Source organism: Xenorhabdus sp. KK7.4 (assembly GCF_963876465.1).
GTDB lineage: Bacteria > Pseudomonadota > Gammaproteobacteria > Enterobacterales > Enterobacteriaceae > Xenorhabdus > Xenorhabdus stockiae.
The window spans coordinates 57,672-150,011 of sequence record NZ_CAWNQF010000111.1; the positions used below are offsets into that span (position 1 = coordinate 57,672).

Annotated in this window: 55 protein-coding genes (1 of these 55 cut by a window edge); 42 read left to right on the top strand and 13 right to left on the bottom strand. The window is 46.1% G+C overall.

Annotation, left to right across the window (positions count from 1 at the left end):
• The 12 genes from AACS90_RS18935 to AACS90_RS18990 form a co-directional block, all read left to right on the top strand.
• Positions 1-991, top strand: the 3' portion of a protein-coding gene (locus AACS90_RS18935) for a PfaD family polyunsaturated fatty acid/polyketide biosynthesis protein (protein WP_099121125.1). The gene continues 2,102 nt to the left of window position 1, outside the view; 991 of the gene's 3,093 nt are visible here — the last part of the coding sequence; the start codon falls outside the window, past its left edge; it ends in the stop codon at positions 989-991.
• Entirely contained in the window at positions 988-1,755 is a 768-nt protein-coding gene (locus AACS90_RS18940; RefSeq protein ID WP_099108418.1) for an SDR family NAD(P)-dependent oxidoreductase, read from the top strand. Before AACS90_RS18935 ends, AACS90_RS18940 begins: the two co-directional genes overlap by 4 nt.
• Positions 1,756-1,797: 42 nt before the next feature.
• Positions 1,798-3,030 carry an SDR family oxidoreductase gene (locus AACS90_RS18945; RefSeq protein ID WP_099121126.1) on the top strand — a complete coding sequence of 411 codons (1,233 nt, stop codon included), beginning with the start codon at positions 1,798-1,800 and terminating at the stop codon, positions 3,028-3,030.
• Positions 3,031-3,059: 29 nt separating this feature from the next.
• On the top strand, positions 3,060-3,848 hold the full coding sequence (locus tag AACS90_RS18950; RefSeq protein WP_099121127.1) for an amidohydrolase: 789 nt from the start codon (positions 3,060-3,062) through the stop codon (positions 3,846-3,848).
• Positions 3,849-3,980: 132 nt separating this feature from the next.
• On the top strand, positions 3,981-16,991 hold the full coding sequence (locus AACS90_RS18955) for a non-ribosomal peptide synthetase (RefSeq protein WP_099121128.1): 13,011 nt from the start codon (positions 3,981-3,983) through the stop codon (positions 16,989-16,991).
• Between the two features lie 65 nt (positions 16,992-17,056).
• Positions 17,057-23,791: a non-ribosomal peptide synthetase gene (locus AACS90_RS18960; protein WP_099121129.1), complete on the top strand. Its 6,735-nt coding sequence runs from the start codon at positions 17,057-17,059 to the stop codon at positions 23,789-23,791.
• 37 nt (positions 23,792-23,828) lie between these two features.
• Positions 23,829-28,634 carry a type I polyketide synthase gene (locus AACS90_RS18965; RefSeq protein WP_241538192.1) on the top strand — a complete coding sequence of 1,602 codons (4,806 nt, stop codon included), beginning with the start codon at positions 23,829-23,831 and terminating at the stop codon, positions 28,632-28,634.
• On the top strand, positions 28,631-30,202 hold the full coding sequence (locus AACS90_RS18970; protein WP_099121130.1) for a condensation domain-containing protein: 1,572 nt from the start codon (positions 28,631-28,633) through the stop codon (positions 30,200-30,202). Before AACS90_RS18965 ends, AACS90_RS18970 begins: the two co-directional genes overlap by 4 nt.
• 10 nt (positions 30,203-30,212) lie before the next feature.
• Positions 30,213-31,160, top strand: coding sequence for an ABC transporter ATP-binding protein (locus AACS90_RS18975; protein WP_099121131.1), 948 nt, complete (start codon positions 30,213-30,215; stop codon positions 31,158-31,160).
• Complete coding sequence (locus AACS90_RS18980) at positions 31,153-32,250, top strand: ABC transporter permease (protein WP_099121132.1); 1,098 nt, start codon at positions 31,153-31,155, stop codon at positions 32,248-32,250. Before AACS90_RS18975 ends, AACS90_RS18980 begins: the two co-directional genes overlap by 8 nt.
• 147 nt (positions 32,251-32,397) lie before the next feature.
• Positions 32,398-33,588 carry a hypothetical protein gene (locus AACS90_RS18985; RefSeq protein ID WP_099121133.1) on the top strand — a complete coding sequence of 397 codons (1,191 nt, stop codon included), beginning with the start codon at positions 32,398-32,400 and terminating at the stop codon, positions 33,586-33,588.
• An 82-nt stretch (positions 33,589-33,670) separates the two neighbouring features.
• Positions 33,671-34,525, top strand: a complete 855-nt coding sequence (locus AACS90_RS18990) for a DMT family transporter (RefSeq protein WP_099121134.1) — start codon at positions 33,671-33,673, stop codon at positions 34,523-34,525.
• A gap of 11 nt (positions 34,526-34,536) precedes the next feature.
• On the opposite strand, the gene AACS90_RS18995 is transcribed toward AACS90_RS18990, so the two are convergent.
• A complete protein-coding gene (locus AACS90_RS18995; RefSeq protein WP_099121135.1) occupies positions 34,537-35,172 on the bottom strand; it encodes a hypothetical protein in 636 nt (211 codons plus the stop codon).
• Between the two features lie 594 nt (positions 35,173-35,766).
• Here AACS90_RS18995 and AACS90_RS19000 point away from each other — a divergent pair.
• Both AACS90_RS19000 and AACS90_RS19005 read left to right on the top strand, forming a co-directional pair.
• Positions 35,767-35,955, top strand: coding sequence for a hypothetical protein (locus AACS90_RS19000; protein ID WP_241538193.1), 189 nt, complete (start codon positions 35,767-35,769; stop codon positions 35,953-35,955).
• Positions 35,956-35,976: 21 nt separating this feature from the next.
• On the top strand, positions 35,977-36,354 hold the full coding sequence (locus AACS90_RS19005) for a GNAT family N-acetyltransferase (protein ID WP_241538194.1): 378 nt from the start codon (positions 35,977-35,979) through the stop codon (positions 36,352-36,354).
• On the opposite strand, the gene AACS90_RS19010 is transcribed toward AACS90_RS19005, so the two are convergent.
• Entirely contained in the window at positions 36,344-36,511 is a 168-nt protein-coding gene (locus AACS90_RS19010) for a hypothetical protein (protein WP_193757148.1), read from the bottom strand. The genes AACS90_RS19005 and AACS90_RS19010 overlap by 11 nt on opposite strands.
• Before the next feature lie 521 nt (positions 36,512-37,032).
• Between AACS90_RS19010 and AACS90_RS19015 the strand changes: the two genes are divergently transcribed.
• The 6 genes from AACS90_RS19015 to AACS90_RS19040 all read left to right on the top strand — a co-directional run bounded on the left by AACS90_RS19015 (position 37,033) and on the right by AACS90_RS19040 (position 44,673).
• Positions 37,033-38,244: an aspartate aminotransferase family protein gene (locus AACS90_RS19015; protein ID WP_099121136.1), complete on the top strand. Its 1,212-nt coding sequence runs from the start codon at positions 37,033-37,035 to the stop codon at positions 38,242-38,244.
• A 22-nt stretch (positions 38,245-38,266) separates the two neighbouring features.
• A complete protein-coding gene (gene astA, locus AACS90_RS19020; protein WP_099121137.1) occupies positions 38,267-39,313 on the top strand; it encodes an arginine N-succinyltransferase in 1,047 nt (348 codons plus the stop codon).
• The gene (gene astD, locus AACS90_RS19025) at positions 39,310-40,788 is read left to right on the top strand and encodes a succinylglutamate-semialdehyde dehydrogenase (protein ID WP_099121138.1); all 1,479 of its coding nucleotides are present in this window, start codon (positions 39,310-39,312) and stop codon (positions 40,786-40,788) included. The genes astA and astD overlap by 4 nt, the downstream gene beginning before the upstream one ends.
• Positions 40,789-40,871: 83 nt before the next feature.
• Positions 40,872-42,215, top strand: coding sequence for an N-succinylarginine dihydrolase (gene astB / locus AACS90_RS19030; protein ID WP_099121139.1), 1,344 nt, complete (start codon positions 40,872-40,874; stop codon positions 42,213-42,215).
• A 12-nt stretch (positions 42,216-42,227) separates the two neighbouring features.
• The gene (gene astE / locus AACS90_RS19035) at positions 42,228-43,202 is read left to right on the top strand and encodes a succinylglutamate desuccinylase (protein ID WP_099121140.1); all 975 of its coding nucleotides are present in this window, start codon (positions 42,228-42,230) and stop codon (positions 43,200-43,202) included.
• Between the two features lie 46 nt (positions 43,203-43,248).
• Positions 43,249-44,673 carry an amino acid permease gene (locus AACS90_RS19040; RefSeq protein WP_099121141.1) on the top strand — a complete coding sequence of 475 codons (1,425 nt, stop codon included), beginning with the start codon at positions 43,249-43,251 and terminating at the stop codon, positions 44,671-44,673.
• Positions 44,674-44,807: 134 nt separating this feature from the next.
• Here AACS90_RS19040 and AACS90_RS19045 read toward each other — a convergent pair whose 3' ends face one another.
• Complete coding sequence (locus AACS90_RS19045; RefSeq protein WP_099121142.1) at positions 44,808-45,473, bottom strand: ArsR/SmtB family transcription factor; 666 nt, start codon at positions 45,471-45,473, stop codon at positions 44,808-44,810.
• A gap of 163 nt (positions 45,474-45,636) precedes the next feature.
• Here AACS90_RS19045 and AACS90_RS19050 point away from each other — a divergent pair, with 163 nt between their 5' ends.
• Entirely contained in the window at positions 45,637-47,040 is a 1,404-nt protein-coding gene (locus tag AACS90_RS19050) for an MFS transporter (protein ID WP_099121143.1), read from the top strand.
• A gap of 218 nt (positions 47,041-47,258) precedes the next feature.
• Here AACS90_RS19050 and AACS90_RS19055 read toward each other — a convergent pair whose 3' ends face one another.
• A complete protein-coding gene (locus tag AACS90_RS19055; protein ID WP_099121144.1) occupies positions 47,259-47,786 on the bottom strand; it encodes a hypothetical protein in 528 nt (175 codons plus the stop codon).
• 289 nt (positions 47,787-48,075) lie between these two features.
• Positions 48,076-55,497 (bottom strand): amino acid adenylation domain-containing protein, encoded by a 7,422-nt coding sequence (locus AACS90_RS19060; RefSeq protein WP_099121145.1) that lies wholly within the window; start codon positions 55,495-55,497, stop codon positions 48,076-48,078.
• A gap of 221 nt (positions 55,498-55,718) precedes the next feature.
• Between AACS90_RS19060 and AACS90_RS19065 the strand changes: the two genes are divergently transcribed.
• Positions 55,719-55,853 carry a hypothetical protein gene (locus tag AACS90_RS19065; protein ID WP_255712258.1) on the top strand — a complete coding sequence of 45 codons (135 nt, stop codon included), beginning with the start codon at positions 55,719-55,721 and terminating at the stop codon, positions 55,851-55,853.
• 53 nt (positions 55,854-55,906) lie between these two features.
• Here the strand turns inward: AACS90_RS19065 and pta are convergent, their stop codons facing one another.
• Positions 55,907-58,051, bottom strand: coding sequence for a phosphate acetyltransferase (gene pta / locus AACS90_RS19070; protein ID WP_099121146.1), 2,145 nt, complete (start codon positions 58,049-58,051; stop codon positions 55,907-55,909).
• Between the two features lie 76 nt (positions 58,052-58,127).
• Positions 58,128-59,330 (bottom strand): acetate kinase, encoded by a 1,203-nt coding sequence (ackA, locus tag AACS90_RS19075; RefSeq protein WP_086956170.1) that lies wholly within the window; start codon positions 59,328-59,330, stop codon positions 58,128-58,130.
• A 264-nt stretch (positions 59,331-59,594) separates the two neighbouring features.
• Here ackA and yfbV point away from each other — a divergent pair, with 264 nt between their 5' ends.
• From yfbV to AACS90_RS19095, 4 genes are all read left to right on the top strand, one after another.
• Positions 59,595-60,050, top strand: coding sequence for a terminus macrodomain insulation protein YfbV (gene yfbV / locus AACS90_RS19080; RefSeq protein WP_099121147.1), 456 nt, complete (start codon positions 59,595-59,597; stop codon positions 60,048-60,050).
• 636 nt (positions 60,051-60,686) lie between these two features.
• A complete protein-coding gene (locus AACS90_RS19085) occupies positions 60,687-61,298 on the top strand; it encodes a hypothetical protein (protein WP_099121148.1) in 612 nt (203 codons plus the stop codon).
• Between the two features lie 306 nt (positions 61,299-61,604).
• The gene (locus tag AACS90_RS19090; protein WP_304957219.1) at positions 61,605-62,279 is read left to right on the top strand and encodes a sugar phosphatase; all 675 of its coding nucleotides are present in this window, start codon (positions 61,605-61,607) and stop codon (positions 62,277-62,279) included.
• A 123-nt stretch (positions 62,280-62,402) separates the two neighbouring features.
• On the top strand, positions 62,403-64,232 hold the full coding sequence (locus tag AACS90_RS19095; protein ID WP_099121193.1) for an SLC13 family permease: 1,830 nt from the start codon (positions 62,403-62,405) through the stop codon (positions 64,230-64,232).
• 133 nt (positions 64,233-64,365) lie between these two features.
• Here the strand turns inward: AACS90_RS19095 and yfbR are convergent, their stop codons facing one another.
• The gene (gene yfbR / locus AACS90_RS19100; protein ID WP_099121150.1) at positions 64,366-64,947 is read right to left on the bottom strand and encodes a 5'-deoxynucleotidase; all 582 of its coding nucleotides are present in this window, start codon (positions 64,945-64,947) and stop codon (positions 64,366-64,368) included.
• Between the two features lie 138 nt (positions 64,948-65,085).
• Positions 65,086-66,303 (bottom strand): pyridoxal phosphate-dependent aminotransferase, encoded by a 1,218-nt coding sequence (locus AACS90_RS19105; protein ID WP_099108391.1) that lies wholly within the window; start codon positions 66,301-66,303, stop codon positions 65,086-65,088.
• 801 nt (positions 66,304-67,104) lie between these two features.
• Here AACS90_RS19105 and hexA point away from each other — a divergent pair.
• The 14 genes from hexA (at position 67,105) to nuoN (ending at position 83,778) form a co-directional block, all read left to right on the top strand.
• A complete protein-coding gene (hexA, locus tag AACS90_RS19110; protein WP_099108390.1) occupies positions 67,105-68,079 on the top strand; it encodes a transcriptional regulator HexA in 975 nt (324 codons plus the stop codon).
• A gap of 709 nt (positions 68,080-68,788) precedes the next feature.
• Positions 68,789-69,262 (top strand): NADH-quinone oxidoreductase subunit A, encoded by a 474-nt coding sequence (locus tag AACS90_RS19115; RefSeq protein WP_099121151.1) that lies wholly within the window; start codon positions 68,789-68,791, stop codon positions 69,260-69,262.
• Positions 69,263-69,277: 15 nt separating this feature from the next.
• The gene (locus tag AACS90_RS19120) at positions 69,278-69,952 is read left to right on the top strand and encodes a NuoB/complex I 20 kDa subunit family protein (protein ID WP_099108389.1); all 675 of its coding nucleotides are present in this window, start codon (positions 69,278-69,280) and stop codon (positions 69,950-69,952) included.
• Between the two features lie 113 nt (positions 69,953-70,065).
• Positions 70,066-71,865 carry an NADH-quinone oxidoreductase subunit C/D gene (gene nuoC, locus AACS90_RS19125; protein WP_193757149.1) on the top strand — a complete coding sequence of 600 codons (1,800 nt, stop codon included), beginning with the start codon at positions 70,066-70,068 and terminating at the stop codon, positions 71,863-71,865.
• Positions 71,866-71,867: 2 nt separating this feature from the next.
• The gene (gene nuoE / locus AACS90_RS19130) at positions 71,868-72,413 is read left to right on the top strand and encodes an NADH-quinone oxidoreductase subunit NuoE (RefSeq protein ID WP_193757150.1); all 546 of its coding nucleotides are present in this window, start codon (positions 71,868-71,870) and stop codon (positions 72,411-72,413) included.
• Complete coding sequence (gene nuoF / locus AACS90_RS19135) at positions 72,410-73,774, top strand: NADH-quinone oxidoreductase subunit NuoF (RefSeq protein ID WP_099121153.1); 1,365 nt, start codon at positions 72,410-72,412, stop codon at positions 73,772-73,774. The genes nuoE and nuoF overlap by 4 nt, the downstream gene beginning before the upstream one ends.
• Before the next feature lie 55 nt (positions 73,775-73,829).
• The gene (gene nuoG, locus AACS90_RS19140) at positions 73,830-76,553 is read left to right on the top strand and encodes an NADH-quinone oxidoreductase subunit NuoG (RefSeq protein WP_099121195.1); all 2,724 of its coding nucleotides are present in this window, start codon (positions 73,830-73,832) and stop codon (positions 76,551-76,553) included.
• A complete protein-coding gene (nuoH, locus tag AACS90_RS19145; RefSeq protein WP_099121154.1) occupies positions 76,553-77,530 on the top strand; it encodes an NADH-quinone oxidoreductase subunit NuoH in 978 nt (325 codons plus the stop codon). Before nuoG ends, nuoH begins: the two co-directional genes overlap by 1 nt.
• 15 nt (positions 77,531-77,545) lie before the next feature.
• Positions 77,546-78,088, top strand: coding sequence for an NADH-quinone oxidoreductase subunit NuoI (gene nuoI, locus AACS90_RS19150; protein WP_099108384.1), 543 nt, complete (start codon positions 77,546-77,548; stop codon positions 78,086-78,088).
• Between the two features lie 12 nt (positions 78,089-78,100).
• Positions 78,101-78,628, top strand: a complete 528-nt coding sequence (nuoJ, locus tag AACS90_RS19155; RefSeq protein WP_099121155.1) for an NADH-quinone oxidoreductase subunit J — start codon at positions 78,101-78,103, stop codon at positions 78,626-78,628.
• Positions 78,628-78,930, top strand: a complete 303-nt coding sequence (gene nuoK / locus AACS90_RS19160) for an NADH-quinone oxidoreductase subunit NuoK (RefSeq protein WP_086956183.1) — start codon at positions 78,628-78,630, stop codon at positions 78,928-78,930. The genes nuoJ and nuoK overlap by 1 nt, the downstream gene beginning before the upstream one ends.
• Entirely contained in the window at positions 78,927-80,774 is a 1,848-nt protein-coding gene (gene nuoL / locus AACS90_RS19165; protein ID WP_099121156.1) for an NADH-quinone oxidoreductase subunit L, read from the top strand. Before nuoK ends, nuoL begins: the two co-directional genes overlap by 4 nt.
• Before the next feature lie 19 nt (positions 80,775-80,793).
• Positions 80,794-82,314 carry an NADH-quinone oxidoreductase subunit M gene (gene nuoM / locus AACS90_RS19170; RefSeq protein ID WP_099121157.1) on the top strand — a complete coding sequence of 507 codons (1,521 nt, stop codon included), beginning with the start codon at positions 80,794-80,796 and terminating at the stop codon, positions 82,312-82,314.
• A 6-nt stretch (positions 82,315-82,320) separates the two neighbouring features.
• Entirely contained in the window at positions 82,321-83,778 is a 1,458-nt protein-coding gene (nuoN, locus tag AACS90_RS19175; protein WP_099121158.1) for an NADH-quinone oxidoreductase subunit NuoN, read from the top strand.
• A 58-nt stretch (positions 83,779-83,836) separates the two neighbouring features.
• Here the strand turns inward: nuoN and AACS90_RS19180 are convergent, their stop codons facing one another.
• The 3 genes from AACS90_RS19180 to AACS90_RS19190 all read right to left on the bottom strand — a co-directional run bounded on the left by AACS90_RS19180 (position 83,837) and on the right by AACS90_RS19190 (position 87,317).
• A complete protein-coding gene (locus AACS90_RS19180; protein WP_099121159.1) occupies positions 83,837-84,196 on the bottom strand; it encodes a hypothetical protein in 360 nt (119 codons plus the stop codon).
• Positions 84,197-84,305: 109 nt separating this feature from the next.
• The gene (locus AACS90_RS19185) at positions 84,306-85,685 is read right to left on the bottom strand and encodes an MFS transporter (RefSeq protein WP_099121160.1); all 1,380 of its coding nucleotides are present in this window, start codon (positions 85,683-85,685) and stop codon (positions 84,306-84,308) included.
• 129 nt (positions 85,686-85,814) lie between these two features.
• Entirely contained in the window at positions 85,815-87,317 is a 1,503-nt protein-coding gene (locus AACS90_RS19190; protein WP_099121161.1) for an 8-oxoguanine deaminase, read from the bottom strand.
• Between the two features lie 527 nt (positions 87,318-87,844).
• On the opposite strand from AACS90_RS19190, the gene AACS90_RS19195 reads away from it, so the two are divergent.
• The gene (locus tag AACS90_RS19195; RefSeq protein WP_193757151.1) at positions 87,845-89,008 is read left to right on the top strand and encodes a PrpF domain-containing protein; all 1,164 of its coding nucleotides are present in this window, start codon (positions 87,845-87,847) and stop codon (positions 89,006-89,008) included.
• A 51-nt stretch (positions 89,009-89,059) separates the two neighbouring features.
• Here AACS90_RS19195 and AACS90_RS19200 read toward each other — a convergent pair whose 3' ends face one another.
• Positions 89,060-89,830 (bottom strand): SDR family oxidoreductase, encoded by a 771-nt coding sequence (locus AACS90_RS19200; RefSeq protein ID WP_099121163.1) that lies wholly within the window; start codon positions 89,828-89,830, stop codon positions 89,060-89,062.
• 355 nt (positions 89,831-90,185) lie between these two features.
• On the opposite strand from AACS90_RS19200, the gene AACS90_RS19205 reads away from it, so the two are divergent.
• Positions 90,186-92,180: a BCCT family transporter gene (locus tag AACS90_RS19205; RefSeq protein WP_099121164.1), complete on the top strand. Its 1,995-nt coding sequence runs from the start codon at positions 90,186-90,188 to the stop codon at positions 92,178-92,180.
• The last annotated feature ends 160 nt before the right edge of the window (positions 92,181-92,340 follow it).

Here is a 92,340-nt window from a genome sequence, read left to right on the forward strand (position 1 = left end):
TGTACAAAATGCGCTGCGTCTCGCCCGTGCTTTTAGTGGTAAAAACCGCTTTATCCGCTTCCACGGTCACTATCACGGTAATGCAGACAATATCATGGGCTGGCGTAAGAAACAGGATCTGACGTATCCGGTGCCGGAGCAGTTCAAGGGTGATCTGCTGGATACATTGGGACGTGATCCTAACGTGATGACGGATCAGTCTTTTATGTTGCCGTGGAATGATATTGATATTCTGACGGCGACGATAGAGCGCTACCACGATGAAATTGGTGCCGTTCTGATGGAACCGATCTGCATTAATGGCGGGGGTATTTTCCCGGTCGAAGGCTATCTGGAGAAAACCAAAGCACTGTGTGAAAAATACAATATCGTGCTTATTTTCGACGAAATCATTACCGGCGTTCGTATCGGGCTGGGTGGAGCACAGAAAATACTGGGTGTGACACCTCATCTGGCGACGTTTGGTAAAGCGCTGGGAGGCGGAGCCATGCCAATCTCGGCCATTGCCGGACGTCGGGATATCATGAATCTCTATACCCGCGGCAAAGTTATTCACGCCGGGACTTTCAACGGTTATCCACTCGGACTAGCTGCCATTAAAACCACTTTCAGCCTGATTGAACAGGATCCCGGTTGTTATGACCGGATGGGCGATATCATGCGCCAGATTTCGAATACCTTTGTGAAAGCCGCAGAAGCGGTCGATTTACCACTGGTAGTGCAGGGTATGCCGACGGCGCTGGTGTATCACTCTCAGAATACACCGGTTATGTCTACTGAAGGTTACAGCGATAAAGTCAAATTCTGCGACATCATCATCCGTGAAATTTCCAAACGCTATGGCATTCAGTTCTCTCCATTATCCCGCATGTACCCCAATCTGCTGATGTCACAGGATGACGTGCGTTTCTTCGAAGAGCGGATTTTCGATGCCATGGAAAATGCCCGTAAAGTGATTGATATCGCTTTTAAAGAAGGGATCACCGGATGAGTCGGCAGATTGCTGTTGTCACCGGGGCTGGTGGAGGATTCGGCACCGCGATTGCCAGAACTTTGCTGGATATCGGTTATCAGGTGGCTGCAACAGATATCAGCATCCAAAAACTGACGCTCCTTAAGGAGCGTCTCGGGCAGCCGGAATCTCTGGCGATATTTGAAATGGATGTCACTGATCCCGCCTCTGTTGAGCAGGCCGCACAACAGATCACTGAAACATGGGGTAAAACGATCACGGTACTGGTGAATAATGCCGGCATTATTCACCGGACTTTCTGCCTGTCAGGTCAGGGATTACCGGAAGTCGCCAAAATGATAGATGTCAACCTGACCGGTGCCTTTAACTGCACATCGATTTTTGTCCGTTACATGGCAGCGCAGAAATACGGACGCATTATTAACATTGCCTCGATTGCCGGTATTTGGGGCGCGGCGGGTGGTGCGGCCTATGGCGCATCAAAAGCGGGGCTGATTTCTGCTACTGAATCCTGGGGGCGCGAACTGGGGCCTCTTAATATCAGCGTGACCGCGATTGCTCCGGGGGTCTGCAAAACTGACATGCTGGAACAGTTTGTCAATTCAAGCCCAATGGAATCAGCAGCGGAAGATAAGATCGTACGTTCCATTGTGCCTGTCGGACGTTGGGGAACATCAGATGATGTGGCGGAAGTTGTCGGGTTTCTGGCGAGTTGTAAAACCAATTATCTCAATACTGCGGTGATCCCGCTGGATGGCGGAATGCGCGTCGGCACCATATGAAACCTGTTTAACCCATTAACGTAGATAACGTAGAGGATGAACATGCTCAACAATACTCAAAAGGATATCAAAAACATTCTGGTGACTGGTGCAACGGGTGTTATGGGAGGAAGAGTTTTACTTGAAATTCTGATGACAACTGATGCGAATGTGTATTGCCTGACAAGAGCTGAAAATAATCAGCAGGCACTGATGCGTCTGGAAGATTTTTTATTTACCTACGATCCGGAAAAACGGAGCCGCGACAGTTTACATCGCATTATTCCTGTATTGGGTGATATTACAGAAAACAATCTTGGGCTGACAGAACCCTTTTACTCTGAATTGGCTGGTAAAATTGACAGGGTGATCCATTGTGCTGCCTGGACAAATCTGGTGGCATCTTATAGCCGCCTTGCTGCTGTCAACGTGACGGGAACAGGTCATGTCATTGAATTTTGTCTGCGGGGTGATATCCCCATGCTCTATACCTCTAGTTTCAGTATCGTGGGGGAAAACCTGTACCGTGATGGCTTTGTCATGCATGAAACGGATCTGGATGTGGGGCAGAGATTCGATGACATGGATTATGAGCGCACGAAATTTGAAGCAGAACAGGCTGTGCACCGTGCGGGGGAAAAAGGACTCAGGTGGGTTATTGTGCGTCCGGGTAACATCTGGGGCGATAGTGCCAATGGCAATTACCCACTGAGAAATACCAGAGTCAAAGGTCTTTATTATGAAATGGTCAGGGCGCTGGTCGAAACCGGGCTGACTTTTAGTGCAACGGACGATTTCGATATTACACCTGTTGACTACATCGCGCAGGCATCATTGTATGCCATTTTGAATATCGGTAAATTTAACGGCAAAACCCTTCATCTGACGACGCCCAATCCAATCAAATACAACGATATTGTCGCTTTCCTGCGGGAATTCGGTTACCGCATTGAAACCATCAAAAATGAAGTTTACATGGAAGCATTGGCACAAAGCTGCCTGTATCTCAATGGGCAACCTTATCGTTCGGTTTTTACTGATTTGCTGGCGCTGGTTCATGGTGGTGGAGAAATGAATGAAACGGCCAAATATGCCACCGAAATAACGACAGATTTACTTAGTGGCAGCGGTATCCAGTGCCCGCCATCAGATAAAAAATTGCTTTCCTGTTATGTGAACTACCTGATTGAAAATAACTTTATTCCATCACCTCAACAGCAGGGTGAACAGGCCGAAATCCGCTCATTGTCAGCGGGCAGCGGTTATATGGAAAATTTGTTTGATGCGGATTTGTAATAAAAATACGAACTAAAACGGAGTTTACAATGATTGAACAAGATCTCTGTGTGACATTAATTCAAACCGATTTGTTTTGGGAAGATGCAGCAAAAAACCGGGAACACATAGAAGGCTACATTACGCAACTGGTTGAGAGCGACCTTATCGTTTTGCCGGAGATGTTCACGACCGGATTCAGTATGAAACCGCAGGCTATCGCAGAAACGATGGATGGCCCCAGTGTTTTGTGGATGAAAAAACTGGCTGCTGAGAAAAACTGTGCAATTGTCGGCAGTATGATCATCACGGAAAACCAGCAATTTTATAACCGTCTGTTATGGGTCAATGCAGATGGCTCCATTGCCTATTATGACAAAAAACATCTCTTCACTTTTGCACACGAAGATCACGAATATACCGCGGGCAATACCCCACTGATCGTAGAGTACCGAGGGTGGAAAATCGCCACGTTTATCTGTTATGACCTGCGCTTCCCGGTATGGTCACGCAATACTAACGGACAATATGATGCCGCACTCTATATCGCCAGCTGGCCAGCCAGACGCTCTCTGCACTGGCGTACCCTGTTACAGGCACGGGCAATTGAAAACCAGAGCTATGTCATCGGCGTTAACCGTGTAGGGCAGGACGGAAACCAGCTCGACTATACGGGGGATTCCATGCTGGTTGATCCGTTAGGTGAAATCCTGCTGCACGAAAAAGAAACCGAGGCAGTAAAAACCATGACCATCTCTCTTGCCCATGTTCGGGAGACCAGAGAACGCTTTCCTTTCCTGAAAGATGCTGATCCTTTTGTTTTTCCACCGTCGTTTTAATAGAAGCGCTTTAAAAGAAGCGTCTTAAAAAGATCATGTGAAAAGGATCGTTGTAAGGCACGTTTCAGGGCTGTCTGGTTACACAACTGTTTTAATTCAAAGCAAAAGTTTTTAATTGAAGGAAGATGGCTAATGGTGATTTCAACCGAGTTTGAGCAAATTGCTGCACGTTTCCCGGAAAATATCGCGGTGACACAGGGAAATGAAAGTCTGACCTATCGTATGCTGTCAGAGCACGTGACTAGACTCAGCCAGCCGTTGCATGATCAGGCTGGCAGTCAGTTCGTCATGACATTGATGGAAGAGAGTATTTCTCTGATAACCGCAGCATTAGCCATTATGAAAGCAGGCAAAGTGTTTGTGCCATTATCGCCAAAACTGCCGGAACAACGTCTTGCCACATTGCTGGCTCAATTTCGTGGTGCAACGATTGTGACTTGTCGTCAGTGGTTGCCACTGCTGGAACATTTATCCGAAGGTTATTCTCTGGTGTTGGCAGATGAAGTGCTGGCAGATGACATTCAGGAACAACATTCAATCATTCCGCCTGTCAGAGTAGCTGAAAACGCATTGCCTACCCGGATTCATAACAGTGACACTCAGCATCACAGACTGGCGTATGTCTATTTTACCTCTGGCTCGACCGGGCAGCCCAAAGCCATCTTAGGGCGTGAAGACAGCCTGCTGCATTTTATTCATTGGGAAAGCCGTGAGCTGGGCGTAACGCCTGCTGATAAAGTCAGTCAATTGATCAATCAGATGTTCGATCCTTTCCTGCGGGACATGCTGCTGCCATTGTTGAACGGTGCAACCCTGTGTATTCCTACTGTTCATGATATCCGTTATTCACCGCAGGAATTGCTTGGTTGGATGCGTGAACAGCAAATCAGCATTACACATCTCATTCCTTCCCTGTTTCAGGTTTTACTGGAATGCCCGCAATCTTCTCATGACCTCCGGTCTCTACGCTATGCGGTGTTGTCAGGAGAAATGTTGAAAGGTTCGCTGGTGGATCTGTTTTATCAGCGCCGGTTACCGCAGGCTCAATTAATCAATCTGTATGGAACAACGGAAACCACACTGGCACGAGTCTGTTATCGGGTTACAGAGAAAGACAGACAGCGGTCACTGATCCCTGCCGGTAAGCCCATCGATGATACTGTTATCGCCGTGGTAAATGAGAGGGGAGAAAATGTTCCGGCAGGTATGGAAGGGGAGATCTGGATCAGTACGCCCTATATGAGTGCCGGTTATTTGTCATCGGGAGCTGAAAATAATGCACGTTTTATCACACCGGAACAGGGAGAACTGACGGGCCAGCCGGTTTACCGAACCGGTGATCTGGGGCGCATTGATGAACAGGGGAATTTACTCCTGCTTGGGCGAAATGATTTTCAGATTAAAATCAACGGGCAGCGCCTTGAAACAGCAGAAATTGAGAGCCTGCTTGAACAGCATCCTGCGATACAACAGGCCATTGTGCAGGCATTTGAGCAACCGCAGGGCATCAGGCTAGTGGCCTTTGTCCGTCCGGTTCCTGAGACAACTGTGACAGAGACGGCATTAGAGACTTATCTGTCACCCCATCTGGCAGCGGCCATGCGCCCCGCTGATTATCAGTTTCTGTCACAATTCCCGTTGTTATCCAATGGAAAAATTGATCGTAAGGCATTACAGGCACCGATTATTCGCCAAAGCGCCACTCACCGGCAGAATCCGGTTCCTCCACTAGGCGAACAGGAAATAAAACTGGCGGCTATTTGGCAGTCACTACTGCATGTTGATCCGATTGGACGTGACGATAATTTCTTTGCTCTGGGAGGTAATTCTCTACAGGCAATTCGCATGATTGCTCAGGTACAGGAACAAACGGGGCTGAAGCTGCATTTCAGTGATCTGTTCCGGCAGCCGACACTGGCCCAATGTGCGGCCATGCTGCATGCCAGCGAACAGCCAGAAGAGATAACGGCAGATTTACATACTGCCAGTTATGAGCAGCAGGGCATTTATCTGATTCAACAAGCGGTTTCTGACGTCCCGATTTTCAATATGGCCTATGTTACCGAATGGCAGGGGGCGCTGGATCAGCATCGTTTACAACAAGCCTTTGATGCTTTGTTTGCCCGTTATGATGTGCTGAGAACTGGTTTTGTCATGCAGGAGGGCGAGATTTCCGCCCGGATAGCTGCGACGGTTTCTGCTGATATTCTCTGGCAGGATCTGACCCGATACGGAGCGCAGGCTCCATTGCAGGCAGAAAATATTATCAGTCAGTTTGCTTCCGCCCCCTTTGAATTAGCTCAGTCACCATTATTACGTTTGGCAGGGCTGACACTGAGACCGCACAATCATCTGATTGTACTGGTTTTTCATCATTTGATTGTAGATGAAGAATCAGTCAGACAGCTGTGGGATGAATTACTGGAAAACTACACGCAATTGCAGGCAAGAAAAGAGCTTACTATCCGGTCGTCTCATTATGGTCAGCGGGAACATGTACGTATCCAGCACCAGTGGGTGAACGGAAAAACCGGAATGGCGGCCCGTGAATACTGGCAACAACAACTGGCAGGAACACTGCCGTTACTCCAGCTGCCTTATGATTTTCCCACACCCGCCGCCCGCAGTTATCGGGGACGACGTATACCTTTCAGTCTGCCTTCAGCAGCCCATAAACAGATTGAGACTCTGGCCTATCAGTATGGCGTCACGCCTTATCTGATTTTACAGGCGGGATTTATTGCATTTCTGGCCCGCTATTCACGTCAGAGCGATATTCTGTTGGGAACACCGGTCTCCAATCGTCATTATAGTGAAGAGCAGCAGCCGGTTGGCCTGTTACTCAGCTTATTGGTGATACGTAATCAGGTTGATCTCAGCCAGTCATTCGAACACTTGCTGGAGCAGGTTAAATCGACCTTCATTGATGCGATCGCACATCAGGATCTGCCCCTCAGCCAGTTGTTACTTTTGCTCAAAGAGGATTCAGGACAAAACAGTTCAGGAAAAAACGGAGGTGAAGATAATCATCATCCGGGGGTTTCGCCACTGTTTCAGACTCTGTTTACCTACCAAAACACACCCGTTACCCACAAACGTCTGGGGGCAGCACAGCTTTCTCCGCTACGCCACTGGGATGTGCAAATCGCCAAATATGAGCTGGTACTGGAAATGTGGTGTGAAGACGGAGAATTACAAGGCGTATTTCAATATGCCAGTGACCGTTTCCTGCCGGAAACCATCTCCCGCATGGCGGAAAACTTCTGTTATTTTCTGCCGCAGTTAATGAACCAGCCACAACAGGCTGTAGGGCGTGTAGCCCTGCTCAGCCCCGGCCAGCAACAGCAGCTGACTGAGTGGAACCGGACTGAACGCCCCTTCAGCGATAACATTGCGCTGCATCAGCTTATTGAACGTCAGGTACAACGAGTGCCTGATGCCATTGCCGTTGAATTCGGCCAGCAATTTCTGACTTATGCTGAATTGGATCAGTGTGCAAATCAATTGGCCCGTTTTTTGATTCAGCAAGGTGTCGGGCCTGAAATTTGTGTCGGATTGAGTGTTGAGCGTTCACTGGAACTGGTGATCTGTTTTCTGGCGATCCTGAAAGCGGGTGGGGTATATGTGCCGATTGATCCTGACTACCCGCTGGATCGCAGCCTTCATGTGATTAAAGATGCGGGCCTGCGCTTGTTGATAACACAGGAGCAGTTTGTGTCACGTTATCAGGACGGCAATGTTCCTCTGTTTTGTCTTGAAACGCTGATGCCTCAGTTGTCTGCATTCAGTACTGACAATCCACAGACAGATGTCCGGGCTGAAAATACCGCCTATATCATCTATACCTCCGGCTCGACCGGCAAGCCGAAAGGCGTTCCTGTCCGCCACCGCGGAGTCTGTAATCTGGCAGAAACGGAAGTGGAATTTTTAGCTATACCACCGGATAGCCGGATACTTCAGTTCGCTTCTTTTAGCTTCGACACTTCCGTCTGGGAAATCCTGATGGCGTTCTGTAGCGGCAGCACATTATTAATGGCTTCCCGCCTTGCTATCATGCCCGGCCCTGATCTGCTGGAGCAGCTTATTACGCGGCGAGTGACTCATGTCACTTTACCTGCATCGGCACTGGCTGCACTGCCTGTGGCTGATTTACCGGATTTGCAGGTGCTGATCGTTGCCGGAGAAGCCTGCGGGCTGGATTTGCTGCATAATTGGGGGAAAAACCGGCGTTTTATTAACTCCTATGGCCCGACGGAAGCCACCGTGGGGACGACGAATGCTGAGTTAACGACAGATGATAACCAGATTCATATCGGCCGCCCAATCGCCAACTCACAGGTCTGGATTTTAGACGAATATCAGGCACCATTGCCGATTGGGGTCGCGGGCGAACTCTACATCGGCGGGGTGGGTGTGACGGCAGGTTATCTGAATCGGCCTGACCTGACTGCATCCCATTTTATCCCCGATCCGTTCAGCTCCCGGCCGGATGCCCGCCTTTATCGCACCGGCGATCTGGCCCGTTACAGAGCTGACGGCAATATTGATTATTTGGGGCGTATTGATCAGCAAATAAAAATTCGTGGCTATCGCGTAGAACTTGGCGAAATTGAAAGTGCTCTGCGCCAGTATTCTGCTATTTCTGATGCAGTGGCAATGGTACGGGAAGATTACCTGAATGCCAGTGCAATCGTCGCCTATATACTTCCCAAAGCTGGAACTGAACTTGATCAGGCGCAGATTGAATCGCATCTGAACGGCTTATTGCCGGAATTTATGTGTCCTTCCTGCTATGTGTTTTTGCACGAATTTCCTCGCCTGCCGAATAATAAAGTAGATAGAAAGCGCTTTCCCAAACCCGTCAGGCAGGAAAACGAAATCGTTGCAGAACCTGCCCAGAACGACACAGAACAGGCCATTATGCAGGTCTGGCAGGATTTGCTGGGGCATCAGGCGATTGGACGTAATACCTCATTTTTTGCCGCAGGCGGGCACTCACTGCTGGCCGCTAAAATGGTCGCTATGCTGGCTGATCAGTTCCGGCTGTATTTCAGAGTCAGTGATGTGTTTATCTGCCGTACTCCGATGCGACTGGCAGAAAAAGCCGATTTAACAGCCCGTGTGAATCCTCTGCATCCGGAAACCGTTCATGAAGCTCCGCTGAGTTTCGCCCAGCAACGGATGTGGTTCCTTGATCAGCTATATCCTGATAGTTGCCGTTATCACATTACCAGTATCAAAACGTTTACCCGTGCTGATTCTCTGACTAACACAACCGGAAACCGCGGGGATGCTGAACGGATACAAAACAGCATCATGTCGCTGTTCCGTCGCAATCCATTGCTCAATCTGCGTTTACGGATGGAAGGAACCACGCCACAGCAATACTACAGTGAGCAGTTACCTGATTGCCCGCACGAAATTATCGAAGTACAGAATGAGCAGGAATGGCAGCAGCAGTTACAACTGCGGGCTATGCATATGGCGGAAACGCCCTTTCAGCTGATCGGACAACCGTTGTATCGGCTATTGCTGGTCACGGATGCAAGACAAGGCAGCGCACTGATTGTCTGTTTGCATCATATTCTGGTGGATGAGCAATCACTGGCGCTGCTGGATAATGAGTTACTGTCATTGTATTTGACAGAAGAGTATCTGGCAGAAGAAAAGGCCATTCAACCAGCAACCCCCGATTATATGCAGTTTGCCGCATGGGAACACAGTACAGAAGCCCAGCAAATCTGGCATAGCCAGTTAGATTACTGGCGTCAGGTCTATCATCACCTGCCCCCGGTAGCGACATTCCCTCAACAGCATTCTGAACGGACTGACGATGTAAAAGCGGCTTATCACCGTCTGTCGCTCTCCTGTGAACAAACCGCCAGCCTGCGCAGGCTGGCACAACAGCAGGATACAACACTGTTTACCCTGATGATGGCGGCGTTCCAGATTTTATTACAGCGCTACTGCGGGGAAGGTGACGCAACGGGGGATATTGTCGTTGGGATACCTGTAACGCTGCGTGACAAACCCGAACTGCAATCTGTTATTGGATTATTGCTCAACACGCTGGCTGTACGTCAGAACGTGGATATCAGACTGTCATTTACTGAGTTCCTGCGTAGCAGTGTGCAGACACTGAATCAGGCAATGGCGAACAAAGATGTGCCGTTTGAGCAGGTTGTGGATGCGGTATTACCCGCAGAAAAACGCTCTCTTTCTCCGCTGTTCAGAATCATGTTTGTATTCAATGCACAGCAGCATCATCAGCAATACCGGACTGGCACAATAAACAGTCAGTCGATAAATAACCCGGAAGCTAAATTCGATTTAACGTTGTTTGTTCAGGAGATGTTTGTTCAGGAACTGTCTCAGCCGGAAATGACAGATAGCCTGTTATTAACCGTGGAATATCGTCAGGCGTGCTTTGCACCGGAAATGGTGGCGCAACTGGTGACGCATTATGTCCGTCTGCTGAACAGCCTATGTGATACACCAGAGCAGCCAATTTATCAGTTGCCTATGTTGTCACCACAAGAATATCAGCAGCAGGCGAACGAACTTAATTGCACGGCTCATCCGCTGTTATATCAGATGGTACACCAGCAATTTGAACAACAGGTGAATCTAACACCACAGGCGATTGCCCTGCGGGAACAAGACGAAACCGAATTTGCGTTGAGTTATGAACAGCTCAACCAACATGCTAATCGGCTGGCGAATGATTTACTGAAACAGGGTATTGGTCAGGGATCGCAGGTGGGGATCTTTCTGCCGCGCTCCGCCATGCTGGTTGTGGCGATCCTTGCCGTTCTGAAAACAGGGGCAGCATATGTGCCCGTTGATTGTACTTATCCGGCAGATCGTGCCCGGTTTATGCTGGAAGATGCACAGGTCGCACGGGTGATCACCAACCATGAGCTGGCTGCCAGATTAGCTCTGCCAGCGCAGCAACGCATTTTGTTGAATCCGGAACAGTTTATTTCAGAAGCCGTTACCGATTATCAGGGGAATATTGCTAATCCGGATATTGCGATTTCACCGGAGCAGCCCGCCTATATTCTCTATACATCCGGCTCGACCGGCAGGCCAAAAGGCACGATCATTCCGCATCGTGGGCTGAAAAACTATCTCCAGCATGCCTGCGAATATTATGGAGACAGGAGCAGACAGGGAAATACTCTCCATGCCTCCATCTCCTTTGATGCCACTATTACCAGTCTGTTCCTGCCGTTATTACAGGGGCAAACCCTGTTTATTCTGCCGGAAGGCGATGATATCCCGGCATTAATTCAGGCGTGGCAACAGTTGCCGGATTTAACAATGGCGAAAATCACTCCGGCCCATCTGGAACTGCTGAGCCAGCAGTTATCACCGGAACAGGCAGGGCGAATACCTTTGCTGGTCATTGGCGGAGAAAGTTTGTCAGCCAGTTCCCTGCGCTTCTGGCGACAACATGCACCACAAGTCAGAATTATCAATGAATATGGCCCGACGGAAGCCACAGTGGGCTGTTGTATCTACGACACACTGGCCGGAGATATAAAAGGTGATGGCGCATTGCCGATCGGCCGCCCGATAGCTAATACACAGCTTTACCTGCTGGATGAATGCCAGCAGCTGGTGCCGTTTGGCTCCGTGGGGGAACTGTATATTGGCGGAGAGGGTGTAGGGCTGGGATATTTTAACCGCCCGGATCTGACTGAAAGCCGATTTATCACCTCTCCTTTCTCTTCATCATCACAGAAAAAACTCTATCGGACAGGCGATCTGGCCCGTTATCTGCCGGACGGCAATTTGTTATTTTTGGGCCGCAAAGATCAGCAAATCAAACTGCACGGTTACCGAATTGAACTGGAAGAGATAGAGGCTCAACTTTCAGCCTGTCAGGGTGTGGTTCAGGCAGCAGCAGGGATGAGAGACGTTCACGGTCGTCAGCATCTGGTTGCTTATCTGGTCATGAGCAAACGGGTGGCAGGCCAGACTGTAACAGAGATAGAAAATGTACGGCAAGAACTGAGCCAGCGCTTGCCAGTATATATGTGCCCGACTCAATGGGTCATACAGGAAGTACTGCCACTGACGGCTAATGGCAAAATTGACCGCAGAAGTCTGGCACAGATTGCGTTACCTGAACAACCTGATTGCCCGCATCGTCGGATGCCGGAAACAGCACTGGAAAAACAGCTGACAGAAATCTGGCAACAAGTGTTGGATCAGCAAAACTTGGGCATTGATGATGATTTCTTTGTGCTGGGCGGAGATTCTATTCTTAGCCTGCAAATTGTGTTCAGAGGGCGGGAAATTGGCCTGCGGATCACACCGAAAATGCTGTTTGATTATCCGACTATTGCAGGATTAGCCGCTGTCGTGACACAAGAAGCTACGCAGACAAATAATGCTGATGATAAAGCCGGAAACAATGCTCAGCCCGTACAGGGAGAGTATGCCCTGCTGCCAATTCAGCGCTGGTTCTTTGCCCATCACCATGCTAATCCGCACCATTATAATCAGTCCTATCTGTATGCTCTGGAGCCGGAAACAGATATTTCGCGGCTGGAGCAGGCATTGGCACTGGTGGTTAATCAGCATGATGGACTGCGTTCACGTTTCCCGCTGACAGGCGAGCGGAGTTATGGGCGAATAGCTGAAGCAATCACAATATTGCCGATAGAGCGGTGCCGGATCACCGCAATTCCGGCGAGAAAAGCGCTGTTGAAAGCCGCGGCTGAACGGCAGGCCCAACTGAATATTGAACATGGCCCGCTGCTGACTGCGACTCATTTCATGACCACTGAAGGGGACTATTTGTTGCTGACCGTTCACCATCTGGTCATAGATGGGGTTTCATGGCGTATTCTGACCGAAGATTTAAGCCACTATTACCGGGCACTGCTGGCAGGGGAAAAACCGACCCTGATGACAAAAACGGCCTCTTTGATTAATTGGTCATCCCATCTTATCGATTACGCCCAGTCTGAGCAGGCTCAGGAAGAGTATCGTTTCTGGCAACAAAAACTGAATCAGGCCGTGCCTTCACTGCCCTGCGATCAGGGAGAAAAACCGTTCTCCGGCTTAGTCAGGGAATCAGCTAAATACCGGCTGGCATTAGCGCCTTCTGTTACTACGGATCTGGTTCAGCATACCGGATATGCCTACCGCACCCATGTGGGAGATTTGTTACTGGCAGCACTGGCGGCAACACTACAACAATGGAGTGGTTCCGGATTACTGCATGTGGATATAGAAGGACACGGACGGGAAAGTCTGCATGAAAATGTGGACGTCAGCCGTACCGTTGGCTGGTTTACCGCCATTTATCCTCTGCTACTGGAATTGCCAGCGTTCTGTTCACCGGATCAATTAATTCAACGGGTGAAAGAAGCCGTGCGTCAGGTTCCTTATAGCGGCACCGGATATGGTGCATTACGCTATTCCCAGCCAAATGCCAATCATCAACTGCCTGCAATTCCGAAGGCTGATATCTGCTTCAATTATCTGGGCCAATTTACCCGTACCTTCCATCAGACACCATTACAGGGTGTTGCAGATATGGGGCTGGATGATCGTTATGCTGCGGATAATACCGCTTCATATGCGCTGGCAGTAGATTGCTACATTGATGAGGGGCAATTACAGATAGAGTGGACGTATAACCGTCAGTGTTATCGGGATGAAACTATCAATCAACTGGCGATGGTGATGAAAGAGCAGCTTCTCCTGCTGACAGATCACTGCGTGGCTCAGACCCGGACAACATACACGCCATCTGATTTCCCGCTTGCCAGCCTGAATGCGGAAACCCTGCGCCAGTTGCAGCAACGATATGGCGTAATAGACGATATCTACCCGCTGACTTACACGCAGGAAGGGATGTTATTCCATTCAATGGCAGAGCAGGGCCGCGGTCTGTATCACGAACAACTCTGCTTTACGCTCAGTCAGCATGAAATAGATATTTCCCGCTTAAAGAGAGCATGGCAGCAGGTAACTGATCACTATCCTGTCCTGCGCAGCCGTTTTGAAATGAGACTTGCCAGTCAGCCGTTGCAGATTGTCACGCCCAATCAGGAAGTGGACTGGCGTCAGCATGATTTAAGCTCTTATAGCAGACCGGAAGCTGAGCAACATTATCAGAACCTGTTGGCAGCGGATCTGGCAGAAGAATTTACACCGGAGCAGGGAACGCTGTTCCGCATCACCGTGCTGCAATTGCCGGATGAGGCGATACGCCTTCTGTTCAGCCATCATCATGCCATTCTTGATGGCTGGTCAGTCAGGCTGTTACTGACAGCCGTTGAGTCTATTTACCAGCATACTTCTCGTTACCAGCAGGTTTCCCAGCCTCTGAATAATATCCTGCCACCCGCGCCGGCATTCCGATCATTTATTCGCTGGCAACAAAATAACCGCAGAGCGTGTCAGGAATACTGGCAGGTGCAATTAGCTGATGTTGGCGCAGCCACACCCTTGCCCGCTGCTCATCCGCTCAGGGCAGCCAGCCAGTTGAAACAACGTCATACCTTCCGGTTGTCTGCCGTACTTTCGGAGCGGCTGGCTGAAACAGGCCGTCGTTACCGCTTAACCATCAATACGCTGGTACAGGGGGCATGGGCTTTATTGTTACAGCGTTACAGCCAGCAGGATGAATGTCTGTTCGGTATGACGGTATCCGGCCGACAGGCAGAATTAGCGGGCATTGATAAAATGGTCGGGCTGTTAATCAGCACTCTGCCAGTCCATATTGTTACTCCCCATTATCAGACGACAACAGACTGGCTGAATGCTATTCAACAGCAGCAGCGGGAACATGAAAGATTCAGTGATATCTCGCTGGCTGATCTGAAATCAGCCTGTGAACTGCCGGAGTTTGAGACGTTGCTGGTGTTTGAAAACTACCCGCAACCCAAACAGGCCGATGCCCGGAAAAATCTGTTCCAATTTACTCAGGCGACGGAAAGCACGAATTATCCACTGGTGCTGGTGGCATCATTTTCTGACGGCCTGCATGGTACGCTGGTGTACGACACGGGTTTGTATGATGCCGCTACCGTGGCCCGCCTGACAGGGCATTTTATCCGTCTGTTGGAGCAGTTAATCAATAATATGACGGGAAGGCCGGGCGATATTGCCCTGCTGGACGAACGGGAAAAACGGCAGCTACTGACACAATGGCAGGGGGAAGCATTGCCTGTTTTTGCAGGGAATGTGTATAGCCTGTTTGCCCGTCAGGTTCAGACTTCTCCCCGCCAGACTGCTGTGATTGATGGGCATCAGCAGGTCAGTTATGCCGAATTAGCGCAGAAGGCTGAACAGATCAGCCTGCGTTTGCACCACAACCGTGTTACAGCGGGAGACAGAGTTGCACTTTATTTACCCCGCAGTCTGGATTATATCGCTGCGATGCTGGCTGTCAGCAGGATCGGCGCCTGTTATGTGCCGATTGATACTTCTTATCCCACCGAGCGGGTCACTTATTTATTGTCTGACAGCCAAAGCTGTCTGGTACTGACTTATCAGGCTCTGGCTGCCAGTCTTACACATGATATCGCTGCTCTGGCTCTGGATCAGAAGACAGAGCCGTTACCACCGAGCGCTTTACCTCCGGTCATTGATGACGCCAGTGCACTGGCCTATCTGATTTATACCTCCGGCTCCACAGGCGCACCGAAAGGCGTCATGATTGAACATCACAGCCTGATTAACTATCTGACAGATGCCGCTTTGCGTTATCAGGTGACGGACGGAACTCAGAGCCTGTTCCATTCTTCCGTCAGCTTTGATGCCACCCTGACCAGTCTTTACCTGCCGTTATTACATGGCGGCACCATTACCGTGATTAAGGATGATGCGGATATTGCTGCAATAGCAACGGTATTACAGCAACCGTCATCCAAAGATCGCCATTTATTGAAAATCACGCCGGCTCACCTGGGCGTGCTGTCGGAATATCTGAATGTTACTGCGAGATCTCATGTGCATTCATTGGTGATCGGAGGCGATGCGCTCAATTGTGAAACGGTACAGGCATGGTTGTCGGACGCAGGAGATATTGGCGTATTCAATGAATACGGCCCGACTGAGACTGTCGTCGGCTGCTGTGTCCATCGTGCGGACAAACAGCAGGATTTACAGGGCATGATGCCGATTGGTTTACCTATCGCCAACACTCGTCTGTTTGTCCTGAGTGATGATTTGTCACCTACTCCCTTTGGCATGGCCGGTGAGTTGTATATCGGTGGGTTGGGAGTGGCGCGGGGTTACTGGGCTCGCCCTGAATTAACGGCAGAAAAATTCATCACATTGTCTGTTCCGCTGGAAGATGGAACACAGGAAAGCATACGGGTTTATCGCACGGGAGATCGGGTTTGCGCCTTACCGGACGGAAAACTGCTCTATCTTGGTCGCCGTGATCGGCAAATCAAGCTCCGGGGTTACCGGATAGAACCGGGAGAGATTGAAGCACAACTGATGCAGCACCCATATGTACAGCAAAGTGCATTGCTTACCTATTTCGATAAAGGACGTTCTGGCACAGCATATTCCGGTAAACAGGAAGACATGCAGCTGGTGGCTTGTGTGTCTCTGAAACCTGACTTCCTGAAACCAACAGCAAAAGCCGGTATCTCTTCCGATTTCTTATCAGAAATATCAGGGCAAATACTCGATTTTCTCAGCCGGTATCTGCCAACGCATATGTTGCCACATGTCATTGTACCGATGGATGAAATGCCGCAGACCATCAATGGCAAGATTGATTATCGGGCTTTGCTGGAGCGTTTGCCGGAACATCTGTCCGGATTGCAAAATTCCTCCCATCAGCCACAAGAAGAAAACGCATCGTATTCTCCGCAAACGGCACTGGAAAGCCATCTGCGGGATATCTGGTGTGAAGTGCTACGACAACAACAAATTGGATGTGATCAGAGTTTCTTTGCTCTGGGAGGGCATTCATTACATGCCTTACGTATTGCAGCCCGTATTGAACAGCAACTGGCAGTCAGGCTCTCTCTGGCTGAACTTTTGCAACACCAGACAATTAAGCAACTCGCTCATTTTCTGGATTCTCGTATGACCGGAAAGGTGATCGAAAAGAATACACAGTACAACACGATAAAACGTGTCGTACGCGGACGGAAATAAAAAACACAATAACAATGGAATATACCCGAAACCAGCAAAGTCACGGGTATTTAGCCGGAGGTTTTATGCAGGAAAATACATTTCAGTTTAAAGCATCCCTTGCGCAAAAACGTTTATGGTTGCATGAACAACTCGAACAAAAATCCGCCATTTATCACATCACAACTGCGCTGGTGCTTGAGGGACATTTGGATATACCGGCACTCACACAGGCTATCAGCGATATGGTGGAAAGACACGAGTCTTTTCGCACAGGTTTTGTGTATCAGAATGGCGCACTTTATCAGTGCTGCCATGAATCCGTGTCTTTACCGCTGGTCACGGTTGATTTGTCTATGCTGAGTGAAGAAGAGCAAAAGCAGCGTTTGCAGCGCGACAGTCAGCAACCGTTTGATTTACAGCAGGCTCCGTTATTGCGTTTTACCCTGTATCAGTGTGGAACCGAACACGGGGAAGAGCGTCATTATCTGGTGATGGTGCTGCACCACATTATTTCAGATGGCTGGTCTGCCGGTATTATAAGCCGTGAACTGACAACATGTTATAACGCACGGCGACAGGGCAAATTCCCCGAATTGCCGGAGTTACCCATACAGTACATTGATTATTCAGAATGGCAGCACGATCAGCATGAAAATGCTGAATCAGCTGAATCGATGGTATGGTGGAAAGAAAAACTGTCCGGCATTGAGCCTATCGCGCTGCCTTTTGATTACCCACGCCCCAGCCGCCTGAGCCTGCGCGGAAAAACGCACTGTTTCGCATTATCGCCTGAACTGACACAGGCACTGGATCAACAGGCTCGTCAGCAAAATAAGACCCTGTTCTCCACGCTCTTGAGTGCATTTTACCTGCTGCTTTATCGCTACAGCGGTCAGACTGATTTGGTTGTTGGTTCGCCGGTCTCTGGGCGTGGGCAGCTGGAGCTGGAAGGCATTGTCGGGTTTTTTGTCAATACACTGGTTTACCGGATTGAGCTGGACCCTCATGCTAATTTCACTCAATTACAGACACAGGTTTTTAATACTGTACTTGATGGCTTGTCCCACCAGCAGGTGAGTTTTGAACAACTGGTGGAGGCCATCAATCCCAGACGGGATCTGAGCTATGCCCCGTTGTTTCAGGTCATGTTTGCCTTTGATAGCTCAGACTCTGCCGGATGGCAGTTAGACGGAATAAAAACCACGCCCTTCACGGTTGCAGGGGATTACGCCAAATTCGATCTGACGCTCTCGATGGAAAAAACCTTACAGGCAGACGGCAGAGAACAATTGCAGGGCACATTTGAATACAGCACCGACCTGTTTGATGAAGCAACGATTAAACAGATTGAGGCTAATTTCTGTTTTCTGTTGCAGGAAATAGCCCGGAACGCCCATGCTGCACTGACTGAGTATCAATGTATCAATGAAGCGGAAAAGCAGTGGCTACTGCAAGAATGGCCGCGCAGTCTGAACGCTCATCCGGTGACACAAACGTTACATCAGGCATTTGAGCAACAGGTAATGCGTCGTCCGCAGGCCATTGCACTGAGTACTGACAATGGCAAGACGCTCACTTATGAACAGCTTAATCAGCGGGCCAATCAGCTGGCACACTATATTTTGAAAATCAGGCAGCAAACGGAGAGAACGGCAGAATTGACGCCATTGATCGGCCTTTGTCTGGAACGTGATGAGGAGATGCTGGTTGCTATTCTGGCAGTATTAAAAGCAGGGCTGGCTTATGTACCCATTGATGGCAGTCATGCACCGGAACGGGTTCGTTTCTATGTTGAAGATGCGGGTATTCAGCTGATTATCGGCACTCCCGTATACCGCACTCTGTTTGATCACGAAAAAGTGGATTATCTCTGCATTGATAGCGAAAAAAACTTTATTCAGACTATGCCGCTGGATAACCCTGATATGGACTGTCAGCCTGATGCACTGGCTTATGTAATTTATACCTCCGGTTCTACCGGTATACCGAAAGGCGTGGAAATACCGCACGCCAATGTCATGCGGTTATTCAGTGCCAGTCAACGTCATTTTACCTTTAGCGAAAATGATGTCTGGACACTCTTTCACTCCTGCGCGTTTGATTTCTCGGTATGGGAAATATGGGGGGCATTACTGCACGGCGGACGTCTGAGCATTGTGCCTTATTGGACCAGCCGGACACCGGGCCATTTTTATCAGTGGGTACAACAGGAAAAAGTGACCGTGCTGAACCAGACGCCTTCTGCTTTCCAGCTATTTATGGCGGCTGATGAACAATTGAATAAAGAGCATAAAAGCGGCATCAATTCAGCCCTGTCATTGCGTTATGTGATTCTGGGAGGAGAAGCGCTGGAGCCGGCTAATTTGTTGGGCTGGTTTAAAAAGCATGGCGATGAGCAGCCTGAAATCATCAATATGTATGGCATCACTGAAACGACAGTGCATGTGACCTATCGCAGGATCAGGCAGGCAGATGCCTTGCAGGGGGGAAAAAGCCCGATTGGTGAAGCGCTGGACGATCTGGAGATTTTTTTACTGGATGGACAGGGCAGGTTGTCACCGCTGGGGGCCGTAGGGGAGATTTACGTTGGTGGTGCCGGTGTGGCTCGGGGCTATTTGAATCGACCTGAACTGACGGCCCAGCGTTTTGTCGATAAACGGCAGCTTTTCCCGCAGGCAGAAGCAGGACAGCGGTTATACCGGAGCGGGGATTTGGCACGTTTGCGGCGGGATGGGGCACTGGAATATCTCGGACGTGCTGACCATCAGGTGAAAATCCGGGGCTTTCGCATTGAACTGGGCGAGATTGAAACAGCCCTGAAACGTATTGATGAAATAGAACAGGTGGTCGTGATGGCTTACCAGAACGAAGGTGAGCATACTTCGCATCTGGTGGCGTATATTGTGCCGGCGGGAACACACTCGGCTGAAGCATTGTCTGTCGATATGCTCAGGGCTGAGCTGAAACGTACTCTGCCGGACTACATGCTGCCATCTGCCTTTATTTTCCTTGATGCCCTGCCACTAACCAGTAACGGAAAAATTGATCGCAAAGCCCTGCCCGCACCACAACAGGTACGCCCGCAACTCGCCAGTGAATATCGGGAAGCGCGCAATGAAACCGAACGTGAATTACTGAAGTTATGGCGGGAAACATTGCCGGTATCGCGAATTGGTATCCATGATAATTTCTTTGCGCTGGGAGGCGATTCCCTGCGTGGTGTCCAGCTGACAGGTAAAGCACAGGAGCAAGGTTGGCTGCTGACGCTGGCGGATCTGTTCCAGCACCAGACAGTAGCAGAACTGGCAACCCTGATTGATGAACGTCGCAAAGAGCATCAATTGTCAGCGCAGAGTATTGCACCATTCAGCCTGATATCAGAGAAAGATCGCTTGCATTTACAGGCGCAGGCACAGGAAAGATCGCAAAAAATCGTTGATGCTTACCCGCTCAGCCGGATGCAGGCGGGTATGTTCTACCATATGAATATGTCGCCGGATGCTAACGTATATCATTGTACCGGAACGTCTCATCTGCGTATTAACGGGGCGTTTAATGAGCAGGCATTCAGGGAAGCAACCGCTCAGACCGTGGCAGCCCATGATGTACTACGCACGGCGTTCGATATGGAAAATTACAGTGAGCCTTTGCAACTGGTCTATGACTTTGCTGAATTACCGATTGTTGTAGAAGACTTGCGTCATTTGTCGGAGCAAGAGCAGGATGTGCGGGCAAAAGCATTACTGGAAGCAGAACGGGTGAATCCGTTTGATCTGCTGAATCCGACCCTGCTACGTTTCTTCATTCAGCTGCGTACTGATAACTCCTTCCAGTTTACGATGACCGAATGTCACCCGGTCTTTGATGGCTGGAGTTATAACACCATGATCGTGGAAGTCTTCAACCGTTATGCCACGCTGACAGGGCAGACAAACTGGCAGGCACCGGATAAAAAATCGCTGGAATATCGTGATTTTATTGCGCTGGAGCGGGCTGCCATTGCCGATGAACAACAAAAAAATTACTGGGCACAGAAACTGGATGATTGCACCATCCTTGAATTGCCACGTAAACAGCATACGGAGGGTATTCAGAGTGCTCATCCCCCCGCAACCAGCCCGAAACTGAAATCTGTTTCCCTGACGCTGGATAGTACTGTTTATCAGGGATTACGTCATTTGATGCTGCAACTTGGCGTCCCGCTGAAAAGCGTCCTGCTGGCAGGGCACGTCAAGGTCATCAGTATTTTCAGCGGAGAGAATGACATTCTTACCGGGATCAGCGCGAACGGACGCCCTGAAGCGCAGGGAGGAGAGCATCTGTATGGCCTGTTCCTGAATATTCTCCCATTCCGTCAAATCCTGACCTCCGTTTCCTGGAACGAGTTAATCCGGCAGGTTTTTGCTAACGAAATTGAAGCAATTCCGCACCGTCGTTATCCATTGGCAGAAATTCAGCGCCAGTTCGGTCAGCAGCCATTACTGGATGAGGTGCTGTTTAACTATATTGATTTCCATGTTTACGGCCAGATGGCAGCGGAAGTGGGGCTGGAAGTGGTGGACAGGCTGCATACGCAGGACGTTTACGAAGGCACCCATTTTACACTGGATGTCCATTTTCAGCATCTTACGCTCTCTTCGGCGCTGGCCAGTGATCAAATTTCTATCCAGCTTGATTACGACGAAAATAAAATCAGCCGTGGATTGGTATCAACGATGGCGGAATGCTATATCGCGGTATTTACGGCGATGGTGACAGATCCGCAGGCATTGCATTGTGCCGATCATTTCCTGCCAATGGTACAGCAACAGAAACTGGAAAATTTCAGTCAGGGAGATGCAGGCTATCAGGGGCCAGAAACACTGGCTGGATTATTTGCTGAACAGGTAGCCCAAACACCGTCTGTGCTCGCGGTTGAATTCGGTGAGCGGCGGCTGAGTTACTTGGAGTTACACCAACAGTCCAACCAGTTAGCACATCTGCTGGCAGAAAAAGGGGTGAAACAAGGACAGTATGTGGCGCTATTGCTGGGGCGCAGTGTTGAATTAATCGTTTCGATGCTGGCACTGGTAAAACTCGGCGCGGTTTATCTGCCGCTCAATACCGACGACCCTGATATCCGGCTTATCGAACAGATAGAAGATGCTCAGTGTGATTTGTTAATCATAGATAGGCGAGTGACAGACCGGTGGCTGCCTGACACTATGCCAGATCTTCCGCCGGTTTTATGGCTGGATGAAGAACAGCCGGCTCTGGCACAAATGCCGGTGACCGATCTGCCGGATTACCTGAATTCTCACGCAGAACATCAGGGTGGTCTGCCAGCTTATATCATGTACACCTCTGGCTCTACCGGTAAACCGAAAGGGGTATTGATCGGGCAAAAAGGCATTATTCGTCTGGTTAAAAATGTCAGCTATGTTGATTTCCGCACCTTCAAGCGTTATCTGCAACTGGCTTCCGTCAGTTTTGATGCTTCAACATGGGAAATCTGGGGGCCGTTACTGAATGGCGGCTCAATCGTGATCTTCCCGCAAGGTGTTGTGTCTGTTCTTCTGCTGGAAAAAATCATTAAGGAATCGCAGATAGAAAGCCTGTTCCTGACGGCATCCTTGCTTAACCTGATTGTTGATGAGCGTCCGCAGATATTGCAACCGGTAAAACAATTGGTTTCCGGTGGTGAGGCGATGTCATCATGGCACGCAGCCCGCATTAAGGCGCGTTATCCTGAGCTGCTCTTGATCAACGGTTATGGCCCAACGGAAAATACCACGTTTACCACCAGCTATCGTTACCGGGGAACCGAAGGCCATAGTGTGCCAATCGGCAGACCGAATGAGGGCAATCAGGTTTATATCCTTGATAGCTTCCTCCATCCTGTTCCTGTTGGTACAGCGGGTGAGCTGTACGTTGGCGGTGAGGGTCTGGCGATGGCTTACCTTAATCAGGAAAGCATCTACCAAACCCTGTTTATTGAAAATCCATTTGATAAATCCCTCTCAGCCCGGCTGTATAAAACCGGTGATCGCGGGCGTTTTCTGCCTGACGGTAACATTGAATACCTTGGGCGTATTGATGACCAAAACAAGATCAGAGGCTATCGGGTGGAAACCGGGGAAATTGAAGCCGTCCTGTGTAAACACCTGGATGTGGAACGTGCAGCGGTTCGGGTGATTGAGGAAAACCGGGGTAAACGGATCGCGGCTTATATCGTTCTGCATGTCGGGCAGGCTCTGAATACGATGGAGCTGCGTAATTATCTGGCGGAAAGGCTGCCACGTTACATGATACCGGCCTATTTTCAGGCTCTCTCTTCTCTGCCACTGAATGCAAACGGCAAACTTGATATTGCCCGATTGCCACAGGATATCCCACAACAGGCTGCTTATCATGAACTGAGTAACGTTTCCCCATTAGCGCAGACGCTTCCCGCTGTCGCTGAGGAAAAAAACAATGTACTGACCGATCCTGTCGTGCTTGCCATTCAGCAGGTCTGGGCCGAAGTACTGGATATGGAATCTCCCGGTTGTAATCAAAACTTCTTCGATCTGGGGGGAGATTCCCTGTTGCTGGCCCGTGTTCATCTGAAACTGCATGCGCTGGGTCATACCAGACTCTCCATTATTGATTTGCTGAATTATTCCACAATTCACCAGCTTGCCCGCTTTATCAACGGAGGGCATGAACAGAGTGAAAACGCAGGAACATCAGCGGTCATGAAGAGGATGCAGGGTGCTAAAGAAACCAGTCTGAACAACATTACTGATGGCCGCCAGCGTCTGGCAGAAATGCAGAAAAAAATGCAGCAGAAAAGGTAGCCGGAAGATGAATAGCGGGAATGAGGAATAACGGATCATGAATAACACCGATGGTAATAACGTTCAGAGGGAACAGGCAGTGGAATCAGTGTCTGATTTGGAAATGCACGGTTTTGAAATCGCCATTATCGGTATGGCGGGACAATTTTCCGGCGCAAGTGATGTTGAACAATTCTGGCAAAATATCGCAGCGGGCGTTGAGTCTGTCAGGCCATTGACTGATGCCGAACTGGATGCAGAAGGAATATCAATAGAGGCCCGTTCGCGGGCTGATTTTATCCGCAATGTTTCCGTACTGGAACATCCTGAAGACTTTGATGCTGAGTTTTTTGGTTACTCTCCGCGGGAAGCTCAGGCAATAGATCCACAGCAGCGCTTGTTTCTGGAAACGTCATGGCTGGCATTGGAAAATGCCGGTTATGCAGCGGAAAAGTTTCAGGGACCAATCGGCGTGTATGCCAGCAGCTCCAGCAGCAGCTATTTTATGAATTATCTATTGAATCATCACACTGCCGAAGGGCCGTATTTATCGGACATGCTGCTATTTGGCAATAATAACGATCTGCTTTCGACACGGGTATCCTACAAGCTCAATCTGCGGGGGCCGAGTTTCACTATCGGGTCGGCCTGCTCCAGTTCAATGGTGGCGCTACACTACGCTTGTCAGTCTTTATTAGCCGGAGAATGTGACATCGCAATGGGCGGAGGTGTTCACGTTGGTTTTCCCTCCCACAGTGGTTATCACTTCGAGGGCAGCGGTATTCTTTCCCATGACGGTCATTGTCGTACTTTCGATGCTGAGGCATCCGGTACTCTGAGCGGTGATGGCGTTGGTGTTGTGGTGCTGAAACGGTTACAGGATGCACTGGACAGTGGCGACCATATTTATGCGATTATTAAAGGTTCTGCGGTAAATAACGACGGCGCAGAGAAAATCGGTTTCACTGCGCCATCGGTAGCCGGTCAGGCCGCGGTTCTGCAGCGCGCATTGCTGGTGGCAGATGTGACACCAGAAAGTATCAGTTATATCGAGGCTCATGGCACAGCAACTCACCTTGGCGACCCGATGGAAATGAAAGCCCTGCTCAGTGCTTATGAGCAACCGGAAACAGAGCTGCCGCGCTGTGCGGTGGCTTCTGTCAAAGCGAATCTGGGACACGTAGACTCGGCGGCCGGTGTAACGGGAGTCATGAAAGTTGCACAGATGATGATGCACCGTTATCTGCCACCGGCGGTCAACTTTACCCGCCTCAATCCTGAAATTAATCTGACCGGTTCAAGGTTCTATATACCGACAAAAGGTGAAGCGTGGCAGTGTCAGGGCGTACGCCGGGCGGGTGTCAGCTCCTTTGGTATTGGGGGAACCAATGCTCATATGATTTTGCAGGAAACCCCCTATACTTCCCCGTCAGGCCCGGCTCACCCGCAACAATTGCTCTCTTTTTCAGCCAAATCACCGCAAGCATTGCAGGCAAAGTTGCTGAATTTCCGTGATTGGCTGGAAAAATCTCCCCGACAGCCATTAGCTGATATCGCTTATACCCTGCATGTTGGTCGTCATGAAATGGATTACCGGCACAGTCTGGTATGCCATGATCACATCAGCGCAATTGCAGCGCTGGATAATTATTTATCCCGGATAATACAGGAAAATACGTTACGTACAGTTTCCTCGTCTGTCATTTTTATGTTCAGCGGGCAGGGAGCACAATACCCCGGCATGATGAAGGGGTACTACGATCAGGAGCCAACATTCAGGGCCGAAGTGGATAGATGTGCGGAGATTATGCTGCCTTTGCTGGGGCGTGATATCCGTTCATTAATCTTCAACACACCTGAAACGGATAAAAATTCGGCGTTGTATCAGACACGTTATACCCAGCCAGCTCTGTTTGTTGTCGAATATGCGTTGAGCCAGTTGTTGATGGCATGGGGGATACGTCCTACGGCTTGCATTGGTCACAGCATCGGAGAGTATGTTGCCGCCTGTATTGCGGGGGTATTTACTCTGGAAGATGCAGTGAAGATTGTGATCAGGCGGGCTAACTTAATGAATCAGATGCCTGCCGGAAAAATGCTGGCGGTAGAACTTAATGAAAGAACATTACAGGGCTATCTCACGGAGGGCGTTACACTGGCTGCTTATAATGCGCCTGAGCTTTGTGTGGTATCCGGCGAAACAGAAGCCATATTGATGCTTGAAGCGCGTCTGGCGGAGGATAATATTGAATCCGGCACGCTGCATACTTCCCACGCTTTTCACAGTGCGATGATGGATGGATGTCTGGAACCGTTCAGACAGGCATTTGATGGCATAACACTCTCAGCGCCAGAATTGCCATTTATTTCCTGTGTAACGGGAACATGGATCACCGCGGAACAGGCTATGTCGCCGGATTACTGGGTACGCCAATTGCGTGAACCGGTTGCGTTCAGTCAGGGAGTGGCATGTTTATTGTCTCAACAGGAAGGCACTTCAGCTTCTCATATACAGCAATCTCACTCACAAAAAACCTCACCTTCAAAAGCGCCTGTTTTACTGGAAATCGGGCCGGGCAGTGCTCTGACCGGACTGGCAAAAATACAGTTTACAGGTTCAGCGGCACATCAGCGGGTGTTCAACAGTACCCGAAGTATCAAACAAACTATCCCGGACAGGCAGCATTTGCTGAATCTATTGGGGCAGCTATGGCAACAGGGGGTATCTGTCGACTGGTCTGCATTTTATCAGCCACAGAAACGCCACCGCCTTCCTCTGCCCGGATATACATTCCAGCGCCAGCGTTACAGTCTGGACTCATGGACTAGTGATACTTCACATAACATGTCTGCTCATACCAGACAGGCTGCATCGGATAGAGGGCGGTTGCCACTGGAGCAGTGGAGTCACCAGATCCGCTGGAAACAAATGACCATACCGGTGGCAGATTATGCCCGGTTAAATGGGCAGGTTTTCCTGATTTTTATGGACTGTTCAGGAGTAGGAAAACAGCTGGCGGCTGAACTGACACAACTGGGCGGTGAAGTCTGGCAGGTAATACAGGGCGGACGTTTTAAAGCAGATACAAACACACGTCAGGTAATCATCAATCCGCAGAACAGCGAAGACTATCAGGCATTGGTGGATTTATTTAACAGCCGGAAAGTGAAGGTCACTAACATCATTCATGCATGGTCAATATCGCGTTCAGCTTCCATTGCACTGAACACTGCCTTTACCAATTATGAATCTCTGTTGCATATCGCCCGTCAATTTGCGGTAGACCGTTTAGCAACAGATGGAATGGGATCAGCAAATCAACTGAAAACGGCTGCACTAAAAATAGACATCCTCTCCAACCGACTGCATTCGATTACAGAACAGGACAGAAATGATCCGGCCAAAGCCCTGCTACTTGGCCCATGTCGTGTCATTCCAAAAGAGTTTGAACAGGTGCAGTGCAGGAGTATTGATGTTGCCCTGCCTGCTCGCTGGTCACTGCCTTTGCTTAATCCTAAGCCGTCTGATGCCGTAATATCAGCATTACTGACAGAGATCCTCAGACAGCCGGAAGAACAGGAGGATCAGGATAATATTGTCGCGCTTCGCGGAAGGCATCGTTATGTACCGTTGACTGAAACCGCAGTTTTACCCGCGACGGCGTCCCCGCTATTAAGACATGGGGGAAACTACCTGATTACGGGCGGATTTGGCGGTATTGGAGCCACAATAGCACTCTATCTGGCGAAGCATTATCAATCCCATTTGATTTTCATCAGCCGCAGTGAATTACCGCCCAGTAATGAATGGTCAGACTGGCTGGAAACTCATGATGCAGACAATAAGCGCTCACGCCATATCCGTTTGTTACAACAGTTAAAGCAGATGGGCGCTTCTGTTTCAGTCATTTCTGCCGATCTGGCGGATGCTTCAAGAGTCAACAAAGCTCTGACCGATGTTGTTCTCCAGTATGGGCAGATCCACGGGGTTTTTCATTGTGCAGGTATTGCCGATGGTGGGCTGATCCAGAATCGCAGATTCGAAGACTCACTTCAGGTATTCCAGTCAAAAGTACTGGGAACACAGGTTCTGGATAACTGGTTTAAACGCCGTCCACTGGATTTTTTCGTTTTAAGTTCATCACTGGCATCCCACATAGGCACAATCGGACAGGTCGCTTATTGTGCAGCTAATGCTTTTGAAGATGCTTACGCTTTATCACGTCATCAACATGTTTTAGATGAGAAAAATTTCAGTAAGTCACATTCAGGCACGAAAAAATCTACCCGCTATCTTGCGATTGGCTGGGATGCATGGCGTGAGGTAGGAATGGCAGTGGATAGCCTGCGTCAGTGGTATCAGGATAATGAAGAACAAGAAAGTATCAGGCACGGTATTCTGCCGGAAGAGGGTTGCCGGTTACTGGAACTATTACTGTCACATGGGGACAGTGTTTATGCTGTTTCTACCCGTGGCTTACCGTTACCGGATACCGACCACGCCTCAGAAAATAATTCCCCAGCAGAACCAGACCGAAATACGGTAAACACGGGCGAGCAGAACCTGTATCCCCGCCCGGTATTAAGTGTCGCTTATCAGGCTCCCCGCAATCAGACGGAAGAAATTATTGCTGATATCTGGCAGGAAAAAATGGGTATAGGCCCATTAGGGGTGTTTGATGATTTCTTCGAACTGAATGGTCACTCGCTGATGGCAGTGCAGATCATCGCAAAAATTAAACAGCGGCTACAGGTGGTATTTCCTGTCGGGTTTATTTACGAACACTCCACGATTGAACTATTGGCTGAGCAGGTCAATCTGCGTAACAAAGTGCAGCCGGACAACCCGGAGGAAAGGCGATGATAGCCAAAATGCAAAGAGGCAAGGCAGCCGAGAATTTGCACCACACCGGGAATAACAAGCAGGGAAACTGGTTCCCGTTGGGATATGCCCAGCACTGCTTCTGGTTTGTATCTACTGCACTGGGGGATACAGCTAACAATCAGGTTGGTATTCTGATTGAAGGAGAACTGCGGATAGCAGTGCTGGAACAGGCTATCAATACGCTAATCCAGTCGCATACTTCCCTGCGCACGGAAATACTGGATTACGCACCAATGCAGCGGCTTTGTCAGATGCGGGAGTTTGATCTGCCCCTGCTGGATTTGTCAGCTTATGATGCCGATAAGCAGGAACAACGGGTGCTTGAAAATAGCCAGAAATTCCTGCATACGCCATTTAATCTCAAATCGCCCCCCCATCTGCGGGCACAGATTTTCCGATTGGCAGAATCAAAACATTTATTGTTTTTATGTTTTCCTCACATTGTGGCGGATGGCGGGGCCATACACTTGTTTGAGCAACAGCTCTGGCGGCTTTATCAACAGGGATGCCACGGAAAAAAACACCAGTTAAGTTTATCGGATCAAATGCAAATTGATGAATGGGTCTGTTATGAACGGGAAACCCATCATCAACATGGTCAGCAAGATTTAGCTTTCTGGCGGCAGCATCTGAAGGGATATCCTTATGCGCGTTTTCCTGCTCGCTATCTCAACCAGAATACGCTGACCGATCATGAGTTTTACCTGCCATTTCCAGAAAATAGCTATGATTTGCTGGATACGCTGGCTAAACAGCAAAAAGCAACATTGCAGATGGTTTTTCTGACACTGGTTGCCGAGGTGATTTACACCATGACCGGGCAGTCCCGTTTTTCGCTGAATTCAGTGCTGGAAGGCAGGGAGCAGCCCGGAAGTGAAACATTGATGGCGCCCATGCTGCGTGTTATGCCGGTGCCTGTCAATCTGGACAGCCTAAAGGATAGAGAAGGAAAAAATGAGGCGACGACAATTGCTTTGCTGGAACAGGTCAGGGAAAAGATTTTATCGGCTTATGACCACATGGAATGCCCGTGGAGTTTGCCGGTTGGTGTGCTGGCTGAACAGCGCTGGCATAGCAGCCCCGGTATTTATTCTCTGGCAATCCGTGCAGGTAGCTGGCTTTACAGCAAGGTATTCCGGCGTGCCCGGCTCTACCCGCATTTTCTGGCTGACTTTTTGTTTATGGAGCCAAGACCACCGCAATCCATCATTCGCCGAGCCAGACGCAGCGTAGAAATTTCACAACCAACGATTAACATTAATATATTACAGGATGTATTCAAATCTGAGACGTCGGGTAGCAGGCTGGATGGGTTACGCCTGAGCAGCTACTGGAAAAGTGAACATCGGGAACATCAGGCGCTGCCCGGTCAGGCTATTTCCACCCAATGGGAAAATGACTCTATCAATATCTACGTCACACTTTCTGAAGATAGCAAACCAATCATGCAAATTAACTGTTGCTGTTTTAATCAGGCAGGGATGGCCTGTTTTACCGGATTGCTGAAGGAAAAACTATCTTCTCTCTCCCAACTTATCACTGAATGAGATACAGAGAATGGCTATTCAGAAACAAGAAGAGAAAGTGATTGAGTTTAAGCAGGTCAGGAAACATTACAAAGATTATCAGGCGCTGAAAGGCATTTCTCTGGATGTTTATCGTGGTGAGTTCATTGGTCTGCTCGGCCCGAATGGTGCGGGAAAAACGACACTGGTTGAAATACTGGAAGGGCTAAAAAAAGCCGATTCAGGCTCTGTCAGGGTATTGGGAAAAACATGGCAGCATGATGCACCTTATCTGCGCCGGCGTCTCAGCGGAGTCTTACAGGAAACGTTATTTATCAACAAACTCAGAGTAAAAGAAGTGCTTACTCTGTTCGGCAGTTTCTATGGCTGTTCACGTCATCGGGTGCAGGAAGTGATGGAACTGGTTGAATTAAGTGAAAAACACCGGACTTATGTGGAAGGGTTATCAGGAGGCCAGCGCCAGCGGCTGGCTCTGGGTGTTGCCATTATGAATGAGCCGGAAATTCTGATACTGGATGAGCCGACAACAGGGCTTGATCCGCGTTTCCGGCATGATACATGGGACATTCTGCGCAAACTCAACCGGGAAAAAAAATCCACTATGCTGCTGACAACGCATTATATGGAAGAAGCTGAATATTTATGTGATCGGATTTGTATCATGAATAAAGGGGAAATTATTGCACAGGGTGGCATGGATGAATTACTGAAAAAATACTGTAACGGCGATCTGATTGAGCTGACGACCCGGTTCCCTGAACGTCTGCAAGAACTGAGCCGGCATAATCGGGTATCAAGTTATGAATACGATGAATCAAAAAACAGGATCCGTATGATAATTGACGATTCAGCCAGCTTTGTGACTGAGCTTTTTGAATGTGCCAAAAAAGCCGGTACCGATATCAATGAACTGGTGATCAGAAAGAAAACGCTGGATGATTTGTTCATGACACTGGCAGGGAGACGCTTCCATGAATAGTGCGTTGATCAACCTGATGAAAACACAATTCAGGCAATATATCCGTGAGCCGGAAATTCTGTTCTGGTCATTTGGTTTTCCGCTTTTGCTGGTCTGGCTATTAGGACTTTCGTTCTCATCACAGGATATTCCCGAAAGGTATATCGGCATTGTTCTGCCAGCAGAAGTCGCGGAACAACAGAAGATCAAACAATGGGGAGAGCAGTTTACAGCGCATGAACACACGATCTCCGGTATTATCAATCAGGATGAAATCAGACGGAATAATCTGGTAAAGGTCAAATATCATATTAAATATTATCCTGACCGTGAGGCGGTGATCCTCGGATTGAAACGGGGTGATATTCAGATGGTTATTGAACAGAATGCGCAGGGAAAACAGATTCACTACCTTGACCCGCAGGATGGTGATGCCCTGCTGACTTACTATCTGCTCAATCAGCAAGAGGGAAAGCAAACAGATAAAAATCTTTTCATTCTGGAAACACCGGGGCTGCGTTATCTGGATTTTCTGATACCGGGGTTACTGGCGATGGCAATAATGGAAACCTGTTTAATTGCTGTCGGCTGGGCACTGGCAGAAAAACGCCTCGCGCGGGTCACCCGCCAGATGTGCATCACGCCAATGCGTAAGACCACCTTTCTGATGGCGCATATTCTGGCCTGTCTTATCATCAACTTCGTTGAAATACTGATTATTTATCAGTTTGCTAAGATCTATTTTGATATAGAAATACAGGGTTCGTTTTACGCCTTTCTGCTTTTACTCTTTGCCGGGAATATCTGTTTTTCTGGTGTGGCAGTGCTGGTGGCATCCCGGGCACGCAAGGCTCAGACTGCGAACGGATTACTGGAAGTTTCGATTCTGATACAGGTTTTGTTATCGGGGATCTTTTTCAGCTACAAACACTTTCCACAGTGGATGGTCAATATCGTTGAATATCTGCCGTTAACCATTCTGGCTGATAATATGCGTAAAGTATTTATTGAAGGCGGGGAACTATTACAGGTTGTACCTGCATCTATTGCACTGGTTGTCATTGGTGTCATGACTTTTATATTAGGAATGCGAATTTTCCGCTGGTATTAATTTGTCAGTGGCTGCTTTGGCAGCCACTTGAAAAATAGATAATGGAAATATTCTACTCTGGCTGGGTTTTTGTTTTTTTATATGAAAAGTTATATGGAAAGCTATTTGATATAGGAAATATAAATATTATCTTGTGAGATATATAATATGTTAAAAAATATTCCGTATATTATTTTTGACGCAGAACCATTCTGTTTTGGTCCGATATCGACAACATTAAATGTTGTGGAACAGTTAAAGCATCGAAATAAATTGATAGCGGATGCTAAGTTAATTTTATTAGGTACACTCACCTCTTCTCAATTAGGCGAAAAATCGAATTTATTTGATATTATTTATGAGTGTGATACGACTTCTGTTACCGAGCTTTCACGTTATTCGGAGCTGATTTCAGGAGCCAGTCTTTACATTAACAATACCAATCCCGGCTCGATCAATTTTGTTTCGCAACTGGGTACACCCATTGTCTATATCGATACCCTATTCTGGATGTGGAGTAATCTCCACGCTGATCTGCGCCAAACTGAAAAAACGTTCATTCAGGACTTTCATGGAATAGAACGAAATATTGCCAAATTCAGTGATAAACTTGGTGATTATCAAGTTATACCTCCCATTCTTTCTGATTCTTTGCAACAGTGTTTAATGGATGATCATCCATTAGATGGTGTATTAATTACCCTTGGTGGTATTGACACGGTTTACAGCGAGACAACTGATTTTTACTACCATTTTCTTCAGGAATTGCTCTCTATTCCCAATCTGAAAAATGAAAAAAATATTACGATTGCAGGTGGAGGAAGAACAATCGGAAATCTGAAAAATATACTCGCTGAAACACATCCTCATATCCATGTTGATTGTTTTTCAAGACAGGATTTTCTGAAAAAATTACGGCGGGCCCGTAAGGTATTATCGAATGCAGGGCTTACCACATTTTATGAATGTGTTACGCTTAATAAAGATGTTTTTTTCTTGCCTCCACAAAATTATAGCCAGCAATTACAGTTAGAAATATATCTTCAACATTATTATCCCCCTGAGTATGGTTTTCTGTGGCAGCCGGAATATGGATACCCTGAGCTCCCCGCTTACTTATCAGAGAGAGAGGGGCTAGCGTTAACTGATAAATGCATCGATTTATTTATTAATCGTCCTATAGAAAGAAAGCGCGCTCTGGAGATGATTGACCAGTTTCTCTCGAAAGAGAAAATTAACGCTCATTTTTCCCGGGATATCTTTGAACATAATGCGAGTGATATTATTGTCGATTACATTGAAAAAATGTTTTTAGCCAAAAGGTTACAGAGTGAGAAAAATATGAATTTACGCAACTGAATGAATATCTGAAGATTGATGACAAATGCTTAATTAAATGCTACTTATTAGTCCTTTAGACAGGATAATAGGTGTATTTGATATGAACTCCAAAAATATTTGGAGAACCTACGGTTCAACTTCTCTTTTTGTCTTATTGTGGAGCAGTGGCGCTATCTTTTCTCGCTGGGGGTTGGATTATAGTTCTTCCTTTGCCATTTTGACGGTACGTTTTGCCATCGCTTTTCTATGCCTTTTGTTACTCTGTGTGTTCAGAAAACATTACTTACCGGCGTCAGGAAGTATCGGAAAAGTTGCGGGTACTGGCTTATTAATGATTGCCGGATATGCTATTTTTTATTTTCTTGCATTAGAGCATGGCATTACCCCCGGAATTCTAGCAACAGTCATGGGGATTCAGCCTATTATTACTCTGTTGGTGATAGAAAAACATTTTTCCGTTCGCCGTTTACTGGGTCTGTTCTTATCTTTAATGGGATTGATATTAGTTGTTTTCCAGGGGCTGGTAATGACTAATTTTTCTTTTCTAGGTACGTTTTTTGCTTTGTCAGCATTAGGTTGTATGAGTTTAGGCGCTATTTTTCAGAAGCAAATTCAGCAGTCGCCTTCAGAAGTTCTGCCTTTGCAATATGGTGTAAGTTTAATCGCATGCTTATTGTTTGTTCCTTTTAAACCTTTTCATATTGAATTCACCACTGGTTTTATTGTCTCTGTTTTATGGCTTGGGTTAGTTATTTCTGTAGCAGCACAGTTATTACTTTATCGGCTTATTAATGCAGGCAATTTAGTTAACGTCACTAGCCTGTTTTATCTTGTGCCGTGTGTTACCGCATTAATGGATTATTTGTTTTTAGGTAATGCACTCTCTACGTTAAGTATGATTGGAATGGTAGCGATAATCACAGGGCTAGCTTTTGTTTTCCGCGAAAAAAAGTAACAGGAATATCGCTATTCTGATTTATTGCGTTCCTGTTTCTTACGATACGAGCGCCAGCGGTATCGGGGCCAATAGAAACTAAATAGGATCATCAGTATGGTCAGTGGTGTTCCGCAAAAAGTAATTACGGTATCAATGGGAAACCCGGCTCGATTTGCAAGAATATAAAGCCCGACTGCTTTTGACAGGTAGACCAAAATCCAGGCGATAGAAACTTCGTGCCATACTCTGTCATAGATGGGCTTGCCATAAACTGAGATAGTTTTTAATCCCGGCATGGCTTGCTCCGCCATTGTTTTTGCAGCCGGTTTTCCTATTAGTGAATAAAAACAGAAGACTGCAACCAGTGATGCAGCACTGCTAATTGAACCAAAAACTTCCTCAAGTTTTTTATCAAACAGGGTATATCCGTGTATATAAAGATAATGACTTAGTCCTGATACTAACAACAGAGCGATTACTACCCAAATACTTTGTGTTTTACTGATAATCCTGAGAATAACTGAATATATTGTTGTCAGCAGCAAGGCAGTACCAACACCGCCTACAGAGAAAGCAACATGATACAGAATAATCGGTATAATCATGTTGAGCATCACATCCCGTGATATTAAATAACGCCAGATAGATAAGTTTGTTTGCTGCATTTTTTTACCTGATATTTAAGGGTGTTTGGGTTACATACAAAAGGAAAACCAAAAGAAGGTAAATAAATATGCTGAATATTAATATATAGTCGGAAAAGTTTATCCCGCAAGAAATAAACAGAGTTATATATTTTACCTGGGATGTCTAAACTATTGTTAAACTGACCTGTTTTTTGTTTATGTATATTCTTAATATTATTTCCAATAAATTATGCTTGATGATATTTAAAACCAGTAATATGGTATATGATGATTTCCTTTTCTATCTCTTCAATTGTTAAGAATATTCTGAATGCAATGTGATTTTTTTCGTGTAATTAACATCATTATCAGATAAAAAAACTTCACTGTTGCTGCTTGTTATTTTCATTTTGTATTTTTATAAGTGAATTGTTTTGTTTTTGGATTTTTATCCTGATTGAGAGATGCTTTCAATTCACTTGAATTATTATTGCGTTAATTGGATAAATATATCTAATTGATGCATGATGGTTTGTTGAGTAATTTTATCGCTGTTAAAAGATGTATTTTGCCATTCTGAACTGAATATATCCGAGAATTAATTGGGTATTAATAAGATAAAGGAGCGAAAACATGAGCGTCTGTGAGTCTAAAGAAATATCAGAAATACAACTAACGCGTTGCATACAAACATTGACACGTGCTTTTGATGGATATTCTTTGATGCGGCATTTTCTGGCTGAGGACAGTCACCAGCAGAGAGTACAGCGTTATCTGGAGACCTTTCTTCGAAAAGTCGGTATGGCAGTAGGGCATGTGTAGGCTACTGATGATGGAACGGCTGTGTCTATTTGGACGGCTCCCGGTATTGAAGATGCAGCGTCTGTTTTTGTTCCGCTGTCCGTTGAATTTGAAAAGATCGCAGGAGAAAGAGCGAACATAATGCAGGCATCTGAAGCAATTATGGCGAAAGAACGCCCTGATTTTCCGTGCTGGTTTTTGGGGGTAGTCGCCGTAGATCCTGACTTTCAGGGAAAGGGACTGAGTCGTGCGGTTATTGATCCCGGACTCGAGAGAGCTGAACGTGAAGGTTTTCCGGTGTTTCTTGAAACCTCGGATGAAAAAAACGTCAGAATTTATGAGCGGCTGGGGTTTGAAGTCACAGCTGAATATCCGCTTCCTTTCAATGGTCCCATGATGTACGCAATGCTCAGGCAATGACTCGACTCAGTGCAGAAGTACCAATATTCTTCTGCACTTTTTCTGTTTCAGTTCTCTGAGAAAGTACATTTCCTTTATTTAGTTGATTAACCAGAAGATCATTCATGTAACCGGAAGTTGTTGAACTATCATCAGGCCAGTTTATCTGAATAGTCATGATAATACCTGAGATTTAATCAATTCAAGTGATTGATTTTAAATTATTATATTTATTTTTTTGTAAAAATTCGTATTTGCAAATATTTTTTAATATACCTGATTGTAAAATGTACCTTCAATAAATGAATAATTACCGAGCAAAACACGGATGTTTTTCGCTCTGCCTAATTATATACCTCCTTTTATTTATTTTTTATGCAATGTTTATGCATAAACTGAATAAAAAATCATTTTTATAAATTGTGAAAAACATCAAAAAAGTAAATTCATTGTGATTACGTTGTGTTGACTTTGTTAAAAATCAAAGAGATGATGCGATTAATTGTTAATCAGGTCTGGCAATGAAAGGTGTTGAAAGATTAATTTTAAGTTTCAGAAAAGCATTGATTCAATGAATGAATAAAACTAAAAATTAATAGAAATAATTAATGGAAAATATGAGCATATCCATTAATTTAAAAGACTCTTTAAATACACGCCTATTACCACCTTTCTTGTTAATTATTCGAGGTAAAACAAATGACGAAAGAAATTCAGAGAAGTTGGTTTGAACAGTATATGGTTCCTTGTTTCGCACCAGCTCCGTTTATTCCTGTCAGAGCTAAAGGCTCCAGAGTATGGGATCAGGATGAAAAAGAATACGTTGATTTTGCTGGAGGTATTGCTGTTAACGCATTAGGACATGCTAATAATGAATTAAAAGAAACATTAAACAATCAAATGGAAAACCTCTGGCATATTGGTAATGGTTACACTAATGAACCGGTCTTAAAGCTGGCAAAAGATTTAGTCGAGAATACCTTTTCCGATAAGGTTTTTTTCTGTAACTCTGGTGCTGAAGCAAATGAAGCTGCGCTGAAAATTGCCAGAAAATATGCTTTAGATAAACATGGCAGCCATAAAAGCGAAATTATCTCATTTGAAAACTCTTTTCACGGAAGAACATTATTTACAGTGACAGTAGGTGGACAACCTAAATATTCACAAGATTTTGCTCCTCTTCCACAACAAATCACTCATCTCCCTTATAACGATATTGAAGCCATTAAAGCACATATTTCTGATAAAACCTGTGCCGTCATTGTTGAACCCATTATCGGCGAAGGTGGTGTTATCCCGGCAACGCCAGATTTTCTGAAGGCGTTAAGAGAGCTGTGTGATCAATATCAGGCATTGCTGATTTATGACGAAATACAGACCGGAATTGGCCGCACGGGGTATCTGTATGCCTATGAAGAAACGGGAATTGAGCCGGATATACTGACCAGTGCAAAAGGATTGGGCGGTGGGTTCCCAATCGGAGCGATGCTGGTTAAACAGCATGTTGCAGAAGTATTCCAGCCGGGTTCACATGGCACGACATTCGGTGGTAACCCACTGGCAAGTGCAGTTGCTCATAAAGTGCTGAACATAGTGAACCAGAAGGCGTTTTTGGCAGGTGTACAGGAGCGCCATCAGGAATTCATCCGGCATATGACTGATTTGAACCAGCGTTACCACGTGTTTAGTGAAATACGTGGTAAAGGATTATTGCTGGGCGCAGAACTGGCGGACAAATATCAGGGTAAAGCGAAAACATTAACCAATTTTGCTGCGGAAGAAGGGTTAATCGCGCTGATTGCAGGGCCGAATGTACTGCGTTTTGCTCCGGCATTAAATATTGAACAACAGGATATCAACGACGGTTTTGCCCGGCTTGAAAATGCCCTCAAGCGATTTGTTCAGGAATAAACGCAGTTTTTGAGGTGATATCATGATGCTATTTAGATCCGTTCAACATAAAGATTTGGGGGATATCCTCGATCTCTCGTCTCGCGCTGGAGTGGGTTTGACGTCGTTGCCAAATAATCAGGAATATCTGGCAGCCCGGATTTCACGCAGCATTGATTCATTCCACGATGGGCGCGAGCGTTCACAACAGGGATTCTTGTTTACTCTGGAAGACACGGAAAAGCATCGTGTTGTTGGGGTGAGTGCGCTGGAGGTTGCGGTTGGGCTGGAGGAGCCTTTCTACAATTACCGTGTTCATAAATCGGTGCGCTCATCCCGTGAATTGGGAATTTATAATTCGTTTGAGACTTTGATTGTAGGGCAGGATCACACCGGATACAGTGAGTTGTGCACCCTGTTCCTTGACCCGGCTTATCATGGGGGGCGCAATGGTATTTTTCTTTCCAGAAGCCGCTTTTTATTTATTTCAGCGTTTCGCCATCTTTTTCCGAAAACTATTTTTGCGGAAATGCGCGGAGTAGTTAATGAACAGGGCGAATCACCATTCTGGAATGCACTTGGGCAGCACTTTTTCAACGTCCCGTTTGCGCAGGCTGATTATCTGACAGGCATTGGCACCAAAACATTTATTGCTGAACTCATGCCGTTCCATCCGATTTATGTTCCTTTGTTGCCGGAAGAGGCACAGCGGGCTATCGGGCAGGTACATGAGAATACAGTGCCGGCCCGCGCGATTCTGGAAAAAGAAGGTTTTTCCTACCACGGTATGGTCGATATTTTTGATGCTGGCGCTATTTTGCAGGCTGAGATCGATGATGTGCGAACCGTAAAAGCCAGCCGGCTAGTGTCTGTTAAAAGAAAAGAGAATGCCTCCAGACAAAGTGATGGCAGGCTATGCATTGTTTCTAACCTACATTTTCAGGATTTTAAAGCGTTGCTGCTGAATATCTCTGACGCTATTGATAGTGATGAACTGCACCTGACTGGCGCAGAAATGGAAGCACTTCAGGTAGAGGAAGTGGATTTAGTTCGCTGTGCTGCTCTTTTTTCCGAGGAAACTTCACAATGAGTGATCAGGCAAATTACATTGATGGTAAGTGGGTAACCGGGCAGGGTGTACAGGTAGTTAAACATTCGCCTATTGATCAGCAAATTCTGTGGCAGGCCCGCAGTGCTTCTGTTAAGCAAGTGGAAGAGGCTGGTCTGGCTGCACGCAGGGCATTTTCAGACTGGGCAAAGCTGGCAGTTGAAAAACGTATTGCCATTGTTCAGGCATTCGCTGATTTACTGGCACAGGAAAAAGAAACAATTGCCCGTGTGATAAGTGAAGAAACCAGCAAACCATTGTGGGAAACCCGGACAGAAGTTCAGTCTATGATTGGTAAAGTTGCTATTTCTATTGAGGCATGGCAGCAACGGACAGGTTATTCAGAAACCGCCATGCCGGATGGAAAGGCAATATTACAGCATCGTCCTCATGGCGTGATGGCTATTTTTGGGCCTTATAATTTCCCCGGTCATTTACCTAACGGCCATATTGTTCCCGCTTTGATTGCTGGTAACACATTAATCTTTAAGCCAAGTGAATTAACGCCGATCACAGCAGAAAAAACCGTGGAGTTATGGATCAAAGCCGGATTACCTGCGGGAGTTTTGAACCTCGTTCAGGGGGGCAGGGAAACCGGTGGTGCGTTACTGGATTGCCGGGAAATCGACGGAGTTCTGTTTACGGGTAGTGCAACAACCGGTTTTCACTTCCACCGTCTGTTGGCTGGTCAGCCGGAAAAAATGCTGGCACTGGAGCTGGGGGGGAATAATGCCCTGATTGTTGATGATTATGATGATCTTGATGCGGCAGTTTATACCATTATCCAGTCTGCTTTTATTTCCGCGGGTCAGCGCTGTACTTGTGCCCGCCGGTTGTTGGTAAAACAGGGTGAGAAGGGCGATGCCCTGATTCAACGGCTGACTGAAGCGGCTCGTCAGATAGTTCCGTCCCGCTGGGATGCTGAACCTCAGCCTTTTATGGGCGGTGTTATCTCTTTGGCAGCAGCAGAAAGTCTGCTGAATGCTCAATCAGGGTTGCTGGCACTGGGCGGCAAGGCCCTGCTGACACTCACACAACCGGATCCGCATTCAACCTTTATGACTCCCGGCATTATTGAACTGACAGGCGTTAGTCAGGTTCCTGATGAAGAGTATTTCGGCCCTCTGCTGACCTTGCAGCGTTATGACACCTTTGAGGAAGCGATTTCCATCGCCAATGATACCCGTTTCGGTCTGGCGACAGGGTTGATTTCACCTGATGAAAGCCTTTTCCTTCGATTACAGGAAGAAGCAAGAGCCGGGATTGTGAACTGGAATAAACCACTGACCGGCGCTTCCAGTAAAGCACCTTTTGGTGGGGTTGGAGCATCAGGCAATCATCGCCCCAGTGCTTACTATGCTGCTGATTATTGTGCATGGCCAATGGCATCTTTGGTGACGGACAAACTGTCTCTGCCAGATACATTCGTCCCCGGGCTTGATTTTTTCCGCTCTTAATTTTTTCAGTTAGCTTTTTTCTGACCAGCCGGTTTCCAAAACCAGCTGGTTTTCTAAGGACAGCAGGGAGAACAGAGGTCACTATGTCGGGAATTGAAGCAAATTTTGATGGTTTAGTGGGTATGACCCACCATTATGCCGGGTTATCAATGGGCAATGAGGCCTCGATAAATCATCGCGGGCAGCAATCCAATCCTCGTAAGGCGGCCTTACAAGGGTTAACAAAGATGAAAGCACTGTCAGATATGGGATTAGTGCAGGGGGTTTTACCTCCACAACAGCGGCCTGATTTATCTGCTTTACGGCAGCTAGGGTTTACGGGAAATGATGCACAGGTGCTGAATAAAGCAGCAAAATACTCCCCATTGCTGTTATCCAATCTCAGTTCAGCTTCTTCCATGTGGACAGCTAATGCAGCCACGGTATCCCCTTCTGCTGACAGTGCTGACCAACGTGTACACTTCACGGTGGCAAACTTAAATAACAAACTGCATCGTTCACTGGAAAGTGTGACGACATCCCGGGTGTTAAAAGCTGTTTTTTCAGATCCGAATTACTTTGTTCACCATGCCCCATTACCTCAACATGCTGACTGGGGAGATGAAGGCGCGGCAAACCATAACCGTTTTTGTGGTGAATATGGTGAAGCAGGTGTGCAGCTATTTGTATATGGCCGCAGTGCTTTCCGGGCCGGGCCGGTACCAGAGCGTTATCCCGCCCGTCAGACACTGGAAGCGAGTGAAGCAATTGCACGCTTACATCAACTAGATGAAAGGAAAACTGTTTTTGCTCAACAGAACCCTATCGCCATTGATAGCGGCGTTTTCCATAACGATGTCATTGCGGTCAGCAACAGGAATGTATTCTTTTATCATGAGCAAGCATTTTTAAATCAGCAGTCAGTCTTGAATGAAATTGAGGAAAAGCTGGCGCACCTCGGGCAAAACCTGATCCCTGTTGAAGTGCCTGCATCAAAGGTATCCATGCAGGATGCAGTCAGTTCTTATCTTTTCAACAGCCAGTTATTAAGCTTGCCTGAGGGTGGGATGGCGCTGATTTTACCAGAAGAGTGCCGACAGAACCCTAATGTATCATCCTATCTACAGTCTCTGGTTGCGACGGGTGAAAGCCCTATCAGTCAACTCCATTTCTTTGATTTGCGCGAAAGTATGCGTAATGGCGGTGGGCCAGCCTGCCTGCGTCTTCGGGTGGCGATGCAAGAAAAAGAACTGACAGCGGTTAATCCGGCAGTGATTATGACACCGGATCTGTATCTGAGCTTAACTGACTGGGTTGAACGTCATTATCGAGATTCTTTATATACCGCTGATCTGGCTGATCCACAGTTGCTGACAGAAGTCTGCTCCGCTCTGGATGAATTAACCCAGATCCTCAGACTCGGTTCAATCTATGAATTTCAGCGCTAATCAGGAGGATTGATGGATTTACTTTCCCCATTACTTGAAAATAAGCTTGAAAGTACACTGAGTTTCCCGTCTACATTAACCGCTAAATGGCTGGCAGATGGTGTATTACAGCTGATCCCACAAGAGAGTAAAAGCGATACGCTGATTATTTCCGCAGGAATTCATGGTAATGAAACGGCCCCGATTGAAATATTGCTCCAGCTATTAACACAACTGGTGCAGGGGAGTCTGTCGTTGCAGCATAACCTGCTGCTCATTTTCGGCAATTTGCCTGCCATGCGTGAAAGTAAGCGCTATATCCATAACGATCTCAATCGCATGTTTGGTGGCAGGTATCAGAATTTTCCTTCCGGAAATGAGACACAGCGGGCAGTTGAGCTGGAATCTGTGATACAGCAGTTTTTTCAGGAGCCTGCGGTTATGGCATCAACACGCCGCTGGCATCTTGACCTGCATACAGCAATTCGTGGTTCCTGCCATGAACAATTTGCCTTACTGCCTTTCCAGCAGCGTGAATATGCGCCTGACCTTCTACAATGGCTGGAAGGCAGTGATATTGATGCGATGGTTTTTCATAAAAGTGAAGGCGGAACATTCAGCCAATTTACCAGCCAGTATTTCAATGTAGACAGTTGCACGATGGAAGTTGGCAAAGTCTATTCTTTCGGGCAGAACGATCTGGCTAAATTCAGCAATATTACAGCAGCATTACAGAAGCTGATTGCTGGCGTATTTTCTGTGAAACGGCAAAAACCGGAAATAAAACGTTACCGGGCAGTTGATTCAATAATCAAACAGGACAGCAGTTTCCAGCTTCATATTCCGCAAGATACAAAAAACTTTACAGCCCTGCCGGACGGTTTTGAAATTGCCAGTCAGGAAAATCAATCCTGGAAAATTACTTCTCCGGCAAACTTTATTTTATTTCCTAATGCTAACGTTGCCATTGGTCTGAGGGCAGGCCTGTTATTGGAGCAATTAACCTGATCAATCCATATCTATTCATATAAAAAGAAAAACCTGGAGGTTAATGATGACGAATACGGTAAAAACACCTGCGGAGCAATCCGCAGGTGCGCAGAAACTTCACCGTGGATTAGGAAAACGTCATGTCCAGTTGATTGCCATTGGCGGCGCTATCGGGACTGGTCTATTCATGGGAACAGGAAAAACCATTGCTGTATCAGGTACCTCTATCATTCTGACTTACCTGCTGATTGGCTTTTTTGCCTTTATGGTGATGCGGGCGATGGGAGAGTTGTTACTCTCCAACTTGGATTACCGTACCTTTGCTGATTTTGTTGCTGATTACCTTGGGGAAAAAGCCAGTTATTTTCTCGGCTGGACATATTGGATGAGCTGGGTAGTGAGCTGTATTGCGGATGTCGTGGTCTGTGGTGGCTATATTCAGTATTGGTTTCCTGATATTTCCCTCTGGTTTACCGCGTTGTTCATTCTTGGATTAATGTGTTTATGTAACTTTTTTTCAGTCCGATTGTTCGGTGAGACGGAATTCTGGTTTGCCATGATTAAGGTTGTGGCGATAGTTGCATTGATTATTGTTGGCGTGGGTATGGTTGCTATTGGCTGGACATCACCCAATGGGGTCACGGCTTCTGTTCGCCATCTGACTAACCCGGAAGTCTTCCTGCCCAATGGCGTATTTGGTTTTCTGGCCGGTTTTCAGATTGCGATTTTCTCTTTTACTGGTATTGAACTAGTCGGCACTGTTACCGCTGAGACGAAAGAACCGGAGAAGATTTTACCGAAATCCATCAACAGTATTCCCATTCGCGTTATTATCTTTTATGTGTTTTCCATGATGTGCATTATTGCTGTAACTTCATGGCCTCACATCTCTCCGGAAGTCAGCCCGTTCGTTACGCTATTTGCACTGGCAGGATTACCGGCTGCCGCCGCAGTGATTAATTTTGTGGCACTGACATCGGCGATGTCTTCAGCAAACAGCGGATTATATGCCTGTACCCGTATGTTATATGGCCTGTCTACTGAAAAATTGGCTCATAGTTGGTTCGGGCGACTTTCAGTAAATAGTGCAATTCCTGTTTTCAGCCTGATATTTTCTGTTGTCTGCATGGCAAGTGGTGTACTTCTCTTGTTTATCGTTCCCGATGTAATGAAGCTATTTACCATTGTTTCCACTGTAGCCGCCATCATGGTTGTTTATAGCTGGTGTATGATATTGCTTGCTTATCTGGCTTACCGTAAAAAACGCCCTGATTTACATGAGAAGTCCATCTATAAAATGCCGATGGGCATTCCGATGACATGGTGCACTCTGATATTTTTCGCTTTTACCGTGGTTATCATGATTTTTGATTACGATACGCGTATTGCCTTATATGGCACACCAATCTGGTTTGTTATCCTCGAGGTTTTATGGCGTATGCGGAAAAAACGGCAGCAGCAAAGAAGGGTTATAGATGCAGTTGATTGATTGATAATGTTGAGGATTTATTGAGCCAAAAGATCTGTTTAAATGCTATTTATAGCGCTCGGCATTATCTTATGTTTAATAGCCAGCCAGATGGCTTTTTCCACCGAATCATCTGGCCGGAATATAAGGTAAAGTCAGCGTTCTAAAGCCTCTACGCGCAAACCTGCTGCCCGCCATCCCGGAAAACCTTCTCCGACTCGCAGCGCTTTAAATCCTTCCGACCGCAGTAATGAAACAGCCTGAACAGAGAGTACACAGTATCGTCCGCCACAGTAAGCGAGAATATCCTGATTACGTGGTAACTCCTCAAGGTGGTGTTCAAGGGTTTCTGTCGGTATGTTAATGGCTCCCGGAATATGCCCTGCGGCGTAATCTTCTTCTGAGCGGACATCCAGCAATAGTACACCTTCTTCTTGCCTGCTGAGCAATTCTTCAATAGAAATACCTTCGAAGTGCTCCGGATAACGAATGCTGTCAGAAACGACACGCTGGATCTCAGTTTGCTGATAGGCGAGATAGTCCCGTAAAGCAACAAGTATGTTTGCTACCGGTCCATCGCCAATTCTGTACAGAACATGCTTGCCTTCACGACGGGTCTGGACGAATCCGGCACGCCGCAATTGCTGTAAATGTTGTGAAGTATTGGTAATGGATAGCCCGGATATTTCTGCTAAATATTCCACTGAACTTTCACGCCTAAATACGGCTTCAAGCAGGGTTAGTCGATGTGAGTGCCCGAGCGTTTTAGCAAAATCAGCCATTTCATTAATAGCATGAGCAGTAGGATCAACTGTTTTCATAAGCAACCGTTTCAGATAACAAAAAGTTCGAGTATCGAGATGTGCAATATAAATAGCATAATTAATTCATCTTCACCATTGATCCATTAATTGTTGGAATGATAGATTAATGTCTTTGATCGCAAAACGAGCAATTTCATGTATAAAACTGATGAGGTAATTTATGAGTTCTAATATTGCCCCTTCTTGGGGGGAACTACTTTCCGGCCGCAACGGCCTGATCTCAATTGCACTCGCAGGCGGTGTCGCATTACATGCAATCAATATCTATATTGCTACAACAATCCTGCCATCGGTTGTTCGGGATATTGGCGGGCTTGAGTATTATGCATGGAATACAACTTTATTCATGGTCGCATCAATTATTGGTGCGCCATTGTCTAAAAATGTGCTGAGTCGTTTCGGGCCTCGCGCTGCTTATCTTGTGGCTCTTGTCGTTTTCTGTGTAGGAACGCTGATATGCGCAGCAGCAACAGATATGCAGTGGATGCTTGTTGGGCGTTTTATACAGGGTTTTGGTGGCGGGATTTTGTTTGCTCTCAGTTACGCACTTATTCGTATCGTATTTGATGAGCGATTATGGCCCCGAGCGATGGCGATGGTGTCTGGTATGTGGGGCATTGCAACACTTTGTGGTCCGGCCATCGGTGGGATTTTTGCGAACGGGGATACATGGCGTCTCGCATTTATTGCTCTTTTGCCGGTTGCTGCTGTACTTGCTGTGATTGTGCTTGTTCAGTTGGCGATTTATCAAAAATCTGCGGTGCAGACAGAGCGGGCTGCAATTGGCAAGATCCTGCTACTTGGGGTCTCAGTGCTTATTATTTCGGTGGCAAGTCTGTCGAAGTTGGTTTTTATCAATATGGCTGGTGTCGTTATTGGTCTTGCGATTGTGGTATTGATTGCCCGCTTTGATCGTAAATCGAAAATTAAACTGTTGCCGACAGGTGCTTATGATATTCGTGCTCCTCTTGGCGCCATTTATGCCTGTATGAGCCTGCTTGTTATCGGTATGACAACTGAGATATTTGTACCTTATTTTTTGCAGGTCATTCATGGTTATCGCCCATTAATAGCGGGTTATGCGACTGCATTGATGGCGGCAGGCTGGACGCTTGGTTCGTTGTTCAGTTCCGGGCGTAGCACACAGATTGCACAGATGTTGGTTCGGCATGGCCCCATTCTGGTTGTAATTGCGCTTATCATGCTGGCAATCATCATGCCATCGCAATATCTGTTCAGCCCGGCTTTCGGCATTATATTGATGTGTATTGCACTTGCTGCGGTTGGTATTGGCATTGGCGCTGCCTGGCCGCATATGCTCACACAGGTATTTACGAGTGCGCCTGTCGGTCAGGAAGATCTGGCATCGACCTCGATCACAACCGTGCAATTGTACGCGACAGCAATCGGCTCCGCGCTTGCTGGTATTGTGGCAAACATTGCCGGATTCTCTGAACCGGGTGGTTTAGCCGGCGCTCAAAGTGCCGCAGTGTGGCTGTTTGCGGTCTTTGCGATAGCTCCGATACTGGCTGCATTTGTTGTGCGTCGTGTACGTATTACATGATTTTAATTTGATTTATAGGCTATTTTACTAATTCACAAATGAATCAAAGTAAAAAGCATCCACAGGGGCAATTAGCCCCTTATTATTATTTTGGTTTTTTAAATTAGTTAATATCAAGGATGGCCGAGTAATTTACCCGATTGAGAAATACCTGCCGTTTTCACTATTCGATGAAATAGTCTCGTAAACTCTCGATGGAATAATGAGTGAAAAAATACTTAAATTTCATCATATAGCCAGAGTTCCATCATTTGATGGTTTTGTATGTGCTTAATATATTCAGCCTTGCTCCAATACGGGAATTGTTCGTAATGTTCAATAATATCCACTATATCCTGGTTTTTCCCGGTAAAATAGGCCTTTGTTTTGTCTTTGTCTTCACCAAAGATCGGCTCAATATCCATTGAACATCTGGCGTCAAAATTGGTACCAAATTTAGTTCGGTAGAATAACAGAGTATCTTCTATATCTGCCATAGTTAGGAGCATATATGATAATGCTCTCATAAGGTAAGGACTACCTTCATAGAGGCGACAACACTCGATTTCCTGTGTCAATAAAAAACGAATAAGTGGTTTATGCTGGGCGCTAAAAACAGGATAGAGCTCTTGAGTAATACGTCTACGATTATGCCAATTAGCATCAAAATTTACACCATAACCTTCTTTACTATTATCGAGTACGGTCAGTGGTGAGAGTATTTCTTTAGGGAGATGGTGAAAATTCTGGATTATATACTCATACATATCTGTTCCTTTTTGTGTTTCTTACATTCATATAATATGATTTTTGTGCATAAATTCCGTGTTCAAAAAATGAAAATGGCGTTTTTAATTTTTAAAAGCATTAGCTACCTTAACACAGGGAAATATGCTGTCATATTTATATCAGTATATATTCTCTCTTTAATAAAACCTGAAATAGAGAATATGAGGCAACCTGTAAGATGAAATGTATACATCCCTGATAATAAATAAGTCGATTTCCAAGTCACATAACTGCATCGTTAGTTATGTGACTTGAGTACTTTTATTGCTATTGCGGTTTCCGAGGCACCAGAATTCTATTGACAGAGTCGGCTAGTTGGTTAATCAGGGGTTGTCGCATAATCGAATAGTGTGTGCCACCGATAGGATGGAGTGTGGAAGAGTTTGCCACAACGCCCTGCCAGCCGTGCCATTCATCTCCATCAATAATAAAGTTTTCCGCTTTATAAAGATGGATCGGTAACTCTGACGCCTGTGGAATATAATCTGTGCTCAGCTGATCCAGAAACTCAATCGTACCAATATGCAGGAAGAGATTTTCACGTGTGTAATAGGTAGGTAACCATTGGCAGTCTATACAATGATTAACGATCTGTTCAACATCATTAAACTGATAAAGCACTTCCAGCGTATGATCATTAATCTCCGGTATGGATATTTGCAGATATTTGATAATCCTGTTGATACGTTGTTGTGTCGTATTCATTAATTTATCAGGCAGGGTGGAATATCGACTGATGTTTCCCGAATCAATCATGCCCAAAAATGTGACTTCCTCACCATCATGCATTAATTGCATGGCTATTTCATAGGCGATTACGCCTCCCAGAGACCATCCGGCAAGACGATAAGGGCCGTGAGTCTGTACGTGCCGAATAGCCTGTATATGACAGGCCGCCAGAGCGTTAATAGATATTGGTGGTTCGGCGAGTGTATGAATACCAAGCGCCTGTAGCGCATAAATGGGTAATTCAGGAGGAAGCAGGGCAGCCAGAGATGAATAAACCAGCGGGTTGCCAGTAAGTTCGTGTACAAAAAACAGTGGTGGCAAACTTCCCTCAGGGCTTAGCGGGACTGGATTGATATTGCGGGAGAACGCAGGGGTAATCGTCTGTTTACGCACGGCGATTGCCAGTTCACACAATGTCGGGCAAGTAAACAATGTGGTCAGAGGAATTTCCATGCCTTGTTGATGCATACGTGCTAGTAGCTGTGTTGCATTGAGTGAGTGACCACCCAGTTCGAAAAAATTGTCATAGCGACCAACACGATCTAAACCCAGTAATGTCTGCCAGATTTCAGCCAGTGTAGTTTCCAGAGCATCCATAGGTGCTTCGTAATTGTGGGTTATAAAGGCTGTCTGATCCGGTGTGGGTAATGCCTGAAGATTTAGTTTGCCGTTGACGGTTAGCGGAAAGGCATCAAGGATAACAAACGCACTGGGGAGCATATAATCGGCAAGCTCTTGGGAGAGTTGCTGGCGGAGATCAGCTGGTATCAGTTTTGCCGCCGGTTCAGCTATCCCCTGTTCGGGAATCAAATAAGCTACAAGGCGTTTATCGCCGTGCTGGTCTTCACGGGCGACCACAACTGCCTCGCGTACTCCGGGATAGCGAGTCAGTTTAGCCTCAATTTCCCCCGGTTCGATGCGAAAACCACGTAGTTTAATCTGAAAATCATTGCGTCCCAGATATTCAATGTTGCCATCGGGTAACCAGCGCCCTAAATCGCCGGTTTTATACAGTCGGGCTTTGGTTTCTGTTGAAAACGGATCAGGCAAAAAACGCTCTGCGGTCAGTTCAGGGCGATTCAGGTAACCACGGGCAACGCCGCTTCCACCGATATAGAGTTCTCCCATAACACCCATTGGGACGGGTTTACCATGATTATCCAGAATATAAATTTGCGTATTGGCAATGGGATAACCAATCGGCAGGGTTTCTCCGGTATAAGCAGAATGACGATCAACTTTCAATACGGTGGCAATAACAGTCGTTTCCGTCGGGCCGTAAGAGTTAATCCAGTGGCATGACTGGGTTTCCGGCAATGTCTGCCAGATCATCAGGTGGCGTAGTTCAGCTTTTTCACCACCCACAATCACCAGCCGCAGAGACGGGCTGAAGCCACAACGTCCGGCGACCATTTCCTGTACCCACATATGCCAGAATGCCGTTGGTAAATCAGCGACTGTGATTTGCTGCTGTTGCAGGAATCGGGCAAAAGTATTATCCGGAACACGCAGTTCTGACGGGCACATCACTAAGGTTGCACCGGTGGCGAGTGTGGCGAAGATATCTGATACGCTGGTGTCGAATGCAACGGAGGTAAACTGGAGTACGCGGTCAGCTGGTGTTAGTTCATTGATCTGGCGTTGAACGTGTATGAAGTTAACCACATTGTGATGTTCAATCATCACGCCTTTTGGCTGACCAGTGGAGCCGGAAGTATAGATAATATAAGCCAGATGGTGTGGTGCCAGCCCCAGTTGCTGCGAATCCGGATTATATGTCGGTTGTTGCGCCATACATTCGGTATGACTGTTATCATCCAGCACCCATATCGGCATATCGGCAGATAAACGGGTTTTTAGGTGTTGTTGGGTCAGTAATAACGTCGGTGTACAGTCTGACAGAATATAGTTCAGAAGCTCGGTCGGGTAATTCGTATCCAGCGGTACATAACCCGCGCCGGCTTTCAAAATACCGAGCAAGCCAATCACCATATCGACACCACGTTCGACACAAATCACGACACGATCATCCGGTCGTACACCGGCATCAATCAGGGCATGAGCCAGCTGGTTGGCTTTTTGGTTCAGTTCGCGGTAGGTGAGCTGAACTTCTCGATTCATTGGCTCTGCGTGAATCAGTGCGATGACATCCGGTGTGAGGGTCGCCTGCTGTTCAAACAACTGTTGGAGTAACATATCCTGTGGGCAGTCAATTCTGGCACTGTTAAATTCTTCCAATAACTGACTGCGTTCTGCCGGTGGCAGAATACTGAGGGATTGAATATTCTGTTGCGGCATATTTTGCAATGTTGTCACCAGTGTTTTCAACGCAGTATTCATATAAGCGTTAATGCGTGCCGGATTAATCTGGTGATTGCATTGTGCGGTTAACGCAAAACCATCTTCGAAATCGTCCACATCCAATGACAGCGGGTAATTACTACGTTCTTCACTGTTGAATATCTGAATACCTTCCCATACCGGCGACTCGGCTAGTTGATTGCTACGTGGGCTATGACGGAAGTTAAGCAGACTGTTGAAAAGGGGTTGGGGTGCCTGAATACCACTGCAATACTGAGCAATCGTCAGCGGAGTCTGTTCATGTTCCAGCAATTTGCTGAGTTGCAGATGAGTCTCCTGTACCACTTTTTGTACAGTGCGTTCCTGCAACATAATGCGCACTGGCAGCGTGTTAATAAACATACCAAGAACCTGAGAAGCCCCTGCACCTTGTAATGAACGCCCTAATAAAACGGTACCGAAAATAACATCTTCCCGTCCGCTGCATTGCGCAAGAACCTGTGCCCATGCGATATGGAACAGAACGGCAGTACTGACACCCTGTTGACGGGTGCAGTCACGTAGCTGATGCGTTAATTGATCATCCAGTGTTAGTCTGGCTTTCTCTATCTTATTGAGTCCTTCATGATTTCCCCGCACATTGCATAAGTTAAAGGGCAGAGTTGGTTCGTCCACATCTCCCAGCAGTTGGTGGAAATAGTCCCGATGTTTTTCAATCGGCACAGTGCGGATCTGAGCGATAAAATTACGGTAAGGCAGGGCGGGAGGTAATGTTAGAGGATGGTGCTCTTTACCACGAACGGACAGTAATTCCCTGATTTCCGCAATAATCAATCCTAGCGTAGTATGATCGCTGACCAGATGGTGGAAGCACAGGGACAGCAGCCACTCGTTCTTATGGGGATTATAAGCAATATCGGCAGAGAAAAGCGGTGCCTGATTCAGATTGAGGCGCCGCTGGTGTGGATCGGTATATGCCAGTAACTGAGATGAAACATCCTGTTCGTCATCCGGAGCAATAAAAGTATTTATTTTCAGGGTGGCCTGTCGCCAGACCACCTGAACGGGTTGGGTCAATTTCTGCCAGCAGAAAGCAGTCCGCAGGATATCATGGCGGTCTATCACTTGTTGCAGGGCCTGAAGGAAAGCCTCCCGCCGTTCACCGGAATCAAAGGCCAGCAAGCAGCTTAACAAATACGCATCGCCGTTTTCCTGCATCTGGTGATGGAACAGGATACCGGCCTGTAATGGGGAAAGCGGGTAAATATCCTGCACATTAGCCGCACCGCCGGTGACAGTGGCAACAATGGTATCAATTTCGTTTTGTGATAGCGTCACCAGTGGCAACATATCGGGTGTTATTGCTGTGCAACCGTCAGGAATGCCATTGGGGGGAATAAGATTGTCCGACGCTCCTCGTCGCACCTGTATTGCCTGCGCCATATCCATAAGTAATGGTGCAGTAAAGATACTGAGTACGTCCAATGCATACCCTTGGCTGCGCAGTTGTTCAATCAGGCTGACGGCAATCAGCGAATGGCCGCCCAGTCTAAAGAAATGATCGTGACGACCGACCCGTTCCAGCCCCAATAAATCCTGCCAGATGTCCGCCAGTGTAGTTTCTACCTCACCCACCGGCGCAACATAATCACGTGTGATTATCGCGGCGGGGTCAGGGCCGGGAAGCGCCCGACGGTCAAGTTTGCCGTTAGGGGTCAGCGGGAAAGACTGTAAGATAATAAACGCACCGGGCAGCATATAATCGGCAAGGCGCTGGGATAGTTGCGCATACAGTTCCGCCGGAATGAGCTCAGCGCCGTCCTGCGCCAGCAGGTAAGCTACCAGTTGTTTCTGGGAGCTTTCATTATTGTCACTGGCATTGTCACGAAGCATAACAACAGCCTCACGTACTCCCTCGCATCGCATCAAGCTGGCTTCGATTTCTCCCGGTTCAATGCGGAAACCCCGCAGTTTCACCTGAAAATCATTGCGGCCAAGGTAGTCAATATTGCCATCCGGCAGCCAGCGCCCGAGGTCGCCGGTTTTGTACAGTCGGTCATTCGGTTCAGTGGAGAACGGGTCGGGCAGGAAATTCTCGGCGGTCAGATCAGGGCGGTTAAGATAACCCCGTGCCACTCCGGCACCGCCAATATAAATTTCACCGGTTACCCCCAGCGGCACCAGTCGCCTATGTGAATCAAGAATATAGATCTGAGTGTTGGCGATGGGGCAACCAATCGGAATGGGACATACAACATCAACAGGCGATGTTATCGCATAGGTGGTTGCAAAAGTGGTGGTTTCTGTCGGGCCGTAGCCGTTAATCAGATGAGCAGGCCGGTACTCAGCCAATTGCACCCGCTGTATTTTGCCCGGATCGAGGACATCCCCGCCGACCAGCAGATAGCGTAGTTGCCCGAACAGCGGCATCAGCGTTTCCCGATAAGCATTGAACAAGCCGGTCGTTAACCACAGGGCCGTGACTTTCCCGCAGATCAAGGTGTCACGGAAATGCTCGGGGTTGAGCAGCACGGATTGGGCAATCACATACAGACGCCCGCCATTGAGCAGAGGCGTCCAGATTTCCCACGTTGAGGCATCAAACGCAATATTAGCGCAATGTGCCACGCAGTCATCCGCTCCGATATCAGCATAACTACTGTTGATCACCAAATGATTCACATTGCGGTGTTCAACCATAACGCCTTTGGGTTGCCCCGTTGAACCGGACGTGTAAATCACGTAAGCCAGATGGCGTGAGGTCAGCCCCCATGCCTGAGCATTCGGGTTATGGGTTGGCAGTTCCGGGGCCGCCTCTAAAGTTCCGGAAGCGTCCAGTGTGTATACAGGCACGGTATCAGGCAGTTTGTCGCGCTGCGCGGCCTGAGTCAGTAACACGACCGGAACGGCATCGTCCAGTATATCCGCCAACCGTTCGGTCGGATAAGCCGGATCAAGGGGCACATAAGCCCCCCCAGCTTTCAGGATACCCAACAGGCAGACGATGAAGGCCGGACTGCGCTCGATACACACGGCGACCCGATCATCAGGTTGAACCCCCAAGGCAATCAGAGCATGTGCCAGTTGATTGGCGCGTTGATTCAGTTCGTTATAGCTGAACGTCTGTGTTTCGCCGATGACAGCAATCGCCTCCGGTGCCAGTATGACCTGTTGTTCAAAGAGCGTTTGGATAAGAGCGGATTGCGGGAAATCGGCCTGTGTGGCATTGAAGTCCACCAACACCTTTTGTCGCTCTTCTTCGGGCAAAATAGGCAAATTGATTATCGGCGTATCCGGTGAAGTCAGGGCTGCATCAAGCAGGACAGCAAGACGAGAGCGGAGAGCCGTCACTTCCGTGGCAGTCAGATATTCACCAGAGTATTTGAACTCAATGGTGGCAGACTGAAAAGTATCTTCGGGAGCCGCAGTATCTATAAATTGCTTGATTCTGACGGAAAGGGGGTAAGGATTTCTATTTTGTGTATTAACACAGGTAACGCGGATGTCCTCTCCTTCCAGATGTAGATTGGCTTCAAACGGTTCGAGTGACAGGGTGATATCGAATAATTGAGTTATTTCTGTTTTCTGCTGAATATGAATGTGCCGGTTAAGATCTGCAATCGGGAAACGGTGATGTTTATAGCAACTTTTCACCTCCGCGGCTGTTTTGTTCATAATGTCACGGAACGTATCTTCCGGAGAAATGGTCACTTTTATCGGGAGCACGGATGCAAAAAGCCCGATGGTGTGTTTTTGTCGGGTATTTTTGCGGTTGTGTATAGGCATCCCGATGACGATTTCATTCACATCCGTTGTCCGGGCAAAATAGCACACCAGAGCGGAATGTATAATGTACAAGAAGGACGATTTCTGTTCGGTGGCAATGTTTTTGATACGGTTAAAAAGTGTCTGGTCAATTGACCAGAAAATAGGTTCAGTTTGACTGTGCTGCATTCCATACTGCATCGTGCGATTGGATTTCATCGGGGGGAGCAAAGGAGATGGCGGATTTTCATAGCGTTCCAGCCAGAATTGCAGGTCATCCGCGTAGTTTGGTGAGGCCAGATAAGCCAGATCATCTGTAATAAAATCAAGGTAAGAAGGGGCAACTTTGTTCAGAGGTTCTCCCTTCATTAGCCTGTTATAACGATCAATAACCTCATCAAGTAGTATGAATGCTCCAATCCCATCAATGATTATGTGGTGACAGCAAAACTGCCAGTATCGACGTGTATGACTCACTTTGAATAATTCGGAATGCCAGAGCGTTTCATTTAAATGAAACGGTTGCATAAATCGGGTATCGAGATATTGCCTTGCTTTGGTTTCTGCATCTGAATGCGATGAAAAATCATAGATGGGGACGGATACAGTGCAATGATCAGCCACTGTCTGAACCGGAAGAGTATGGGTATTAGTGAGCTGTAAACGTAGGGCATCATGCTGCTCAACAACCGTTTCAAAGGCGTGAATAAACTGGGTCTCGTCCAGAACGCCTTCAATACAGATAAAAATACCAACATTGTAGTTGGATTGATCTGGTTGGCTGACTTGATCGAACCAGATAGCCTGCTGTGGTGAGCTGAGAGGATAGGAAATCAGATCGGAACTTGTAATGGCTAAGGAACTTTCAGAGGTACGGTTGTGATTGTATGGCATACCTATTTCTCCTAATAGCAATTCAAAATAGTTTTCGAAACTAAAATTTTCACTTTATTTTTATATGGTTAGCGTTATTTCCTTTTGCCTTTACAGACAAATCAAAGATGTCAGAAAAATCTGAACCCTGATGAGATGATTTGTGCTCAAAAGCGTTGTGGCTGGCAGAAATAATAAATCAGCAAAACTATATCTATGCAAATTTTTTTTATGGTGATTAAGTGAGCGCCAGAACGTATGTGATCAGGGTTTGTGGGTATGAAATGTGCGTTGTGAAATGGCTAATCGACAATGATCACTATCTGAAACAGGATAATGGCGAACTGGAAGGGGGATGTGTAGCTGTGGTTTTATAAACAATCCCGGCAAATTGCCGGGATTGTTCAGATAAGAATAACGCGGCAGGAAATTACGCGTTTTCTTGCTGAGTTGCCTGAATAGCAGTCAGAGCAACGGTATAAACGATGTCATCAACCAGTGCGCCACGGGACAGGTCGTTAACTGGTTTACGCATACCTTGCAGCATTGGTCCGATAGAAACCAGATCCGCAGAGCGCTGTACCGCTTTATAAGTGGTGTTACCGGTGTTCAGATCCGGGAAGATGAACACGGTAGCCTGACCAGCAACTGGTGAGTTTGGTGCTTTGGATTTTGCTACGTCTGCCATGATTGCCGCATCGTACTGCAATGGACCATCGATGATCAGATCAGGGCGTTTTTCCTGCGCCAGACGGGTTGCTTCGCGAACTTTCTCAACATCACTGCCCGCACCAGAGTTACCGGTGGAGTAGGAGATCATGGCAACGCGAGGATCGATACCAAATGCTTTTGCAGAGTCTGCGGACTGAATGGCGATTTCAGATAGTTGCTCTGCGGTTGGATCCGGGTTGATTGCGCAGTCACCGTAAACCAGTACTTGTTCTGGCAGCAGCATAAAGAACACGGAAGAAACCAGAGAGCTGTTTGGCGCGGTTTTGATTAACTGCAATGGCGGACGAATAGTGTTTGCCGTTGTATGAACTGCACCGGAAACCAGACCATCAACTTCATTTTGTTCCAGCATCATGGTGCCGAGAACAACGTTGTCTTCCAGTTGCTCGCGAGCTACAACTTCAGTCATGCCTTTATTTTTACGCAGTTCAACCAGACGTGGAACATAACGTTCACGTACAGTTGCCGGGTTAACGATTTCAATACCCGCACCCAGTTCAACACCCTGAGCCGCTGCAACACGGCGGATTTCTTCTGGATCACCCAGCAGAACACATTCCGCAATGCCACGCTCAGCACAGATAGCCGCAGCTTTAACGGTACGTGGTTCATCACCTTCTGGCAGAACAACACGTTTGCCAGCCTGACGCGCCAGTTCGGTCAACTGGTAGCGGAATGCCGGTGGTGACAGGCGATTCGGACGTTCAGAAGTCGCTGCCAGAGAATCGATCCAATCGTTGCTGATATGCTGCGCAACATAGTTTTGCAGTTTCTCAATACGCTCGTGGTCATCCGCAGGAACTTCCAGGCTGAAGCTTTGCAGGTTCAGGGAAGTCTGCCAGGTGTTAGTGTTCACAGTGAAAACTGGCAGGCCAGTATTGAATGCACGCTCACACAGTTCACGAATAGAATCATCAATTTTGTAGCCGCCGGTCAGCAGAACTGCGCCAACTTCGATGCCGTTCATCGCTGCCAGACAAGCAGTGATCAGAACGTCAGGACGATCTGCGGAAGTCACCAGCAGGGAACCCGGACGGAAGTACTCCAGCATGTTAGGGATGCTGCGAGCACAGAAAGTCACAGATTTGATACGACGGGTCTGGATAGCGCCTTCGTTAACGATCTCAGCTTTCAGGTGTTTTGCCATGTCAATCGCACGGGTTGCGATCAGATCAAAACTCCATGGAATGCAGCCGAGAATTGGCAGCGGGCTGTTTTTGAATACGGTTGCCGGATCAACATTAGTAACAGTTGCTTTCGTTGCTTCGTCGAAGATTTCAGACAGATCCGGACGGGTACGACCTTGGTCATCAACCGGTGCATTCAGCTTATTGACAATAACACCGATGATGTTGTTGTTCTTGCTGCCGCCGTATTCTGCACGGCTCAGTTCAATCTGCTCTTTTAATTGCTCTGGAGTGTGAGTACCCAGCGCAGTGACGAACACGATTTCTGCATTCAGTGTTTTGGCAATTTCATAGTTCAGAGACTGGGCAAACGGATGTTTGCGGGTCGGAACCAGACCTTCGATCAAAACCACTTCAGCGTCTTTGGTGTTAGCGTGGTAGTTAGCCACGATTTCTTCCATCAACACATCTTTTTTATTAGTGGCCAGCAGGGATTCTACATGAGCCATAGCCAGTGGTTCAGCAGCGTGAATACTGGTGTGGGAGCGGATGATCGTTGTGGTTCTGTCCTGGGAGCCGCTGTTACGTGGCTGGGCGATAGGTTTGAAGACACTCAGGCGAACGCCTTTTTGCTCCATGGAGCGGATTACACCCAGGCTGACACTGGTTAAACCAACGCTGGTGCCAGTAGGGATCAACATAATTGTACGGGACACGGAAACCTCTTTAACGGTTGCTGGTCAGTCAAGCAATAACCGCCAGCATGGCTGGCGGCTACCGGAAATCTATTATTTATGCAGTCAGGCGAGCTGAATCCTGAGCGATCACCAATTCTTCATTGGTTGGGATCACCAGAGCAGGACGGCTGTTATCAGTTGTGATCACACCGTCTTTACCGAAACGTGCTGCAAGGTTGCGCTCGTGATCGTACTCGAAGCCCAGCAGAGCAATTTTCTTCAGGGTCAGTTCACGAACCAGTGCAGAGTTCTCACCGATACCGCCAGTAAATACGATAGCATCCAGACGGCCTTCCATCAGTGCGCTGTAAGCACCAATGTATTTAGCCAGACGATGGCAGTAAACATCCATTGCACGCTTAGCGTCAGCTTTGGTTTCGTAGTTGTCTTCAACGTAACGGCAGTCGCTGGTCACTTCAGTCAGGCCCAGTAAGCCAGATTCTTTAGTCAGCAGAGTGTTGATCTGATCAATGCTCATGCCCATAGCGTCGTGCAGATGGAATACGATAGCTGGATCGATGTCACCACTACGAGTACCCATTACCAGACCTTCCAGTGGAGTCAGACCCATTGAAGTGTCAACACACTGACCGTTAACAATCGCAGAAACAGAACCACCGTTGCCCAGATGGCAAATGATAGTATTCAGTTCTTCTGCTGGCTTGTTCAGCATTTTTGCTGCTTCACGGGAAACGAAGAAGTGGCTGGTGCCGTGTGCGCCGTAACGACGGATTCCGTGCTCTTTATACAGGTTGTATGGCAGAGCGTACAGGTAAGCTTCTTCAGGCATAGTCTGGTGGAAAGCAGTATCGAATACGGCAATGTTTTTCTCAACCAGATGAGGGAATGCTTTTTTCGCTTCAGCGATACCGATCAGGTGTGCAGGGTTGTGCAATGGTGCGAATGGGATCGCAGCTTCGATGCCTTCGATAACTTCATCAGTGATGATGACAGAAGAAGTGAATTTTTCACCGCCGTGAACGATACGATGACCGATGGCTGAAATTTGTGCAGAAAGTTCTGGCTTTTCAGACAGAATAGTATTAACAATGAAGTTCAGCGCTTCACTGTGTGCTGCGCCGGCACCTAAAGCAGCTTCGTTTTTCGCGCCATCAATTTTCCATTTGATACGAGCTTCAGGCAGACCGAAGCACTCAGCCAAACCAGAAAGATATTCTTCACCATTAGCAGGATCGATGATAGCGAATTTCAGAGAGGAGCTACCGCAGTTAAGAACCAGTACCAGCTTACTTGACATGGAATTACCTATTATCTTGTTGTGATCTAATCTTAAATAAGAAAAATGTTAAAAAAAGAAGCAATTTATTAACAAACGGAACCAAAGTGTTGCGAAAACAGGCGGGTTTTCTGTTTTGTTGCTGCAACCACACAAAAGTCTGTGTAGGATACCGTTTGCTAGCATTAAAGACAAAATATACTTAATGCTATTAATACTACAAAAAAGATTTTATCTTTTGTAGGTATTTTTTAAAAACTATACCTTTAATTGATTGAGGTCATGATGAATACGATGCCACCTGCCAACCACGGTTGGTTCAAAAAAGTCCAGCTGGGGCAACAATATCTGAAGACGTGGCCACTGGAAAAACAGCTTGCTCCTGTGTTTCCTGAAAATCGCATCATTAAAGCGACCCGTTTTGGCATCCGTTTTATGCCGCCATTAGCGATTTTTACTCTGACGTGGCAAATCGCACTGGGCGGGCAGTTAGGGCCATCTATCGCAACCGCTCTGTTTGCCTGTAGCCTGCCATTGCAGGGGCTTTGGTGGCTGGGAAAACGTGCGGCGACTCCTTTACCGGAAAGCTTGCTGAAATGGTTTTACGAAATTCGTGAAAAATTTGCCGAAGCAGGGATCGCGATGATGCCTGTCGAAAACACACCAACGTATTTATCCCTGGCTGAATTGCTGAAACGTGCGTTCAAACAGCTGGATAACTCATTTCTTGATGATATTTAAACTGTCAGTGTGGATTCTGACAGTTTTTGTATCGGTTGACTGATAAATTTCCCATCCAATAAATTTAATACGGTTTTTTAGATAGGTTTTTCATAGCCAGAAAAATCTATCTTATCCCGATGTATCCCTGTCCTTTTATTGATTGATGAGCTGGCATTTATTATGCTCTTTCATTATTTAACTTCCTACACCTGCCGTTTTTTAAGTTGTCTTTTTTGGAGGGTAGTTCGAAATCTATAGAGGATAATAGAGCTTACAATAAAAGGCTAAGGGACATTTAATCTTTTTTAAGGGATAAATATTGATGTCGCTGAATAAATATTTATTATCGAATTTATCTATAATTATTGCTATTTTGTTAAGGGGTTTATTATGCATCGTAATATATTGTAATATATATTAATCATCTTTGGTAAGAGTTTTAATTTAATTGATTGGGTGTTTTGTTATTTTATTTTTTAATGGTGATTTAATTTCTTTAAATTATCTTCGTTTGAGTTTTTAAATAAAGAAATATTGTTTTGTTACTGTCATGGGAAGCACTTATTGAATTTGTTTTTGATGATGAAGTTGAAAGTTATTCTGGAAAATTAATTTCATAAAATATTTACTTTATATTAATATGAGGGAATTGTTATGATGAAATTATATTCTATGATTTTTTTTATTATAGTATCATTGTTTCAATATGCTAATGCGACTGAAGTGATCAAAGGGGATTTTGATCGTTTTGAAAATTTTACATTAAAATTTAAAAATAACTCTTCAGATAGAACGCTAACAATAGATAATGTAGAACCCAAGTGTATGTTTGGGGAAGATAAACAACCTATTACTTTGAAAGCTGGCGATAAATATAATGAGAGTTTTAGCGATAGTAACTCAGGTGATTGTATATCTAAGAATAAATCTATAGAGTGGAATATATCGTCTGATGATGGGGATTCTTGTTCTATTGAGTTGGATCATTATTATAATGATACTGGCTGGTATGTTTATTTTCATAAAAAGAGTGAGTGCGCTAATTTTAATATTAGTGCTACATGTGATGAATCAAATTGTTTAGAGTACACCGTTCGTTTTTATCCTGATACTTATTCGATTAACATTGCCCTTAATATCATAAAAAATGATCCACCTTCACCTCCACCTTCTTGTGATGATTGTTTTGATCCTCCGTGTCCTCATGGGTGGAAAATTGGTGGTTTTGGCGGTGGGGGGTGTTGCCCTAACCATGCAGTATGCTAGATTTTTTCTTTACAAGAATATTGTTGAATTAGAGGTAAATAAAATTTAATTAAGTTGTCACTGAGAATTCTTTTTTTATTAAAGAGTTTTTTAGTGGCAACTTTTAGATTTTATTGGATGAAGAATATTATCATATTGCATATGTGCGATTTTATTTGGTTTTTAAGGTTATGTTTTAAATTTGCAGAACGCGATAAAAGATAAATGGAATTGGTGCTTTAATTTTTTTACCTTCGTCAGTACTATCTGAACTTAGTTGAGATTACACTAATTATTAACACATAACTGAGTTTAAAGGAGTTGGGTTTGGAGCTGAAATGTAGAGGTTTTTTATTTGATTTGGATGGTACGCTGATCGATTCACTGCCTGCTGTTGAACGGGCATGGATTAAATTCGCAGATAAGCTGGGTATTGATCACGATGAAGTGCTGAACTATGTGCATGGCACACCTGCATTATTATCAATACGCCATTTTATGCCTGATGCCACAGAAGAAGAGATTATCAGTACGTTTAAGTGGATTGAAAAAATCGAAACAGAAGATATGGAAGGTATTACTGCCTTGCCCGGTGCTATTGCCCTGATTGATAAACTGAATGCGTTGGAGATCCCATGGGCAATCGTTACCTCAGGAACGATTCCTCTGGCTTCTGCCCGCCATAAAGAGGCTGAGTTACCAGAGCCAGCCCATTGGGTGACGGCTGAATCGGTCAAAAACGGTAAACCAAATCCTGAGCCTTATTTGCTGGGAGCACAAAAATTAGGGCTACTGCCGGAAGAATGTGTGGTTTTTGAAGATGCCATCGCCGGTATTCATGCCGGATTAGATGCAGGTTGTCAGGTTGTGGTTGTTCATGATGAACCGGGAGTTCCCCGCCGTGATGAAACTCATATGACTGTCACTAATCTGGAAGATATCGAAATTGTTAAATCTGGTGGTTATGTAACGATTCATCAAATGAATCAGGAAGTTTGTTGATCGTTTGTTGATCTGAGCCTAAGACTTGCCCAGATAAAACAGGTTTAATGACCTCAGTATAGGTTTTTGTTGAACATCCCCAGCCTGCCTGTTGGCGGGCTGGCTTTTTTGATAGAGGCTGTATTGAATACTGAACTGTTGTGGGTATTGACCCTGTTATTAGTCGCGATTGTCCTTTTTACAACTAATAAAGTCAGAATGGATGTCGTGGCTTTGTTGGTTATTACTGCTTTTGTCCTGAGTGGTACGCTTTCCTTAAATGAAGCCACTATCGGTTTCAGCGATCCTAACGTTTTATTGATTGCAGCACTGTTTGTCATTGGTGAAGGACTGGTGAGAACGGGGGTGGCCTATCAGATGGGAGACTGGCTGGTTAGGGTGGCGGGTAACAGTGAAACTAACATGCTGGCTTTACTGATGTTATCCGTTGCCGGACTGGGTGCTTTCATGAGTTCTACGGGTGTTGTAGCCATTTTTATTCCGGTTGTTTTAAGTGTGGCAGCCAGAATGCAGACTTCATCCGGGCGGTTAATGATGCCATTAGGGTTTGCTGGCCTTATCAGCGGTATGATGACGCTGGTTGCAACACCACCGAATATGGTGGTGAATAGCGAACTGGTGCGTGAAGGGCTGCAAGGTTTTGGTTTCTTTTCCATTACACCCATCGGAATTTTAGTTTTACTGGCAGGAATTATTTATATGTTACTCGTCCGCCGTTGGCTGGGAAGTAAAACACCGCCAAGACCTGATGAACGCTACCATCGTTCATTTCGTGATCTTATCCGTGATTATAAATTATCAGGGCGCGCCCGGCGCCTTGCTGTCCGGCAGCGTTCACCATTAATAGGCCATACTCTGGATGAATTAGGGTTACGAGCACGTTATGGGGCGAACGTAATTGGCATTGAACGCTGGAGAAAATTCCGCCGGGTTATGGTAGCAGCAACCGGCGAGACAGAACTGCGTCAACAGGATGTATTACTGGTGGATATGTCCGACAGTGATATAGATTTACGGCAATTCTGTAGTGAGCAACAGTTAGAACCCATGATATTACGCGGTGAATATTTTTCTGATCAATCCCGGGAAGTCGGCATGGCAGAAATCTCCGTGATCCCTGAATCGGATTTACTGGGGCAATCACTACGCAGTATGAAGTTCCGTACCCGCTATGGATTAAATGTGGTAGGTATTCGGCGTAGTGGTAAGGCTCTGGCTGGTAAGCTGTTTGATGAGCCTCTGCTGCTGGGCGATACTTTACTGGTAATCGGTGACTGGAAGCTGGTGCGGGAGCTGAGAACTAAAGCACCGGACTTTATTATGCTGAATTTACCTGTTGAAGTAGAAAGTGCCGCACCAGCTGCATCTCAGGCTCCTCATGCCTTGTTTTGCCTTGCGCTAATGGTGGCGATGATGCTGACCAATGAAATTCCCAATTTTATTGCCGCTTTGATCGCTTGTTTACTGATGGGGCAATTTCGTTGCATTGATATGGAGAGTGCTTATCGTGCCATTCACTGGCCAAGCATTATCCTGATTGTTGGTATGATGCCATTTGCGCTGGCACTACAAAAAACCGGCGGGATTGATTTGATTGTCAGCGGATTAATGGATATTGCCGGTAATATGGGCCCACGTGCCATGCTGGTCTGTTTATTTATTCTTTGCGCGGTTATTGGGCTATTTATTTCCAATACAGCAACTGCGGTATTAATGGCACCCATTGCGATTGCAGCAGCCAAACAGATGGCAGTATCTCCTCTTCCTTTTGCAATGATTATTGGAGTCGCGGCTTCGGCGGCATTTATGACGCCGGTTTCTTCTCCGGTTAATACGTTGATATTAGGGCCGGGTGGATATCGTTTTGCCGATTTTCTGAAATTGGGGGTGCCTTTTACATTGGTTGTCTTAGCCATTAGTGTGGCTGTTGTGCCTGTTCTTTTTCCTTTCTGAGTATTTTTGTTGGCTAAGTATCTTGAAATTTATTGAATAATAATTGCGTGATGCATTTTGAAATAGACTGAATAGATATCAGGCAGCCTAATAAGAATATTAAGCTGCCTGATATTTGCATATTTAGCTGTTTTTATAGACTAATTTCATCAAGGGAAAGGCTAAAACTCGGAACAAATACGGTTATGAAATAATCCATTTCCTGACTGTGGCGTTTTTCTAATGTTTTTTCTAACCTGATTTTGGCCTGATTAAATTCAGAATTACCAGCGGATAATTCTTCCAGACATTTTAAATAAGCGCATATTGCATCAGCCTGTTTAATAATATTAGTTTCTTCTTCAGTATGATATTGATCATCTAAAATAGAACGAAAATCATTTTGTAATTCAATCGGTAACATATCTAATAATTTATGTTGGGCGATTTTTTCTATTTTTTTATATTCATGAGCAATTTGAGGATTGTAGTATTTTATTGGGGTTGGCAAATCCCCGGTAATAACTTCACTGGCATCATGATACATTGCTAATATTGCAATTCGTTCTGCGTTGATATTCCCATTAAATTTACGGTTTTTTATTATTGCTAAGGCATGTGCAACAAAAGCAACCTGTAAACTATGTTCTGAAACATTTTCTGTGCGTACGTTACGCATAAGAGGCCAGCGATTAATCAGTTTAAGGCGGGATAACTGGGCGAAAAAATGGCTCATAATCTTCTCTTACAATGAAACAGGGTGATTATGATTGTGGGCGTTGGTTGGGAGGAAGTAAACCCACCAGCCTTCAAGCTGCAGCTTTATTGGCTGCATCCTGAAGGGTATGAAATATATAACTAATTTATTTTTATGTTATTTTTGCCGGTAATTGCCAAGGAAGCGGGCAAATTTTTCAATGGCCATTTGCAGGTCTGCGGTATGTGGCAGTGTGACAATACGGAAGTGATCCGGTTCCGGCCAGTTAAAAGCTGTTCCCTGAACTAATAATACTTTTTCCTGTAACAAGAGATCCAAAACCATCTTCTGGTCATCATAAATATTGAAACGTTTTGTATCAATTTTAGGGAACATATAGAGAGCACCCATCGGCTTCACACAGGAAACTCCGGGGATCTGGTTAATTAACTCCCAGGCATGGTTGCGCTGCTCATAAAGACGCCCGCCCGGAAGAATGAATTCACTAATACTTTGATAACCACCGAGTGCGGTTTGAATAGCGTGCTGCATCGGCACATTAGCGCAAAGGCGCATAGATGCCAGCATCTCCAGCCCTTCGATATAACCTTTCGCCTGTTTTTTCGGGCCGTTTAGTACCATCCATCCCTGACGGAAACCCGCAACACGGTAGGTTTTTGACAGTCCATTAAAGGTGACGGTAAAAAGATCCGGTGCCAGTGCAGCGATGGAATGGTGCTGGGCTTCATCGTACAGGATCTTGTCGTAAATTTCGTCCGCGAAAATAATCAGGTTATGCTGGCGGGCAATTTCCACGATTTCCAGCAGGAGTTCTTTACTATATACCGCGCCAGTCGGGTTATTCGGGTTAATGATGACGATACCACGGGTACGAGGGGTGATTTTACGGCGGATGTCATCTAAATCAGGGAACCAGCCTTGTTGCTCATCACATAAATAATGGACAGTTTTACCACTGGAGAGAGAGACGGCAGCAGTCCAGAGCGGGTAGTCAGGGGCCGGAACCAGCATTTCATCACCGGTATTTAGCAAGGCTTGCATAGACTGAACAATAAGTTCAGAAACACCATTACCGATAAAGATATCTTCAACGGTAACATCCAGCATATTCCGCGCCTGATAATGTTGCATGATCGCTTTACGCGCTGAGTACAGGCCTTTCGAATCAGAATAGCCCTGGGCAGTTGGCAGATTGCGGATAACATCAACTAAAATTTCATCAGGTGCTTCGAAACCAAATGGCGCCGGATTACCAATGTTTAATTTCAGTACTTTATTCCCTTCCTCTTCAAGCCGTTTGGCTTCTTTAAGGGCGTTACCTCGAATGTCATAGCAGACATTATCTAATTTGCTGGATTTATTAATGGAAAACATAGGATGCCTTAACCTTTTTCTTGGCAAAAGTGGATTTTATCCGGCTTACAAAAAATCTAATGTTCAATGTACTCCTCTCTGTCAGTCTTTTGAAGAGCCTATGATATCTTTGGTTAAAACGGTTGTTTTAAAGTCTAATGGATAAGCCTGCTGTCTAAAAACATGAGTTTATTTAGTTTATAGTTCCGATTGTTTTGTTTATGTTGGAACTTAATTCTATATAATGAGGTGTTTTTAGTTGGCGAACTGTTAAAAGATAAGGAATGATGCTGATTTTTAGTTTAAATCATAAAGGAAGGCTGAATTGTCAATAAAAGTAAGATAATTTGTATAATGTATTCTTATAATTTATCTTTGCCGACATAAAATTAATTAAGGTTTTTATCTTCGATACTTCGAGAATCTTTTTGAATTTTTACCTGTAACATTTTCATGACTTTTCAATAAAAGCATTAATTCATTAAAAATACTAATATTGTTTGCTTTGGTTAAGTTTTGCGAATTGAAGTTATGTTATTCTTTGAAGCAAGTCAGAAAAAGACTATTTGTACTGGAAATTGGTGGTTATGTAAGGTAAATAGGTTTTATACCTAGCCATTAATTCAGTGATTGCATAAATTTTGTTAAGAAAGGAGAAAATAAAACCCATGATGATATAAGTAGTAAAAAAATGCAGTAAACCTTTGCCCTCTTTAATAGAGTAGAGTAGTGTCAGAATTGGTATTATTTTATTTGATACTGCTGAAGTAAAAACACCAGGTTAGTTAGTAATTAAAATCAAAAAAAAGTGATGAATAAACAATGATAAATGCAAATCGTCAGATAATAAACCTCGATCTCGATCTGCTAAGGACTTTCGTTGCCGTTGCTGACTTAAATACTTTTGCAGCAGCAGCAGCAGCAGTTTGCAGAACGCAATCGGCTGTTAGTCAGCAAATGCAACGTTTGGAACATTTAGTGGGCAGAGAATTATTTGCTCGCCACGGACGTAATAAGCTCCTTACCGAGCATGGGCTTCAACTTCTTGGTTATGCACGCCAAATCCTGCGTGCTAATGACGATGCTACCGCATCATTGACATATAATGATGCAGACGGTGAACTCAGAATTGGAGCGTCTGACGATACAGTCGATACTCTGCTTCCTTTCCTGTTAAACCGTATTGCTTCTGTCTATCCGCGTATTGCTGTTGATGTACGTATTAAACGTAGTCAATTTATTGAAAGTATGCTGGATAACCATGAAATTGATTTAGCATTAACCACAGCAAAAATTAATCATCATCCTAGTACTGTACTTCGTTCTTCACCGGTATTGTGGCACTGTGCGCCTGACTTCCAGTTACAGGTGAATGAGCCGGTTCCTCTGGTTGTGATGGACGAAACGAACACTTTCCGTCAAATCGCACTTGATACTCTTGATATGAGTGGTATTCCGTGGCGTATTGCCTATGAAGCTGCATCCTTATCCGCTGTTCGCTCTGCTGTTAATGCAGAGGTTGGTATTACTGCCCGTCCTTTGGAAATGCAGAATGCTGACTTAAGAATTTTGGGTGAGAGTGAAGGGCTGCCGCGTTTGCCTGAAATACAGTTCTTCTTGTATCGAAACAGTAATGAACAAAATGAATCAGTTCTGACAGTTTTTGATGCTATAGAAAATAAGAAAACACCTTATACCGTGACATCCATTGAATCAGATGAAACAGATGATATTGATGAATCTGATGACTCTCTTGAATCCATTGAAGAATCCTCAGTCGAAAATATAAACGAGTAATATTACGTGTGTTTTATAGGCTAATATTTCCATTTTATTTGTGGAAATATTAGCCTGTTTCTAAATATATATTAATAACCTTTTCCTGTTTCCATTCTAATTGCTGATATTTACTGTCAGAAATATCCCTTATTAATTTTATTATCCTTTCTAATTTTAGTTAATGTAATGTTTATTTGTTAACAACTTTCATTTTTTAAACTGATAAAATAGATCTATTTTCAGAAATAGTCGTGTAATTAAACTCAAATTGTTTCTTTTAGAAACAGTCCATTAATGGTTGAATGAAAATTGTTCTGTTGTTGAATGTTTTTCAATGAAACTGTGCACTTGATCATAAAAATATCCCCCCCTGTACAGTGGAAAGACAGGTTTTTCCTGAGATAATAGTGTAGTAAAGTCGAGTTATCGGTTAGACTAGTTATAGTGTGTTGTTAGTTTTTTGTCCTACTGACACGTTTTAGCGATACACCAGCACAATTCGTTAATCAAAAGTTTGTGCTTTGTAAAATAAATTAGTAAGCATATTTGTCGTAACTGACAAAATTGTTGAGAGGAATAAAAACCAAAATGATCCATGCCTTTCAAGAGATTGATTAGTACTGTTTCAGATTTGGTTGTTATCCCTTCCCATGAATCGATGTGGTGCAACACTGCCGGTTAAAAGAGCAGACACCTTGACACCACTTTTGATGAGTAAGCAACGAGTATGTCTACATCTACTGGAGTTTTGGCCCATAACTGGGCATTTGCGATTTTCTTGATAGGTGCTCTTGGATTGGCTGCGTTCATGTTACTGGGAGCGTACTTTCTTGGGGGCAGAGCAAAAGCCAGAGCAAAACACGTCCCTTATGAATCGGGTATCGATTCTGTCGGCAGTGCCCGTCTACGTCTGTCGGCGAAATTTTATCTGGTTGCCATGTTTTTTGTCATCTTCGATGTTGAAGCCCTTTACTTATACGCGTGGTCAGTCTCTATCAAAGAGAGTGGCTGGCTGGGCTTTGCCGAAGCAAGTATTTTCATTTTGGTCTTATTAGCAGGCCTGGTTTATCTGGCTCGCATCGGAGCACTGAACTGGACACCCGCACGTTCAAGACGTCAGGTTAGTCATTCCAGTGCTGATGTTCATACCGCTGATGTCAGTACCACCAATGTTAATACCAACAACAGTCAAATGCAGTAATAGCGAGGCATAAAGATGGATTATACGCTCACCCGCATAGATCCGAACGGTGAGAATGACCGTTACCCCCTGCAAAAGCAGGAGCTTGTCAGCGATCCTCTGGAGCAGCACGTCCACCGTAGTGTCTATATGGGTAAATTAGAACATGCTCTGCATGACATGGTGAACTGGGGAAGAAAAAATTCCCTGTGGCCTTATAACTTTGGCCTTTCCTGTTGTTATGTAGAAATGGTGACTTCTTTTACCGCAGTTCATGACGTTGCCCGTTTCGGCGCTGAAGTACTGCGGGCATCTCCCCGTCAGGCTGATTTCATGGTTATCTCAGGTACATGCTTTGTCAAGATGGCACCTGTGATCCAGCGTTTATATGACCAGATGCTGGAGCCTAAGTGGGTTATTTCGATGGGAGCCTGTGCAAACTCAGGCGGAATGTACGACATTTATTCTGTAGTGCAGGGAGTTGATAAGTTTATTCCCGTCGATGTTTACATTCCCGGCTGTCCACCGCGCCCTGAAGCCTATATGCAGGCACTGCTGTTATTGCAGGAGTCTATTGGCAAAGAGCGCCGCCCGCTGTCATGGGTCGTTGGTGATCAGGGGGTTTACCGCGCAAATATGCAATCAGAAAGAGAACGGAAGCGTGGTGAACGTATCGCAGTGAAAAACCTGCGTACCCCAGATGAAATTTAAGGCTTTTAGCCGCTATTTTAAGGCTTTTTAGCCATAAAAATAACCAGAGCAATGTCGTAACTCAAGATTATGTTGCGATCACATTAAACCCTGATCAAGCGTTGTGGTGAAGAATGATGACAGATCAGATAGCGCAAGAAAGCGTACGGCCTGCTTGGGAAACCAGAGATCACATTGATGATCCGGTCGTAAGTGAGCTTAATCGCCAATTTGGCCCTGATGCGTTTACTGTCCAGCCTACCCGCACTGGTATGCCGGTTGTCTGGATTAAGCGGGAACGGTTAACGGAAGTAATCACGTTCCTGAGAAAGTTGCCCAAACCTTATGTCATGCTGTTTGATTTGCATGGCGTTGATGAGCGTCAGCGTTCTCACCGGGAAGGTCTGCCGGCGGCAGATTTTTCGGTGTTTTATCACCTGCTTTCCATCGAGCGTAACCGTGACATTATGTTAAAAGTTGCACTTGATGAGAAAGACCTGAATATCCCGACTATCACGTCAATTTTCCCGAATGCCAATTGGTACGAACGTGAAACGTGGGAAATGTTCGGCATTACATTTAATGGTCATCCGAATTTACGTCGTATTCTGATGCCACCCACTTGGGAAGGTCATCCGTTGCGTAAAGAGTATTCAGCTCGTGCTACGGAATTCGATCCTTTCATGCTGACCAAACAGAAAGAAGATCTGGAAATGGAAGCCCTGACTTTCAAACCAGAAGAGTGGGGCATGAAGCGTGGAACCGAAAATGAGGACTTCATGTTCCTTAACCTCGGGCCAAACCACCCGTCAGCGCATGGTGCATTCCGCATCATTCTTCAGCTTGATGGTGAAGAGATCGTTGATTGTGTTCCTGACATCGGCTATCACCACCGCGGTGCGGAAAAAATGGGTGAGCGTCAGTCATGGCACAGTTACATCCCTTATACCGACCGGATTGAATATCTGGGGGGATGCGTTAACGAAATGCCTTATGTACTTGCGGTTGAAAAACTGGCGGGTATTGAGGTGCCTGAGCGTGTGAAAGCTATCCGCGTCATGCTGTCTGAACTGTTCCGCATCAACAGCCATCTGCTTTATATCAGTACCTTTATTCAGGACGTTGGTGCGATGACCCCCGTGTTCTTCGCCTTTACCGACCGCCAGAAGGTTTACGATGTTGTTGAAGCCATTACTGGCTTCCGTATGCATCCGGCCTGGTTCCGTATCGGTGGTGTTGCTCATGACCTGCCACGAGGCTGGGATAAACTGCTGCGTGACTTGCTGAACTGGTTGCCGAAACGTTTGAATTCCTATGTCAAGGCGGCGCTGAAAAACAGTGTCCTGAAAGGGCGTTCTGTCGGTGTCGCTGCCTACAATGCGAAGCAGGCACTGGACTGGGGCGTGACAGGCGCGGGTCTGCGTGCAACCGGTATTGAGTTTGATGTGCGCAAATGTCGTCCTTATTCCGGTTATGAAAATTTCGACTTTGAAGTACCGGTTGGTTACAACGGCGATTGTTATGACCGCGTGATGCTGAAAGTGGAAGAGATCCGTCAGAGTATGCGCATCCTTGAGCAGTGTCTGAAACATATGCCGGAAGGCCCGTTCAAGGCTGATCATCCACTGACCACGCCGCCGCCAAGAGAGCGCACCCTGCAACATATCGAAACCATGATTAACCACTTCCTGCAAGTGTCATGGGGGCCGGTCATGCCAGCCAATGAATCATTCCAGATGATTGAGGCGACTAAGGGTATCAACAGCTACTACCTGACCAGTGATGGTAGCACCATGAGTTACCGTACCCGTATCCGCACACCGAGTTTCGCACATTTACAACAGATCCCTTCGGTGATACGCGGCAGTCTGGTTTCTGACCTGATCGTTTATCTGGGTAGTATCGATTTTGTTATGTCTGATGTGGATCGCTAACGATGCAAAGTGAATTTAACGCAAACAAGCAGGCACGCCTTGATGTGGTCAACGTGACAGACACTCAGATACCGGATGAGTTTGTACTGAGTGCCGGGGAACGTGATGCTATCGAGCAGGAAAAACACCACTACGAAGATCCGCGTGCAGCGTCAATCGAAGCACTGAAAATTGTACAGAAACAGCGTGGCTGGGTGCCGGATGGTGCAATTTCGGCCATTGCACAAGTATTAGGTATTCCCGCCAGTGATGTGGAAGGCGTGGCGACATTCTACAGCCAGATTTATCGTCAGCCGGTAGGCCGCCATATCATTCGTTACTGTGACAGTGTTGTTTGTCACATTACGGGTTTTCAGGGGGTTCAGGCGGCAATTGAAAAACACCTGAGCATCCGGCCGGGGCAAACCACGACAGATGGCCGTTTCACATTATTGCCAACCTGCTGTCTGGGTAACTGTGACAAGGGGCCGACCATGATGATTGACGATGACACTCATAGTTATGTGAAACCCGAAGAAATTGAAAAATTGCTGGAGCAGTATCAATGACAACGCATTCAGGAGTGAAAGAAATTATCCGCACAGCGGAAGCTCATCCCCTGACATGGCGGTTGCGTGATGATCAACAACCTGTCTGGCTGGATGAATACCGTAGCAAAAATGGTTACAAGGGAGCCGAAAGAGCACTGAAGGGCATGGCTCCTGATGAAATTACCACACTGGTGAAAGATGCTGGCCTGAAAGGGCGCGGTGGCGCGGGCTTTTCCACGGGGTTGAAGTGGAGCCTGATGCCGAAAGATGAAAGCATGAACATTCGCTATCTGTTGTGTAATGCCGATGAAATGGAGCCGGGAACTTATAAAGACCGTCTTCTGATGGAGCAATTACCGCATTTGCTGGTGGAAGGAATGCTGATAAGTGCTTTCGCGCTGAAAGCATATCGCGGTTATATCTTCCTGCGCGGTGAATATGTTGAAGCTGCTGTTCATCTGCGTAAAGCCATTGAAGAAGCGAAAGCAGCAGGGTTACTTGGCAAAAATATTCTGGGCAGTGGTTTTGATTTTGAGCTGTTTGTGCATACCGGCGCGGGACGTTATATCTGTGGTGAAGAAACAGCACTGATTAACTCTCTTGAAGGGCGTCGTGCCAACCCTCGTTCCAAGCCACCATTCCCGGCAACAGCAGGTGTCTGGGGAAAACCAACCTGCGTCAATAACGTAGAAACCCTGTGTAATGTTCCGGCTATTCTTGAACACGGTAAAGAGTGGTACATCGGTTTAAGTGAAGGCAAAAGTAAAGATGCCGGCACTAAACTGATGGGGTTCTCCGGCCGGGTCAAAAACCCGGGCTTATGGGAACTGCCATTTGGCACCACTGCCCGCGAAATTCTCGAAGATTATGCTGGTGGTATGCGTGACGGGCTTAAATTTAAAGCCTGGCAGCCGGGGGGAGCAGGAACCGACTTTCTGACCGAAGAACATCTTGATCTGCCGATGGATTTCGAACACATCGCCAAAGCCGGAAGTCGTTTAGGCACCGCGCTGGCAATGGCAGTTGATCATGAGATCAATATGGTTTCCCTGACCCGTAATCTTGAAGAATTTTTCGCCCGTGAATCCTGTGGCTGGTGTACGCCATGCCGTGATGGTCTGCCCTGGAGTGTCAAAATTCTCCGTGCCATTGAAGAAGGGAAAGGCCAGCCCGGTGATATCGAAACACTGGAGCAACTCTGTCGCTTCCTCGGCCCCGGCAAAACTTTCTGTGCTCATGCTCCCGGTGCCGTAGAACCTTTGCAAAGTGCAATCAAGTACTTCCGCGAAGAATTTGAGGCGGGGATTGTCACCAGAGATTACGGGAATACCAGCCTGATTGCAGGCATCCAGCCAAACCTGCTTAAGCAGCGTTGGTAGAGAAGAATTTTTGATTAACGCCTGCCACGGCAGGCCATTGGGAAGCATGCTGACTATGGCTACGATACATGTAGACGGCAAAAATTATGATGTAAACGGGGCTGATAACCTGTTACAAGCCTGCCTCTCGCTGGGGCTTGATATCCCTTATTTTTGCTGGCATCCGGCGCTGGGAAGCGTTGGCGCTTGCCGCCAGTGTGCGGTTAAGCAATATCAGAACGCGGAAGATACACGTGGTCGTCTGGTGATGTCCTGTATGACGCCGGCCTCAGATGGTACGTATATCTCCATTAATGATGAAGAAGCAAAACAGTTCCGCGCAAGTGTGGTGGAATGGCTGATGACTAACCATCCTCATGACTGTCCTGTCTGTGAAGAAGGTGGTAACTGCCATTTGCAGGATATGACGGTGATGACGGGGCATTCATTCCGTAAATACCGTTTTACCAAACGCACACACAAGAATCAGGAACTGGGGCCATTTATTGCTCATGAAATGAACCGCTGTATCGCCTGTTACCGTTGTGTCCGCTACTACAAAGATTATGCGGATGGCACGGATTTAGGTGTTTATGGTGCACATGACAATATCTACTTTGGCCGCCCTGAAGATGGCACACTGGAAAGTGAATTTTCCGGTAACTTAGTCGAAGTTTGCCCGACAGGGGTATTTACCGATAAAACGCACTCTGAGCGTTATAACCGTAAATGGGATATGCAGTTCGCGCCGAGCATCTGCCAGCAGTGCAGTATCGGCTGTAACACCAGTCCCGGAGAACGTTACGGAGAATTACGCCGCATTGAAAACCGCTATAATGGCACGGTTAACCACTATTTCATGTGTGACCGTGGTCGCTTTGGTTATGGCTATGTCAATCGTGGTGATCGCCCTCGCCAGCCACAACAGCTTCGTGGTGATCAGTGGATTTCACTGAATGCCGAGCAGGTGATGCAGGGTGGGGCAGATATTCTGCGTCAGGCGAAAAACGCGATTGGTATCGGCTCGCCGCGCGCCAGCATCGAAAGTAACTTTGCACTGCGTGAGTTAGTGGGTGCAGAGAATTTCTATAGCGGCATTTCAGCAGAAGAGCAGCACCGTCTCGACATGATGCTGGAAATTCTGCAACAGGGTGGAGTTTATACGCCATCTCTGCGGGAGATCGAAGATTACGACGCTGTGTTAGTGTTGGGTGAAGATTTGACACAGACAGGTGCCCGAATGGCGCTGTCGGTACGTCAGGCGGTTAAGGGTAAAGCCCGTGAAATGGCCGCAGCTCAAAAAGTAGCGGACTGGCAAATTGCGGCAGTGATGAATATTGGTCAACATGCCAAATACCCGCTGTTCCTGACCAGCGTTGATGATACCCGTCTGGATGATATCGCAGCATGGAATTATCGTGCACCCGTTGATGATCAGGCCCGGTTCGGCTTTGCCGTGGCACATGCCCTGAATAGCATTGCCCCTGCTGTCAATGACCTGCCGGATGAACTGAAAGCGAAAGTAGAAATCGTTGCTCAGGCACTGCGTGGAGCGAAAAAACCACTGATTATCAGTGGCAGTAATGCAGGCAGTGATACCCTGATTCAGGCTGCCGCTAATATCGCATGGGCACTGAAAGACAGCGGAGCCAATGTCGGCCTTTCCTATGTAGCCGCCTATGCGAATAGCCTTGGTCTGGCGATGATGGAGGCGCAGTCGCTGGATGTTGCTTTACAGCGTATTGCTAAAGGCGATTCAGACACGGCTATCGTGATGGAAAACGATCTCTACCGTCATGCTCCTGCCGATAAGATTGACAGTGCACTGGATAGCCTGAAAAACCTGATTGTTGTTGATCATCAGCATACCGCTATTATGGATAAAGCCCATCTGATCCTCTCTGCTTCCAGTTTTGCAGAAAGCGATGGCACGCTGGTGAATCAGGAAGGCCGTGCACAGCGGTACTTCCAGGTATATGAGCCTGCATTCTATGACAAATCTGTTGTCATGCTGGAAAGCTGGCGCTGGATGCACTCTCTGCATACAACCTATACACAGCGTCAGACGGACTGGACTCAGCTTGACCATGTGATTGAAGCTTGTGTCAAAGAAATACCGCAATTCAAGGGCATCGTCAATGCTGCACCGGATGCCACATTCCGTATCCGTGGTCAAAAACTGGCCCGTTCACCTCATCGTTACAGTGGCCGTACAGCCATGCTTGCCAATGTCAGTGTTCATGAACAGCGCCAGCCGCAAGATATTGATACGGCGTTTGCCTTCTCAATGGAAGGGAATAACAGCCCGTTTGCGGATCGTCAGCAAATCCCGTTTGCGTGGGCGCCGGGCTGGAACTCACCACAGGCATGGAATAAATTCCAGGCAGAAGTGGGCGGTAAGCTGCGTTTCGGCGATCCCGGTGTACGCCTGATTGAGACCGTGGATGGTGGTCTGAACTACTTTGACAGCATTCCGGCAGCCTTTAGCGCGCAGAAAAATGAATGGTACATCGCACCTTATTTCCATCTGTTTGGTAGTGAGGAGTTATCTCAGCGGGCAGATGTCATTCAGGAGCGTATGCCTGAGCCGTATGTAATGATGAGCCGTCAGGATGCTGAACATCTTAATGTGAAAGAAGGTTCCATGATGGAATTTGATTGTTCGGGGCAGCAATTGCGCTTAGCGGTGCGCCTGAGCAGCAATCTTGCTCAGGGTCAGATTGGCCTGCCATTGGGAATGCCGGGTATTCCTCCGGTTCTGGCAGGCAGAGCAGTCAATAACTTACGGGAGGTTGCATAATGAACTGGCTTACTCCCGAATTGACTGAAATTTTGATTTCTGTCCTTAAAGCGATTGTCATTCTGCTGGTTGTGGTTGTCTGCGGAGCGTTCATGAGTTTCGGCGAACGCCGTCTTCTTGGGCTGTTCCAGAATCGCTATGGGCCAAACCGTGTAGGGTGGGGCGGCTCATTACAGCTTGTTGCTGACATGATCAAAATGTTCTTCAAAGAAGACTGGGCACCACGCTTCTCAGACCGGATGATCTTTACTCTGGCTCCTATCGTTGGTTTCTGCTCTCTGTTACTGGCGTTTGCCATTGTACCGGTCAGCCCGACATGGATGGCGGCAGATCTGAACATCGGTATCCTGTTTTTCATGATGATGGCGGGTCTGGCTGTTTATGCGGTGTTGTTCGCCGGATGGTCGAGTAATAACAAATATTCGCTGTTAGGCGCAATGAGGGCATCAGCACAGACACTGAGTTATGAAGTTTTCATTGGTCTGTCCATGATGGGAGTCGTCGCTCAGGCCGGCTCTTTCAACATGGTGGAGATTGTGAACTCCCAGCAGCATCTGTGGAATATTATCCCGCAGTTCTTTGGCTTTCTGACGTTCGCCATCGCGGCAGTTGCAGTATGTCACCGCCACCCCTTTGACCAGCCGGAAGCAGAGCAGGAGCTGGCAGATGGTTATCATATTGAATATTCCGGCATGAAATTCGGTATGTTCTTTGTGGGTGAATATATCGGTATTGTGACGGTATCCGCTTTAATCGTCACACTCTTCTTTGGTGGCTGGCATGGGCCTTTCCTGCCTCCATTCGTCTGGTTTGCGCTGAAAACAGCATTTTTCATGATGATGTTCATTCTGATCCGTGCTGCGTTACCGCGTCCGCGTTATGACCAGGTGATGTCATTCGGCTGGAAAATTTGCTTGCCGTTAACTTTACTCAACCTGCTGGCGACTGCCGCAGTGATTTTGTACAACGCTCAATAAAGGGGTGATTAAACCATGACATTAAAAGAGTTATTGGTTGGTTTCGCCACCCAGGTACGCAGTATTTGGATGATAGGGCTTCATGCCTTCCATAAACGCGAAACAAAAATGTATCCGGAAGAACCGGTTTATTTGCCACCCCGTTACCGTGGGCGCATCGTTCTGACGCGTGACCCTGACGGTGAAGAGCGTTGTGTTGCCTGTAACCTGTGTGCAGCCGTCTGTCCGGTGGGGTGTATCTCCCTGCAAAAAGCCGAACATAAAGACGGTCGCTGGTATCCGGAGTTTTTCCGTGTCAACTTCTCACGCTGCATTTTCTGCGGACTGTGTGAAGAAGCTTGCCCGACTACGGCGATCCAGCTGACACCGGATTTTGAACTGGGTGAATTCAACCGTCAGGATTTGGTGTATGAAAAAGAAGACCTGCTGATTTCCGGGCCGGGTAAATACCCTGACTATAACTTTTATCGTAAATCAGGTATGGCGATTGATGGCAAAGACAAAGGTGAAGCCGACAATGAAGCCAAACCTATCGACGTTAAAAGCCTGTTGCCATAAGGAGCGATATTCATGGAATTTGCATTTTATATCGCAGGGTTGATTGCCATTCTGGCAACACTCAGGGTAATAACGCACACCAATCCCGTACATGCGTTGCTGTACCTGATTATTTCCCTGCTGGCGCTTTCAGTCGTGTTCTTTTCTCTGGGCGCTTATTTTGCCGGTGCGCTGGAAATCATCGTTTATGCCGGGGCGATCATGGTGTTGTTCGTCTTTGTTGTGATGATGCTGAACCTTGGTAAATCAGTCGCTGATCAGGAAAGACAATGGCTGAAGCCGAGAGCCTGGATTGGGCCTGTAATCCTTTCGTCCATTTTACTGGTTATCCTGATCTTTGCTATTCACAGCCTGCCTGAAGCTGCAATCAGTGGCGAAGTGGTCAGTGCCAAAGAAGTGGGTATCAGTCTGTTCGGTCCTTACGTACTGGCAGTAGAGCTGGCATCCCTGTTATTACTGGCTGGGCTGGTGGTGGCTTACCACGTTGGTCGTGAAAGTCGTCAGGGTGAAGTACTCAGCAATCGTGTGGAGGACCAATAATGATACCTTTGGAACATGGTCTGATTCTGGCGGCTATTCTGTTTGCATTGGGTTTCACTTGCCTGATTATCCGTCGTAATCTGCTATTTATGCTGATCGGGCTGGAAATCATGATCAATGCTTCAGCGCTGGCATTTATTGTTGCCGGTAGCTATTGGCTCCAGCCTGATGGTCAGGTGATGTACATTCTGGCCATTACACTGGCAGCTGCCGAGGCGAGTATCGGTCTGGCTCTGTTACTACAGCTGTACCGTCGTCGCCAGAACCTGAATATTGATATAGTCAGTGAGATGCGCGGATGAACTTACTCTATTTAACAATTCTGTTGCCACTGCTGGGATTTTTGCTGCTGGCATTCTCCCGCGGCCGCTGGTCTGAAAATCTGTCAGCGACCGTTGGAATCGGTTCTGTCGGGCTGGCCGCATTGGTTACTCTTTGGGTCGGGATGGATTTCCATACTCAGAATGAAGCTGGTGGGTTTGTCTATAGCCAGACATTGTGGAACTGGATGAGCGTAGACAGCTTCAGTATTCCGGTCAATCTGGTATTGGATGGCCTGTCATTAACCATGCTGAGTGTAGTCACCGGTGTCGGTTTTCTGATCCACACTTATGCTTCATGGTATATGCGTGGTGAAGAAGGTTATTCCCGTTTCTTCGCTTATACCAACCTGTTTATCGCCAGTATGGTGGTTCTGGTTCTGGCAGATAACATGCTGCTGATGTACCTCGGTTGGGAAGGGGTAGGGCTGTGCAGTTACCTTCTGATTGGCTTTTATTACAAAACGCCAGCCAACGGTGCAGCGGCAATGAAAGCCTTTATCGTAACCCGTGTGGGTGACGTATTCCTTGCCATCGGTATGTTTATCCTCTACGACCAACTGGGTACGCTGAGCTTCCGCGAACTGGCGGTACTGGCACCGCAGCATATTGAAGCCGGTTCTACAGCAATCACATGGGCAACCCTGATGATTCTGGGTGGTGCAGTAGGTAAATCTGCTCAGTTGCCATTACAGACATGGCTGGCAGATGCGATGGCTGGCCCGACACCGGTTTCTGCTCTGATCCACGCAGCAACGATGGTAACAGCCGGTGTCTATCTGATCGCCCGCAGCCACTCTCTGTTCCTGATGGCGCCAGATATTCTGCATCTGGTGGGTATTATTGGTGCTGTTACCCTGTTGCTGGCGGGGTTTGCGGCACTGGTACAGACGGACATCAAGCGTGTACTTGCTTATTCCACCATGAGCCAGATTGGTTACATGTTTCTGGCGTTGGGCGTACAGGCATGGGATGCGGCGATTTTCCATCTGATGACTCATGCCTTCTTCAAGGCTCTGCTGTTCCTTGCTTCCGGTTCGGTCATTCTTGCCTGTCATCATGAGCAGAACATCTTCAAAATGGGTGGCCTGAGCAAACGTATTCCGTTTGTTTATCTCTGCTTCCTGGTGGGTGGTTCGGCCTTGTCTGCCCTGCCGTTGCTGACAGCAGGCTTTTACAGTAAAGACGAAATCCTGTGGGGCGCGCTGGCAAATGGTCATATGAACCTGATGCTGGCAGGTCTGATAGGTGCATTGATGACCTCTCTGTATACCTTCCGCATGATCTTCATTGTGTTCCACGGGAAAGAAAATACCAAAGCGCATTCAGTTAAAGGTATTACCCATACGCTGCCGTTGTCAGTGCTGCTGGTACTGTCCACATTTGTTGGTGCTTTGATTGAACAACCGCTGACAGGTGTTCTGCCGGGTAATGGTGCGCAAGGGCATGATGGCAAGATGACGCTGGAGATTGTTTCCGGTGTGGTTGCTGTGCTGGGTATTTTGCTGGCTGCCGCGTTGTACCTTGGTAAACGTAGTTTGGTCAATGCAATTGCCAACAGTGCTCCGGGGCGTTTCTTCTCAACATGGTGGTTCCATGCCTGGGGTTTTGATGCTCTGTATGACTGGGTATTTGTGAAACCATTCAAAGGTATTACACAACTGTTACGGAATGATCCTCTGAACTCACTGATGAATATCCCTGCAATATTGTCACGCTGGGGCAATAAGGGACTTGGTTTGAGTGAGAACGGACAGGTTCGTTGGTACGCTACCTCTATAGGGTTGGGTGCAGTGCTGGTTTTAGCTCTGCTGCTTTTGGTTTAATTAAGGGACACATTGCGCCATGCTACTACCTTGGCTAATTCTTCTGCCCTTCATCGGAGGCCTGCTGTGTTGGCAGGCAGAGCGCTTCGGCACCCGTGTGCCGCGTTGGATAGCGTCTCTTGCGATGGGGCTGACTCTGCTGCTTTCTCTGTACCTCTGGATGCAGGGAGGCTATACGCTGACCAACCCACAAGGCATTCCACAGTGGCAATCAGAATTTCTGATGCCGTGGATACCGCGCTTTGGCATCTCCATTCATTTGGCTTTGGATGGTCTGTCACTCTTGATGGTAGTCCTGACTGCGCTGCTGGGTTTAATGGCGATTCTCTGTTCGTGGAACGAAAACCAGCCGTATCAGGGTTTCTTCCATCTGAACCTGCTGTGGATCCTCGGTGGCGTGATGGGAGTCTTCCTTGCCATTGACCTGTTCCTGTTCTTCTTCTTCTGGGAAGTGATGCTGGTTCCGATGTACTTCCTGATTGCACTTTGGGGTCACAGAGGATCACAGGGCAAAACCCGTATTACGGCAGCGACGAAATTCTTCATTTATACTCAGGCCAGCGGTCTGGTGATGCTGATTTCAATTCTGGCACTGGCATTCATTTACCACGATGCAACCGGTGAGTGGTCATTCAGCTATGAAAAACTGCTGGATACCCCGATGTCACATACTGTTCAGTATCTGCTGATGCTGGGATTCTTCATCGCGTTCGCTGTGAAAATGCCTGTTGTACCTTTGCATGGTTGGTTGCCGGACGCTCACAGTCAGGCACCAACGGCAGGTTCTGTTGACCTCGCGGGGATTTTGTTGAAAACAGCGGCATATGGCTTGTTGCGTTTTGGTTTGCCTCTGTTTCCTCAGGCTTCTGCGGAATTTGCACCAATCGCGATGTGGCTGGGTGTCATTGGTATCTTCTACGGTGCATGGATGGCTTTCAGCCAGACCGATATCAAACGTCTGATTGCTTACACCAGTGTTTCGCATATGGGCTTCGTTTTGATAGCTATCTATACCGGCAGCCAACTGGCTTATCAGGGTGCCGTTATCCAGATGATTGCCCACGGCTTGTCAGCGGCCGGGCTGTTTATTCTATGTGGTCAGCTCTATGAACGCCTGCATACCCGTGATTTGCGTCAGATGGGTGGCCTATGGGGACGAATTCAGCTGTTGCCGGCCATATCTCTGTTCTTTGCGGTAGCGACATTAGGTATGCCGGGCACCGGTAACTTTGTGGGTGAGTTTATGATCCTGTTCGGCAGTTTCGGTAAATTTACCCTGATTACTACGGTATCTGTCTTTGGTCTGGTTTTCGCCTCCGTATATGCTCTGTACCTGATGCAGAAAGCTCACTATGGTACGCCAAAATCTGATGAACCATTGCCACGGATGGATGCACGAGAAATTTCCATTTTGCTGCTGCTGGGTGCCCTGCTGGTTATTCTTGGTGTTTATCCACAACCGATTCTTGATACTTCGGCAGCGGCAATGAGCAACATCCAGAATTGGTATTCAGCTTCACTTTTAACTACAAGGCCGTAATTTGCCATGACAATAACTTCTGAACAATTGATCGCACTGTTGCCGCTATTAATCGTCGGATTGACGGTGGTGGTTGTGATGCTGTCCATTGCATGGCGACGCGATCATTTCACCAACGTTACCCTGACGGTAATTGGCCTGAATCTGGCACTGCTTTCTCTCTATTTTGTCGGGCAACAGGAACCGATGGATGTCACTCCGTTGCTCCATGTGGATCGCTTTGCCATGTTCTATACAGCACTGGTGCTGATTGCGAGCCTTGCGACGACGACATTTGCCTATTCGTGGCTGGAAAATTATCCCGATAACAAAGAAGAGTTTTACCTGCTGGTGTTGATTGCAGCTGTTGGCGGTATTCTGCTCTCTGCAGCTAATCACATGGCATCGTTGTTTATCGGTATTGAGTTAATCACTCTGCCGCTGTTTGGTCTGATTGGTTATGCATTCCGTCAGAAACGCTCACTGGAAGCGAGTATCAAATATATGCTGTTGTCTGCGGCGGCATCCTCGTTCCTGTTGTTCGGTATTGCTCTGCTGTATGCTGAATCAGGCGATTTGTCCTTCGCATCACTGGGCAGAAGCCTGAGCGACAGCAAACTTCATGAGCCGCTGATTCTGGCAGGGCTGGGAATGATGATTGTCGGGCTGGGCTTCAAACTTTCCCTCGTTCCTTTCCAGCTTTGGACACCGGATGTTTATCAGGGTGCGCCAGCACCGGTATCGACCTTTCTGGCAACGGCGAGTAAAGTGGCAATCTTTGCTGTTGTGATGCGCTTGTTTGTACAGGCACCTGTCACAGACAGTGAAACTCTGCGTATTGTACTCACGGTGATTGCAATAGCCTCAATCCTGTTTGGTAACCTGCTGGCACTGACACAGAGTAATATCAAGCGTCTGCTCGGTTATTCATCCATTGCACATCTGGGATATTTGCTGGTGGTCTTGATAGCCATTAAAGATCATAAACTAGCAGAAGAAACAGCCGGGGTTTATCTGGCTGGTTATCTGCTCGCCAGCATTGGCGCATTTGGCGTGGTCAGCCTGATGTCCAGCCCATACAGAGGCCCAGATGCGGAATCACTGTTCTCCTACCGTGGTTTGTTCTGGCACAGGCCAATTTTATCCGCTGTCATGACTATTATGATGCTGTCACTGGCAGGTATACCGCTGACATTTGGTTTTATCGGTAAATTCTATGTTATCGCAACAGGTGTTGAAGCCAGACTGTGGTGGTTGACTGGCGCGGTAGTATTGGGAAGTGCGATTGGCCTTTACTTCTACCTGCGTGTGATGGTGAGTTTATACCTGCCAGCACCAAAAGCACTGAACCGTGATACCCCAAGAAACTGGGCCCGAACTTCTGGTGGTATTGTCGTGTTACTCACTGCGTTACTGGTCCTGCTCCTCGGTGTCTGGCCACAGCCACTGATTGAGATCGTCCAGCAGGCGAAAAGCGTGATGTAGGGTTTACTCTCAAGCAATGATATAAAGCCCCGGTTATGATTGACCGGGGCTTTTGAGTTTATTGGGTTGCAGCAGCTTGTTCGAAAAGATAACCAATGCAACCGATAAGAGTCAGGGGTAAGAAAATTAACAATATTATCCAGCAAATCTGATAAAAGGGATGCCTGTTTCCCCAGTTTGTCATTTCACGCATCCTTTTTTCCTGAAGTTGAGCGGATAATTTACGAAATATCCGTATATATATGAAGCTATAAACAGGCCAGATAATAAGAATAAGTTTAGCTAATTCTTTCCCTCCAATAGTGCCAAGTACCACCGGAATAGCAAAAAATCCCAAGACCGCACGATTATCTAATCGTTTTAAGGCATCATAAATTTTCTGGTCATGCTTTTTGATTTTATATCTGGATAACTTCATCACAATATCCGTCAGTGATTTTGGCGAAAAGTTTTATAGCATGTTTTATCAAAATTCTCTTTTTACAACAAGATACCCATAAATATGACAGCGTAATCATAGTCATTCACTATTTATGAACTCTGAGAATACTCGCTAAACAAGATAATACCGATATAAAGCAAGCTGTTCCAAATACATAGATTATAAAATGCTGACCTAAACTGTCTGATGTTTCTTTTAGAAGTACAATAATCATTGCAACTAATGCTGCTCCAATAGATTGTCCGGCAGTACGTGCAGTGGATAGAACCCCTGATGCAGTGACCGTTCTTTTCTTTTCTACATTGGAAAACATTTCCTTGTTATTAGGTGGCAAAAAAAGACCATACCCAATACCACATATTGCAATACGCCAAAGACAATCAAATATTGTTAGATTCTCTGGTAGTCCAGCTAGTAATGCCAACCCGATGCAAAGGCAGGCAATTCCTGCTGTTGAAATTTGTGTTGGATTAAACCTGTTGGAAAGCTTTCCTGCAATTGGTGCACAGATAGCTACTGCCACAGGCCATGGTGTGAAAATAAGTGCAGATTCAAGTGCACTATATGAATAGGTATGTTGCAAGGCAAATGGTAGAGCAACTAAAGCCATGCCTTGTGATATAAACATTATCATTGAAGATAATACTGCAAATGAATATTTTTTTGATTTGAATATATCAAGTGGTAGTAGTGGGTTCTTTGATCTTTTTTGTATAGTAATAAATATTACGAATAAAATTAATGAGGATATGATACCCAATATAATGATAGGGTTATTACTCTTACCTATATTATTAACTGATATAACAAGAAGACCAAAAGCAATTGCAGATATTGTAGAGCCGATAAAATCGAAGCCTTTTTTATTAGATTTATCAAATCCTAAATGCTTCAATGAAAAAAATATTGCTAGGATACCTAAAGGAATATTTATGTAGAATAGCCATTGCCATGATAAATAAGAGATGATCATTCCACCTAATGAAGGGCCAGTAGCTGTACCAACAGCAAATGCTAACGCATTAAACCCAAATATAGTTCCAATTGAATGTGGTGGAAATATAATACGATATAAACCCAAACCAACACTAATCATTATTGCATAACTAATGCCTTGTATAATTCTCATAGAGATGAGTATAGGAAAAGTGTGTGATACTCCACATCCAAATGAGGATAGAGTGAATAAGATCATACCTATTGTGTAAAAACGACGTTCTCCTATTAATGATCCTAGAGAAGCACAAATCAGCATTGTAGCTGCGCTGGCTACTTGGTAGCTATTAGTTATCCAAATGGCAGAAGCCGGATCGATTTTTAATGAACGAGAAATAGAAGGTAGGGATATATTGATGATAGAACTATCCAGAGATGCCATAAATACGCCGATCAGAATAGCAGCGGCCGCAAAATAACGCTGTGGAGTGGGAAATCCTTGTTCTATTGATTCAGTCACTGTCAGCATACCTATTACTTTATATGGTTTGGAGTTTATTATCTCATATAACAATGGATGAAATATCAACGTACCAATACCCCGCAGAGAGTTTTATTAACAGCTCGAAAAATTACGTATTTACATGACTTTTTTGGTTTAACCCTCAACCAGTTGGTAGGCAAGGCGATTATGCTGTTCAATAATGACAGGGACGTCCACGGTAGTCACTTTACCGTCTTCGACTACGATGCGGCCGTTGATGATGTTGTACGCTACTTTACCCGGATTACAGAACACCAGCGCTGAGACCGGATCGTGCTGTGCGCCTGCAAGGCCAATGCCTTTGAGGCTAAACACAGCAATATCTGCCATCATGCCCGGAGCCAGAGCGCCTATATCATCACGGTTGAGGTTTTTTGCGCCCCCAAGTGTTGCGATTTCCAGCGCTTCACGAGCAGTTAGTGCTTCCGGGCCGAAACCTACACGTTGTAATAGCAGCGCCTGACGCACTTCTGCCATCATATCTGAACTGTCGTTAGAGGCGGAGCCATCGACTCCCAGTCCCACATGCATTCCGGCATCCAGCATATGCCGCACTGGTGCGATACCGGAACCCAGACGCATGTTGGAACAAGGGCAGTGTGCTACGCCGGTGCCGGTACGGGCAAACAGCTTTATGCCGTAGTCGTCGAGTTTCACACAATGTGCGTGCCACACATCGTGACCAACCCACTCAAGATCTTCCACATACTGAGCCGGGGTTTTGTTGAAGTTTTTTTTGCTGTAATCGATATCACTGATGTTTTCTGCCAAGTGGGTATGCAGTGAAACGCCGTGCGCCCGGGCAAGTTTTGCTGATTCACGCATTAATACTTCACTTACTGCAAACGGAGCGCAAGGTGCAACTACGATGCGGATCATCGCACCGCGCTTTGCGTCATGGAACTGCTCAATCACACGCTGGGTGTCTTTCAGGATAAATTTCTCATTCTCAACAAGGGAGTCTGGTGGCAGACCACCCTGTTTTTTACCCATACTCATGCTACCGCGGCAAGCGTGAAAACGCATTCCCATTTCTTGTGCTGCTTCAATACTGTGATCAAGCTTGATGCCGTTCGAGTAGATATACTGGTGATCGCTGGAAGTGGTACAGCCAGAAAGCATCAATTCAGCCATCGCCGTTTTGGTTGCCACTTTCATCATCTCCGGAGTCAGTTTTTCCCAGATCGGATACAGTGCGGTCAACCAGGTAAACAGCTCGCCGTCCTGTGCCGATGGCACGACGCGGGTCAGGCTCTGGTACATATGATGGTGAGTATTAATCAGGCCCGGAATAACGATATACCCTTTGAGATCGATAACTCTATCGGCTGTCTGTGGTACTTCGCTTTCCATCCCGACAGCAATAATGTTATTTCCCTTAATAAAGACGCAGCCTCTTTTAATTTCACGCCTGTCTTTATCCATAGTCACAACCATGTCCGCGTTTTTCAGCAATAGCGTTTTTCCGACTGTTGGTATCGCATCGGGGGATTTATCTCCGATGAAATATGACACCAGTCTTTCTTTTGCAGAGGCGGGAAGTGTTGTGAATAAGGGAACCAGCAGCGGGGCTTTTACTAATAGGCGACGTAGTTGGTCAGGTTCTTTATCCTTCATGACTACTCCTAATTTTAATAAGAGACAATAAATCTTATTGTTTAATAGTGAGATGCATATTCTTCTTATTTTAAAAATCAAACTTTGGTTGGGGAGTTTGTTATTCCTATATTCTATCACTCAAGATACATTGAGCTGTATATCATGTTTTTCAATAATCATACAACAATAAATTCGATGTTTTTAAATGGTTTTGATTTTATTGAAATATTTACTGTGAAAGTCGTTAATTTCATCAATGGTGTTTTTTTTATAAGATGTGTTTTTTAGCCATGTGCTTAACTCACTAAATATTAAATTGTTATCTGGTGTTATATGCATTTATATTTATTGCATGTTGTTTCATTGAGGTTTTGTTTATTGTTAATGCAATATGATTTTCAATTTATTGATGGCTTTGCTATTTTTTCATCATTCAAGGTTTAAATAATTAATTAAATTGAAAATGATGTCATGCAATTTTATTGCAATCCCACGTTTTTATGATTTTCAGGCCATGGTTTCAATTTATTGATAGTGATAGCTTTATGAAAAAACGATCTATTCCAATTAAAATTCCACTCTATTATGTCAGAGGCGGGACTTCTACAGGTGTGGTTGTATTACAGAAATATTTGCCAGAAAAAATAGAATTAAAGGAAGAGATTCTTAGGCACATAATGGGTGTTCCTTTGCTAGGTACCGTTAAAGACAATACCCAATCACATGGATTAGGCCGAAGAGTGATTACCAGCAACAAAGTATTTATCATTGATATAGATGGTAAATCTAAAAAAGTTATTAGTACGTTTGCCCAGCTTGAAAAAGATAGCAATACGGTATCATGGGAAGTTAATTGTGGAAATATGACTTCATCAATACCATTGGTGATAAGAGGTTTACCTGAAGAGAAATTGCTAATGCCTGATGGCAGGCTAAATATTTATAACACTAATACGCGTAAAAATATTTTATGTTCAATGGCTAATGTGTCTCCTGAATATCAATTAACATCTATCCCCGGTGTTATTGGGGATTTCCCGGAAGTTCATGTTTTATTTGAGTTTCCAGCCTGTTCAAAAACATCATCGATTTTCCCTACAGGGAATTTAATTGATATATTTAATAATATTCCTCTTACTTGTATCGATGTTGTTGTACCCATGATCGTTATCAATGCAAAAGATTTAGGGATCACTGGTTATGAAAGTGTCAAGGAAATTGAAAATAATACATTATTACAAGAAAAAATTTTGGCAATAAGATCAGGGATGGGGAGCAAAATGGGAATTATTAAACATGATGGGAAATTAATGGATGAGGATGATTTAAAAAAATCTATAACTCAGCCCAAAATAGCGATTATTGCTCCTCCTGTAAATGGAGGTGATATCAGCATCAGATATCTTACTCCCAAAAATGTTCATTCATCGGTTGCTGTTTCGGGTGGTTGTTGTTTAGCTGCTGCTAATTGTTTTTCTGGAACTATTGCCAGTGATATCCATTATTCCCGAAACGGTAGTGATGATAATCTTACGGTACGTATTGAACATCTATCGGGAATATCTGAATTCAGTATTATTCTTGATGGTGAAAATATAGCGTATGCAGGTGCTCAAAGAAATGCCCAAATTTTAATGGAAGGTGAATTTTTTATTTACAATCCGAGTAATGAATTAGAAAGAGTAATGAGAAATATGTGTTACGGTTGATGAATTATCATCAACCGTAGAAGAATATGAATAATAAATTATTCTGAGCGACTATAACTGTTTCATATCTTCAAAAGTCGGTCCCTGAAAATAAATTGCACTGACATGGCAACTGCGGGGCTGGGTCAGAACAAACCGTATGGATTCCCATACCGAACGGCCATTCAACATTTGTTTACCCATTGTTGTGTGATCATCCAGAACTTCATCAAACCCATTAAGTTCAAAGTCGGGAGGGTATATCCCTGTAACGCGAATATTATCTTTACCTAACTGGTGTGAAATCGTGTTGCAGAAACCACTCATAGCATGTTTGGCTGCAAAAAAAGCCGGATGGGCGACAGAGCGGGTGAAGTTTGGGATACCACAAACTGATACCATCGCAATAATATCAGCTCCCTGAGACTGTCGCAGGCTTGGTAATAGCATTTTGGTCAATAACATGGAACCTGTCGCACCAGAATTTATCGTGCTGATAATATCTTCATCACTATTATTCTCACTCAGCTCACCCTCCAGCCATTGCGCAGCACTTAATATCAATATATCGATGGGCTTACTGTCCTGTAGTAACTGATCGGCAAAATCGCGTACTGATTGTGCATCACTGATATCGCACTGATAGCTTCTTGCGACTCCTCCTTCATTCTGAATAATTTCACAGGTCGCTTCAGCATTTTTTAATTGGCGAACACAGAGATCAACATGGGCACCTTCCCGTGCCAGCCAGACAGAAATAGCCTGCCCAAAATCACGTCCACCACCTGTAACTACAACTCGCTTGCCTTTTAACCCATTTGGTCTGTTTAACGCGTTTAACATGATGTTAACTTCCTTATGTTAGTTATTAACCTGAATGAGAAATCGTTGCACTATCAGTTAAATACTATTAATGAATTACACGAAAAATGAGGTTAATGTTTTTTGTTTTTAACTTATTAGCTATTGATGTTATTAATTTGTTAATGCCATTTTTTGTATAACTCTCTATAAGTACAGTTGGTCTGATTTTTATGTTAAGGTGATCATGAACGTAAAAATTGAGTGAATTATGTACACAAAATGTTTGCGTGATGCGTAACTCCTGATGGGGTTATTTAATTTTATTAAAATTTCGACAAAATTTTTTTGAATGATATAGGAGATAGTGTCGGACACTAATTTTTGAAGGATGAGTATGAGTCAAGATAATACTGGACAGGTAGAAACGAAAACTTACATTAACCCACCAGTCTTTTTCTTCTCGGCATTTTTGATCATTGCATTGGTCGCATTTGCTGGTTTGAAACCAGAGCTTGCCGATAGGTGGTTTAAATCTTTGCAGCAAGACTTGTTTGTTAATGCTAGTTGGTTTTATATCCTTGCCGTTGCGTTGATTTTACTTTCAGTGACCTATCTGGGGTTATCCAGATACGGCAATATCAAGCTTGGCCCCGATCATGCTGAACCCGATTTCAGTTATTTTTCCTGGTTTGCCATGTTATTTTCTGCGGGTATGGGTATCGGGCTGATGTTCTTTGGTGTTGCTGAGCCGGTGATGCACTATCTGTCACCACCGGTGGGTACTCCTGAAAGTATTGCGGCAGCTAAACAGGCTATGCAATTAACTTTCTTCCACTGGGGACTACATGCCTGGGCGATCTATGCCATTGTGGCTTTAATTCTGGCATTTTTTAGTTATCGTCATGGATTGCCTTTAACCCTGCGTTCAGCGCTGTACCCGATTATCGGCGATAAAATTTATGGACCGATTGGTCACACGGTAGATATTTTTGCCGTTATCGGGACGGTATTTGGTGTTGCGACATCTCTTGGATACGGCGTTCTTCAGGTAAATGCAGGCCTTAACCATCTATTTGGCCTGCCTATTAATGAAACGGTACAAGTTATACTGATCATTGCGATCACTGCTCTGGCGACTATTTCTGTTGTTTCCGGTCTGGATAAAGGCATCCGGATTTTATCCGAAGTGAATTTAGGTCTGGCTGTGCTTTTGCTTGTGTTGGTTGTTGCCTTGGGACCAACTGTACTGTTGCTGAAATCCTTTGTGGAAAACACCGGTGGATACTTTTCTGAAATTGTTAGCAAAACATTTAACTTGTATGCCTATGAACCTAAGTCCAGTAACTGGTTGGGGGGATGGACATTACTGTATTGGGGATGGTGGTTATCCTGGTCTCCGTTTGTTGGAATGTTTATCGCCAGAGTTTCCCGGGGGCGGACAATCAGGGAATTTGTAACTGGTGTTCTGTTTGTACCCAGTGGTTTTACCCTGATGTGGATGACGGCATTCGGTAATAGCGCTATTGATCTGATTGCCAATAAAGGGGCCAAAGAATTAGCTAATGTCGTACAGACAGATGTTTCTCTGGCCCTGTTTAATTTCCTGGAATATTTCCCTCTGCCGACTGTTTTATCATTTATTGCAATGGTGATGGTGGTGATGTTTTTTGTCACCTCAGCAGATTCGGGGGCAATGGTAGTTGATACACTGGCATCCGGTGGTGCTCATCATACACCTGTCTGGCAAAGAATTTTCTGGGCGGGATTAATGGGCGTTGTGGCTATTTCCCTACTGGTTGCAGGAGGATTATCGGCTCTGCAAACGGTAACCATTGCCAGCGCGCTTCCTTTTTCAATTGTGTTATTAATTTCGATATATGGCTTGCTTAAAGCATTGCGGATTGATGCCTATAAGAAAGATAGCCAGCAGATGACGACGATAGCGCCTACGGCCAGCCGTAACCCGATACCGTGGCAGCGTAGGTTAAGAAATATTGTCTATTATCCTAAGCGATCACAGGTAAAACGTTTTATGAGCGAAGTTATCCAGCAGTCAATGAGTATGGTTGCCGGAGAGCTGGAAAAACAAAATAAAACAGTTTTGATTAATGATGAAGCTGAAGATCGCATTCATCTGGAAGTAGACTTTGGTGAAAATATCAGCTTCGTTTATGAAGTACGTTTACGGGGTTATATTCAGCCTGCATTTGCTCTTGCCGGTCTGGAAGATGAAGAAAAAATTGAAGAGCAAAAATATTATCGTGCGGAGGTTTACCTCAAAGAGGGCGGTCAGGATTATGACCTGATGGGATGGACGCAGGAGCAGATCATCCACGATATTTTGGATCAATACGAAAAACACATTCACTTTTTGCATTTAGTCCGTTAGCCGATAATGATTATTCGTTAACATAACCCGCTAATCCCCGAATCTAAAATTCGGGGATTTTTTGTATATAGAAAACCCCCTGCTAGGCAGGGGGTTCCGTAGAGCTTTCAGCGATGAGGCAGCTATAAAAACCCCTTTTGATTTGTTAAAACACCTTGCG

Excerpts from the sequence above, each read along its gene's own strand:
- nuoK (WP_086956183.1), top strand. The coding sequence starts at position 78,628 with ATGATACCTTTGGAACATGGTCTGATTCTGGCGGCTATTCTGTTTGCA.
- AACS90_RS19115 (WP_099121151.1), top strand. The coding sequence starts at position 68,789 with ATGTCTACATCTACTGGAGTTTTGGCCCATAACTGGGCATTTGCGATT.
- AACS90_RS19200 (WP_099121163.1), bottom strand. The coding sequence starts at position 89,830 with ATGTTAAACGCGTTAAACAGACCAAATGGGTTAAAAGGCAAGCGAGTT.
- AACS90_RS19050 (WP_099121143.1), top strand. The coding sequence starts at position 45,637 with ATGAGTTCTAATATTGCCCCTTCTTGGGGGGAACTACTTTCCGGCCGC.
- astA (WP_099121137.1), top strand. The coding sequence starts at position 38,267 with ATGATGCTATTTAGATCCGTTCAACATAAAGATTTGGGGGATATCCTC.
- AACS90_RS18995 (WP_099121135.1), bottom strand. The coding sequence starts at position 35,172 with ATGCAGCAAACAAACTTATCTATCTGGCGTTATTTAATATCACGGGAT.
- AACS90_RS19105 (WP_099108391.1), bottom strand. The coding sequence starts at position 66,303 with ATGTTTTCCATTAATAAATCCAGCAAATTAGATAATGTCTGCTATGAC.
- nuoG (WP_099121195.1), top strand. The coding sequence starts at position 73,830 with ATGGCTACGATACATGTAGACGGCAAAAATTATGATGTAAACGGGGCT.
- AACS90_RS18965 (WP_241538192.1), top strand. The coding sequence starts at position 23,829 with ATGAATAACACCGATGGTAATAACGTTCAGAGGGAACAGGCAGTGGAA.
- AACS90_RS19060 (WP_099121145.1), bottom strand. The coding sequence starts at position 55,497 with ATGCCATACAATCACAACCGTACCTCTGAAAGTTCCTTAGCCATTACA.
- nuoF (WP_099121153.1), top strand. The coding sequence starts at position 72,410 with ATGACAACGCATTCAGGAGTGAAAGAAATTATCCGCACAGCGGAAGCT.
- nuoI (WP_099108384.1), top strand. The coding sequence starts at position 77,546 with ATGACATTAAAAGAGTTATTGGTTGGTTTCGCCACCCAGGTACGCAGT.
- yfbV (WP_099121147.1), top strand. The coding sequence starts at position 59,595 with ATGAATACGATGCCACCTGCCAACCACGGTTGGTTCAAAAAAGTCCAG.
- AACS90_RS19195 (WP_193757151.1), top strand. The coding sequence starts at position 87,845 with ATGAAAAAACGATCTATTCCAATTAAAATTCCACTCTATTATGTCAGA.
- AACS90_RS19205 (WP_099121164.1), top strand. The coding sequence starts at position 90,186 with ATGAGTCAAGATAATACTGGACAGGTAGAAACGAAAACTTACATTAAC.
- AACS90_RS19190 (WP_099121161.1), bottom strand. The coding sequence starts at position 87,317 with ATGAAGGATAAAGAACCTGACCAACTACGTCGCCTATTAGTAAAAGCC.
- AACS90_RS19045 (WP_099121142.1), bottom strand. The coding sequence starts at position 45,473 with ATGAAAACAGTTGATCCTACTGCTCATGCTATTAATGAAATGGCTGAT.
- AACS90_RS19120 (WP_099108389.1), top strand. The coding sequence starts at position 69,278 with ATGGATTATACGCTCACCCGCATAGATCCGAACGGTGAGAATGACCGT.
- AACS90_RS19055 (WP_099121144.1), bottom strand. The coding sequence starts at position 47,786 with ATGTATGAGTATATAATCCAGAATTTTCACCATCTCCCTAAAGAAATA.
- AACS90_RS18975 (WP_099121131.1), top strand. The coding sequence starts at position 30,213 with ATGGCTATTCAGAAACAAGAAGAGAAAGTGATTGAGTTTAAGCAGGTC.
- nuoM (WP_099121157.1), top strand. The coding sequence starts at position 80,794 with ATGCTACTACCTTGGCTAATTCTTCTGCCCTTCATCGGAGGCCTGCTG.
- AACS90_RS18970 (WP_099121130.1), top strand. The coding sequence starts at position 28,631 with ATGATAGCCAAAATGCAAAGAGGCAAGGCAGCCGAGAATTTGCACCAC.
- astE (WP_099121140.1), top strand. The coding sequence starts at position 42,228 with ATGGATTTACTTTCCCCATTACTTGAAAATAAGCTTGAAAGTACACTG.
- AACS90_RS19185 (WP_099121160.1), bottom strand. The coding sequence starts at position 85,685 with ATGCTGACAGTGACTGAATCAATAGAACAAGGATTTCCCACTCCACAG.
- nuoH (WP_099121154.1), top strand. The coding sequence starts at position 76,553 with ATGAACTGGCTTACTCCCGAATTGACTGAAATTTTGATTTCTGTCCTT.
- ackA (WP_086956170.1), bottom strand. The coding sequence starts at position 59,330 with ATGTCAAGTAAGCTGGTACTGGTTCTTAACTGCGGTAGCTCCTCTCTG.
- AACS90_RS19015 (WP_099121136.1), top strand. The coding sequence starts at position 37,033 with ATGACGAAAGAAATTCAGAGAAGTTGGTTTGAACAGTATATGGTTCCT.
- AACS90_RS18950 (WP_099121127.1), top strand. The coding sequence starts at position 3,060 with ATGATTGAACAAGATCTCTGTGTGACATTAATTCAAACCGATTTGTTT.
- nuoC (WP_193757149.1), top strand. The coding sequence starts at position 70,066 with ATGATGACAGATCAGATAGCGCAAGAAAGCGTACGGCCTGCTTGGGAA.
- AACS90_RS18945 (WP_099121126.1), top strand. The coding sequence starts at position 1,798 with ATGCTCAACAATACTCAAAAGGATATCAAAAACATTCTGGTGACTGGT.
- astD (WP_099121138.1), top strand. The coding sequence starts at position 39,310 with ATGAGTGATCAGGCAAATTACATTGATGGTAAGTGGGTAACCGGGCAG.
- AACS90_RS19180 (WP_099121159.1), bottom strand. The coding sequence starts at position 84,196 with ATGAAGTTATCCAGATATAAAATCAAAAAGCATGACCAGAAAATTTAT.
- astB (WP_099121139.1), top strand. The coding sequence starts at position 40,872 with ATGTCGGGAATTGAAGCAAATTTTGATGGTTTAGTGGGTATGACCCAC.
- hexA (WP_099108390.1), top strand. The coding sequence starts at position 67,105 with ATGATAAATGCAAATCGTCAGATAATAAACCTCGATCTCGATCTGCTA.
- AACS90_RS19085 (WP_099121148.1), top strand. The coding sequence starts at position 60,687 with ATGATGAAATTATATTCTATGATTTTTTTTATTATAGTATCATTGTTT.
- AACS90_RS18960 (WP_099121129.1), top strand. The coding sequence starts at position 17,057 with ATGCAGGAAAATACATTTCAGTTTAAAGCATCCCTTGCGCAAAAACGT.
- AACS90_RS19000 (WP_241538193.1), top strand. The coding sequence starts at position 35,767 with ATGAGCGTCTGTGAGTCTAAAGAAATATCAGAAATACAACTAACGCGT.
- nuoE (WP_193757150.1), top strand. The coding sequence starts at position 71,868 with ATGCAAAGTGAATTTAACGCAAACAAGCAGGCACGCCTTGATGTGGTC.
- yfbR (WP_099121150.1), bottom strand. The coding sequence starts at position 64,947 with ATGAGCCATTTTTTCGCCCAGTTATCCCGCCTTAAACTGATTAATCGC.
- nuoJ (WP_099121155.1), top strand. The coding sequence starts at position 78,101 with ATGGAATTTGCATTTTATATCGCAGGGTTGATTGCCATTCTGGCAACA.
- AACS90_RS18955 (WP_099121128.1), top strand. The coding sequence starts at position 3,981 with ATGGTGATTTCAACCGAGTTTGAGCAAATTGCTGCACGTTTCCCGGAA.
- AACS90_RS18940 (WP_099108418.1), top strand. The coding sequence starts at position 988 with ATGAGTCGGCAGATTGCTGTTGTCACCGGGGCTGGTGGAGGATTCGGC.
- nuoL (WP_099121156.1), top strand. The coding sequence starts at position 78,927 with ATGAACTTACTCTATTTAACAATTCTGTTGCCACTGCTGGGATTTTTG.
- AACS90_RS19040 (WP_099121141.1), top strand. The coding sequence starts at position 43,249 with ATGACGAATACGGTAAAAACACCTGCGGAGCAATCCGCAGGTGCGCAG.
- nuoN (WP_099121158.1), top strand. The coding sequence starts at position 82,321 with ATGACAATAACTTCTGAACAATTGATCGCACTGTTGCCGCTATTAATC.
- AACS90_RS19010 (WP_193757148.1), bottom strand. The coding sequence starts at position 36,511 with ATGACTATTCAGATAAACTGGCCTGATGATAGTTCAACAACTTCCGGT.
- AACS90_RS18980 (WP_099121132.1), top strand. The coding sequence starts at position 31,153 with ATGAATAGTGCGTTGATCAACCTGATGAAAACACAATTCAGGCAATAT.
- AACS90_RS18990 (WP_099121134.1), top strand. The coding sequence starts at position 33,671 with ATGAACTCCAAAAATATTTGGAGAACCTACGGTTCAACTTCTCTTTTT.
- AACS90_RS18985 (WP_099121133.1), top strand. The coding sequence starts at position 32,398 with ATGTTAAAAAATATTCCGTATATTATTTTTGACGCAGAACCATTCTGT.